Source organism: Streptomyces sp. NPDC055140 (assembly GCF_053607285.1).
The window spans coordinates 30031-142476 of record NZ_JBSGTG010000005.1 but is presented as its reverse complement, the minus strand read 5'-3'; the positions used below and the strand labels follow the sequence as shown (position 1 = coordinate 142476).

General features: G+C 70.0%; 100 protein-coding genes, 11 tRNA genes, 1 other RNA gene and 3 pseudogenes (1 of these 115 only partly in view). 60 read left to right on the top strand and 55 right to left on the bottom strand.

Annotation, left to right across the window (positions count from 1 at the left end; genetic code table 11):
- A protein-coding gene (locus tag ACWFR4_RS12660) for a bifunctional DNA primase/polymerase (RefSeq protein WP_453456587.1) crosses the window boundary here: on the bottom strand, window positions 1-748 show its 5' portion. It extends 137 nt beyond the left edge of the window; 748 of the gene's 885 nt are visible here — the first part of the coding sequence; it begins with the start codon at window positions 746-748; its stop codon lies off the left edge, out of view.
- Window positions 749-1078: 330 nt separating this feature from the next.
- On the opposite strand from ACWFR4_RS12660, the gene ACWFR4_RS12655 reads away from it, so the two are divergent.
- From ACWFR4_RS12655 to ACWFR4_RS12615, 9 genes are all read left to right on the top strand, one after another.
- A complete protein-coding gene (locus ACWFR4_RS12655; RefSeq protein WP_453456590.1) occupies window positions 1079-1390 on the top strand; it encodes a hypothetical protein in 312 nt (103 codons plus the stop codon).
- A 232-nt stretch (window positions 1391-1622) separates the two neighbouring features.
- On the top strand, window positions 1623-2861 hold the full coding sequence (locus tag ACWFR4_RS12650) for an acyl-CoA dehydrogenase family protein (protein ID WP_453652278.1): 1239 nt from the start codon (window positions 1623-1625) through the stop codon (window positions 2859-2861).
- Between the two features lie 8 nt (window positions 2862-2869).
- Window positions 2870-3823, top strand: coding sequence for a bifunctional MaoC family dehydratase N-terminal/OB-fold nucleic acid binding domain-containing protein (locus ACWFR4_RS12645; protein ID WP_453652495.1), 954 nt, complete (start codon window positions 2870-2872; stop codon window positions 3821-3823).
- 1 nt (window position 3824) lies between these two features.
- Window positions 3825-4925, top strand: coding sequence for an acyl-CoA dehydrogenase family protein (locus tag ACWFR4_RS12640; RefSeq protein WP_453652276.1), 1101 nt, complete (start codon window positions 3825-3827; stop codon window positions 4923-4925).
- A gap of 53 nt (window positions 4926-4978) precedes the next feature.
- The gene (locus ACWFR4_RS12635) at window positions 4979-5488 is read left to right on the top strand and encodes a MaoC family dehydratase (RefSeq protein WP_453456617.1); all 510 of its coding nucleotides are present in this window, start codon (window positions 4979-4981) and stop codon (window positions 5486-5488) included.
- Window positions 5485-6651, top strand: coding sequence for a lipid-transfer protein (locus ACWFR4_RS12630; protein ID WP_453456598.1), 1167 nt, complete (start codon window positions 5485-5487; stop codon window positions 6649-6651). The genes ACWFR4_RS12635 and ACWFR4_RS12630 overlap by 4 nt, the downstream gene beginning before the upstream one ends.
- A gap of 112 nt (window positions 6652-6763) precedes the next feature.
- Window positions 6764-7726, top strand: coding sequence for a glycoside hydrolase domain-containing protein (locus ACWFR4_RS12625; RefSeq protein ID WP_453652274.1), 963 nt, complete (start codon window positions 6764-6766; stop codon window positions 7724-7726).
- A 196-nt stretch (window positions 7727-7922) separates the two neighbouring features.
- Window positions 7923-8564, top strand: a complete 642-nt coding sequence (locus ACWFR4_RS12620; RefSeq protein ID WP_453652272.1) for a SigE family RNA polymerase sigma factor — start codon at window positions 7923-7925, stop codon at window positions 8562-8564.
- A gap of 109 nt (window positions 8565-8673) precedes the next feature.
- Window positions 8674-10323 (top strand): long-chain fatty acid--CoA ligase, encoded by a 1650-nt coding sequence (locus ACWFR4_RS12615; RefSeq protein WP_453456607.1) that lies wholly within the window; start codon window positions 8674-8676, stop codon window positions 10321-10323.
- 108 nt (window positions 10324-10431) lie between these two features.
- Here the strand turns inward: ACWFR4_RS12615 and ACWFR4_RS12610 are convergent, their stop codons facing one another.
- Window positions 10432-14682 (bottom strand): PAS domain-containing protein, encoded by a 4251-nt coding sequence (locus tag ACWFR4_RS12610; RefSeq protein WP_453462659.1) that lies wholly within the window; start codon window positions 14680-14682, stop codon window positions 10432-10434.
- A gap of 287 nt (window positions 14683-14969) precedes the next feature.
- Window positions 14970-15416: an SSI family serine proteinase inhibitor gene (locus ACWFR4_RS12605; RefSeq protein WP_453462726.1), complete on the bottom strand. Its 447-nt coding sequence runs from the start codon at window positions 15414-15416 to the stop codon at window positions 14970-14972.
- Between the two features lie 242 nt (window positions 15417-15658).
- On the opposite strand from ACWFR4_RS12605, the gene ACWFR4_RS12600 reads away from it, so the two are divergent.
- Window positions 15659-15749 (top strand) — tRNA-Ser (locus tag ACWFR4_RS12600).
- 186 nt (window positions 15750-15935) lie between these two features.
- Window positions 15936-16008: transfer RNA gene (locus ACWFR4_RS12595), tRNA-Arg, on the top strand.
- Between the two features lie 102 nt (window positions 16009-16110).
- Here the strand turns inward: ACWFR4_RS12595 and ACWFR4_RS12590 are convergent.
- The 7 genes from ACWFR4_RS12590 to ACWFR4_RS12560 all read right to left on the bottom strand — a co-directional run bounded on the left by ACWFR4_RS12590 (window position 16111) and on the right by ACWFR4_RS12560 (window position 21917).
- The gene (locus ACWFR4_RS12590) at window positions 16111-17394 is read right to left on the bottom strand and encodes a site-specific integrase (RefSeq protein WP_453652270.1); all 1284 of its coding nucleotides are present in this window, start codon (window positions 17392-17394) and stop codon (window positions 16111-16113) included.
- The gene (locus tag ACWFR4_RS12585; RefSeq protein ID WP_453652269.1) at window positions 17394-17576 is read right to left on the bottom strand and encodes a helix-turn-helix domain-containing protein; all 183 of its coding nucleotides are present in this window, start codon (window positions 17574-17576) and stop codon (window positions 17394-17396) included. Before ACWFR4_RS12585 ends, ACWFR4_RS12590 begins: the two co-directional genes overlap by 1 nt.
- The gene (locus ACWFR4_RS12580) at window positions 17573-19036 is read right to left on the bottom strand and encodes a replication initiator (RefSeq protein WP_453652267.1); all 1464 of its coding nucleotides are present in this window, start codon (window positions 19034-19036) and stop codon (window positions 17573-17575) included. The genes ACWFR4_RS12585 and ACWFR4_RS12580 overlap by 4 nt, the downstream gene beginning before the upstream one ends.
- A 149-nt stretch (window positions 19037-19185) precedes the next feature.
- Entirely contained in the window at window positions 19186-19908 is a 723-nt protein-coding gene (locus ACWFR4_RS12575; RefSeq protein WP_453652265.1) for a DUF2637 domain-containing protein, read from the bottom strand.
- Window positions 19909-19954: 46 nt separating this feature from the next.
- Complete coding sequence (locus tag ACWFR4_RS12570; protein WP_453652263.1) at window positions 19955-21361, bottom strand: FtsK/SpoIIIE domain-containing protein; 1407 nt, start codon at window positions 21359-21361, stop codon at window positions 19955-19957.
- Window positions 21358-21483: a hypothetical protein gene (locus ACWFR4_RS12565; RefSeq protein WP_453652261.1), complete on the bottom strand. Its 126-nt coding sequence runs from the start codon at window positions 21481-21483 to the stop codon at window positions 21358-21360. The genes ACWFR4_RS12570 and ACWFR4_RS12565 overlap by 4 nt, the downstream gene beginning before the upstream one ends.
- An 83-nt stretch (window positions 21484-21566) precedes the next feature.
- On the bottom strand, window positions 21567-21917 hold the full coding sequence (locus tag ACWFR4_RS12560) for an SCO3933 family regulatory protein (RefSeq protein ID WP_453652259.1): 351 nt from the start codon (window positions 21915-21917) through the stop codon (window positions 21567-21569).
- A 187-nt stretch (window positions 21918-22104) separates the two neighbouring features.
- Here ACWFR4_RS12560 and ACWFR4_RS12555 point away from each other — a divergent pair, with 187 nt between their 5' ends.
- A complete protein-coding gene (locus ACWFR4_RS12555) occupies window positions 22105-22509 on the top strand; it encodes a GntR family transcriptional regulator (RefSeq protein WP_453652257.1) in 405 nt (134 codons plus the stop codon).
- Window positions 22510-24082: 1573 nt separating this feature from the next.
- On the opposite strand, the pseudogene ACWFR4_RS12550 reads toward ACWFR4_RS12555, so the two are convergent.
- The 3 genes and pseudogenes from ACWFR4_RS12550 to ACWFR4_RS12540 form a co-directional block, all read right to left on the bottom strand.
- Window positions 24083-24187 (bottom strand): annotated as a pseudogene (locus tag ACWFR4_RS12550) (protein kinase family protein); the annotation flags it as partial.
- Window positions 24188-24394 (bottom strand): annotated as a pseudogene (locus ACWFR4_RS12545) (hypothetical protein); the annotation flags it as partial.
- A gap of 247 nt (window positions 24395-24641) precedes the next feature.
- Window positions 24642-24884 (bottom strand): hypothetical protein, encoded by a 243-nt coding sequence (locus ACWFR4_RS12540; RefSeq protein ID WP_453652493.1) that lies wholly within the window; start codon window positions 24882-24884, stop codon window positions 24642-24644.
- A gap of 107 nt (window positions 24885-24991) precedes the next feature.
- Here ACWFR4_RS12540 and ACWFR4_RS12535 point away from each other — a divergent pair, with 107 nt between their 5' ends.
- The 9 genes from ACWFR4_RS12535 (at window position 24992) to ACWFR4_RS12495 (ending at window position 36530) form a co-directional block, all read left to right on the top strand.
- Entirely contained in the window at window positions 24992-25735 is a 744-nt protein-coding gene (locus ACWFR4_RS12535) for an XRE family transcriptional regulator (RefSeq protein WP_453652255.1), read from the top strand.
- A gap of 2 nt (window positions 25736-25737) precedes the next feature.
- A complete protein-coding gene (locus tag ACWFR4_RS12530) occupies window positions 25738-26208 on the top strand; it encodes an NUDIX domain-containing protein (RefSeq protein WP_453652254.1) in 471 nt (156 codons plus the stop codon).
- A 390-nt stretch (window positions 26209-26598) separates the two neighbouring features.
- On the top strand, window positions 26599-30162 hold the full coding sequence (locus tag ACWFR4_RS12525; RefSeq protein ID WP_453652252.1) for a DEAD/DEAH box helicase family protein: 3564 nt from the start codon (window positions 26599-26601) through the stop codon (window positions 30160-30162).
- A gap of 14 nt (window positions 30163-30176) precedes the next feature.
- On the top strand, window positions 30177-31586 hold the full coding sequence (locus ACWFR4_RS12520) for a restriction endonuclease subunit S (protein WP_453652491.1): 1410 nt from the start codon (window positions 30177-30179) through the stop codon (window positions 31584-31586).
- A complete protein-coding gene (locus ACWFR4_RS12515) occupies window positions 31583-33142 on the top strand; it encodes a type I restriction-modification system subunit M (protein WP_453652250.1) in 1560 nt (519 codons plus the stop codon). The genes ACWFR4_RS12520 and ACWFR4_RS12515 overlap by 4 nt, the downstream gene beginning before the upstream one ends.
- Before the next feature lie 73 nt (window positions 33143-33215).
- Entirely contained in the window at window positions 33216-33866 is a 651-nt protein-coding gene (locus tag ACWFR4_RS12510) for a hypothetical protein (protein WP_453652248.1), read from the top strand.
- 385 nt (window positions 33867-34251) lie between these two features.
- The gene (locus tag ACWFR4_RS12505; protein ID WP_453652247.1) at window positions 34252-34467 is read left to right on the top strand and encodes a hypothetical protein; all 216 of its coding nucleotides are present in this window, start codon (window positions 34252-34254) and stop codon (window positions 34465-34467) included.
- 942 nt (window positions 34468-35409) lie between these two features.
- Window positions 35410-36018, top strand: coding sequence for a hypothetical protein (locus ACWFR4_RS12500; protein ID WP_453652245.1), 609 nt, complete (start codon window positions 35410-35412; stop codon window positions 36016-36018).
- A 305-nt stretch (window positions 36019-36323) separates the two neighbouring features.
- Window positions 36324-36530: a hypothetical protein gene (locus ACWFR4_RS12495; protein ID WP_453462662.1), complete on the top strand. Its 207-nt coding sequence runs from the start codon at window positions 36324-36326 to the stop codon at window positions 36528-36530.
- Between the two features lie 65 nt (window positions 36531-36595).
- Here ACWFR4_RS12495 and ACWFR4_RS12490 read toward each other — a convergent pair.
- Both ACWFR4_RS12490 and ACWFR4_RS12485 read right to left on the bottom strand, forming a co-directional pair.
- Window positions 36596-37473: pseudogene (locus ACWFR4_RS12490) on the bottom strand (GNAT family N-acetyltransferase).
- Window positions 37474-37505: 32 nt separating this feature from the next.
- The gene (locus ACWFR4_RS12485; protein WP_453652243.1) at window positions 37506-37778 is read right to left on the bottom strand and encodes a hypothetical protein; all 273 of its coding nucleotides are present in this window, start codon (window positions 37776-37778) and stop codon (window positions 37506-37508) included.
- Here ACWFR4_RS12485 and ACWFR4_RS12480 point away from each other — a divergent pair.
- The 7 genes from ACWFR4_RS12480 to ACWFR4_RS12450 all read left to right on the top strand — a co-directional run bounded on the left by ACWFR4_RS12480 (window position 37777) and on the right by ACWFR4_RS12450 (window position 46136).
- Window positions 37777-38754, top strand: a complete 978-nt coding sequence (locus ACWFR4_RS12480; protein ID WP_453462670.1) for a DUF2797 domain-containing protein — start codon at window positions 37777-37779, stop codon at window positions 38752-38754. The genes ACWFR4_RS12485 and ACWFR4_RS12480 overlap by 2 nt on opposite strands.
- Before the next feature lie 134 nt (window positions 38755-38888).
- Window positions 38889-39281: an antibiotic biosynthesis monooxygenase family protein gene (locus tag ACWFR4_RS12475; RefSeq protein ID WP_453462673.1), complete on the top strand. Its 393-nt coding sequence runs from the start codon at window positions 38889-38891 to the stop codon at window positions 39279-39281.
- Between the two features lie 103 nt (window positions 39282-39384).
- Entirely contained in the window at window positions 39385-40224 is an 840-nt protein-coding gene (locus ACWFR4_RS12470; protein WP_453652489.1) for an amidohydrolase family protein, read from the top strand.
- Window positions 40225-40313: 89 nt separating this feature from the next.
- Window positions 40314-41063: a response regulator transcription factor gene (locus tag ACWFR4_RS12465; RefSeq protein ID WP_453462676.1), complete on the top strand. Its 750-nt coding sequence runs from the start codon at window positions 40314-40316 to the stop codon at window positions 41061-41063.
- Window positions 41060-42541: a sensor histidine kinase gene (locus tag ACWFR4_RS12460; RefSeq protein ID WP_453652241.1), complete on the top strand. Its 1482-nt coding sequence runs from the start codon at window positions 41060-41062 to the stop codon at window positions 42539-42541. Before ACWFR4_RS12465 ends, ACWFR4_RS12460 begins: the two co-directional genes overlap by 4 nt.
- Before the next feature lie 26 nt (window positions 42542-42567).
- Window positions 42568-43905 (top strand): glycosyltransferase, encoded by a 1338-nt coding sequence (locus ACWFR4_RS12455; RefSeq protein ID WP_453462680.1) that lies wholly within the window; start codon window positions 42568-42570, stop codon window positions 43903-43905.
- The gene (locus ACWFR4_RS12450; protein ID WP_453652239.1) at window positions 43902-46136 is read left to right on the top strand and encodes an ArnT family glycosyltransferase; all 2235 of its coding nucleotides are present in this window, start codon (window positions 43902-43904) and stop codon (window positions 46134-46136) included. The genes ACWFR4_RS12455 and ACWFR4_RS12450 overlap by 4 nt, the downstream gene beginning before the upstream one ends.
- 7 nt (window positions 46137-46143) lie before the next feature.
- On the opposite strand, the gene ACWFR4_RS12445 is transcribed toward ACWFR4_RS12450, so the two are convergent.
- Window positions 46144-46998 (bottom strand): endonuclease/exonuclease/phosphatase family protein, encoded by an 855-nt coding sequence (locus ACWFR4_RS12445; protein ID WP_453462686.1) that lies wholly within the window; start codon window positions 46996-46998, stop codon window positions 46144-46146.
- Window positions 46999-47136: 138 nt separating this feature from the next.
- Between ACWFR4_RS12445 and ACWFR4_RS12440 the strand changes: the two genes are divergently transcribed.
- Together ACWFR4_RS12440 and ACWFR4_RS12435 are read left to right on the top strand one after the other, a co-directional pair.
- Complete coding sequence (locus ACWFR4_RS12440) at window positions 47137-48645, top strand: MFS transporter (RefSeq protein WP_326712197.1); 1509 nt, start codon at window positions 47137-47139, stop codon at window positions 48643-48645.
- A gap of 87 nt (window positions 48646-48732) precedes the next feature.
- A complete protein-coding gene (locus tag ACWFR4_RS12435) occupies window positions 48733-49518 on the top strand; it encodes a TetR/AcrR family transcriptional regulator (protein ID WP_453652237.1) in 786 nt (261 codons plus the stop codon).
- Window positions 49519-49539: 21 nt separating this feature from the next.
- On the opposite strand, the gene ACWFR4_RS12430 is transcribed toward ACWFR4_RS12435, so the two are convergent.
- The 4 genes from ACWFR4_RS12430 to ACWFR4_RS12415 form a co-directional block, all read right to left on the bottom strand.
- Complete coding sequence (locus ACWFR4_RS12430) at window positions 49540-50001, bottom strand: PPOX class F420-dependent oxidoreductase (RefSeq protein WP_453462691.1); 462 nt, start codon at window positions 49999-50001, stop codon at window positions 49540-49542.
- Window positions 50002-50047: 46 nt separating this feature from the next.
- Window positions 50048-50866, bottom strand: a complete 819-nt coding sequence (locus ACWFR4_RS12425) for a YceI family protein (RefSeq protein ID WP_453462694.1) — start codon at window positions 50864-50866, stop codon at window positions 50048-50050.
- A gap of 232 nt (window positions 50867-51098) precedes the next feature.
- Window positions 51099-53633: an MFS transporter gene (locus ACWFR4_RS12420; protein WP_453462695.1), complete on the bottom strand. Its 2535-nt coding sequence runs from the start codon at window positions 53631-53633 to the stop codon at window positions 51099-51101.
- 13 nt (window positions 53634-53646) lie between these two features.
- Complete coding sequence (locus ACWFR4_RS12415; RefSeq protein WP_405479989.1) at window positions 53647-54141, bottom strand: MarR family winged helix-turn-helix transcriptional regulator; 495 nt, start codon at window positions 54139-54141, stop codon at window positions 53647-53649.
- A 174-nt stretch (window positions 54142-54315) separates the two neighbouring features.
- Between ACWFR4_RS12415 and ACWFR4_RS12410 the strand changes: the two genes are divergently transcribed.
- On the top strand, window positions 54316-54525 hold the full coding sequence (locus ACWFR4_RS12410) for a hypothetical protein (protein WP_453462698.1): 210 nt from the start codon (window positions 54316-54318) through the stop codon (window positions 54523-54525).
- A 53-nt stretch (window positions 54526-54578) separates the two neighbouring features.
- On the opposite strand, the gene ACWFR4_RS12405 is transcribed toward ACWFR4_RS12410, so the two are convergent.
- The 9 genes from ACWFR4_RS12405 to ACWFR4_RS12365 all read right to left on the bottom strand — a co-directional run bounded on the left by ACWFR4_RS12405 (window position 54579) and on the right by ACWFR4_RS12365 (window position 59899).
- Complete coding sequence (locus tag ACWFR4_RS12405; protein WP_453652235.1) at window positions 54579-55379, bottom strand: hypothetical protein; 801 nt, start codon at window positions 55377-55379, stop codon at window positions 54579-54581.
- Between the two features lie 69 nt (window positions 55380-55448).
- Window positions 55449-56309 carry an RNA polymerase sigma factor SigF gene (locus tag ACWFR4_RS12400; RefSeq protein ID WP_453462704.1) on the bottom strand — a complete coding sequence of 287 codons (861 nt, stop codon included), beginning with the start codon at window positions 56307-56309 and terminating at the stop codon, window positions 55449-55451.
- Between the two features lie 246 nt (window positions 56310-56555).
- Window positions 56556-57371 (bottom strand): RNA polymerase sigma factor SigF, encoded by an 816-nt coding sequence (locus ACWFR4_RS12395; RefSeq protein WP_453462707.1) that lies wholly within the window; start codon window positions 57369-57371, stop codon window positions 56556-56558.
- A 176-nt stretch (window positions 57372-57547) separates the two neighbouring features.
- Window positions 57548-57841 (bottom strand): Dabb family protein, encoded by a 294-nt coding sequence (locus ACWFR4_RS12390; RefSeq protein WP_116512179.1) that lies wholly within the window; start codon window positions 57839-57841, stop codon window positions 57548-57550.
- 31 nt (window positions 57842-57872) lie between these two features.
- Entirely contained in the window at window positions 57873-58049 is a 177-nt protein-coding gene (locus ACWFR4_RS12385) for a hypothetical protein (protein WP_453462710.1), read from the bottom strand.
- Window positions 58050-58260: 211 nt separating this feature from the next.
- Window positions 58261-58345, bottom strand: a tRNA-Ser gene (locus ACWFR4_RS12380).
- Window positions 58346-58438: 93 nt separating this feature from the next.
- Window positions 58439-58960, bottom strand: a complete 522-nt coding sequence (gene tadA, locus ACWFR4_RS12375) for a tRNA adenosine(34) deaminase TadA (protein WP_453652233.1) — start codon at window positions 58958-58960, stop codon at window positions 58439-58441.
- A 38-nt stretch (window positions 58961-58998) separates the two neighbouring features.
- Window positions 58999-59550 carry a tRNA adenosine deaminase-associated protein gene (locus ACWFR4_RS12370; protein ID WP_453462715.1) on the bottom strand — a complete coding sequence of 184 codons (552 nt, stop codon included), beginning with the start codon at window positions 59548-59550 and terminating at the stop codon, window positions 58999-59001.
- A 154-nt stretch (window positions 59551-59704) separates the two neighbouring features.
- Window positions 59705-59899: a hypothetical protein gene (locus ACWFR4_RS12365; protein ID WP_453462718.1), complete on the bottom strand. Its 195-nt coding sequence runs from the start codon at window positions 59897-59899 to the stop codon at window positions 59705-59707.
- 95 nt (window positions 59900-59994) lie between these two features.
- Between ACWFR4_RS12365 and upp the strand changes: the two genes are divergently transcribed.
- Window positions 59995-60630: a uracil phosphoribosyltransferase gene (gene upp, locus ACWFR4_RS12360; protein WP_116512183.1), complete on the top strand. Its 636-nt coding sequence runs from the start codon at window positions 59995-59997 to the stop codon at window positions 60628-60630.
- Window positions 60631-60680: 50 nt separating this feature from the next.
- Here upp and ACWFR4_RS12355 read toward each other — a convergent pair whose 3' ends face one another.
- Entirely contained in the window at window positions 60681-61325 is a 645-nt protein-coding gene (locus tag ACWFR4_RS12355; protein WP_453462721.1) for a LytR C-terminal domain-containing protein, read from the bottom strand.
- 101 nt (window positions 61326-61426) lie between these two features.
- Window positions 61427-61723: a type II toxin-antitoxin system VapB family antitoxin gene (locus ACWFR4_RS12350; RefSeq protein WP_003955420.1), complete on the bottom strand. Its 297-nt coding sequence runs from the start codon at window positions 61721-61723 to the stop codon at window positions 61427-61429.
- A gap of 121 nt (window positions 61724-61844) precedes the next feature.
- On the opposite strand from ACWFR4_RS12350, the gene ACWFR4_RS12345 reads away from it, so the two are divergent.
- Entirely contained in the window at window positions 61845-63530 is a 1686-nt protein-coding gene (locus ACWFR4_RS12345; protein WP_453652231.1) for a helicase HerA-like domain-containing protein, read from the top strand.
- A 65-nt stretch (window positions 63531-63595) separates the two neighbouring features.
- Here ACWFR4_RS12345 and ACWFR4_RS12340 read toward each other — a convergent pair whose 3' ends face one another.
- The 3 genes from ACWFR4_RS12340 to ACWFR4_RS12330 form a co-directional block, all read right to left on the bottom strand.
- Complete coding sequence (locus tag ACWFR4_RS12340; RefSeq protein WP_453652229.1) at window positions 63596-63748, bottom strand: hypothetical protein; 153 nt, start codon at window positions 63746-63748, stop codon at window positions 63596-63598.
- A gap of 71 nt (window positions 63749-63819) precedes the next feature.
- Window positions 63820-64176: a hypothetical protein gene (locus tag ACWFR4_RS12335; protein WP_453464903.1), complete on the bottom strand. Its 357-nt coding sequence runs from the start codon at window positions 64174-64176 to the stop codon at window positions 63820-63822.
- A gap of 101 nt (window positions 64177-64277) precedes the next feature.
- Entirely contained in the window at window positions 64278-64871 is a 594-nt protein-coding gene (locus ACWFR4_RS12330; RefSeq protein WP_453464901.1) for an HhH-GPD-type base excision DNA repair protein, read from the bottom strand.
- A gap of 99 nt (window positions 64872-64970) precedes the next feature.
- Here ACWFR4_RS12330 and ACWFR4_RS12325 point away from each other — a divergent pair, with 99 nt between their 5' ends.
- On the top strand, window positions 64971-67589 hold the full coding sequence (locus ACWFR4_RS12325; protein ID WP_453652227.1) for a GNAT family N-acetyltransferase: 2619 nt from the start codon (window positions 64971-64973) through the stop codon (window positions 67587-67589).
- A 12-nt stretch (window positions 67590-67601) separates the two neighbouring features.
- On the opposite strand, the gene ACWFR4_RS12320 is transcribed toward ACWFR4_RS12325, so the two are convergent.
- A complete protein-coding gene (locus ACWFR4_RS12320; protein ID WP_453464895.1) occupies window positions 67602-68363 on the bottom strand; it encodes a sulfite exporter TauE/SafE family protein in 762 nt (253 codons plus the stop codon).
- A gap of 102 nt (window positions 68364-68465) precedes the next feature.
- Here ACWFR4_RS12320 and ACWFR4_RS12315 point away from each other — a divergent pair, with 102 nt between their 5' ends.
- The 5 genes from ACWFR4_RS12315 (at window position 68466) to ACWFR4_RS12295 (ending at window position 72495) form a co-directional block, all read left to right on the top strand.
- Window positions 68466-69362 carry a LysR family transcriptional regulator gene (locus ACWFR4_RS12315; RefSeq protein WP_453652225.1) on the top strand — a complete coding sequence of 299 codons (897 nt, stop codon included), beginning with the start codon at window positions 68466-68468 and terminating at the stop codon, window positions 69360-69362.
- A 51-nt stretch (window positions 69363-69413) separates the two neighbouring features.
- Window positions 69414-69740 (top strand): cupin domain-containing protein, encoded by a 327-nt coding sequence (locus ACWFR4_RS12310; RefSeq protein ID WP_375985449.1) that lies wholly within the window; start codon window positions 69414-69416, stop codon window positions 69738-69740.
- A 65-nt stretch (window positions 69741-69805) separates the two neighbouring features.
- Entirely contained in the window at window positions 69806-70612 is an 807-nt protein-coding gene (locus ACWFR4_RS12305; protein WP_453652223.1) for an isocitrate lyase/PEP mutase family protein, read from the top strand.
- Between the two features lie 33 nt (window positions 70613-70645).
- Window positions 70646-71482, top strand: a complete 837-nt coding sequence (locus ACWFR4_RS12300) for a PP2C family protein-serine/threonine phosphatase (protein WP_453464886.1) — start codon at window positions 70646-70648, stop codon at window positions 71480-71482.
- Between the two features lie 62 nt (window positions 71483-71544).
- Window positions 71545-72495, top strand: a complete 951-nt coding sequence (locus ACWFR4_RS12295) for an MASE1 domain-containing protein (RefSeq protein WP_453464883.1) — start codon at window positions 71545-71547, stop codon at window positions 72493-72495.
- Between the two features lie 11 nt (window positions 72496-72506).
- Here the strand turns inward: ACWFR4_RS12295 and ACWFR4_RS12290 are convergent, their stop codons facing one another.
- Window positions 72507-72707: a hypothetical protein gene (locus tag ACWFR4_RS12290; protein WP_453464880.1), complete on the bottom strand. Its 201-nt coding sequence runs from the start codon at window positions 72705-72707 to the stop codon at window positions 72507-72509.
- Between the two features lie 196 nt (window positions 72708-72903).
- On the opposite strand from ACWFR4_RS12290, the gene ACWFR4_RS12285 reads away from it, so the two are divergent.
- Window positions 72904-73377: a DUF5994 family protein gene (locus ACWFR4_RS12285; protein ID WP_453464877.1), complete on the top strand. Its 474-nt coding sequence runs from the start codon at window positions 72904-72906 to the stop codon at window positions 73375-73377.
- A gap of 26 nt (window positions 73378-73403) precedes the next feature.
- Here ACWFR4_RS12285 and ACWFR4_RS12280 read toward each other — a convergent pair whose 3' ends face one another.
- Both ACWFR4_RS12280 and ACWFR4_RS12275 read right to left on the bottom strand, forming a co-directional pair.
- On the bottom strand, window positions 73404-73790 hold the full coding sequence (locus ACWFR4_RS12280; protein WP_453464874.1) for a VOC family protein: 387 nt from the start codon (window positions 73788-73790) through the stop codon (window positions 73404-73406).
- Window positions 73791-73892: 102 nt separating this feature from the next.
- A tRNA-Ser gene (locus tag ACWFR4_RS12275) sits at window positions 73893-73980 on the bottom strand.
- 110 nt (window positions 73981-74090) lie between these two features.
- Between ACWFR4_RS12275 and ffs the strand changes: the two genes are divergently transcribed.
- The 6 genes from ffs (at window position 74091) to ACWFR4_RS12245 (ending at window position 82839) form a co-directional block, all read left to right on the top strand.
- An RNA gene (gene ffs / locus ACWFR4_RS12270) (signal recognition particle sRNA small type) lies at window positions 74091-74185 on the top strand.
- Window positions 74186-74248: 63 nt separating this feature from the next.
- Window positions 74249-76498: a DNA polymerase III subunit gamma and tau gene (locus ACWFR4_RS12265; RefSeq protein ID WP_453652221.1), complete on the top strand. Its 2250-nt coding sequence runs from the start codon at window positions 74249-74251 to the stop codon at window positions 76496-76498.
- Between the two features lie 194 nt (window positions 76499-76692).
- Entirely contained in the window at window positions 76693-77946 is a 1254-nt protein-coding gene (purD, locus tag ACWFR4_RS12260) for a phosphoribosylamine--glycine ligase (RefSeq protein WP_453464868.1), read from the top strand.
- Between the two features lie 274 nt (window positions 77947-78220).
- Complete coding sequence (locus ACWFR4_RS12255; RefSeq protein WP_453652487.1) at window positions 78221-80092, top strand: hypothetical protein; 1872 nt, start codon at window positions 78221-78223, stop codon at window positions 80090-80092.
- Window positions 80093-80295: 203 nt separating this feature from the next.
- Window positions 80296-81837 carry a N,N-dimethylformamidase beta subunit family domain-containing protein gene (locus ACWFR4_RS12250; protein ID WP_453464865.1) on the top strand — a complete coding sequence of 514 codons (1542 nt, stop codon included), beginning with the start codon at window positions 80296-80298 and terminating at the stop codon, window positions 81835-81837.
- 105 nt (window positions 81838-81942) lie between these two features.
- Entirely contained in the window at window positions 81943-82839 is an 897-nt protein-coding gene (locus tag ACWFR4_RS12245) for a phosphoribosylaminoimidazolesuccinocarboxamide synthase (RefSeq protein WP_116512197.1), read from the top strand.
- A gap of 57 nt (window positions 82840-82896) precedes the next feature.
- Here the strand turns inward: ACWFR4_RS12245 and ACWFR4_RS12240 are convergent.
- From ACWFR4_RS12240 to ACWFR4_RS12205, 8 genes are all read right to left on the bottom strand, one after another.
- Window positions 82897-82972: transfer RNA gene (locus tag ACWFR4_RS12240), tRNA-Gly, on the bottom strand.
- A 23-nt stretch (window positions 82973-82995) separates the two neighbouring features.
- Window positions 82996-83604, bottom strand: coding sequence for a response regulator (locus tag ACWFR4_RS12235; protein WP_453652219.1), 609 nt, complete (start codon window positions 83602-83604; stop codon window positions 82996-82998).
- Window positions 83601-84860 (bottom strand): sensor histidine kinase, encoded by a 1260-nt coding sequence (locus tag ACWFR4_RS12230; RefSeq protein ID WP_453652217.1) that lies wholly within the window; start codon window positions 84858-84860, stop codon window positions 83601-83603. Before ACWFR4_RS12230 ends, ACWFR4_RS12235 begins: the two co-directional genes overlap by 4 nt.
- A 17-nt stretch (window positions 84861-84877) precedes the next feature.
- Entirely contained in the window at window positions 84878-85687 is an 810-nt protein-coding gene (locus ACWFR4_RS12225) for an ABC transporter permease (protein ID WP_453464857.1), read from the bottom strand.
- A complete protein-coding gene (locus ACWFR4_RS12220) occupies window positions 85684-86655 on the bottom strand; it encodes an ABC transporter ATP-binding protein (RefSeq protein WP_453464854.1) in 972 nt (323 codons plus the stop codon). Before ACWFR4_RS12220 ends, ACWFR4_RS12225 begins: the two co-directional genes overlap by 4 nt.
- A 166-nt stretch (window positions 86656-86821) precedes the next feature.
- Window positions 86822-86897, bottom strand: a tRNA-Gly gene (locus tag ACWFR4_RS12215).
- 79 nt (window positions 86898-86976) lie between these two features.
- A tRNA-Gly gene (locus ACWFR4_RS12210) sits at window positions 86977-87048 on the bottom strand.
- Window positions 87049-87159: 111 nt separating this feature from the next.
- The gene (locus ACWFR4_RS12205) at window positions 87160-87501 is read right to left on the bottom strand and encodes a histone-like nucleoid-structuring protein Lsr2 (RefSeq protein ID WP_116512201.1); all 342 of its coding nucleotides are present in this window, start codon (window positions 87499-87501) and stop codon (window positions 87160-87162) included.
- A gap of 327 nt (window positions 87502-87828) precedes the next feature.
- Between ACWFR4_RS12205 and purS the strand changes: the two genes are divergently transcribed.
- From purS to purM, 8 genes are all read left to right on the top strand, one after another.
- The gene (gene purS / locus ACWFR4_RS12200; RefSeq protein WP_453469111.1) at window positions 87829-88095 is read left to right on the top strand and encodes a phosphoribosylformylglycinamidine synthase subunit PurS; all 267 of its coding nucleotides are present in this window, start codon (window positions 87829-87831) and stop codon (window positions 88093-88095) included.
- Window positions 88092-88775 (top strand): phosphoribosylformylglycinamidine synthase subunit PurQ, encoded by a 684-nt coding sequence (gene purQ, locus ACWFR4_RS12195; protein ID WP_453469112.1) that lies wholly within the window; start codon window positions 88092-88094, stop codon window positions 88773-88775. The genes purS and purQ overlap by 4 nt, the downstream gene beginning before the upstream one ends.
- Window positions 88772-91021 carry a phosphoribosylformylglycinamidine synthase subunit PurL gene (gene purL, locus ACWFR4_RS12190; RefSeq protein WP_453469113.1) on the top strand — a complete coding sequence of 750 codons (2250 nt, stop codon included), beginning with the start codon at window positions 88772-88774 and terminating at the stop codon, window positions 91019-91021. The genes purQ and purL overlap by 4 nt, the downstream gene beginning before the upstream one ends.
- Window positions 91022-91138: 117 nt before the next feature.
- A complete protein-coding gene (locus ACWFR4_RS12185; protein WP_453652215.1) occupies window positions 91139-92383 on the top strand; it encodes a hypothetical protein in 1245 nt (414 codons plus the stop codon).
- A gap of 52 nt (window positions 92384-92435) precedes the next feature.
- Entirely contained in the window at window positions 92436-93230 is a 795-nt protein-coding gene (locus ACWFR4_RS12180) for a sterol carrier family protein (RefSeq protein ID WP_453652213.1), read from the top strand.
- Window positions 93231-93280: 50 nt separating this feature from the next.
- Entirely contained in the window at window positions 93281-94090 is an 810-nt protein-coding gene (locus ACWFR4_RS12175) for an META domain-containing protein (RefSeq protein ID WP_453652211.1), read from the top strand.
- 376 nt (window positions 94091-94466) lie between these two features.
- Window positions 94467-95993, top strand: a complete 1527-nt coding sequence (gene purF, locus ACWFR4_RS12170; protein ID WP_453468182.1) for an amidophosphoribosyltransferase — start codon at window positions 94467-94469, stop codon at window positions 95991-95993.
- Window positions 95994-96027: 34 nt separating this feature from the next.
- Window positions 96028-97101 (top strand): phosphoribosylformylglycinamidine cyclo-ligase, encoded by a 1074-nt coding sequence (gene purM / locus ACWFR4_RS12165; protein WP_453468183.1) that lies wholly within the window; start codon window positions 96028-96030, stop codon window positions 97099-97101.
- A 126-nt stretch (window positions 97102-97227) separates the two neighbouring features.
- Here the strand turns inward: purM and ACWFR4_RS12160 are convergent, their stop codons facing one another.
- Entirely contained in the window at window positions 97228-97485 is a 258-nt protein-coding gene (locus ACWFR4_RS12160) for a DUF3073 domain-containing protein (RefSeq protein ID WP_266672104.1), read from the bottom strand.
- 287 nt (window positions 97486-97772) lie between these two features.
- Complete coding sequence (locus tag ACWFR4_RS12155; protein WP_453468184.1) at window positions 97773-98864, bottom strand: Leu/Phe/Val dehydrogenase; 1092 nt, start codon at window positions 98862-98864, stop codon at window positions 97773-97775.
- Between the two features lie 220 nt (window positions 98865-99084).
- Between ACWFR4_RS12155 and ACWFR4_RS12150 the strand changes: the two genes are divergently transcribed.
- Window positions 99085-99939, top strand: coding sequence for a hypothetical protein (locus tag ACWFR4_RS12150; protein WP_453468185.1), 855 nt, complete (start codon window positions 99085-99087; stop codon window positions 99937-99939).
- 468 nt (window positions 99940-100407) lie between these two features.
- Window positions 100408-100614 (top strand): developmental transcriptional regulator BldC, encoded by a 207-nt coding sequence (gene bldC / locus ACWFR4_RS12145; protein ID WP_003949541.1) that lies wholly within the window; start codon window positions 100408-100410, stop codon window positions 100612-100614.
- Between the two features lie 556 nt (window positions 100615-101170).
- Here bldC and ACWFR4_RS12140 read toward each other — a convergent pair.
- The 3 genes from ACWFR4_RS12140 to hrpA form a co-directional block, all read right to left on the bottom strand.
- A complete protein-coding gene (locus tag ACWFR4_RS12140) occupies window positions 101171-101371 on the bottom strand; it encodes a DUF6274 family protein (RefSeq protein WP_453468186.1) in 201 nt (66 codons plus the stop codon).
- Between the two features lie 294 nt (window positions 101372-101665).
- Window positions 101666-101740, bottom strand: a tRNA-Asp gene (locus ACWFR4_RS12135).
- Between the two features lie 94 nt (window positions 101741-101834).
- Complete coding sequence (gene hrpA / locus ACWFR4_RS12130) at window positions 101835-105818, bottom strand: ATP-dependent RNA helicase HrpA (protein WP_453466913.1); 3984 nt, start codon at window positions 105816-105818, stop codon at window positions 101835-101837.
- 121 nt (window positions 105819-105939) lie between these two features.
- On the opposite strand from hrpA, the gene ACWFR4_RS12125 reads away from it, so the two are divergent.
- A complete protein-coding gene (locus ACWFR4_RS12125; RefSeq protein ID WP_453652209.1) occupies window positions 105940-107022 on the top strand; it encodes an ABC transporter permease in 1083 nt (360 codons plus the stop codon).
- Between the two features lie 161 nt (window positions 107023-107183).
- On the opposite strand, the gene ACWFR4_RS12120 is transcribed toward ACWFR4_RS12125, so the two are convergent.
- From ACWFR4_RS12120 to ACWFR4_RS12105, 4 genes are all read right to left on the bottom strand, one after another.
- Window positions 107184-107257 (bottom strand) — tRNA-Phe (locus ACWFR4_RS12120).
- A gap of 24 nt (window positions 107258-107281) precedes the next feature.
- Window positions 107282-107356, bottom strand: a tRNA-Asp gene (locus ACWFR4_RS12115).
- 37 nt (window positions 107357-107393) lie between these two features.
- A tRNA-Glu gene (locus ACWFR4_RS12110) sits at window positions 107394-107466 on the bottom strand.
- A gap of 81 nt (window positions 107467-107547) precedes the next feature.
- Window positions 107548-109110: a metallophosphoesterase family protein gene (locus ACWFR4_RS12105; protein WP_453652207.1), complete on the bottom strand. Its 1563-nt coding sequence runs from the start codon at window positions 109108-109110 to the stop codon at window positions 107548-107550.
- A gap of 81 nt (window positions 109111-109191) precedes the next feature.
- Here ACWFR4_RS12105 and ACWFR4_RS12100 point away from each other — a divergent pair, with 81 nt between their 5' ends.
- The 3 genes from ACWFR4_RS12100 to ACWFR4_RS12090 all read left to right on the top strand — a co-directional run.
- Window positions 109192-109542 (top strand): metallopeptidase family protein, encoded by a 351-nt coding sequence (locus ACWFR4_RS12100; protein WP_453466919.1) that lies wholly within the window; start codon window positions 109192-109194, stop codon window positions 109540-109542.
- 231 nt (window positions 109543-109773) lie between these two features.
- On the top strand, window positions 109774-110220 hold the full coding sequence (locus ACWFR4_RS12095; protein WP_453652205.1) for a hypothetical protein: 447 nt from the start codon (window positions 109774-109776) through the stop codon (window positions 110218-110220).
- Window positions 110221-110452: 232 nt separating this feature from the next.
- Window positions 110453-112446 (top strand): DEAD/DEAH box helicase (locus ACWFR4_RS12090; protein WP_453652203.1); only part of this gene is annotated, 1994 nt, incomplete at its 3' end.

Here is a 112446-nt window from a genome sequence, read left to right as displayed (position 1 = left end):
AGGCGCGGCAAGCGGCCCAGAACAGACGGGTGTTGCGCTGTCCCTCATGTGCCGCGAGCACGAACTGGACCAGGCCCTCGCCGTGTTGGCCCGCATGTGCCGGAGACGGGTGGTGCACGCGTGGCGGGGGTGTGAGCAGGCGCAGGAGTGCCGGCGGGCAGGGCGCGACGGGTAGGTGGGCGGTGCCTGGGACCGCGCTGTAGACGCCCTGGGCCGTGCGCGATCCGGGGCCCACGAGGTAGCCGCCCGCTCCGCGGATGTCGATGCCCGGCGCGAGGCGTCCCGCCGAGTTGGGGACCACGACGTCCGGCGGTCCGGAGAGCCACACGTGACGGCCGCCGCTGGGGGTGGCCACGACGACGGTGTCCGGGATCGTGAAGAGGTGGCGCAGCGCCAGTTCGCGCAGCGCGGACGAGGAGTCCGTACCGGACTTGGTGTCGAGGTCGACGCCGATGAGGTGGTGCGGGGGCAGTCCGCACGCGATGCCGTAGCCGGTGGCGCGGGGCGCCGCCGCGAAGAGGTCACGGATGCGGCCCGGGTCGGTCGTGGCGTCGTACACGCCGTGGCCGGGGCGGCCGCATTCGCCGTGGCACGGGGCCGGGTCGGGTTCGTCGCGGTGCGGGGAGCGCAGGGCGGGGAGCTTCGTGCGGGAGAGCGGGATCACGGCCAGTCCGCGCTCGGCGGCGGAGAGGGCGTGGGCGAGGGCCAGGGTCGCAAGGGGTACGGCATGCCGGTCGGTGGTGGCCATGCATCCATGTTCGTACGAATGTTCGAGTAAAGGAAGGGGGGCTCGCCCGGGTGGAGTGTATTTACCAAAAATGTGCCGAAACGCTTCAGCCCCAGCGGTGGCTGACCCGGCCGCGCCGATCGGACGTAATCCGGGCTGAGCTGGGGCTTTAAGAGTGTGAAGCAGGTTTATCGACATGTCCTCACGCTTGCGAGGGAATATGACCTTCCGCCCTGGTTCGACGGGGATTCGGTGGGCAATTCTGATCTCGCGACGTCGTGAGCAACGACCGAGGCGGTCGGCCAACTGCCTTGGAGCAACCAGTAGTTACCGGTTCCTGGAGGAATTGACATGGCACACATCCGTACCGCCCGCGCCCTCGCCGCCGTCGCCGCCCTGCCCCTCGCGGCAGCCCTCTTCTCGGGGGTGGCGATGGCCGACAACGGGTCCTTCGCGGACAACGGATCGAACGCGGGTGTGGCGACCGTGAGCGGCAGTGGTGTCGGTGGCAACAACCACGGCAACTCGTCCACCACGCAGCAGCAGGCGGTGGGCTCCGGCGCCTCGAACCAGAACAACACGGCCCAGGTGAACGGCTCCGCGTTCACGGCCATCGACCAGTCGAACGAGAACATCGTGGTGCACTTCACCAAGCTCTGGTGACCCGCAGGCTCCTGTCGGCGGGGGCCATTGCCAGGGGTGCGTGACATCTGTGCGGCGGTGCTTCGGCATCGCCGCACAGGCGTTTTCGCTCACCAGCCAACCCTTCACGCGCGCGTGCTGATCCCTTGACACCCGTACCGAACCTGGCGGACAGTCGTACCAAATCTGACGGTCAGTCAGAAACAGACGGTCAGAGACCCTTGTTCGTACGAGGTCCGGGAGGGCCGCCGCCGTGCACCTCGCCCCCACCGCGCGCCAGCATGAACTCCGCGCCGAACTGCGCGCCTACTTCCGGGAACTGATGCCGGACGGGCCGCCCGCCCACGACGATCGCACGGCCCAGCGGCGCCTGCTGCGCCGCATCGGTGCCGACGGCCTCCTCGGGCTCGGCTGGCCCGTCGAGTACGGAGGCCAAGACCGGGGGCCCGACGAGCAGTTCGTCTTCTTCGACGAGGCGTATCGCGCGGGCGCGCCTGTCTCCATGGTGACCCTGAACACCGTCGGGCCGACCCTGATCAAGTACGGGACCGAGGCACAGAAGGCGTACTTCCTGCCGCGGATCCTCAAGGGCGAGCTGGTCTTCGCGATCGGGTACAGCGAGCCGTCGGCGGGGACCGACCTGGCCTCGCTGCGGACGCGGGCCCTCCGCGACGGCGACGACTGGATCATCGACGGGCAGAAGGTCTTCACGTCGAACGCGCAGAACGCCGACTGGATCTGGCTGGCCTGTCGCACGGACCTCGAAGCCGCCAAGCACCAGGGCATCTCGATCATTCTCGTGCCGACGGACGCCGCCGGCTTCAGCTGGACGCCCATCGAGACCGTCGGCGGGCTGACCACCACCGCCACGTACTACGACGGGATCCGCGTCCCCGCCTCGAATCTTGTCGGGGACGAGAACGGCGGCTGGGGTCTCATCACCAACCAGCTCAACCATGAACGGGTCGCGCTCGCCGCGATCGGGATGCAGGCCGAGGACTTCTACGCGGCGGTGCTCGAAGCGGTTCGTTCACCCGATCCGGTGACGGGGGAACGCCGGATCGACCTGCCGTGGGTGCGGTCGCGGCTGGCCGAGGTGCATGCCCGTCTGGCGGCGACGCGCCTGCTCAACTGGCGTTTGGTGGGAGACGTCGGGGCGGGGCGCCTTGCGCCGGGCGACGCGAGCGGCGTGAAAGTCATGGGAACCGAATCGGCGGTCGAGGTGTACCGAATGTGTCAGGAGATCGCGGGAGACGCGGCGCTGGTTCGAGCCGGGTCGCCGGGGGCGTTCGGGGGTGGGGCTGGTGGTGACGCGCGTGGTGGGTCCGGTGGTGGCGGGTCGGGCGGTGGTGCTTGGGGTGGGACGGCGGAGGGCGAGCTGGAGCGGATGAACAGGGCGGCGCAGATCAACACGTTCGGGGGCGGCGTGAGTGAGGTGCAGCGGGAGATCGTCGCGACGATGCGGCTCGGGATGAGGAGGGGGCGGCGGTGACCGGCGACATGACGTACGAAGCGCTGAAGGCCTTCGAAGGGCTGCCCGCGGCCACCGCGGGGGTAGGCAAGGACCTGGTCAACGAGCCGATGATCAGGCACTGGTGCGAGGCGATGGGAGACACCAATCCCGCGTACGAGGGGCCCGGCGCCATAGCGCCGCCGACCATGCTCCAGGCCTGGACGATGGGTGGGCTCTCCGGGCACCAGGGGCGCAGCGGCGCCTACGACGAGCTGTTCGCCCTGCTGGACGGCGCGGGGTACATCTCGGTCGTCGCCACCGACTGCGAGCAGGAGTATCTGCGTCCGCTGCGGCCCGGTGACGCGATCACCTTCGACGCGGTGATCGAGTCGGTGTCCGAGCGCAAGACGACGAAGCTGGGCACGGGGCACTTCGTCACGACGCGCATGGATGTCAGGGCTGATGGCGAGCTCGCCGGGACGCATCGCTTCCGGATCCTCAAGTACGCCCCGGCGGCGCGGGCAGGGCGGGCGGTGAGGCCGGTGCGGGAGCAGCAGGCCCGGCGGCCCCGCCCGGTGGTGAACCGGGACAACGCCGGGTTCTGGGAAGGGGTCTGCGAGCACCGCCTCCTCATCCAGCGCTGCGAGGCGTGCGGGACGCTGCGCTTCCCCTGGCTGCCGGGGTGCGGCGCGTGTGCCTCGCAGGACTGGAGCACGGTCGAGGCGAGCGGCGAGGGGACCGTCTTCTCGTACGTGGTGATGCACCACCCGTCCTTCCCTGCCTTCGACCCGCCGTACGCGGTGGGCCTGATCGAGCTTGCCGAAGGCGTCCGGATCATCAGCAACGTGGTGGGGGTGCCGTACGACAAGGTCCGAATAGGGATGCCGGTTCGGCTCGAATTCCTACGGGTGGACGAGGAGTTGGAACTGCCGGTCTTCCGGGCCGGTGACGGTGTCGCTTCGGGGGTTGCTACGGGTGTCGCTACGGGACGGGAGGGCTGACGTGGATTTCACACCTACGCAGGACCAGGCGGCCGCCGCCGACCTGGCCGCGCGGATCTTCGGTGACCTGTCGACCCCCGAGCGCCTCGCGGCAGCCGGCACGGGAACGGACCCCGAGCTGTGGAAGGCGCTCGGCTCGGCGGGGCTGCCTGGGGCGGTGGAGGAGACCGGGCTGCTCGGGCTCGTCCTGATGCTGGAGGAGCAGGGCCGGACGACGGCACAGGTGCCGTTCGCCGCCAGTTGCGCGTACGGGCTGCTCGCGGTGGCGAGGCACGGCACCTCCGAGCAGCAGGACCGGCTGCTGCGGGGGCTGCGGGACGGGACGGAGGTGGCCACGGGGGCCTTCCCCGCGCAGGACGGGATGCGGGTCGACAGAGCGGAGGCCGGGGAAACGGGGGCGGGCGGGGGCACGGGGCGGCTCACGGGGGTGGTGCCCTGGGTTCCGTGGCTCCGGGACGCGTCCTGGGTTCTGGTGGCGACGGCCGACCGGGGCCTGTGGAGAGTGCGTACGGCCGATGCCGACTGCGACGCGGTCGAGCTCACCGCGCCCTGGTCGGCGGGCCGGCTGGTTCTCGACGGGGCGCCGGCGGAGAGGGTCGGCGGGCCCGGTGCGTACGACGACGTCCTGGCGATGGCGCGGACCGCGTTCGCGGGGCTTCAGGCCGGGGTCTGCGCGGGGTCGCTGGCGCGTGCCGTGGAGTACACGAACGAACGGGAGCAGTTCGGCAGACCGCTCGCCGCAAAGCAGGGGGTTCAACTCCGGGCGGCAGACGCCTATTTGGATACGGAGGCCATCCGCGTCACGGCGTACGAGGCGGCATGGCGACGGGACGAGGGGCTGCCGTACGCGGGCCATGCGCTGACTGCGGCTTGGTGGGCGTCGGAAGCGGGGAGACGGGTCGTGCACGCCGGACAGCATCTGCACGGCGGCATGGGCGCCGACCTGGAGCATCCCGTGCACCGGCATTTCCTGTGGGGCAGACAGCTCGACGCGTATCTGGGATGCGGGGGTGAACTGCTCGCGGAGCTGGGTGACTTGATCGCTTGTGGCGAGGGGAGCGGTACGGAGAGGGCGGGGGCGCCGTGGGCAGCGCGGAAGTGAAGGCAGAGGGAATGGATCGGACGGCAAGGGATCGGGAGGAGGGGGAAGAGGCGATGGTGGATGCCTCGACAGGGATCCGGGCCGGAGTCGGCGCGAAGCTGGCGCCGTTGGAGATCCCGGTCACCCGGACGCTGATCGTCTCCGGGGCGATCGCGTCCCGTGACTACCAGGACGTGCACCACGACGCGGAGCTCGCCAAGGAGAAGGGCTCCCCCGACATCTTCATGAACATCCTGACGACGAACGGACTCGTCGGCCGTTACATCACCGATCACTTCGGCCCCACTGCGGTTCTGCGCAAGGTCGCCATACGGCTGGGGGCGCCCAACTACCCAGGGGACACAATGGTGTTGACGGGGACGGTTACCGAGGTCGAAGACGGGGACGGGAGCCGGGGCGAGTCCGACGGCGGGGGTGCCACGGTGGTGGTGCGAATCGTCGGGGTCAACGGGCTGGGCACGCACGTCACAGGGACGGCGACGGTCACGCTCCCGAGTCTCGCGAGCCCTTCGGACCCCACGAGTACGCCGTCCCGTCCCTCGGCGTCGGGGAGGCCGGCATGAGTGTGCGGGCGAAGGACAGTCTTGGCGGGCGTGCGGCGATCGTCGGGATCGGGGCGACCGAGTTCTCCAAGGACTCCGGGCGCAGTGAGCTGAAGCTCGCGGTGGAGGCGGTGGGCGCGGCGCTCGACGACGCCGGGCTCTCCCCCGCCGACGTCGACGGCATGGTCACGTTCACCATGGACACCAGTCCGGAGATCACCGTCGCGCAGGCGGCCGGGATAGGGGACCTCTCGTTCTTCTCCCGGGTCCACTACGGCGGCGGTGCGGCCTGCGCCACGGTTCAGCAGGCCGCGCTCGCGGTGGCGACGGGGGTGGCCGAAGTGGTCGTCTGCTATCGGGCGTTCAATGAGCGCTCAGGCAGGAGGTTCGGCTCCGGGGTGCAGCATCGGGAGCCGTCGGCGGAGGGGGCGGCGCTCGGCTGGGCACTGCCGTTCGGACTGCTCACGCCCGCGTCATGGGTGGCGATGGCGGCGCAGCGCTACCTCCACGCGTACGGCCTGGGCCCGGAGGCGTTCGGTCATGTCGCCGTCATGGACCGCGCGTACGCGGCCACCAATCCGGCGGCGTACTTCCATGGGAAGCCGATCACGCTGGAGGACCATGCGGCGTCGCGGTGGATCGTGGAGCCGTTGCGGCTGCTCGACTGCTGTCAGGAGACTGACGGCGGGCAGGCGATCGTCGTCACCAGCGTCGAGCGGGCCCGCGATCTCCCGCACCGTCCCGCCGTGATCACGGCGGCGGCCCAGGGGGCGGGGCGCGGCCAGGAGCAGATGACGAGCTTCTACCGGGACGACATGACGGGCCTGCCCGAAATGGGTGTCGTGGCACGGCAGTTGTGGAGGTCGGCCGGGCTGGCGCCGGGCGAGATCGACGTGGGGATCCTGTATGACCACTTCACGCCGTTCGTGCTGATGCAGCTGGAGGAATTCGGGTTCTGCGGACCGGGTGAGGCGGCTGACTTCGTGGCGGAGCGTCGGCTCCCGCTCAACACACACGGCGGGCAGCTCGGCGAGGCGTACCTGCACGGGATGAACGGCATAGCGGAGGCGGTCAGACAGGTGCGGGGCACGGCGGTGAACCAGATGGCCGACGCCGCCACGGCGCTGGTGACCGCGGGGACCGGCGTCCCCACATCGGGTTTGATTCTGGGAGCGGACGGCTGAACGCGGGGTGTGTCCCGGGTCCGGTGCGCACCCCGGCCCCTTCACTCGCCCTATGCACCGCACTCGCCGTAGGCACCACCGGAAGCTGGTCGTGGGTCTAGTGCTGCTCCTGATGGCGCTGACAACCCTCCCCGCGTCGGCGCGGGCCGAACCCGGCCTCCCCCAGCCGTCTCCGACGCCCGACGCCAACCCCGACCCCTTGGCCGGCCTCGCCATGCTCGACTTCGCCACCATCCCCGGCTTCGTACTCGGAGACTCCGCACTCGACGGCCGAGCCACAGGACCGGCCCGGGATCCTGGGGCACCGGGCGCCGCCGGCGGTCCCTCCTCCCAACCCACGCTCCCCGCCCTCTCCAATCCGCGAATGTTCCGCGGGCCGGCGTTCGACACGTGCATGGCGCCGTCGCTCGACACCATGCGGCGCTGGCGGTCGTCGAAGTACGGGGCGGTGGGCGTGTACTACGGGGGCCGTGGGCGGGCCTGTCCTCATCAGCCCCGGCTCGGGCACCGTTGGATGAAGGGGGTGCAGCGGCTGGGGTGGCGGGTGTTGCCGGTGTACGTCGGTTCGCAGTCGCCGTGTGTCGTCGCGGGTCCCAAGAAGGCCTATCGCATCGGCCGTCACGCCTGGCGCCAGGGCGTGCGGGAGGGGCGGGACGCCGTACGCAGGGCGCGGGCCGTAGGCATCCGGCCGGGCAGCCCCCTCTATCTCGACATGGAGGCGTACAAGTACCGGCAGAAGAAGTGTGCCCGTACGACGCTCACCTTTGTGCGGGGCTGGGACCGGCAGGTGCGCCGGAAGGGGTACGTGCCCGGGTTCTACAGCAGTGTCGACTCCGGGGTGCGGCACATGCGGGCGGCGGCGCGGGCGGGGGCGCGGGATCTGCCGTCGGTGATCTGGTTCGCGCGCTGGCACACGCCGCCCCGGCTGGCCCGGGAGCCCGTGCTGCGGGGGTCCGCCTGGAGTTCGCGGCGCAGGATCCACCAGTACGCGGGGAACGTGAAGGAGCGGCACGGCGGGCGGACCCTCGTCATCGACCGGAATCTGGTGCACGCGCCGGTGGCCCGCATCCGATGAGCCACCCCGGTCCGCGGGAGCGGCAGAGTGGAAGGAAGCCCATGGAATGGCTCTCAGGGATGAACCCTCAGGGGTGCGTACCGCGTCCTCCACCTTCAGGAGGTGGGGATACCACCACTCCTACAACCTGAGGCGGACACCGCTTCGGGACCTGCGGCCGATCCGCGAGGGTAGGGGGCGCTCCTAGCGTGGAGCCATGACCGCAACCATGGCGCCTGTCTGCTCCAGTGCATCGGATGCCGCGACGCGCAGCGCGCCGCGAGCCGCGATGACGCCTCACTCTTCCCACCCGGTGCCGTACGTGCCGGCCGCCCATCCGACGCCGTACGCGCCGCGCAAGTCGTACCCGTCGTTCGCGTCGTACGTGCGGGCGCGGCAGCCCGTACTGCTGCGGACCGCCCGGTCGCTGACCGCGAACCCGTGTGACGCCGAGGACCTGCTCCAGACCGCGCTCACCAAGACGTATGTGGCGTGGGACCGCATCGAGGACCACCGGGCGCTCGACGGTTATGTGCGCCGGGCCCTGCTGAACACGCGTACGTCGCAGTGGCGTAAGCGGAAGGTCGACGAGTTCGCCTGCGACGAGCTGCCCGAGCCGGAGACCGTGGCGGCGGCCGATCCGGCCGAGCACCAGGCCCTGCACGACGCGATGTGGCGCGCGATCATGAAGCTGCCCGCCCGGCAGCGCGCGATGGTCGTCCTGCGGTACTACGAGGACCTGAGCGAGGTGCAGACGGCCGAGGTGCTCGGGGTGTCTGTCGGCACGGTCAAGAGCGCGGTCTCGCGGGCCCTCGGCAAGCTCCGTGAGGACCCGGAACTGCGCCCGGCCAAGGGCTGACCGGGACTACTCGCTGATCGATCATTCCCTGGGCTAGTGACATACCGAATGGTATGCGGTGAGAATCGGCGGAACATTACTGCGCCGTAGCGCCCACCGGGAGGACGCCGTGCTGAGCACGATGCAGGACGTACCACTGCTGATCTCGAGGATCCTGACCCATGGGTCGACGATCCACGGCACCTCCCAGGTGACGACCTGGACCGGTGAGAGCGGGCCGCAGCGCCGGAGCTTCGCCGAGATCGGCGACCGCAGCGCCCAGCTCGCGCACGCTCTGCGCGCCGACCTCGGCATCGTGGACGACGACCGCGTGGCGACCCTGATGTGGAACAACGCGGACCACGTCGAGGCCTACTTCGCGATCCCCTCCATGGGCGCCGTACTGCACACCCTGAACCTGCGGCTTCCCGCCGAGCAGTTGGTGTGGATCGTCAACCACGCCGCCGACCGCGTGATCATCGTCAACGGCTCCCTGTTGCCGCTGCTCGCGCCGCTCCTGCCGTCCCTCACGGGCGTGGAGCACATCGTCGTCTCCGGTCCCGGCGACCGTTCGCTCCTCGACGGAGCGCGCCCCCAGGTCCACGAGTACGAGGAGCTCATCGCCGGAAAGCCGGTCACGTACGACTGGCCGCAGCTCGACGAGCGCCAGGCCGCCGCGCTCTGCTACACCTCCGGCACCACCGGCGACCCCAAGGGCGTCGTCTACTCGCACCGTTCGATCTACCTGCACTCCATGCAGGTCAACATGACGCAGTCCATGGGCCTGACCGACGAGGACACCTCGCTCGTCGTGGTGCCGCAGTTCCATGTGAACGCGTGGGGCCTGCCGCACGCGACGTTCATGACCGGCGTGCACATGCTGATGCCGGACCGCTTCCTCCAGCCCGCGCCGCTCGCAGAGATGATCGAGAGCGAGCGCCCCACGCACGCGGCAGCCGTCCCCACCATCTGGCAGGGCCTGCTCGCGGAGCTCACCGCGAAGCCCCGCGACGTGAGTTCGCTCGGGCAGGTCACCATCGGCGGCTCGGCCTGTCCGCCCTCGCTCATGAAGGCCTTCGACGAGCTCGGCATGCGGGTCTGCCACGCCTGGGGCATGACGGAGACGTCTCCCCTCGGCACGGTCGCCCGGCCGCCGGCCGCGGCTGTCGGCACCGACGAAGAGTTCGCGTACCGCCTGACCCAGGGCCGGTTCCCGGCCGGCGTCGAGGCGCGCCTCTCGGGTCCGGGCGGCGAGCTGCTGGCCTGGGACGGCGAGTCGGCCGGTGAGTTGGAGGTCCGCGGGCCGTGGATAGCGGGTGCGTACTACTCGGGCCCCGACAGCGAACCGCTGCGTCCCGCCGACAAGTTCAGCGACGACGGCTGGCTCAAGACGGGCGACGTCGGCACGATCAGCCCCGACGGCTTCCTCACCCTCACCGACCGCGCCAAGGACGTCATCAAGTCCGGCGGTGAGTGGATCAGTAGCGTCGACCTCGAGAACGCCCTGATGTCCCACCCGGACGTCGCCGAGGCGGCCGTCGTCGCCGTCCCCGACGAGAAGTGGGGCGAGCGCCCGCTCGCCACCGTGGTCCTGAAGGAGGGCGCGAGCGCCGACTTCGGGATCCTGCGCGCGTTCCTCGGCGAGAAGGTTGCCAAGTGGCAGCTCCCGGAGCGCTGGACGGTGATCACGGCGGTGCCGAAGACGAGCGTCGGCAAGTTCGACAAGAAGGTGCTGCGCAAGCAGTACGCGGACGGGGAGCTGGACATCACGCGGCTCTGAGCCCATAGCTCAGCGCGGTTTCACGTGAAACAGGGGCGGCCCGAACGGGCCGCCCCTGTTTGTCAGTTGTGGGTCTGTCGGCTGCGCTTTCGTCGAATTGCGCGTTTCTCAGTTGGTACCGATCTTCGCGAGCAGGTCCACGATCCGGCCCTGCACCTCGTCGCTCGTCGACCGTTCCGCCAGGAACAGGACGGTCTCGCCCGCGGCCAGGCGCGGCAGGTCGGCCTCCTCGACAGCGGCGGTGTAGACGACGAGGGGCGTGCGGTTCAACTGGCCGTTCGCGCGCAGCCAGTCGACGATTCCGGCGCGCCTGCGACGTACCTGGAGCAGGTCCATCACCACCAGGTTCGGCCGCATCTGCGCGGCCAGCGTCACCGCGTCCGCGTCGGAACCGGCCCGCGCGACCTGCATCCCGCGCCGTTCCAGCGTCGCGGTGAGCGCGAGCGCGATCTCCTCGCGCTCCTCGATGAGCAGGACGCGCGACGGGTGCTGCTCGCTGTCCCGCGGCGCGAGGGCCTTCAGCAGGACGGCGGGATCGGCCCCGTACGCGGCCTCGCGCGTCGCGTGTCCGAGCCCGGCCGTCACCAGGACGGGAACCTCGGCGGCCACGGCGGCCTGGCGCAGCGACTGGAGGGCGGTGCGCGTGATCGGTCCGGTCAGCGGGTCGACGAAAAGCGCGGCAGGGAAGGCCGCGATCTGCGCGTCGACCTCCTCGCGGGAGTGCACGGTCACCGGGCGGTAGCCGCGGTCACTCAGGGCCTGCTGCGTGGTCGCGTCGGGCGCGGGCCAGACCAGGAGACGGCGCGGGTTGTCGAGCGGCTCCGGGGGCAGCTCGTCGTCCATCGGCTGAGGCTGGGGCCGGATCGCCACCTCGACGGCGCCACCGGGCCCGTCCAGCGGCTCGGGTCCCTCGTCGGCGTCCTGGTCGGGGGCGCCGATCGCGTACGAACGTCCGCGGCCCTCCGATGACGACGACAGCAGCGACTGCGGCTGACCGGGCTGGGACTGGCCGGACGGCGTCTGGGGCTGAGCCTTCGGCTGCGCCTGTGACGACTGCGACGGGGACTGCGGGTGTGGGCGGGCCGCGGTCTCCGGCTGGGTGCCGGCGGGGTCCGGCCGGGTGGACAGCCTGCGGCGACGGCCGGAGCCGCCGAGCGTGTGCTGCGTCTGCTCCTGCGGGGCCGCCGCGGGCTGCGGAACCTGAGGGGGCAGCGGGACCTGGAGCGACGAGTTGCCACCGGGCGACTGAACGGGCTGCTGCCCGGTCTTCGGGCCGGACGGACCGCCCTGCGCACCGGACGGCTGCTTCGCCTGCGGACTGGGCTGCTTGCCCGTCGCCGGGCCGGCCTGGTTCGGCTGCGCGGGCGCCTTCGCATTCGGCTGCGGGTTCGACTGCTGGTTCGGGAGCGCCGGGTTCGGCAGCGGTTGGGCCGTGCCGGGGGCCGGCAGCTGCGGCCGCGGCGGGCGCTGCTGCTCGGCGATCTGACGTCCGAAGGGAACGCCTTGCCCCAGCGTTCGTACGCTTATGGCGCGACCCTGAGTCGAGTTGGGGTCAGCAGACGGGGCCTCGGCGGGGAGGGGCTGCGCGGCGCGGGACCTGGCACCGTTCTCCTGCGGCAGCGCGGCGCGCGCGCCCGGAACCGTCTGGACAGGGTGGGGCTGCGGCGGAGTGTGGTCGTCGGAGGGGTGACGCTGCGCGGCGTCGTGCCGCTCGCCGCCAGCACCCGTACCCGTGCCCGTAGTCGTCTCTGCGTCGGCATCCGTGGCGGTGCCCGGCTCGGGCGTCGTCCGGTCGGCCTCCGCGGGCGGCAGCGCGAATACGGTGCGCGCGGCGCCGGCCTGCTCGGTCTCCCGCTCCGGGGCACTGCCGAGAGCGCGGCGCGCGCGACGTCCGGCGGGGACGTTCTGTCCGGCCTGGGACGCATCGGAAGCCTCCGATGCACCCGAACCACCGGCAGGCAGCGCGGCCTGCTCGGAGTTGCGCCGGGCCCGGCGGCCCGAGGACGCTCCGACCGGCACACCCTGCGGCGGCACGGTCTCGCCCAGGGCGGGGGATCCAGCCGCGTGTTCGGCAGCGGTGACCACGGAACCCTCGGTGGCACCGGGACCGGCATCGGCTCCCGCCGGAACGGCGACCTCAGCCGGGTTGGGCCTCCCGCGCCGACGTCCCGTACCGGTCCCGGCCCCCGCGTCACCCGCAGGCGTCCCGCCGGCCGGAGTCTGCGTGGCCTGCGCCGGCAGTTGTCCCTGAGCGCTCCCGGGCGCACCCGCCGCCGCGGACTCCTCGGCCCGCCGCCTGCGTCGCCCGGTCGGAGCGGCAGCCTCCGAGCCGCCGTCGTCCTGCCCGGCCTCGTCGGCACCCGGAACCGCACCCGCGGCCCCCGCGACACCGCTCTCCAGGAACGAGTCCACCGACGCGCCCGAAGCACGCCGTGCCCGCCGCCGCCCGCCGCGCGTACCCGACGCCTGCTCGGGCAGCCCCGCACCGGCCTCAGCACGGGCCTCCGCACGGGCGCGACCAGCCGACGAAGCGATCTCGACAGCCGTACCGGGAACAGACGTACCGGGACCGGCCACCCCGACAACACCCGACGGATCGGCAACCGGAACCGCCCCGGCCCCGCCCCCGATCGGCACCTCGAGCACGTACGCGCTGCCGCTCATCCCGGGAACCTCGTGCGTCTGGAGCACACCGCCGTGCGCCCGCACGATGCCGCGCACGATGGGCTCGTGGACCGGGTCGCCGCCCGTGTAGGGCCCGCGTACCTCGATACGGACGCTCTCGCCGCGCAGCGCCGCCGCCACGACGATCGTCGAGTCCACGTATCCGCCGACGCCGCTCGTGGGAACGATGCCCACGCGCGCGTTGCCGGTGGCGTCGATGCCCGCGACGTCCGCGACGAGGTGGGCGAGCGCGGTGGCCAGGCGTGCCGCGTCGACCTCGGCCTCGATGGGCGGGGCGTGCACGGCGAACTGCGCGCGCCCGGGCCCGATCAGCTCGACCGCCCCGTCGACGCCCGCGGCGACGACCGCGTCGAGCATCACGTTCGTACGGGTCAGCTGGGCGTCGCCGGAGTCGAGGAGCTGATAGCCGAGCACGTTGTCGACGAGCGTGGTCATGCGGCTGTAGCCGGCCGCGAGGTGGTGCAGGATCTGGTTGGCCTCGGGCCACAACTGGCCCGCGTCGTCCGCGGCCAGGGTGGTGAGCTGGCCGCGCAGTTCGTCGAGGGGGCCGCGCAGCGACTGGCCGAGGACGGCGAGGAGCTGCTCGTGCCGGGCCGCGAGCGCCTCGTAACGGTCCTTTTCGCGCTCGGCGAGAGCAGCGATCCGGTCCTTCTCGGCGGAGAGTTCCTCGGTGTGCTGCTCGGTGATCGTGGCGAGCTCGGTCGCGTGCTCCTCTTCGGTACGCGCGGTCTGCGCCTCGTGCTCCTCGACGGTGCGGGCGAGTGTCTCCGCGTGCTCCGCGGCGGCGCGCTCCGTCTCCTTGTCGCGCCGGTCGATCTCCTCCGCGTGCGCCACGACGAGCTCGTCGTAGGGCCGCCGGTCGGTGAACGTCATCACGGCGCCGACCAGTTGGTCACCGTCACGCACGGGCGCCGTCGTCATGTCGACGGGCACCTGCGCGCCGCTCTTCGACCACAGGACCTGCCCGCGCACCCGGTGCTTGCGCCCGGAGCGCAGGGTGTCGGCGAGCGGGGACTCCTCGTACGGGAACGGCTCGCCGTCGGCGCGTGAGTGGAGGACGAGCGCGTGCAGTTCCTGCCCGCCCAGGTCGCTGGCGCGGAAGCCGAGGATCTGCGCGGCGGCCGGGTTGACGAGCACGATCCGGCCGTCGGTGTCGGTGCCGACGACGCCCTCGGCGGCGGCGCGCAGGATCATCTCGGTCTGGCGCTGCGAACGCGCGAGTTCGGCCTCGGTGTCGACGGTCCCCGACAGGTCGCGCACGACGAGCATCAGGAGTTCGGAGGCGCCGCTGCCGTAGCTCCCGCTCCCGTACGAGCTGTTGCCGTAGCCGTCGACGGCGTCGCGGCCGTCGGCGAGATTGGCGCTGGTGACCTCGACGGGGAACTCGCTGCCGTCGGTGCGGCGGGCCATCATCCGGGTCGGCTTGGTGCGCCCGCGCTCGTCCGTGGTGTCGGGCCTGCGCATCGATCCGGGGATGAGCCGCGAGTCGAACTCGGGCAGCAGATCGAGCAGTCCGCGTCCCACGAGAGCGGTGCCCGGGGCCTCGAAGGCCTCCAGGGCGATGGTGTTCGCGTTGACGACGGTCCCGTTGGCGTTTACCAGCACCAGCGCGTCCGGGAGCGCGTCGAGTATGGCTGCGAGGCGAGCAGCGCCTCGGGATGGCCTGCTGCTCACGACGACGCTTCCTCCCTGATTACCGCACCTTGCCGACCGCGCGAGCCATCTTCCTACGTGGCTCGCGGCATGTCACGGGAGGGAGTCTACGGGCAGAGGTTGCGGTCGCGGCGCCGGATGAGAGGGAGGTCGCACGCGGAAGATGTGCCCGTGGAATGAAGATGCGTGGCTGTGTGGCCTCACCCGGCCGCGTGACGGCGGGGCATGCGCGGGCATATGCCTGGTCACAGGGTGTCCGGAGCCGCGCCGCGCCTTGGCACGTTCCCCACACAATGGCCCGCCCTCGTTCACCGACCGGTCGCGGGCAGCACGGGAACGAGCCCCTGCCACCGCGAGATCTCACAGCCGTTGGTCCTCTTGTAGGTCGCGTCGACGGGCCGGCCGTGCCACGTTCCGGTGACGCGGGCCGTCGCGGGGCCTCCGTACTGCATCGTGCAACGGGCGTCCGGCGAGGGCGGCGCGAACGGGTCGCGGCCGTTCGCCGACAGCTCGTCGAGCCGCGCGCACGCGTTCGCGGGTTCCGGATGGGTACCGCCCGAGGGCCCGCACTCCAGCTCGTACGTCCCGTCCCTTCCGTCACCCGTGTCGGTGACGGCGACCCGTAGCTGGTCCTGGGTGGCGGGCGTGGCGAACAACTGGGGGAGGCCGAGCGGTCCCGTGTCGGCGTGGGCGGCGGCGGGGACCGCGCAGAGCGCGGCGGCGGATGCGGCGGTCAGGGCGATGCGGCGCAGCAACATGAGGGGCTCCACGAATGAGTGAGAAGAGAAGACTGAGGAACCGCGCCGTCCCGAGCGGCTCCACCGCGTCTAACGCCGGGCGGCCCGCGATGTTGCGGTGGGCCCGGAAACACGAGGACGAACAGAAGCGCTTTGTCTCCGGCCCGGACGCCTAGTACCGTGGGGGCCGATTGGTGACACGGCGTGCTGCTGTGTCATCATCTGGACGCACCACTCGCGCTCGCGCGGGGGGTCGTGCTGGAGGCGTCGCCTAGTCCGGTCTATGGCGCCGCACTGCTAATGCGGTTTGGGCCTTAAAGCCCATCGAGGGTTCAAATCCCTCCGCCTCCGCTCCAAGATCCGAAGCCCCGGTCCTGATGGACCGGGGCTTCGGCGTTTCGGACCCGCAAGACGGTGTTTGCCCAGCTCACAAGGGGTGCGGCAAACGGATTTCACATGACGGCGGCAGTCATGTAATGTTCTTCCTGTCGCCGGGAACGGGCCGAAGGGGCCGGGACCGAGACAAAAACAGAACAAGCACTCGTAGCTTAACGGATAGAGCATCTGACTACGGATCAGAAGGTTGCAGGTTCGAATCCTGCCGAGTGCACAGCAGACCAGAGGCCCTGTGGAGCAATCCACAGGGCCTCTGGCTTTTGTCTTGACGGCACTGTTTGACGGCAACCGCCTCAGAGGGCGAGTTCGCGGTGGATCAGACGGCTACCGGAACACCGGCCGCACCGTCGTCATCGTCCGGGCCGTTGCTGTCACCCTTCAGGGCGTCCCCGACGCGATCGAACGCCGAGCGCTGCGCGTCGAGCCGTACGAACGTGTAGATGTCCATGGTCACGCGGATCGAGCTGTGGCCGAGGACTTCCATGATCATGCGGGCGTCGGCGCCCTGTTCGTGGAGCAGGGACGCGCAGGTGTGGCGCAGGTCGTGAAAGCGGACCTTGCGGATGCCGGCGCGGACGGACAGCGCCTCGAAGGAGCGGTTCAGGTTGCGCGGCTCGATGGGGGTCCCGTTCTTGGTGGTGAAGACAAGGCCGTGGCCCGTCCCCTTCCAGTTGTTGCCCGCTGCTTTCCGGTCGGCGATCTGCTGGGCGCGCTGAGCACGCAGCGCCGTCACACACTCCGGCGGGAGGGCCACGCGACGGGCCGAGCGCTGGGTCTTCGGCGCGACGATCAGCAGTTCACCGCCGACCCGCTGTAGAGCCTGCCGGACAGTGAGGACGCCTTCGTGAAGATCTACGTCCGACCACCGCAGCCCCAGCAGCTCACCCCGTCGCAGGCCGATACGGACCGCCAGTTCGTACGCGGCCCACAGCCGGTTGACTCGGGCCGCCGCCAGGAGCTGACGCCCCTCCTTCACTGCGAGCGGTTCGATCTCGCGCTTCGTTCCCATTCTCAGATCCACGTTCCGGGCCACGTTGCGGGGCAACTCGTCCTCACGCACCGCGTGCTGTAGGGCGGCACGCATGATCACCAGCAGGAAGCGCACGGTTCGATCTGACGGCAGCTTCTTGCAACACTTACCGAGGGCGCAGCAGCGCCGTTTGTGCTCCGGCCGCTTCTTGTCCTTGCTCTGCGCGCAGCACTGGCAGGTGGCGGCCGTCTTCATGAGGAAGGCGCGTATGTCGCGGGCGGTGAGCCGGACCAGCATCTTCTTGCCGAACTCCGGGGTGATGTAGTTGCGGACGAGAGACTCGTAGTTGACGTAGGTCGTCCTGCGCACCTTGCCCTGAGCGACGTTCGCCAGCCAGTACGCCAGGTACTCGCCGAGCGTCATCTTGTTGGTGGCGATAGGGAGACCGCTAAGGGAGTCGGCCTTGAGCTTGGTGAGCTTCTCGTGCGCTTCGTTCCAGGTCTTGCCGTAGACACTGCGCCGCTTGTATGTGCCGTCCGTCGTCAGGACGTACGCACTGCCCTCCCAACGGCCGTCCTTGCGCTGGTAGATGGTGCCCTCGTTGTTGGCGTTCTTCTTCGGCGTGGCCATCAGGCAGCTTCCTGTTCGGTGCGGAGTGATACGTAGGCGTCCACGGCGGCTTCACTGATGCGTCGGCAGCGGCCGATCTTGAAGGAGGCGAGTTCGCGGGAGCGGATCAGGTCGTGGACCTTCCAGCGGCTGATGCCGAGACGCTCGGCGACCTTGTCCACGGTGAGCACAGCCGTCGTCATGCAGGCACCAGCTCTTCCCGCTTGAGGCGTTCGGCGTGGTCCCTGTCGTGGCGGACTTGGGCGGCGAGGAGTTCTTCGCCGGGGCGGTAGCCGCTGCCGAGGTAGGTCCACGAGGAGTTGGTGACGAGGATGGTGTTCTCGTCGTCGACGGGGAGGCCGGCGGGGGTGCGGGAGGCTTCGGCCTGGGCAAGACGCCAGGCGCGGCGGACGTCGCGGAGTGCGCCGAGGGTGGTGGAGTAGGCGCGGGATTTGCTGGAAAAGTGGCCGCGGAAGCCGAGCATGTGCGCCCACTTCCAGAGCTTGAGGTCGGCGAACTCCGGCAAGTCCCCGAGGGCCCAGGCGGTGCGGATCATCTGGCGGACGTGCTGTTGTACCGGCAGGGCCTTGATGGGTTCGGCTTGTCCGGTGCCGTCGCAGTCGGCGCACAGGTCATGGAAGCCGTCGGGGCCGCGTACGTAGCCGCGTCCGGAGCAAAGACGGCACATGAGGGTCCGGTCTACGGTGCCCGCGCCTTCGGCGTTCTTGGTGGCGTACTTCGCGACGTATCCCGCGACCTTGGCGTCGGTGAGTTCGCCGCTGCCCAGGGCGGAGATCTGGTCGACCTTGAACCGGTCGCCCCACTTGATCACGCGTTCGCCGATGGCGTCGGACTCGATGGGGAGTCGGGCACGCTCGGCCGCCAGGCCCACGGCGACCTGGAGGGCATCGAGGGTGGCCCAGGGCGGGGGCGATGTGGTGTGCCCATCGGGTCCGTCGAAGCGGACCACGGCGTGGAAGTGGACCAGGCCGCGCTTCTGGTACTCGGCGACCTTGGCGAAGGACACGCGGAGGGCGGTGTTCAACGCCTTCTGCGTCATGCCGAGGTGTTCGGCGAGGGCACGGCGAAGGTAGGTGGTGAAGCGTGCCCACAGTGCTCCGGCGTGCGCGTTCCACAGCACGGCGCCGGTGTAGTCGTACGTGCTCGGGTCCAGCGGGGTGCCCAACACCGGGTCGTCCTCGGCGTGGTGGGTGCCGCAGCGGCAGGGATGGGTCATGCCCGCGCTGTCGGTCTTGCGGTGGTGGACGGGGCCGAAGGAGGGGGCAGTAAGAGTGACGAAGGCTCGGGGGTGGTCGCGGACGGTTTCGGCGACGTTCTTGCCGCCTGACAGTCCAGCCTTGATCAAGTGGTAGGTGTCGGCGGCGTAGAGGCGTGAGCAGGCGGGGCAGCGGGAGGCGCGGCGGTTGCCGCAGGTGGTCAGGAGGCGTCCGGAGGGTTCGTCTTCGGAGCGATAGGAGCGGACCACTTGCTTGGTGGTCTGGTCGGTGGTGACCGTCCAGCCGTGGAGGTTGACGGGCTGGCTGCAGCCGCGCAGGTTGCGGACTTGTTCGTTGACGCGATCGAAGTCGTGGGTGTTGGCCAGTTCGATCAGGTCCCGCAGGCCGGGGCTGATCACGTGGCGCAGGTCGAGGGGGCGGTGCATGGGTGGCGGGGTCTCCTTGCTGGCGTGAGGGTGGGGCCTGCGGGCAGCAGCGATTCAGTGCGCTCGGGCTGCTGCCCGCGGGCATGACAGGTCGGCCCAGGGGTGGGCGGGGATGCGAGGCGCCGGAAAGGTCGGCGGAGAGTGCGGCCCTACAGGGCGGCGTGGAGGGCGGTGGCCATGGGGAGGCCGATGCCGAGCCGCGTCTTGAGCTGAGCCGGGGTAATCGTTTCGCCGTGCTCGGCGTGATGGGACGTGGCGATGGAGCGCGCTTCGATCAGCAGAGGCTCAGGCACCTTGACCGCAGGCGAGGCGGGGGCCGGAGCGGTACGCGGAGCGACCGGAGCCGAGGGCGCTTCAGTCGTGACGAGCAGGGCCGGGACGGTGAGCGGCGCCGCAGAGGGGGCAGGGCTGGAAGCCGTCTCGGGCTGGTGCTCGATCTCGTCTGGCACGGGGGCCGGCTCGGTGGGGCGGCTGACGGTATGGAAGGCGCGCAGGAGTTGCGGGCCGACCGTGCCCCAGCCGAGCAGGAGCAGGGGAGCCACGGCGTCCACGGCCGCGCGGCCGTAGTGTCCCGCGGTGATCGGTTCGGCGACGTTGAGGGCCAGGGTCAGCAGCCCGGAAAAGTGCATCAGCCGTGTGGCGGCCGTCATCTGTTCAGCGGGCAGTCCGCGCAGGGAGAGATAGCGCAGGGCGACCAGCAGGCCGACCACGGACAGGTCCACCATGGGCGCGATGAGCGGTGCGATCGGGCCGGGGACGCCCAGGCGCAGGGCGAGGGACCATACGTTGCCGAAGGAGAAGACGAACGCCAGCGCGGCGATGACGATCATCACGGCGGTGATGATGCGCTGAGTGATCCGGTCCTCTGCCAAAGGGTTCACCTCCTTTCGGTGCTGCGTGGCGGACGGGTGCCAGGGGTCAGGCTGCGTCGGCGTCGGGCTTGTCCAAGTCCACGTCTTCGTCGATGCGAGGGCCGAGGAAGGCTTCCAGGAGCGTGTAGGGGTCGGCGGTCAGGTGGGCGGTGGTGTCAGCGACGTGGGCGGCGTCTGCGTCCGGCACGTACGGGGTGCGGATACGGGTGAAGCCACGCTGCGACTGGTGGTTCATGGAGGCGACGCCGACATAGGTCGGGTCTTGGAGGTTGATCGGGTTGGCATCGGGCCACTCCCGGATCTCCTCGCCCAGAGCGGCGACAGCGGCTTCAGCGGTCTTCTGCGCGAAGCTCAGGCCGACGGGGCACACGTCGCGGATGAAGGTCGGTATCGCATCGCCGGTGGACTTCTGGGTGGCGAGGATGACGAGCAGCCCCACCGAGCGGCCCTTCTTCACCAGGTCTTCCACCAGCCGGGCGTTCTCGGCAGCGAGCGCGGCGAGCTTCTTGGTCTTCGGGTCGCTGCCCTTGTGGTCGCGGAAGTAGGTGTGGGCTTCGTCGATGATCAGCACGACCAGCGGCCAGTTCTCGGACGGACCGATGTCCCACATGGACTTCGACCCGAGCACCTTGCGTAGCCACGCCGAGCGCACGCGCCGCAGCTCTACCAACTGTCGGAAGAGGCTGTTGGCCTCTTCCAGGTCGTCGCCCACGAAGGCGAACATGCGCTGTACCCAGTCGGCGTAGTCGCCTTCGTACGCGGCGGACACCTTGCCGTCGGCGCAGGCGAACTGCACTGCGGGCGAGGGCGCCCAGTCCGAAAGAAGCCGGTTGATCAGGCTGGTCTTGCCGAAGCCGGGTAGGCCGGCCACGGTCACGCCGGGTACCTGCGTGAGGTCCACGGACACCGGCTGTGCGTACTCGTCCAAACCGAGGTCCCACCGGGCCGTCTCGTCCGGTACGTCGCCCGTGGGGTGGTGCTGGATGGGGAACTTCAGCGGATCGAGCCGCACGCCACGGATGACGACCGATCCGGGCTGGTCCTGCGTGACCGCGACCCGCGTGCAGCGCCAGGCGTCCGCCAGGTGCGGGGCCGCCTTTTGGAACTGTTCCAGGCCCACCCCGGGCAGGCAGGTTGCCCGCGCGATCACCCCGTACGCGTCATGCGCGACCTTCAACGCGGGGACGAGGACGCGGGGCTTGACGGGCATACCGTCCGCATTCGTCAGCGACGTCAGTGCGGTCGGGGTCTTGTCCGTGGCCGACAGCTTGAGCATCGGCGCGAGCCGCTTCCAGCCTCGCCGCACGCGCACGGCCTGCCGAATCGACTGCCGGGTCATGGCGTCGGCGCGCAGGTAGCGGACCACCCACCACACCGCCCACATGGCCAGCACGATCAGAACCAGGCCGACGTAGCCGAGGGCTCCTTCCGTCGTGTCGTTGAGATCCTTCATATGTCGCTCTCCTGAGGGTTGTAGAGGAAGGCCGCGAGGGCCGATTCGAGAGCCGCCCAGTCCTCCCAGGCGGCAAGGCGGGGGTAGCCGTAGCCAACGAGCACGGTCGCTACCGAGTTCACGAGAGATTCGCTGAACTGGGGGGTCCGGTTTGGCGTGAGGCAGCGGGTAACTGCGCTCAGCACCGAACCGGAAAGCAGACCGCTCACGCCGCGTCGGTAGCGGCGGCAGCCAGGTCCAGGCGGACCGCGCGGTAGGCGATGCCGTCCGAGAGCGAGCCGTTGAAGATCCGCGCCCACGGGGTGGCGAACAGCTCCACCGGCATCACCGGCACACCCGGCTTGAGGCCGTTGGGGAGACCGGTCTCCGGGACGGTGATCTTCAGCGCCTCGGCGCGGTCCTCCTCCATGAAGAAGAGGGTGATCGTGTAGAGCTTCGCGCCGGTCTCGCGGTCGGTCGCGAACTGTGTCTTCTCCTGGTCCGCGTACTTCGGCACCGGCAGGGTGCCGACCATGAACGACGCGGTGGGGAGCATGCCAACACGGATACGGGCCATGGGTGTTACGTCCCTTCGGTTGTGCTCCGCCGGGGTGGCGAAGCGAGATCAACAGTGCACTACGTCCGACAAGTGCGTCAAGCGCCTAGCGCACATCGCGCAGAGGTGAGCTAGCTTGGTGTGGGCAGGGCGGTGCTGCATCAGGGTCTTACTGCACGAGGTGGGCTAGGCCCGCTACCCTCGGGATATGAAGCTGCCCAAGGATTCCGACACTCCGCCGTACCGCTTGGTCGCCGAGGAGCTGCGGCGGCAGATCCGTTCTGGGCGCCTCAAGCCGGGCGAGCGGGTCCCGTCGTCGCGCGACCTCGAAGCGACTTACGAAATCGCGAACATGACCGCGCGGTCTGCGCTGCGCATGCTGCGCGATGAGGGGCTGATCTACTCCATGCCGGGTCGGGGCAACTTCGTTGCCGATCCCCTGCCCTCAGAGGCCGACCCGAAGGCCGGCACTCCCGAGGCAGCAAGCGGCGGGCGAATGCCCACACCGGAATACGTCGAGTTGTCCGAACGGCTGGATGTCATAAACGCCAGACTCGACAGCCTGTTGCAGGTCTTTCAGCAACTCGGCGGCGCTACCGGGTCGAAGAAGTAGCGGGAATTTTTTCGGCGACCCGACGCACTAGCTCTTCCAGTCGCGTCACCTTCTCCTCCACCTCCTTGAGCCGCGCCGCGATACGTGCTGCCTCATGCTCGTTCATGTCCACCCGTTCGTTGCTGTGCCGTTGTTGCGCATTGCGTTCAGCCAACCGCCGGGGGCTTGCCCGAAAGCTTGCCCAGCGGTAATCCGCCGCCAATCGGGGCTTGCCCGTACCGCCCGGCAAGCCGTCATCGCGGCTGTTGAGCTAGGTCTACCGGCAGGACCGGACACGTGCGAGGCGTGTGGTGCCGCGCTCCCTTCAGGCGGGTAACAACTTTCGTCGCGTCCCGCCAGGCGGGCCCATACCTCTATGTGCTCACGCCACTCGTCCTTCCGGTCGTCGGCCAGGGCATCAAGGGTCCGGAGAATCGACGGTTTGGGTAACCGGTACTTCGCGGCTATGTTGCGCGGCTCGATCCATTGCGGATCACCTATAGGGGTGCTGAAATCCGCGTCGGCGTGACGGCCATTTCCGTGATCCACATCACTCATCCAATTCCGGCGTTGGGCACAGTCAGGGCCCCGTCCTCGATTGCTACAGGTGCCGGAAAATCAGTCGGTGTGACAGCCGTCGGATAGAAATCAGCTCAGCACTCACCACCGACCACCAGGCCGACCACGAGCGGCCGACCGAGGTCACCAGAAAGCCGCGAAATGGCCCGGTAAGCCCCGACCAGCCCCGCAACGGCATCTTGCAATTCCCCGCCTGTGGATAGAGTTCGGCGACCGCCAGAACGAATGGGCCTGAAAGCGGATCTAACGAGCCAGATCGGCATGGAGCCGTGGAACGGGTGGGAAGACGGGGGCAACGCGTGGCCGAGCGACCGGCCGGGGGCCCAGCGCAGTGGAGCTGTTCAGAGTTTCTTTACTGGATCAAGGCGGCCCGCCTACGGCAGGCCGCGCGCGCGGGCGGCCATGGGCCGCCGGCGCTCCATGTCTTCGCCACCGCTCCGGCGGCCCCCACCCGCTCAGCGCGCAACACTGCCGAGGCGGACAGCCAGACCAGAAAGCAACCCGACCACTCCGAGCACCGGGACCAGGCCGACACCGACCACGCGTGACCACGCCGCCAACCGCCCTCCGCTTCAAGGCCGCATGGACTTCGAAGCCGCAGTCCGAGCCCAGTTGGCGTGACGCGTCGACAACGCCAAGGCTGGATCGAGATGCCGGCCGTGACGCATAGAGGAAGCGTGGCTGAGACCGGTGCGGGGTTGCTGGAAACACACGTGACGGGTGCTCGTTCGGCGGTCCCGCCGTCGTGGCTGACTTTCGGTGGCTCACGTTAGAACTGGGCTTCCGCCGACCGAACGGCAACATTGATTCTCTCCAACTCGACAACAGAAAGCCGGGGTTGCAGCCAAACCCACGTTCGGGCACGCCGACCGCCCCGGTACCATCGGCACCGGGGTCCTGATCAGGGCTTCCACGACCGGACCACCCGGAATGCTGTCCAGGCTGAGGGGTGGTCCGGTCTTTAGTTGTTGGCCGTAGCCGTGCGTCTACCGCCCCATGAGTCGGGGCCTCGGGATCAGCTCAGGGCCTTGCCCGCCTCGTAGATCGTCGGCCGATCCTCGGGAGCGTGGCTGAGCATCGCGTCGATCAACTCACCCAGCTCGCCGGGCGCCTTCACGGGAAGTCCGACGTCCACGTCATCGGACGGGACCATGGGGACGGTGGCTGTGGCCGCCGTGACCAGAAAGGCGACGGCCTGGTCCGCGATCCGCTGAGCACGCTCGGGCGACTGCCCGTTGTGGCTGACTACGAAGTGAGCGAGGCTCTCGAGCAGCTCCTCACCAGCTACCGCGCGACCGGACTTCTGATCGTTCGCCGTTGCCATCATGCGCGCTCCTAATGTGATGTGTGGCGTGGCACTTGTCTCTCGCCCTGGTCGCCGAGCTCGGCTCACAGACGACCAGGAAGCGGACTTGGAAGGCCGATCCCGAACGGCTGGGGAACCGTGGAGTTGGCACCCGTTCGGGGGCGGCCGGTCTACTGGCTCATACCGAGGGCCATACCGATCACCAGCCCGCACGACCCGCTGATGCAGATGATGAACAGAACCCCGGCATAGCGGCCGATGGCGCCCATCACAGACCATCCCGACTGTTGCCGTTCTTCACGGTCAGACGCGCGCTCAGTTCCTCGCGCGCACTGAGCGGCACCACTCGGTCCGGCGTGGCATCCCACTCCACGCCGCCGCGGAGCGGCCGCATCTGCACGCGACCGCCGAGTTCGCCCATGACGACGCCGATACGGTCCCGGACGCTGTCCTTGGCCAGTTCACCGATGCCTGGTCTGGTCTGCTGATTGCTCGCCATGTGGACGAGCATCCTGCCGCCCATCAGGACGTCGGAACCTCCCACAAACCCCACTCCGGGACGTCCCGCGTCGGGTAGAACGTCCCTAGTGCCGTCCTCGAGTATTAGGAGAGATTGGGATGCCGAACGAGAGGTTACGAGCCGCCATGGCGGCCAGCGGCTGGACGTACAACGCCCTGGCGGACAAAGTCGAAGTCGATCCCAAGTCCGTTGAACGGTGGGTCAATCTGGGGCGTACGCCGCGTCGTGCCACGGCCATGCTGGCAGCGGAAATACTAGGAGAAGACGTGCACGCTCTATGGCCCGCGCTCCGGCAGGCACGCCCTGCACGCGCCGTCAGTCCGGAACTTGTGGCTCTCTACGATCAGCGGGCGGACATTCCCGTGTCCGCCTTCGTGGACATGCTGACTCAGGCCCGTGAGCACATCGATGTGTTGGTATACGCCGCCGTCTTCCTGCACGAGGCGTACCCACGGCTCAATGATCTGCTGCGAGAGCGAGCTGCCGACGGGTGTGCGATCCGTATCGCGGTCGGCGACCCGGATAGTGCGAATGTTCAACAGCGCGGCAACGAAGAGAGGTTCGGTCACGGGATTGAGTCCCGTTGTCGACTCGCCCTCATGCACTATCGCCCCCTTGCCGGGGTATCCGGCATCGAGGTGCGGACCCATGCCACCACGCTCTACAACTCGATCTATCGTGCGGATGACCAAGCGCTGGTCAACGCCCATGTCTGGGGCGTGAACGCCTACGGTGCTCCTGTGTGGCATCTCCGGCGCAACGGAGAGGGCGGCATGTTCGACACCTACGCCAGCAGCTTCGATGCGGTCTGGGAGACCGCAACGCCGATAAGCGAAGGGTGACTGTGGCACGGACCGAGTACTACGACGACCCGGCGGCACCTGAGCCGAACAACTTGGTGGTCGCCGCATCCGCCGTCGTTACCGACGACGAAGGGCGCGTACTCCTTCAGCGCCGACGGGATAACGATCTCTGGGCGCTCCCTGGTGGCGGCATGGAGATGACTGACTCACTCCCGGGAACGGCTGTCCGCGAGGTAAAGGAGGAAACGGGCATGGAGGTGGAGATCACCGGGCTCGTGGGCACGTACACCGACCCTCGCCACATCATTGCCTACTCGGACGGTGAGGTGCGCAGACAGTTCAACGTCTGCTTCACCGCCCGCGTGGTCGGCGGCCGACTCGCGATCTCGGACGAGTCAACGGAGCTGCGGTTCGTCCAGCCAAAGGAGATTGACCAGTTGCCGATGCATCACACGCAGCGGCTACGGATCCGTCACTTCTTGGAGCACCGGGAGCGGCCCTATCTCGGCTGACCACGTAGGTGTAGATCTGACGCTCGCCGTGTCTGCCACCCCTTGGTTGCTGTCCCTCTGCTGTCCGGGTCACTTCACGTCAGCCTGACGAGCTGGCCCTTCGCGGTGCGGGTCAGTAGACCGTCATCGGCCCATTGGCGCCTGCCCGTGAGTCTGTCTACAGCGATGACGACGAGTTGGAGGACCTTGCAGGAACCAGGGGCCGGGCCTTCGGCCGGGCCCGCAGTGCCGTACGTCAGCCAACGTGAGTGAGTCGACCAGGAAAGTTCGCCCCCTCGTGCCCGGTACGAGACAGCGGCTGAACCGACGATCTCCAGATCTCTTCGCGCGTAACTGCCTAAGCTGAGCTCCCATCAATTAGCAGGGCGCGATAGCGGGGGATAGGGCAGCATGGACGACCGGCTTCGTGACTTCGCGAAGGGCTCACCCAACTTCGGGGTGCTGTATCAGCACCAGCCGCTGCTCTCCCTGTACGGGGCTTCCGCCGAAGCGACCGTGTTCACGAACCCCAATTCCTCCCTGGTCCAGGCGGGCCAGTTCGGCGAGGTCCTTGCAGAGGAACTGATCGCTCGTATCGGGATGCGGATCGAGGGCGACCAGCAGATCGACCGGTTGACCGCTCTGACCAGGGCCGGAGTCCTCGTTCCGGAGATCCGCGAAGACTTCGACCGGGTGCGCCGCGACCGAAACAAGGCCGCCCACAGCCATCTCTTCGACACGGCACGGGCCCTGGCTGCCGTACGGATCTGCTACCGGCTCGGCCTCTGGTTCCACGATGCCATCGACGGCCGGCGCACCGTAGCCGAGTTCGTGCCGCCCACGGACCCCGGTGACAGCGCTCAGATCACGGACCCGGCCGAGCTGGCCGAGCTGCGCGAGGCCCTCGACGGCCACCGCCAGGCGCTCACGCAGGCCCGCACGAGGCTCGCCGAAGCCGACGACGCGCTGGAGGCCGAGCGCAGGGCGCGGGCCGAGGCCGAGAGCCTGATCGCCAGCGCCGACGCGAACAAGACCGAACTGCTCGCCCGAGTAGAGCAGTTGAGTAGCAGGATCGAAGAGCTGCGCGACGCCCAGCAGGCGAAGTACGAGGCCGCCCGGAGGCAGCCGCGTCAGGTCGACGCCAAGCGCCGCGAGGCGATCATCCACCGCGCACAGCGGCCCGCCGCGCTCAACGAGGTGCAGGCCCGCGAGGCCATCGACGAGATGCTGCAAGCGGCGGGATGGGATGTCCAGTACCGCGACCAGGTCAGTCCGAAAAGGAACGAGGGCGTGGCGGTGCGTGAGTTCACGCTGGCCACCGGCCGTGCGGACTACGTCCTGTATGTCGACGGCAGGATCGTCGGTGTGATCGAGGCCAAGCGGGAGGGGGACCACCTCTCCAGCGCCGTGGAGCAGAACGACCGGTACGCGGCCGGTGTCCTCAAGGAGCACCGGCTCGCTGTCTGGCGGGAGGCGGAGCCGTTCGCGTTCCGCTACGCGACGACCGGCACCGAGACCTATTTCATCAACCGCCTCGACCCTGACGCCCGCTCCCGAGAGGTGTTCTCCTTCCACCGCCCCGAGACGGTGACCGCCTGGATGCGTCGCGCCGACGAGACACCGACCGCCCCGACGTTCCGGGCCGGCATGCGCCGACTGCCCGTGCTGGAGCCGAACGGGCTGCGTCTCGCCCAGATCGATGCCATCAGCGGCCTGGAGAAGTCCCTGGGAGAGGATCGGTCTCGGGCACTGATCCAGATGGCGACGGGCGCGGGTAAGACCTTTACCGCCGTGGCACAGACCTACCGGCTGCTCAAGCACGCCAAGGCGCGTCGGGTCCTGTTCCTCGTCGACCGCAACAACCTGGGCAGGCAGGCGTACGACGAGTTCCGCAAGTTCACGACACCGGACGACGGCCGCAAGCTGTCCGAGATCTACAACGTCGACCGGCTCGGGGCGGCGGGCCTTCAGGACACGTCGTCGGTGGTCATCTGCACGATCCAGAAGATGTACTCGCTGCTGCGCGGGGAGACCCTCATCGATGACGAGCAGGCGGACGAGGCATCGGACAGCACGGCGTACGAGGACACGTATGCGACGGACCTGCCCATCGAGGTCTCCTACAACCCGAAGGTCCCGATCGAGTCCTTCGACCTGATCATCGTGGACGAGTGTCACCGCTCGATCTACGGTCTGTGGCGGGGCGTGCTGGAGTACTTCGACGCACACCTGGTCGGTCTGACCGCCACCCCCACACTTCAGACCCTCGGTTTCTTCGGCCGCAACCTGGTCTCCGAGTACACCTATCCGCAGGCCGTCGCGGACGGAGTGAACGTCGACTTCGACGTCGTACGGATGCGCACCGACCTGCGTGAGAAGGGCGCCGCGACCATCGAGTCGGGCACGACGGTGCGGGTCAAGGACCGCAAGACGCGGCGGCAGCGTTACCAGGAACTGGACGACGACTTCACCTACACGACCGGGCAAATAGGCCGCTCGGTGGTTACGGTGGACGAGATCCGGGCGGTACTCACCGCGTACCGGGACAACTGGCGGCGTTGGTTCCCCGGCCGGACCGAGCTTCCGAAGACTCTGATCTTCGCGGTCGGCGAGGACCATGCGGAAGATGTCCTCGCCCAGGTCAAGGAGGTCTTCGGGCGCGGCGACGACTTCGCGAAGAAGATCACGTACAAGAGCCGCCAGGCCGGCGAGGACCCGGACGAGCTGATCCGAGCGCTGCGGACCTCGCCCCGGATGCGGGTCGCCGTCACCGTCGACATGATCGCGACCGGTACGGACGTGAAGGCCCTGGAGTGCGTGATCTTCCTGCGTGAGGTGCGCAGTGCCGTCCTCTTCGAGCAAATGAAGGGCCGCGGCGCTCGCACCATCGACGCGACGGAGCTCCAGGAGGTCACACCGGATGCAGACGCGACGGTCCGCAAGGACCGGTTCGTACTCGTCGACGCGGTCGGGGTGACGGACTCCCCGCTGGTGGACGCCAAGCCGCTGGTGCCCGCGGGCGAGCGGCAGGTCTCACTGGCCAAGCTGCTGGACAAGGCCGGTACGAAATCGATCAGCGCGAGTGAGGCCGAGATCCTGGCGGGACGGCTGGCGCGGCTCAACCAGCAGTTGACGGAGGAGGAGCGCGAGCAGTTGACGCGCGCCTCGGGCGGGCAGACCCTGTCCGAGATCGCGGGCGACATTGTGAAGGCGGTGGACCCGGACCGGCAGGAGCGGGCGCTGGAGCAGGGCGGCCAGGCGGCGGCCAGGCGGCTCGTGGAGGACGCGATCGCTCCGCTGACGGAGTATCCCGATCTTCGGCGGCACATCATCGAGATCCGGCGAGACAAGGACTACCTCTTCGACGAGTTCACGGCCGTCGAGGTAACGGACGTCGACGAGATCCCGCGCGAGGAGCGAGCCCGGGAGCAGGTCAGCCGATGGAGCCAGCTCCTGAAGGACGAGCGCGACCGCATCGCGGCGGTCAGTATTGCCCTGACGAGCCCCCGATCGGTTTCACCTGCGGAGACGTACGCCGCGCTTAAAGAACTGGCCCTGGAGATCCGGCGCCCGCAGTTCGCCTGGACGCCGCAGGCCCTGTGGACGTACTACGAGGACTTGGGCGCCGCGGTCCACTCCGACGGTGGCCGGGAGGCGGGAGTCCCTGACTTGATCTCGCTCATCCGGTACGAGCTCGGGGTGGACGACGAGCTGCGTCCATACCGTGAGACGGTGGAAGAGCGCTTCGAGGGGTGGCTGCTCAAGCAGCAGCAGGCGGGGGCGGACTTCTCCGACGAGCAGCTGTGGTGGCTGCGGTCCATACGGGACGTGGTGGCGAGCGACGTCGGGATCAGTACGGCGGAGTTCAACGCCGAGCCTTTCAAGGGAAAGGGTGGCGGGCGGGGGTTCGCGCACGCGTTTCCGGGGCGGGATGTACGGTCGTTGTTGAGTGAGCTGAATCGAGAGTTGGCTTGAGCGGGTTGAGCAATGTGGAGCTTCCAGCGGGCTGGGCAGTAGCCGAACTCGGCGAGTTGCTTCGCGAACCACTGCGAAACGGCCACTCGGCACGCGCCACGAAAGAAGCCAATGGGATTCGAACCCTGAGCCTAACTGCTGTCACCTTGAACGACTTCAGTGACAAGAACACAAAGATCACTTCGGCGGAACCAGGACGTGTTGAAGGACTCTGGTTGGAACCCGGAGACATCCTCGTTCAGCGGTCTAACACGCCTGAACTCGTGGGGACGTCGGCCCTGTACAAGGGGCCGCGAAATTGGGCGATCTACCCGGACCTCCTAATTCGCGTGAGGGTCAATTCCTGTATCATCCCCGAGTTTGCAGCCCTCATGCTACGCAGTAAAGGTATTCGCGACTACTTTAGGTCGAATGCGAAAGGGCTGGCAGGCTCGATGCCCAAGATCGACCAGTCGACGATCGCGGGTGTCAGAATGCCGGTGCCGCCACTTGCGGAGCAGCGCCGCATTGTCGAGGCCCTCGAAGATCACCTTTCCCGCCTTGACGCGGCAGGACGGGAGCTGGAGACCGCACAGAAGAAGATCGCATCGTTTCGTAAGTCCATCTTCCTGTCTCTGGTACCCGAATCCGTTCCCGCTTCGTGGGAGATGAGTACGGTCGGGGACGCGGGCACTGTCGGGCTCGGGCGGCAGCGCCACCCCGATTGGCATTACGGCCCAGAGATGCACCCGTACCTGCGGGTAGCCAATGTCTTCGAGGATCGCATCGATACTTCGGATGTCATGGAGATGGATTTCTCAGGGGTCTTCGACAGGTACCGGCTTGAGATTGGTGACGTTCTCCTCAACGAGGGGCAGAGCCCACACCTAGTGGGGAGGCCGGCGCTCTACCGGGGAACCCCGCCAAATGTGGCCTTCACCAACAGCCTTCTGCGGTTCCAGGCGCGCCCGGATGTGCTGCCAGAATGGGCCCTGTTGGTTTTCCGTCGTCATCTTCATGCTCGACGCTTCATGCGTGAAGTGCGCATTACCACCAACATCGCCCACCTTTCAGCAAAGCGCCTGAAGCCTATCGAGTTTCCCATTCCTCCCCTTGAGGAACAGAAGCGGCGAGTGCAGGCCTGTGACGAATCGATGAGCTACGCCGATGCGATGGAGCGTGCTTTGAAGCGCAGCCTTGTACGTGCAAAACACCTCCGAAGTGCGGTATTGGAGCGCGCATTCACGGGTCGCCTCATTCGTCAGGATCCCGCCGACGAGCCTGCTTCCGTCCTCCTTGACCGCATCCGCTCCGAGCGCGAGGCCCAGGGCGACAAGACAAAGCCAACCGGCCGCCGTCCCCGGAAAACAGTCACCGCAGGTTCGCCGCCTCCGCCCCCCTCACCCTCCCCTAACAACGCTGTTCAGCAGGAGCTCCCGCTGTGAACCCCGCACCCCCCGCTCTGGCGCACGCGCAGACCAATACCTTGGTCGCCAAGCTCTGGAACTACTGCAATGTCCTCCGGGATAACGGCCTGTCCACTATTGAGTACGTCGAGCAGCTTTCTTACCTGCTATTCCTAAAGATGGCCGACGAGATCGCCTCCGACCCCTTCACCGAGGAGGAGGCCAAGACCGTCGTACCCGCCGAGTACGACTGGCAGTCCCTCGCCCGGCTCAAGGGCATCGACCTCGAAGTCCACTACCGCAAGACCCTCGAAGAGCTCGCCAAGAACCCGGGCACCACCCTCGGCACGATCTTCGCCAAGTCCCAGAACCGGATTACCGAGCCCGCTCTGCTCGAAAAGCTGGTCGTCGAGCTGATCGGCAAGGAGGACTGGACGATCCAGGGGACGGACCTGAAGGGCGATGCCTACGAGGGTCTGCTTGCCAAGGGCGCGGAGGACACAAAGACGGGTGCCGGCCAGTACTTCACGCCCCGCGCGCTCATCGACGCCATGGTCGACGTGATGCAACCGGGTCCCGAAGACACGATCACCGACCCGGCCTGCGGTACCGGCGGCTTCCTGATCGCTGCGCATAGCTACATCCGTAAGCACCACATGCAGCACCTGTCACGGGAACAGCGTCTTGCGCTGGGGTCCGGCAAGATCTGGGGCAACGAACTGGTCACTGGCACGGCCCGTCTGGCCGCGATGAACATGCTGCTGCACGGAATCGGTGACGCCGACGGCGAGTCGCTCATCACTGTGGGTGACGCGCTTGCCGACAAGCCCGATCGCCACGCGTCGCTCGTCCTCGCCAATCCGCCCTTTGGTAAGAAGTCCGCGATCACGATCATCGGCACGGACGGCAAGGCCGAGAAGGAAGACATCTCTTACGAGCGGGACGACTTCCGCGCCACCACCACTAACAAGCAGCTCAACTTCCTCCAGCACATCATGTCGCAGCTGGAGATGAACGGCCGTGCTGCTGTCGTCCTGCCGGACAACGTACTTTTCGAAGGCGGCGCGGGCGAGAAGGTGCGCCGCCGCCTGCTGGAAGAGTTCGATCTGCACACGATCCTCCGCCTGCCGACCGGCATCTTCTACGCGGGCGGCGTCAAGGCCAACGTCCTGTTCTTCGAGAAGAAGCCGCCTCGCAGCGGGGGCGCCCACAACACCTCAACGCTCTGGGTCTACGACTTCCGCACCGCCAAGCACTTCACCCTCAAGCAACACCCGCTCACCCGCGCGGCTCTGGACGAGTTCGTCGAGGCGTACCTGCCCGGCAAGCCGCGCAGCGAGCGGGTGGAGTCCGAGCGCTTCAAGTCCTTCGACTACGACGAGCTCATCGCCCGCGACAAGGTGAATCTTGACATCACGTGGATGAAGGACCCGGCGCTCGACGACGCCGACAGTCTTCTGCCGCCCGAGGTGATCGCCCAGGAGATCGTCGAGGACTTGCAGGCTGCGCTGAGCGAGTTCGCGGCCATCGCGGAGGCCCTCGGTGGTGAGGTCTCGGCCGACACCGACGCGATTGAGCCAACTGAGACTGGTTGATCCACAACTGGGTTGCCCCTCCCCCGTCCCGCCGGAATCCTGAGTTCCCAGACCAGCGAGACGGGGGAGTTTCATGCCGGCCGCACAGCCGCAGACACGCGAGTTCCGGGCGTTCCTGACCAACCTTGAGTACGCCCGGAAGATGATCGTGGCGGGTCAGAGCCTGGCTGCCTTCCAGTCCCCGGTCATCGACATCGGCGACTTCTATCGCGCCGCCTGGGTACAGGCCGTCAGCGCCATCGACCACTGGTTCCACGAGGAGCTGTACCGGCGGGTCGCCGAGCTGGCCGCCGCGGACAGCCCCGAAATGCCGTATCAGCTGACGAAGTTCGAGCTGCCCCTGGTCAAGGTGGAGGAAGTCCGGCGCGGTACGACGACGCTCGCCGACGCTGTCTCCGAGCATGTCAAGGCGAAGTGGGGCAACGCGGCACTGCAGAACCCTCGCAAGATCAGCGAGGCGCTGAAGCTGGTGACGGAAGAGGACATCTGGGCCAAGGCCGCCGTCCAGCTCAACGAGTGGAACCACGGCCGTACGTCCATGAATGCCCAGACACTGAAGCAGAAGTACAACTCGATCACCGATCGCCGCAACAGGATCGCTCACGACGCGGACTTGCTGGACGGCGACCTCAAGCGTCGTCGCCCTATCTCCGACGCCGACGTGACCGATGCCATCGACTGGATCGAGCGAATCGCCCTCGCCATCGCCACCGTGCTGGGATGAGCCGACCTCTCAGGCGGCGTCATTGCGGCAATGCCACCGTTCGGAGTTGACTGCAGCCCTGACGCCAACGGCGACACACAGACGCACATGATCGCGATCACGAGCGATCGCAACGGGAGGCCGAGCTCTGTGTCGTGACGCCGTGCAACTTCGCTGGCGGCGGCATGGGTTCGGCTTGAAGTGGTTGTCGAATCCGTTGATGACGCAGCGGTCTCGACCCTACACTCCTGACTTGGCGGACTTGCTCCGCCCGCATCCTGCATTGTCGTCCTACATCTGTCGTCCTGCATTTTCGACCTACATTCAGCATCTCGCTAGTTACGCATCTCGTCATCGTTATCCTCACGTCGAGTCATCGATAATCCGACAACGAGCCTCCAGCATCATGCGTCTTGCTCATCTCTCCATCTCACTCCCAACAGGTTTTCAAAACGAGAGTGAGTTAAAAGTGTTCAAGCAGACGATTGCCTTCGTTCTGGCAGTGTCTATGGGGGTTTTCGCCTTCTCTTACTCGATTGAGGCGGGAATCGGTTACGTCGGTGCTCTGGTCCTGGAGCTGTGCAAGGAGATTGCGCGCTCCAAGGAGGACAGCGAGCATTGAGCCTAGAGTAGGGGTCCGCGGTATTTCGATGGACCCCTACTCTCATTCGATCGCCGGGAGTTTGAATTGTCGGGCTACATTGTTGACATTACTCGCGCCTATCAAGGGAGCGAGGTGGGCATTGTTGCCGAGGTGGCGAGGAGGCACGACGCCGAGAAGGCCCGACTATTGATCGTCGGGAGGGAAGACCAGCGCACTGCCTTGGGGGAAAACTTCCCCGAAGCTCGGACAGTCTTCTTGCCAGGCCTTCCTTCCGATGTTCAAGTGGTAGATGTGATTTCCGAGAATGTCACACAAGCGGCGGGAGGTGTGGACTGGGCTCCACTCAATGTTCTGTCTTTTCACCGTGCCGTGCTGGTGAAGTCCGGAACTCTAGGGCGAATCTCTCACTTGTTTAATACGCGGCCGCTGCGAGACTATCTTCCCGAGAGGGAGGTTGTGCATGAGAGCGGCTGGCCTGAACAGTTGATGCCTTTGGATGCGGCTCTCGCAGTACTGCAGGAGGCCCTAAGTAGAGCGGGAGCGACTGGGCCGGAACGGGCGATCCCAAAGACCGACATTCGCTCCCGTCTTGTGAGGGTAGATGAGCGTTTCGACAAGGACGCCAACTATCTCGCCCGGACCCCGCGGCTCGTTTCAATTCTTCTCCGCGAGGCCCGGGATCGGGGGATGGTTCGCCAGTACGGGACGGAACCTCAAGTAAGCGTCTTCCTGTCGGCCCGCCCTGCCACGCATTCAGGCGCGGGGGCGATTAGTCAAGTTGCTCCGGCCTCGGTCTCCCCGGGACCCGTGTTGGCCGGCGGGGCGCCACCAAATTCTCCGTCGCCGTCCCAGGTATTTGCTAGGCAAAGTGCGGTCTCTCTCTCGTCTCAGGTAACGTCTTCCGAGCGTTCGCCGATCGATGGCGGCGAACTGGTGAGCCGGTCTTATAGTTTCGTGGACATGCTGAGGTCCAAGGAACTTGGTCCCTATCCGGAAGTGCGGCATCTCCTGTATGCGGAGATCGCTCGCGTCTTGGAGGGCGAGCAGGAAGTGCCTAGTATCCGGGATCTGGCCCGTAGGGCTATTAGGGCCACTCGCGAGGAGGCACCGACCGAGTTTCCGCGACCTCGCAGAGAGACTGGACTGGCCAAGGAGAAGTACGACTGGCGGGGGCTGGAAAAGTTCGCGATCCGGATCATGGTCAGAGGGGGATTGGCTCTCGGACCTGATGGCACACCACTTGCAGTGACCACTTCGGTGTGGGAGGCGAGGCGGGTCCCAGTTCTGCGTGAACTTCCGCAGGATCTCTCCGTGCGGTTGGACGCGGAGATCATCATGGAGATTGTGGAGCACTTCCGAGACGTGACGCCTGAAGATATCGACCATCTGGCCGGCGCTCTACTTGCCAACCGGGACGAGTCGTCCAGAGACCATATCGACGAAGCGATCTTCTACCTGCAAGACACGGGCCGGGTCGTTGGTAACAGCGCTGACGGTGTGCCAGATGTCCTGCTTCCCGTGCCGCAGCCTGAACCATTCGTTCATGCTGCGGAAACCCCCATCGAGTAAGTGCAGGTCGTATCTGATGGCTGTGCCCGTGGCCTCGTTGCCCACGTGCTGCCGCGGGACCGACGGCAACCTCGACGGCAACGACGGCATACAACGGCACAGGATCGCTAACGTGGGCGATCAGTTCGGGAGGCCACCGAAGGCTCCCGCAAGGCGGTGCCCGATCCTACGGATCAGAAGGTTGCAGGTTCGAATCCTGCCGAGTGCACATAGATAAGAGGCCCCCGGAGAGATCCGGGGGCTTCTTGCGTTATGTCATGATGGGGTCCGGCAACCCGGCATCATGAGCCCTTGGCCTGCGGCGCATGAGGATCCGGCGCCCTGATCGCCAGGCTGTCGAGGACTGGGCGGCATCCTGGGTGCTGCTCACGTTCGTCCTCCGGTTCGGGACCATGGTCATGCACGACAGGCCGATGGGCTGGATCGGCTCCGCGGTGACCGCCGCCGTTGCCAACACGGCCATAAGGGTTGCGGGGCGCTGGGGCGAGAAGCGGCGGGCACGAAAGCGGTAGCGACAAGGACAGCGACTGATCAGTTCACGTCGTGACGGTGTGCCGGGACGTCGGCCGTGCCGCTGTCAGCGTGCGAAGTCGTACACGGCAAATTCGGTGAGTGGGACGTAGCCGATTCGTCGGTAGAGGGCGTTGCTGGTGGAGTTGGCCGGGTCTGCGTAGAGCGCGACTTCCTTGGCGCCTGCGGCCAGGGCGGCTCGGCTCACCTCGACCGTCACCGCGCCCGCGTAGCCGCGCCCGCGTAGCCGCGACCGCGGAGGTGGGCCGGGGTGTAGACGGGGTCCACCCGGACCATGCCGCCGACCAGCGAGGTCATGCCCGCCATGGAGACAGGGGTGCCGTCCGGGGTCTCCCAGAACGTGTAGTGCTTGTCGCCGAAGCGGGTGTCGGCCCAGGTGTCGGCGTCGATGGTGACGTCTTCCCCGACGTCGGCGGTGAACTCGCGGTGCCAGCGGAAGAGTTGCTCGCGGTCCTGTTCGCCCACGCGTCGGCCCCGGCCCGCCGGGACCGGCTCCGGTGGGGTGAGCGTGCCTAGGCGGTACAGACGGATCCGTGTGCTGAGTGTGGGCGTCGCGCCCGTGTGCCGCTGCCAGGCCTTGGCGAACGCGGTGGCGGTGTCGTGGGCCGCGCTCACGACGGGCAGGACGAGGCCGAGGCCGGCCAGACGGGCGGCGAGGGTGTCGGCGTCCTCGGGCGTGACGGGGGTGAGGCTCAGAGGGCCGTGCTGGGTGCGGCGGTAGAAGATGGCGCGGACCTCGCCCGCTCGCTCCAGGGAGCCGAAGACGGGGGCATCGGCCCGGTATGCCTCTGTGCCGAGCGTTCGCAGTTTCTCGGTCGTTGTCAGCGGTGTGGTGTGCAGGGCGGGGCGTGAGCGCAGGAAGTCTCCGGCTCGGGCGAGAAAGTCGTCGATGTCTTCGGTGAGGTGCCAGTCATCCGGTCGCATGCTTCATGGTTTCCGATGCGCTCCCGCTCCGGCTAGAGCGTCAGGAACCAGACGATGATCCCGATCGGTATGAGTGCGCAGGTCAGGCCGACGGGCAGGAGTACGGCGGCCAGGGCCTTGAACGCCCCCCGGCACTGGGCCCGGCAGGCGGTGAAGCCCGTGAAGGCGGCGATCGCGAGGCACGACAACGCGATGAGGTAGAAGCCCAGCGCTGCCACGGCCCCACCCTTGATCACGTCCCCGAACAGCAGGAACGCACCGCAGCCCCTGGCGATGTCAGTGCCCCGGAGTAGCGTCCTGAGCATGACGTGGTGGTGCACCGGGGTGCGGTGGCGGGTCGGGGGCGGGCCCGCACTGGGGTGGTACGGGGAGGGGAAGGGGGAGCGCGAGAGTCCCCTCGCCTTCGGGGACGTGCTGGCTTTCCGGGCCGTGGGCGGGCGCAGATGTCTCGGGGTGTGGCGGGGCGGGCGGCGTACGCCGTGTCCGGCGGGGACGGTGCTGTCCGGGCGGGGGACGCGCGCACAGTGTGCCGAGTGCGCCGGGATCGACCGGGCGCACTCCGTCGCCGCGGACACGATGGCGGACGACCCGAGGCCGTATCACGTGTATCTCGCCTGGTTCGGGAGCGGGATGGTGAAGGTGGGGATCACCGGGGTCGGGCGCGGTTCCGCCCGGCTACTCGAACAAGGGGCTGTCGCATTCACGTGGTTGGGGCGCGGGCCGCTCATGGCGGCGCGGCGGGCGGAGGAGCTGCTGCGCAGCGCGCTCGGCGTTCCGGACCGGATTCCGTACGCGCAGAAGCGGGCCGTACGGGCGGCGCTGCCCCCGGCCGGTGAGCGGGCCGCGGAGCTGGCGACGGCGCATGCCACTGCCGTCGCGCTCGCCGGGTGGCCCGAGTCGCTGGAGCGGCTTCCGTGCGAGGTGGTCGATCACGCGGAGGTCTTCGGGATCGAGGGCGGCACAGGGAGCGGGACAGAGGTTGGGCGGCTCGGGGGCGTGGGGAGCGTCGTGAGCGAGCTGGTCGAGGGCGGGGTGGTCGTGGGGACACTGGTCGCCGCCGCGGGGCCGGATCTGCATCTCGTGGAGCGAATGGGGCCTCCCCTGCTCGAGCGAGGCCGAGGGCTTGGGGAAGGGCGGCGGCTCGTGGTCGACACCCGGCTGCTCGGCGGGTGGCAGCTCGAGGCGTTGGGGAAGGCGGAGGGAGCGGCGGCGGACGTGGTGTCCTCGGTGCCGGTGAAACCGGTGAAAGAGGCGTCCGCGCTGCAGGGTGGGCTGTTCTGAGCGGCATCGGCCGTCCCGTTCTCCAGCCGGGCGGGGAGGGGGCGCCAGGCTGCGTCGACCGAATGGTCAAGTCTCGCTTCCCGTAGGGCAATGGGGGTGGACACCGTTCGTCGCCGGGCCGCATCGTGAGGGACATGAGTGATCACGCAGTAGCGCCTGTCGGACAGGAGGGCGGTGCCGGTTCTGCCGGTACCGTCCGGCCCGTGCCCGTCTTCGAACCGCCTTACTACGCCGCGGTGTTCACCTCGGTGCGCACGCCCGGGGACAACGGATACGGGGCGACCGCCGAGCGGATGTCGGAGCTGGTCAGGGAGATACCCGGGTTCCTGGGGGAGGATTCCGCGGCCTCGGAGAGTGGGCTGAGGATCACTGTCGCCTACTTCCGGCACGAGGAAGGGCTCAAGCAGTGGGCCGGGAACGGGGAGCACCGGGAGGCACAGCGGCGCGGCCGCGCCGAGTGGTACGAGAGCTACTCGCTCCATGTCGCCAAGGTGGAACGGAGCCACGGATTTGAGCGCGGAGAGTAACGCGGAGAGCGGCGCGGCGAACAGCGCGGAGGGTAACGCGGAAGGCGGCGCGGCGGGCGGCGGCGAGACGGAGAGGGTCGCCCGGTTCCGGGAGCGGCACGGCCTGGCCGGGATCGTCGACGTGCACACGCATTTCATGCCCGAGCGGGTCCTGAAGAAGGTGTGGGAGTACTTCGACGCGGCGGGGCCGCTGACCGGGATGGCCTGGCCGATCGCGTACCGGGAGGAAGAGGAGCAACGGCTCGCGCGGCTGCGGGAGTTCGAGGTGCGGGCCTTCACGTCCATGCTCTATCCGCACAAGGCGGGCATGGCCGAGTGGCTCAACGGGTGGGCCGTCGACTTCGCGCGCCGGACCCCCGGCTGTCTGCACACGTCGACGTTCTTCCCCGAGCCGGGCGTCGACCGGTACGTGCGCGAGGCCGTCGAGGCGGGCACGCGCGTCTTCAAGGCGCATGTGCAGGTCGGGGCGTACGACCCGAACGACGAACTGCTCGACCCCGTGTGGGGGATGCTCGCCGAGGCCCGTATCCCCGTGGTCATGCACTGCGGCTCGGGGCCGGCCCCCGGCAAGCACACCGGGCCCGAGCCGGTCGCCCGGCTGCTCGCCCGGCACCCGCGGCTCCCGGTGATCGTGGCCCACATGGGGATGCCCGAGTACACGGACTTCCTCGACCTGGCCGAGCGGTACGGGGAGGTGCGCCTCGACACGACGATGGCGTTCACCGATTTCAGTGAACGTTTTGCCGCGTTCCCCCGCGGCGAGCTGGCCCGGCTCGCCGATCTCGGTGACCGGATCCTGCTCGGCACCGATTTCCCGAACATCCCGTACCCCTATGTCCACCAACTGGAGGCACTGGAGCGGCTCGGTCTCGGGGAGGAGTGGCTGCGGGCCGTGTGCCACGGGAACGGGGCACGACTGTTCGGGCTCGACCCCTTGGACTGACGCCTCCCTGAGAGGCTGCTGTGCGTTTCTCAGGGAATTCACAGGTTGCCGAAAGCCGGTTCTCAGGGCGGGCGCGCAACGTGTGGAACATGACCGCGACCTCGCCCCAGGGGCGTACCGAACTGCTGAGGCCGGACGGGAGCCCCGTCCGGGTCCTCGTCGTGGACGACGAACAGTCGATCACCGAGCTGCTCTCGATGGCCCTGCGCTACGAGGGCTGGCAGATCCGCAGCGCCGCGGACGGGATGGGCGCGGTGCAGACCGCGCGCGAGTTCCGGCCCGACGCCATCGTGCTCGACATGATGCTGCCCGACATGGACGGCCTGTCCGTGCTCGGCCGGCTGCGGCGCGAGCACCAGGACGTGCCGGTGCTGTTCCTGACCGCGAAGGACGCCGTCGAGGACCGCATCGCCGGACTCACGGCCGGCGGCGACGACTATGTGACCAAGCCGTTCAGCCTGGAGGAGGTCGTCGCCCGGCTGCGCGGGCTCATCCGCCGCTCGGGAGCGACCGACCGGCGCAGCGAGTCCGTGCTCGTCGTGGGTGACCTGACGCTCGACGAGGACAGCCACGAGGTGTCGCGAGGCGGGGACGGCATCCATCTGACCGCCACCGAGTTCGAGCTGCTTCGCTTCCTGATGCGCAACCCGCGCCGGGTCCTGAGCAAGGCGCAGATACTGGACCGCGTCTGGAGTTACGACTTCGGCGGCCAGGCCAACGTCGTGGAGCTGTACATCTCGTACCTGCGCCGGAAGATCGACGCCGGGCGCGAGCCGATGATCCACACGCGGCGCGGCGCCGGATATCTCATCAAGCCCGCAGTGCCCGTCGCGTCATGAGCGGACGGCGGCAGCCGCGCAGCCTGCGCAAGCGGCTCGTCATCACGGCTGTCGCGCTGATCGCCCTGGTGTGCGCGGTCATCGGAACGGTGACCACCATCGCGCTGCACACCTATCTGTACGACCAGCTCGACAAGCAGGTGCGCGGCGCGGTCGTCCAGTCCACCGGCGGACCCGGTCCGGAGCGGCAGGCGCAGAACCTGAACTTTCTCGGCGGTCCGAGCAGGCCGGGCACCATCGGCGCCCTCGTCGAGTCCGACGGAAGCGTCACCGAGGCCGCGAAGAGCGTCGCAGACCGGGACAACCCGGTCGTCCCGCTGACGGACGCGCAGATCACCGCGCTGGAGAGCGTGCCGCAGGACGGGGGGACGCACAGCGTCAGCGTGCCCGGACTCGGCGACTACCGGATCTCCTCGAAGCCGGGCGGAAACACCATGGTCGGCCTGCCCGAGGCCGAGGTGCAGGACACCCTCAGCACCCTCGTCGTCGTCGAGATCAGCGTCACCGCGGCCGGTCTCGTCGCCGCGTCCCTCGCCGGAGCCGCCATGGTCGGCGTAGCCCTGCGGCCCCTGCGCCGCGTCGCGTCCACCGCGACCCGTGTCTCCGAACTCCCCCTGCACAGCGGCGAAGTGGCCCTCCACGAACGGGTCCCCGAGACCGAGGCCGACCCGCGCACCGAGGTCGGCCAGGTCGGCGCCGCCCTCAACCGCATGCTCGACCATGTGAACGGAGCACTGGAGGCGCGCCAGCAGAGCGAGACGCGCGTGCGGCAATTCGTCGCGGACGCCAGCCATGAGCTGCGTACCCCCCTCGCCTCGATCCGCGGATACGCCGAACTCACCCGGCGCGGCCGCGAGGAGACCGGGCCCGACACCCGGCACGCGCTCGGCCGTATCGAGTCCGAGGCCCACCGCATGACCGGGCTCGTCGAGGACCTGCTGCTGCTCGCGCGGCTCGACTCCGGCCGCCCCCTGTCGTACGAGGCGACCGACCTGTCGCCGCTGGTCGTGGACGCGCTGAGCGATGCCCGCGCGGCCGGCCAGGACCACGCGTGGCGGCTCGAACTGCCGGACGACCCCGCTCTCGTGCTCGCCGACGGGCCGCGCATCCACCAGGTGCTCGTGAACCTCCTGGCCAACGCCCGTACGCACACGCCGCCGGGCACCACCGTGACCGCGCGCGTGCACCGGCACGGGCCGTGGGTCTGCCTCGACGTCCAGGACAACGGCCCCGGCATACCGCCCGAGCTGCTCCCGCACGTCTTCGAGCGGTTCGCGCGCGGTGACACCTCCCGCTCCCGGGCCCACGGCTCGACCGGTCTCGGCCTCGCCATCGTGCAGGCAGTCGCTGCCGCGCACGGCGGCGCGGTGACCGTCGACAGCGTGCCCGGCCGGACCGTGTTCACCGTCCATCTGCCGGCCTGTGCCGAACCCGTCACGCACTCACAGGCGGGCCACAGTCTCACCACACCGGTCTGACAGGGCAGTTGGCGAATGTCGGTGTCATGCGAACCGACTCTTCTCCGGGCACCGACCCCTCCCTGGGGGTGCTGCCGGCACGGGAGCACCTCCCGGCCGGCGTGGGCGATGCACCGGTTCTGGACGTAGTGATCCCGGTCTACAACGAGGAGCGGGACCTCGGTCCCTGTGTGCGCAGGCTGCATCAGCACCTCGTCGGGACCTTCCCCTACCGCTTCCGCATCACGATCGCGGACAACGCGTCCACGGACGCGACCCCGGACGTCGCCGCCGCCCTGGCGGCCGCGCTCCCCGAGGTCCGGCACGCCCGCCTGGAGCAGAAGGGCCGCGGGCGCGCCCTGCGCACCGTCTGGTCCGCGTCCGACGCGCCCGTCCTCGCCTACATGGACGTCGACCTGTCCACCGACCTCAACGCGCTGCTCCCGCTGGTCGCCCCGCTCATCTCGGGTCACTCGGACCTGGCGATCGGCTCGCGCCTCGCGCGCAGTTCACGTGTCGTGCGCGGGCCGAAGCGCGAGTTCATCTCCCGCGCCTACAACCTGATCCTGCGCGGCTCCCTCCAGGCCCGCTTCTCCGACGCCCAGTGCGGCTTCAAGGCGATCCGGCGCGATGTGGCGCGGGTCCTGCTGCCGCTCGTCGAGGACACCGGCTGGTTCTTCGACACCGAGATGCTCGTCCTCGCCGAGCGGGCCGGGCTGCGTATCCACGAGGTGCCGGTGGACTGGGTGGACGACCCGGACTCGACGGTGCACATCGTGAAGACGGCCACCGACGACCTCAAGGGCGTGTGGCGCGTGGGCCGGGCGCTCGCGGTCGGCGCGCTCCCCCTCGATCGGCTCGCCCGCCCCTTCGGCGACGATCCGCGCGACCGCCAGGTGCCGGGCGTGCCCCGGGGACTGGCCCGCCAGCTGGTCGGCTTCTGCGTCGTCGGCGTCCTGTCGACCCTCGTCTATCTGCTGCTCTACTCCGGATTCCGTACGTTCACGGGGTCGCAGGTCGCCAACGCGCTGGCCCTGCTCGTGTCGGCCGTCGCCAACACGGCCGCCAACCGGCGCCTCACCTTCGGCGTCCGCGGCCGCGACCGGGCCGTCCGCCACCAGGCGCAGGGCCTCGTCGTGTTCGCGATCGGGCTCGCCCTGACCAGCGGCTCGCTCGCCGCGCTCGGCGCCGCTTCCGCGGACCCGGCGCACTCCACGGAACTCGCGGTGCTCGTCGCCGCCAACCTCGCGGCGACGGTGCTGCGCTTCCTGCTCTTCCGCGCCTGGGTGTTCCCCGAGCCGCCCGCCGTCGCGTCGCTGCCCGTACCCGGTGCGCCGGACGCCTCCCGACCTACGTACGACCACGAACTGAGGACCGGACGATGACCCTGCCCCACCTCCCCGCCGACGCACCCGCGCTGCCACCGCCCCCGGCCGCACCGGCCGTTCAGGGCCAGGGCCACGGCCGCCCGAAGCAGCCCGCGCTCACCCGGGTGTGGCGCGGCCGGTCCGACGACCCGCGCTGGGCGCGCCCCGCGTTCCTCGGCCTGCTGCTCGTCGTGGCGCTCGCCTACCTGTGGAACCTGAGCGCCTCCGGCTACGCCAACTCCTTCTACTCCGCGGCCGTGCAGGCCGGGAGCCAGAGCTGGAAGGCGATGTTCTTCGGGTCGCTCGACTCGGCCAACGCCATCACCGTCGACAAGCCCCCGGCGTCGCTGTGGCCGATGGCGCTCTCGGTGCGGATCTTCGGCCTCAGCTCCTGGGCGATCCTCGTCCCGCAGGTCCTGATGGGCGTGGCGACGGCGGGCGTCCTGTACGCGGCCGTGCGGCGCCGGTTCAGCGCGGCGGCCGGGCTGCTCACCGTGGTGGCGTTCGCGCTCACGCCCGTCGCCGCCCTGATGTTCCGCTTCAACAACCCGGACGCCCTGCTGGCGCTCCTGATGACCGTCACGGTCTACTGCGTCCTGCGCGGCATGGAGAACGGCCGGACGAAGTGGCTGGTGTGGGCGGGCGTCGCCGTCGGCCTCGCGTTCCTCGCGAAGACCCTCCAGGCGTTCTTGATCCTCCCGCCGCTGGCCGTCCTGTACGCGGTGTTCGCGCCGGGCAGGCCGCTCAAGCGGATCGGACAGCTGTTGCTCTCCGGGCTCGCGATGGTCGTCGCGGGCGGCTGGTGGGTCGCGGTCGTGGAGCTGTGGCCCGCGTCCTCGCGGCCGTACATCGGCGGCTCCCAGAACAACTCGTTCCTTGAGCTGACCTTCGGCTACAACGGGCTCGGCCGGATCAACGGCGAGGAGACCGGCAGCGTCGGCGGCGGCGGTGGCGGCATGGGCGGCGGCAGCCAGTGGGGCGAGACCGGCATCGACCGGATGTTCAACTCCGAGATCGGCAGCCAGATCTCCTGGCTCCTGCCGGCCGCGCTGCTGCTGCTCGTCGCCGGTGTCGTCGTCACCTGGAAGGCGCGGCGCACCGACACGGCACGCGCCGCGTTCCTCGCGTGGGGCGGCTCGCTGGTGATGACCATGGTCGTCTTCAGCTTCATGGCGGGGATCTTCCACCAGTACTACACGGTGGCCCTCGCCCCCTACGCCGCCGCGCTCGTCGGCATGGGCGCGAGCGTGCTGTGGGAAGAGCGGGCCAGGTTCACGGCGTCCGCCGCGCTCGGCGTCACGGTGGCGGTGACGGCCGTGTGGTCGTACGTCCTGCTGAACCGGACGCCCGACTATGTGCCGTGGCTGCGCTGGGTGATCATCGTCGGCGGCGTCGCGGCGGGCCTCGGCATCGCCGTCGCGGGGCGGCTGAACCGTCAACTGGCGCTCGGCGCCGCCGGAGTGGGCCTTGTGGCCGCGCTGGCCGGGCCGACCGCGTACACCATCAGCACGCTCGACACCGGGCACAGCGGGTCGATCGTGACGGCCGGTCCTGCGGGGGCGAGCATGATGGGCGGCCGGGGCGGCGGCCCCGGTGGCGGCGAAGGCGGCATGCGCGGCGGGATGCAGCCGCCCGGTCAGGGCCAGCAGAACGGTCAGGGCCAGCAGAACGGCCAGGGCCAGCAGAACGGCCAGGGCGGGCAGGGCCAGCAGGGTGGCGGCATGGGCCAGCCCCCGACCGGCGGCATGCCCGGCCAGGGCCAGAACCAGGGCACAGGCAACGGCAAGCAGCAGGGCGGCACCGGCACCATGCCCGGTGGCACCGGCACCATGCCCGGCGGCGCGGCCATGGGTGAACGCGGTGGCGCGGGTGGCGGTGGAATGGGCGGGCTCCTCAACGGCGCCCAGGTCAGCGGGAAGGCCAAGGCCCTCGTCGAGAAGAACGCGGACGACTACACCTGGGCCGCCGCGGCCATCGGCTCGCAGAACGCGGCGAGCTACCAGCTCTCCACCGGCAAGCCCGTCATGGCGATCGGCGGCTTCAACGGAAGTGACCCGTCCCCGACACTCGCCCAGTTCAAGAGCTACGTCGAGGACGGGAAGATCCACTACTTCATCGGTGGCGGCATGGGCGGGATGGGTGGCGGCAGCGGCTCCGCCTCCAAGATCCAGTCCTGGGTCGAGAAGAACTACACGAAGGTCACCGTGGGCAGCGCGACCTTCTACGACCTGACACAGCCGAAGTCCTAGGCCTGCCCTAACTCCTGTTCAGCGAGAGATCGGCGACAACCGGGCGGTGGTCCGAGGCGAGAGTCTCGGCCACCGCCGCGTCGCGTACCCGGACGCCCCCGCCCACCGCGACGTAGTCGATCCGCTTGACCGGATCCGCGGCCGGGAAGGTGTACGCCCCCGGGTCGGCCGGTGTCAGCTCCTTCCACAGCGGGGCGAGTTCGGGGGCGCCCGGCTCCGCATTGAAGTCGCCGAGCAGGATCTGGCGGTCCTTGGGCGATGTGCGTTCCCCGGCCATGATCCTTCGGGTGTCGGCGACCTGCGCGGCCCGTACCGACGGGTCGGGCCGGTAGTCGAGGTGCGTCACGAAGACCTGGACCGGCACCCCGCGCACCTTCAGCTCGACCTCCCCGAAGCCGGGGGCGGGCGCCGGGACCGGGTTCGGGTCCTGCGTCGACAGGCGGGTGATCTCGTGGTTGACGGCGGCGCGGACCGGATACCGGGACAGGATCGCGACCCCGTACTCGCGGCGCGGCCCTCCCTCCTCGACCGGGTCGAGGCTGTAGATCGGCGCGAACGACGCATGCATCCCGAGCCGGTCCGCCAGCTCTTCGGCGAGATCCCGGTTCTGGCTGCGCGCGTCCCAGTGGACGTCGACCTCCTGGAGCCCGATGACGTCGGCGTGCAGGGCGCGCAGCGCCGCCTCCTGGCGGTCGAGATCGAAGACGTTGTCCATGCCTGAACCGGCGTGGATGTTGTACGTGGCGATGCGCAGCGGGACGGGCGGTGGCCCCCCGGCGGCCTGCGCTTGCGGCGCGGCGGCGAGTCCCCCCAACAGTCCGGCGGCGAGCAGAACTTGCGGTGTGCGGCGGTGCTTGGACATCCGACCCCTCACTCGTCAGGTTTCAGGCGGGAGAACGCTAGCGGGTGTCCGGCGCCGAAAAGTGACTTGGCCGCCGCACGGTGTCGGCTATACGGTGTACGACGCCACTCGACGTACACCGTATAGGGGAATCTGGACATGACGGCGACGACCGCCGAGAACTCAACGGCCGCCACCGGCGGCGGCCATCCGCAGCGCTGGCTGATCCTCGGCGTCATCTGTCTCGCCCAGCTCACCGTGCTGCTCGACAACACCGTCCTGAACGTGGCGATCCCCTCCCTCACCCGGGAGCTGGACGCCTCGACCTCCGACATCCAGTGGATGATCAACGCGTACTCGCTGGTCCAGTCGGGTCTCCTGCTCACCGCGGGCAGCTCGGCCGACCGCTACGGGCGCAAGAAGATGCTCGCGGCCGGGCTCGTCCTGTTCGGCGCCGGATCGCTGGTCGCCGGACTCGCCCAGTCCACCGGGCAGTTGATCGCCGCGCGCGCCGGCATGGGTGTCGGCGGCGCGCTTCTGATGACCACCACGCTCGCCGTCGTCGTGCAGATCTTCGACGACACGGAGCGCGTCAGGGCGATCGGCCTGTGGGCCACCGTGAACTCCCTCGGCTTCGCCGCGGGCCCGCTCATCGGCGGCGTCATGCTCGACCACTTCTGGTGGGGCGCGATCTTCCTGATCAACATCCCGGTCGCGGTGATCGGCCTGATCGCGGTCCTCGCGCTCGTCCCCGAGTCCAAGAACCCGCTCGGCGACCGGCCCGACCTGGTCGGCGCGCTCCTGTCCACGGTCGGTATGACGGGCGTGGTCTACGCGATCATCTCGGGTCCGCAGCACGGCTGGACGTCCGCGCACGTCGGCTTCTCCGCGCTGGTCGGCCTCGTGGTCCTGGCCGCGTTCGTAGTGTGGGAGCTGCGGATCCCGTACCCGATGCTGGACATGCACTTCTTCCGCAACCAGCAGTTCACCGGGGCCGTCGCCGGCGCGATCCTGGTCGCCTTCGGCATGGGCGGCTCGCTCTTCCTGCTCACCCAGCACCTCCAGTTCGTGCTCGGCTACGGGGCACTGGAGGCCGGTCTGCGCACGGCGCCCATGGCCCTGACGGTCGTCGTCCTCAACCTCACCGGCGTCGGCGCGCGCATCCTGCCGAAGCTCGGCACCCCCGCGACCATCGCCACCGGCATGTCGTGCCTCGCGGCCGGCCTCGCCGCGATCGCCCTGCTCGGCGGGGACTCGTACGGGGGCATGCTGCTCGGCCTCGTCGTGATGGGCGCGGGTATCTCCGTCGCCATGCCCGCCATGGCGAACGCCATCATGAGCGCGATCCCGCCGGAGAAGGCGGGCGTCGGTGCCGGGGTCAACGGCACGCTCGCCGAGTTCGGCAACGGTCTCGGTGTGGCCGTCCTCGGCGCCGTGCTGAACTCCCGGTTCGCCGCGCTCGTATCCGTCTCCGCGGCCTCGCTCCCGGCGGCGCTCGCCGCGGCGAAGTCGGGGGCGGAGCGGGAGCGGATCGCCGACGCCTTCTCCTCGGGCCTGGAGACCAGCCAGCTGGTCGGCGCGGTCGCCGTGCTCGTGGGCGGCCTCCTCGCCGCGGCGTTGCTCAGGAGGGCGGAGCGGGCAGACTCAGCGGTGAAGGCCGCGGCGTAGCTGCACTTAGCATCGGTGGTGGCGGACCGGGCCATTCCGGTCCGCTGCCGGAACCGGGCCGGCACGAGGACTTTGGGAAGGTGCGCCATGGCGAAGGCAGCCGACCGTGCGGAGCGTCCGGCGCGGACGAGCGTCTGGCTGGAGGGCAAGACGCCGCGTACCCGCAGGAGCGAGGCGCCCAGCACGCTCGACCGGGAGCGGATCACCGCGGCCACCGTGAAACTCCTCGATGCCGAGGGCCTCGCCAAGTTCTCGATGCGGCGCCTCGCGGCCGAGCTCGGTGTGACCGCGATGTCCGTCTACTGGTACGTCGACACCAAGGACGACCTCCTGGAGCTGGCCCTCGACCGCGTCTTCGGCGAGATGGAACTGCCCGAACCCGCGGCGCCGGGCGGCGACTGGCACACCCCGCTGAGGCAGCTCGCCGGGGTGTACCGCGCGAGCCTGGTACGCCACCCCTGGACCTCCCCGCTCACGGGCCACTTCCTCAACATCGGCCCGCACTCGCTGGCGTTCTCGCGCCAGGTGCAGCGCATCATCGAGGACACCGGCCTCAACCTGCAGGGCCAGCGGGGCGCGATCGCCGCCGTCTTCCAGTTCGTGTACGGGTACGGGACCATCGAGGGCCACTTCGTACAGCGCTGCGCGGACGCCGGGATGACCCAGGACGAGTACTACCACCACGCGATGGGCGCCTTCGGCGAACTGGCCCCGGAGATGGCCGAGGACTACGAGAACGCGCGGGCGCTGATGGCGGGCACCGAGGGCCACAAGGTGGAGGACATCCGCGAGGCCGACTTCCAGGTGGCGCTCGACCTGCTGGTGGCCGGCATCGACACGATGGTCACGGCCCAGCAGCAGCCGCCGCGCTAGAGCATGTGTCAGGCCGAGCGCTCAGGCCAAGTGCGCCGGGAACCCGCCGGTCGCCACGGGTCCCCACCGCTCGGGCGTGATCCGGATGATGGACTTGCCCTGCTTGAGCATCGCCGCGCGATACTCGTCCCAGTCCGGGTGTTCGCCCGAGATGTTGCGGAAGTACTCGACCAGCGGCTCGACCGACTCGGGAGAGTCGATGACCTCCGCGGTGCCGTCGATCTGCACCCACGGGCCGTTCCAGTCGTCGCTCAGGACGACCACGCTCACCCGCGGATTCCGCTTGGCGTTACGGGTCTTGGCGCGTTCGGGATAGGTGGAGACGACGATCCGCCCGGAGTCGTCGACCCCGCAGGTCAGGGGGGAGGCCTGCGGGGTTCCGTCGGCGCGGGCCGTCAGTAGGAGCGCGCGGTGGCGCGGACGGACGAAGTCGAGCAACTCGTCCAGGGAGACACGGGTGTTGGTCGCGATGCTGGGTGCCATGTCCAGCACCCTACGACGGTCAGCGGCGCCCGTGCTCGAACCCCGCTCACACCTGCGGCAGCGCGTCCCCCTGCACGGCCTGGATGTCGAGCTCCACCTTCAGCGTCGTGCCGATCGCGGAGATGCCCGCCTGGACGACCTGGTTGTAGTTCATCGCGAAGTCCTCGCGCTTCAGCGCGGTCGTCGCCCGGAACGCCGCCCGGGTGCCGCCCCACGGGTCCGCGCCCGTGCCGAGGTAGCTGAGGTCCAGGTCCACGGGCCGTACGACGCCGTGCAGCGTCAGCTCGCCGTGCACCGTCCAGCGGTCGGACCCGGCCGGCTCCAGGCCGGTCGAGCGGAACGTGATCTCCGGAAACGTCTCGACGTCCAGGAAGTCGGGCGTCTTCAGGTGCCCGTCCCGCATGCCGTTGCCCGTGTCGATGGAGGACGCCTTGATGACCGCCTCCACCCGCGACTTCTCCACGTCCTGGGCGATCTCGATCCGGCCGCCGAACTCCGTGAACCGGCCGTGCACGCTCGAGATGCCGAGGTGCTGTGCGACCGCGCCCACCGAGGAGTGCACCGGGTCGATCGTCCACGGTCCGGGCGGCGGCAGTTCCGCGCCGCCCTGCCGGGCGAGGACCACCGTGCCGACGTCGGCACGGCCGCTCGCCGTCACCATCGCCGTGGACGCCGTCGGCGCGTAACCGACGGCCGTCACGATCACCACGTACGGCCCCGGGGTCAGGGTCACCGCGTCGTGCACGGCCCCCTCGTCGTCGGCCTCGGCCCGCAGCACCTGCGCACCCGTCATGTCGGTCACCGTCACGACGGCGTGCGGCAGAGCCCATCCGTCCCTGGTACGGATCCGCGCGCTCAGTCCCATGCTTCTCCCTTGCGCCGAATACCGGCGCCGCTCTCGCGGACGTGGTCGCCCGCCGCTGGGGCCCTCAATTGATGGCTGAGGCCCCTTGGTCGATGGCCCGTAAACGGGCCGGACCCCGGTCCGGTGGCGGCCGGCCGTCCCCTGCCGTAGTGCCGCCACCGGTTCCGGGGTCCTTTTCCCACTACCGGGCGGGGGCGCGTCTCCGCTCGAAGCGCGCCCCTGCCCGGGGTCGTCACTCGCCGGGGTGGGCGAGCGTGATGTCGTGGCCCTCGGCGCCGCCGCCGTTGACCGTCAGACCGGTGGCCACCGGCGGGTAGCCGGTCGCGATGACCGTGTACTCGCCGCTGTCCAGGTCGGTGAAGGCGTACGCGCCGTCGTGACCGGTCGTCGCCGTGGCGACCACGTTGCCCGCCGCGTCGACGAGCGTCACCCGCGCGTCGTTCAGCGGACCGCCCGAGGCCTGGACCACACCGGCGACCTGCGCACCGGAGTGCAGCCCGATCTCGACCCGGGTGACCCCGGTGCCGCCGACCTCGACGGGCAGCGCGAGCGGACGGTGACCTGCCGCGGTGACCGCCACGGTCACCGCACCCGGGACCAGCTCGGCGAAGGTGAACTCGCCCTGCTCGCCGGAGAGTCCGGTGGCGAGGACGTCACCGCGGACGTCGGTCACGATGACCATGGCGCCGGGAACCGGCAGCTTGCTGTCCACGGACTTCACGACGCCGCTCAGGCCGCTGGTGCCGCTGAGCAGGATGTCGTACGCGACCGGCTCCTCACCGACGACGACCGTGGAGGCCTGCGGCTGGTAGCCGTCGGCCGAGGCGATCAGGACGTACGAACCCGCGCCGGGGGCGTCGAGGCCGTAGGCGCCGTCGCCCTGGGAGACCGCGCGGCCCAGCTGGCGTCCGCCGAGCGAGATCAGCGTGACCGCGGCCCGCGGGACCGGGGCGCTCTCGGAGCCGCGGACGAACCCGCGGACCGGGGTTCCGCCACCGGTGGACGCCGTTGCAGGGACGCTGCCCGCCGTCGTGGCGACCGCCTGGAGGCGCTGGGTCGCGCCGTCCGAGGTGGGCTCGGAGACCGCGGCGGCCATGGCCGGAACCAGCTCCTCCGCCTGGGGAGCGCCGGCACCCGCGACCGCAGGCACGTCAGCCTCGGCCTCGGCGGCCGGAACAGTCTGGGAGTTCGACGTACGCAGCGGAATCTCCTTGATGAACAGCGTGGCGATGAGCGCGAGCAGCGCGATCGGAGCGGCGATCAGGAACACGTCCGCGATGCCGTGCCCGTACGAGCTCTCCATGATCGTGCGCAGCGGCGCGGGGAGCTTGTCCAGGTCCGGGATGGCGCCGCCGCCGGTGCCGCCGTGGCCCAGGGCAGCGCCCTTGGGGCCGAGGTCGGCGAGGCCGTCCTTGACGTAGTGCGTGATGCGCGTGGCCATGATCGAACCGAGCGCCGAGACACCCATCGCACCACCGAGGGAGCGGAAGAAGGTGACCGTGGAGCTGGCCGAACCGATGTCCTCCGGAGCGACCTGGTTCTGGGTGCAGAGCACGAGGTTCTGCATCATCATGCCGATGCCGAGACCCATGAGCGCCATGAAGATCGCGACGTGCCAGTACGGGGTGTCGTAGCGGATCGTGCCGAGCAGTCCGAGGCCCGCCGTGATGAGCACGCCGCCGGAGACCAGCCACGCCTTCCACTTGCCGGTCTTGGTGATGATCTGGCCCGCGACGGTCGACGAGATGAACAGGCCGCCGATCATCGGGATCGTCATGACACCGGACATCGTCGGCGACTTGCCGCGCGCCAGCTGGAAGTACTGCGAGAAGAACACGGTGCCCGTGAACATCGCGACACCCACGAAGAGCGAGGCGATCGAGGCGAGCGTGATGGTGCGGTTACGGAAGAGCCGCAGCGGGATGATCGGCTCCGCGGCCTTGGTCTCCACGAAGATGAAGACCAGCGCGAGGACGACGGCGCCGCCCACCATCGCGCCGGTCTGCCAGGAGAGCCAGTCGTACTTGTCGTCGGCGAAGGTCACCCACAGGAGCAGGGTGCAGACCGCGGCGGTGATGAAGAAGGCACCGGCCCAGTCGACCTTCACGTTCTCCCGCTTGACCGTGGGGAGCTTCAGCGTCTTCTGCAGGACGATGAGCGCGATGATCGCGAACGGCACACCGACGTAGAAGCACCAGCGCCAGCCGAGCCACGAGGTGTCGGTGATGACACCGCCGAGCAGCGGGCCGCCGACGGTGGCGACGGCGAAGGTCGCACCGAGGTAGCCGGAGTAACGGCCCCGCTCACGCGGGGAGATCATCGCGGCCATGACGATCTGCGCGAGGGCGGACAGACCGCCGACGCCGATGCCCTGCACCACGCGGCAGGCGATCAGCATGGTCGGGCTCTGCGAGAGACCGGCCACGACCGAGCCGCCCACGTAGATGATCAGGGCTATCTGTACGAGCGCCTTCTTGCTGAAGATGTCGGCGAGCTTGCCCCACAGGGGCGTCGTCGCGGTCATCGCGAGCAGCGAGGCGGTGACGACCCAGGTGTAGGCGGACTGGCCGCCGCCCAGGTCGCCGACGATCTCGGGAAGCGCGTTGGTGACGATCGTCGACGACAGGATCGCGACGAACATGCCGAGCAGCAGCCCGGACAGCGCCTCCATGATCTGCTTGTGTGTCATCGGAGCGCCGCTGCCGGGGGCTGCGCCTCCATGCTTGGCGTGGCTGCCCCGCACACCTGCCGGTGTGGTTGTTGCCATGGGGTTCCTTTACTTAAGCGGGTGTACGGGTGGTCTCTTCGGTGGCATCCGGAAGTGCCTGCGCGAGTCGCGGTGTGTATCGACAGTCGCCGAAGCTGTCGCGGAGCCGGCTCATCATCGCGATCAGCTGCCCGACTTCGTCGTCGGACCAGTCGCTCAACCGGTAGGCGAGCAGTTCGGTCGACCGCTCGGAGAGCAGTTCGATCTGCTTCACACCCTGTTCGGTGAGGCTGAGGATGCGGGAGCGCTTGTCCGCGGGGTCGGGCGACCGGTCGATCCAGCCGCGTTCGGCGACGTGCGCCACGTGGCGGCTGGTCACGGACATGTCTACGGCGAGCAGTTCCGCCAGGCGGCTCATCCGCATCTCGCCGTACCGGCCGAGGAGCATGAGAACCGCGGCCGAACCGGCCGGACAGTCGTGCGGCAGGGACCGCTGGAGGTCTCGTTTGACGGCACCGAAGGCACTGAACTGTCGGGCGAGCTCTTCGTACTGACTCTGCTCGGCCACGGCACCTCCTACGTTCGTTGCTTAGGGCAACCATAGAGACAGTTGGTTGCCGCAGGCAAACGAAAAGGGGTGTACAAGCCTAAAAACCCGGTAAAGGGGAGGGGTTGCACATGTAAAGCCGCAGCTCAGCATGGGTGTGGCGTCGCCCGCACGTATTCGCTAGGGTCCTTCCCCATGGCACACAACCCCCAGGGCCCGGCCCCCGAAGGCAACTACGACCCCGCGGGGAGCACCCAGATGTTCCGCGCCTTCGTCGACGAACCGGCCTCGCAGTCGCGCCAGCAGGCCGCCCCGGCGAAGTCGGGACCCGGCGCCGGACTGATCGTCGGCATCGTGCTCGCCGTCGTCATCGTGGCCGGCGTGGCCTGGCTGGCCCTCAAGTAGATAGCTGCGGCTCTCGCCGGAGAGCCGCCCACTTCCCTTTACCGGAGAGTCGCTCACTTCCATTTGACGGAGACGTCCCGCGTCTCCACGTGCATGCCGAGCGGCACCCGCCAGGCGTCGACACACACCGTCCAGGTCTTCTTCTTCCGCTTCCCCGCGTCGATCGGCACGGGGAGGTCCTGGGTGGACTCGACGGTCGCCCAGTCGATCCCGAGGGCGCCGATGATGTGCGTCCCGAACGTCACCGTGCCCGAACGCACCGCGGCGCCACCGGTGTTGACCATGTTCAGGGTCACGTCCTCGCACCACCGCTTGTCCGCGGCCTTGCGCTCCGGGTCCCCGACCTTCAGGGCGGCGGGCCCGCTCGGAGCGCCGGTGCCGGGGGCGGACGGTGTGGTCGTGGCCCCGCCGCCGGAGCCACCGCCGCCGGACCCGCCCGCGCCGGTGGACGGCTGCCCGGACCCGTCGGGTCCTGATGTGTCGGGTGTCCCGGAGCTGCTGCCCGTACGCGCTTCTGCTCCCGCCCCGGCGCCCGCATCCCCTGAACTGCCGCCGTCACCAGGGGACTTGTCGCCACCACCACTGCCTGCGCCGCTGCCCGACCCTGTCCCGGACTCCGACGGGCCCGGCGGATCCGAGGCGGCCCCGTCCAGCGGCACCAGCTCCACGTCACCGGTCGGCGCCACCGTACGGCCCGGCGTCCTGTCGGGTGTGGCGCCGGCCGCGCCGACCGCCACATAACCGTCCCCGCCGCCGGAACTCCCGCACGCCGCAAGGAGACCGCCCAGGCAGACCACGGCCGCCGTCGCGCCCGTCAGGGCGCCTCGGCGGCCGCGTATCGATCCTCGTCGCATCGCGCCAGTTTGTCTGACGGTCCGTCAATTCGGAACCCTGTCAACGACACCGGCGCCGCGCGTGGTGCCTCAGTCGGCGATCAGCCCTTCCCTGAGCTGCGACAGGGTCCGCGTGAGCAGGCGCGACACGTGCATCTGCGAGATGCCGACCTCCTCGCCGATCTGCGACTGCGTCATGTTCGCGAAGAAGCGCAGCATGATGATGCGGCGCTCGCGCGGCGGAAGCTTGGCGAGCAGCGGCTTGAGCGACTCGCGGTACTCCACGCCCTCCAGAGCCGTGTCCTCGTAGCCGAGGCGGTCCGCGAGCGAGCCCTCGCCGCCGTCGTCCTCGGGCGCCGGGGAGTCGAGGGAGGAGGCGGTGTAGGCGTTGCCCACCGCGAGTCCGTCGACCACGTCGTCCTCGGAGACGCCGAGCACCGCGGCCAGCTCGGGCACGGTCGGCGAGCGGTCCAGCTTCTGGGCCAGCTCGTCGCTCGCCTTGGTCAGCGCGAGCCGCAGCTCCTGAAGCCGGCGCGGCACCCGCACCGACCAGGACGTGTCGCGGAAGAAGCGCTTGATCTCGCCGACGACGGTCGGCATCGCGAACGTCGGGAATTCCACGCCGCGTTCGCAGTCGAAGCGGTCGATCGCCTTGATCAGGCCGATCGTGCCGACCTGGACGATGTCCTCCATCGGCTCGTTACGGCTGCGGAAGCGCGCCGCCGCGTACCGGACCAGCGGGAGGTTCAGCTCGATGAGGGTGTCCCGCACGTAGGCACGCTCGGGGCTGTTCTCGTCGAGTGCGGCGAGCCGCAGGAAGAGGGAGCGGGACAGGGTGCGGGTGTCGATGGCTTCGGAAGCCCTGGATACAGGCGAGTTGTGAAGCACGTCGGGCGCGGATGCGCTCTTGCTGAGCGTGAGCACCTTCGAGCTGCCCTGGTCTGCGGACATGCCACCCCCTTGAGGTCGCGGACGGTCGCGGCGGGCGCTCCCGTCTGGAAGGAACGCAGCCTCCACCTGAATACCGGAGGCGGGGCTGCGGCAAACGCGGTTCCAGCAGAATGTCACATGTCGGCAACACGCTGTAGTGACATGTCGACATGGATGGGGTGAATCTGTGCAGGAAAAGGGGGGTGTGGCGGGGAACTGACGTATTTCGGCGGGGAAGTGCCGGAAAAGGCACTCCACCCGTTCCGGTTACGCTTCGATCCTGTTTGCGGACCTGAGCCGCGCGAAGCTTCTGGCCAGCAGTCTTGATACATGCATCTGGGAAACGCCCAATTCCGCGCTGATCTGTGACTGCGTCAGATTGCTGTAATAGCGCAGCAGCAGGATCCGCTGCTCACGCTCGGGCAGCTGAACGAGCAGGTGCCGTACGAGATCGCGGTGTTCGACGCCGTCGAGCTCCGGGTCCTCGTAGCCGAGCCGGTCGAGCAGGCCGGGCATCCCATCGCCCTCCTGGGCCGCCTCCAGCGAGGTCGCGTGGTACGAGCGCCCGGCCTCGATGCACGCCAGGACCTCGTCCTCGGCGATGCGCAGGCGCTCGGCGATCTCGGCGGTGGTGGGGGTGCGCCCGAACGCCGTGGTGAGGTCCTCGGTCGCGCCGGTCACCTGCACCCACAACTCATGGAGCCGGCGCGGCACGTGGACCGTGCGCACGTTGTCGCGGAAGTAGCGCTTGATCTCACCGACGACGGTCGGCATCGCGAACGTCGGGAACTGCACGCCCCGCTCGGGGTCGAAGCGGTCGATCGCGTTGATGAGCCCGATCGTGCCGACCTGGACGACGTCCTCCATCGGCTCGTTGCGGCTGCGGAAGCGGGCCGCCGCGTACCGCACGAGCGGGAGGTTGGCCTCGATGAGGGCGGCGCGCACCCTGGTGTGCTCGGGAGTCCCCGGCAGCAGGTCTTTGAGCTGGGCGAAGAGGACCTGCGTGAGCGCACGGGTGTCGGCGCCCCGGCTCTTCGCCGGCGGTGCTTGAGGCGTTGTACTGGCCGGCACGGTCAACGCCACCTCTGTCTCCGTCAGCTCGTCCGTCTACTCATCCGTCAAAAGCGGTCATAGCATCACAAGACAGGTGCACTGTGTGCAAGCACCGCATAACCACGTGTTGAAGGGCAAGTTGGGGCATACGACACAGAAAGGCCCTTCACCGTTCCGGTGAAGGGCCGCTTTGCCGTGCGATTCGCTCAGAACTCGTAGTCCGCGATCACCCACGTGGCGAACTCGCGCCACTGCGCGACGCCCGCCTGGTGCGCCGGGTGCTCGATGTACCGTTTGAGCGCATCGGTGTCCTCGACCGCCGAGTTGATGGCGAAGTCGTACGCGATGGGGCGGTCGGTGATGTTCCAGTCGCACTCCCAGAACGTCAGCTCCGGGATCTGTCCGCCGAGTGCGCGGAAGGCCTTGACGCCCTCGACGACGCGAGGCTCGTCGCGCTCGACGCCCTCGTTGAGCTTGAAGAGGACCAGATGGCGGATCACGGGCACTCCTTGCAGACGCTTACGAGGTCGCTCAGTTCCCGCCGCCGTTGACGACCCAGGTCATGAAGTCGCCGATGCTCTGAGCAGCGGTCGAGACGCCCTCGAAGCCTATCTGGACGTAGTCCGCGGCCTTGGCCGGGTCTGTGATGATCACGTAGAGGGCGAACACGACGACGACGAAGAGACCTATTTTTTTCGTCTGCACCACGTTCTGACCTCCCCGTGCCCGTGTCCCGTGTGACCCCTGTTGCCGGGCGTGAGTGTAACCCGGACGTCTGTTCAGCCGGTTATCCGGTTTTTCCCGTCAACGGCCCGGCGGGCGGGGCGTTTTGCCCGATCGGTCTGCGTGCGGCTGGACATGACCGGACATGCAGAACGCCCCTCTTCTCCGGTGACCCGGGAAAGAGGGGCGTTGTCAGCGGTAGCGGAGGGATTTGAACCCTCGGTGAGTTTCCCCACACTCGCTTTCGAGGCGAGCTCCTTCGGCCGCTCGGACACGCTACCGAGAGAGATCCTAGCCCAAGTTGGGTCGTGGTCTGAAATCCGTATCCGGGAGGCCCGTCACAGGCCCGCCCGCGAGGCGTTTTGGCGTCCCGGCTAGCGGTCCCGGAAGAAGGACGTGAGCTGCTGCGCGCACTCGTCCGCGAGGACGCCCTCGATCACTTCGGGGCGGTGGTTGAGGCGCCGGTCGCGGACGACGTCCCACAGGGACCCGGCAGCCCCGGCCTTCTCGTCGCGCGCCCCGTAGACGACCCGGTCGACCCGGGACTGCACGAGGGCGCCCGCGCACATCGTGCACGGCTCCAGGGTCACGACGAGCGTGCACCCCGTGAGCCGCCACTCCCCGAGCGCCGCGGCCGCCCGCCGGATCGCGAGCACCTCCGCGTGCGCGGTCGGGTCCCCGGTCGCCTCGCGCTCGTTGTGCCCCGAGGCGAGCACGGTCGTGCCGTCCGGGGCGAGCACGACGGCCCCCACGGGCACGTCACCGCCCGCGGCGGCGAGCCGCGCCTCCCGGACGGCGAGGCGCATGGCCTGCCGCCAGGGGTCGCGTACGGGGTCCGGTGCCTGTTGTGCGGTGCTCACGGGCGGAATGTAGCCGACCGCGGCCGACACCGGCATCGTCGTGGAGAAATGGACAAATGATGGGCAGGTGGAACCTATCGGACCGTTTCGAGGACCTCCGCCGCTCCCAGGACCTCGGCGATCTCGCTGAGGGCGTCATTGGTGTCGAGGGCGAGGAGCTCCTTCTCGGAGACTCCGAGGTCGGCGAGGATCAGCCGGTCCCCGATCGGACCCGGGGGCACGGCCTCGGCGGTGGCGCCCGCCGCGTCGTCGTCCCCGTCCCCGTCCTCGTCGGCCGGGACGGGCTCGCCGTCCTCGGTCCCGTCGAGATCCAGGGCGTCCAGCTCGTCCTGGTCGGGATCCTTTCCGAGCAGTTCGTCGGTGAGCAGGATCTCGCCGTACGAACTCCGGGCGGCCGCGGCCGCGTCGGAGACGTAGATACGAGGGTCCTCCTCGCCGTCCACACGGACGACGCCGAACCAGGCGTCCTCCTGTTCGATGAAGACGAGCACTGTGTCGTCCTCGGCGCCGGCCGAGGCTTCACGGGCCAGGTCGGTCAGGTCCGACAGGGCCTCCACGTCGTCGAGCTCTGTATCGCTCGCTTCCCACCCGTCTTCGGTGCGCGCGAGCAGTGCGGCGAAGTACACCGTGACTCTCCCACTGGTCTCAGGTGTGCCGGTTGGACTTCCCCCCGGCGGACTCGGGAAGGCGGGGTGTGCAGTTCCGAGCCCCGCCCAATCGGAATCGTGGCAGAAACCATCGCTTCAGGAGAGGTCTTCCGCCCGCTGTGTTCATGTGGCGTCACCAGCGGAACGTGCGCATGCGCATCTGCTGCCGCATTCGTGCCGCCCTGGCACGGCGTGGGCGGACCCGCTCGCGCAGCTCGCGCGCCTCCCGGAGTTCCCGCAGGAACTGGGCGCGGCGCCGCAGGCGCTCGTCCTCGGTCCCCTCCGGCTCCGGGTCCTTTCCCCGGTCGTGCTGTCCCTGATCCGGCATAGGCACACCACCCCAGTCCGCCATTTCCACGTTCCCTCCGATGGCGGGTTTGATGCCAGCACGGGGGCGGCCCGGACCCGGTTACTGTTGAGGACATGCGGATCCACGTCGTCGACCACCCGCTGGTGGCGCACAAACTCACCACGCTGCGCGACAAGCGCACCGACTCCCCGACCTTCCGGCGCCTCGCCGACGAGCTGGTCACCCTGCTCGCGTACGAGGCCACCAGGGACGTGCGTACCGAGCAGGTCGACATCGAGACCCCGGTCTCGGGCACGACCGGCGTGAAGCTCTCCTACCCGCGGCCCCTGGTCGTGCCGATCCTGCGGGCCGGTCTCGGCATGCTCGACGGCATGGTGCGGCTGCTGCCGACCGCCGAGGTGGGCTTCCTCGGCATGGTGCGCGACGAGGAGACGCTCCAGGCGTCCACGTACGCGACGCGCATGCCGGACGACCTGTCCGGGCGCCAGGTCTACGTCCTCGACCCGATGCTGGCCACCGGCGGCACGCTCGTCGCGGCGATCCAGGAGCTGATCAAGCGCGGCGCGGACGACGTGACGGCCGTGGTGCTGCTTGCCGCCCCCGAGGGCGTGGAGATCATGGAGCGCGATCTCGCCGGCACGCCGGTGACGGTCGTGACGGCCTCGGTCGACGAGCGGCTCAACGAGAACGGGTACATCGTCCCGGGCCTCGGCGACGCGGGCGACCGGATGTACGGGGCGGCCGAGTAGCCACCCCGTACGGGACCCCTCTCGGGATCTCGGTCGTTCGGTTCAGCAGTTCAGCAGTGCTTCTTCGACGTGGCGGGCGTCGGTGAGGGCTTGGCCAGCGCGGCCAGGGCCTTGTCGGCGTCCGCCTTCGTCGTGAGCTGCTTGAACGCGGTGCCGATGATCAGGTCGACCTCGGCCGGCTTGGCGCGGGTGTCGGTCTTCAGCTCGGCGCCGGAGAGCTGTGTGCCGAGGACCGGCAGCGCGGCATCGGTGGCGCCCTTGGCGCCGAGCAGCAGCCCGGGGCCCTTGACCTTCTTGTCGTACGCCTTCGTCGCGTTGCCCACGTCGCCGATGGCGAAGCCACGTTTCTTCAGCTCGTCCGCCGTCTGTTTGGCGAGGCCGCTGCGGGGCGTGGCGTTGAAGACGTTGACCGTGACCTGGCCGGGCTTCGGCAGGAGCTTCTGACTCGCGGAGGACGATGCGGAGGTCTTCGTCCGGCAGTCGCCGGTGGCTCCCGCGGCCGAGGCCTTGTCACCGCCGCCGGTGAAGACGTCGATCAGCTGCAGAGTGCCCCAGCCGATCAGGCCGACCGCCACGACGGAGGCGACGACGGCGAGCACGATCCTGCTGCGCCCGCGGCTCCGGCGCATACGCGGATATTTGTCTCCCGTGATGCGGTACTTGCCGCCCATGCCGGGGGGAGTGAGCATGCTCATGGGCGCAGCGTAGTGCGCCCCGGCGGTGATTCCTACTAAATGATCATTGGCCCGCGCCAGGTACTACCCGAAAGGGTCAACGCGGGCCCATGGCCCGCCGCTCAGCCCAGCTCCAGGACGCGGGCGTGCAGCACCTGGCGCTGCTGGAGCGCGGCGCGCACGGCGCGGTGCAGACCGTCCTCGAGGTAGAGATCGCCCTGCCACTTCACGACATGCGCGAAGAGGTCGCCGTAGAACGTCGAGTCCTCGGCGAGGAGCGTCTCGAGGTCGAGCTGGCCCTTGGTCGTCACGAGCTGATCGAGGCGGACCGGGCGCGGCGCGACGTCCGCCCACTGCCGGGTGCTTTCCCGGCCGTGGTCGGGGTACGGCCGGCCGTTTCCGATGCGCTTGAAGATCACACGGAAAGCCTACCGGGCCCGGCTCTCCGGGCGCAGCCATGGAGACGGAGTGCGAGTCTGGGAAATGACGTCCTAAACAGGGGCAAACCGGGAACACTCAATCCGGGGACAGGGGCCAGAAATGAGTGACAGCGAGCCGATCCCGGCTGCGCCGGCGAATGCGGAGCCTTCTTCAGGGGTAGACGCGGGCGCCGAGTTGACGCCCGGAACCACCGCCCCCGAAACCGTCACGACCGCCGCCGCCCTCCCCGCCCCCGCCCTGGAGATCGCCTCCGGGTACGCCTTCACCGGGCCCGCGCTCGATCTCGGCGCGCTCGTGTGGGACGGGCAGTGCCTGCCGGACGCGCAGATCCGGATTCCGCTGGGGATGCTCAACCGGCACGGCCTCGTCGCGGGCGCCACCGGCACCGGCAAGACCAAGACGCTCCAGCTCATCGCCGAGCAGCTGGCCGCGCAGGGCGTCCCCGTCTTCCTCGCCGACATCAAGGGCGACGTCTCCGGCATCTCGGCCCCGGGTGAGCCGGGCGAGAGGGTGACGCAGCGGTCGGCCGAGGTCGGTCAGGAGTGGCGGGCGACCGGCTGTCCGAGTGAGTTCTACGCGCTCGGCGGCATCGGCCCCGGCATCCCCCTGCGGGCCACCATCACCGGCTTCGGCCCGGTCCTGCTCTCCAAGTGCCTCCAGCTCAACCAGACGCAGGAGCAGTCGCTCGGCCTGATCTTCCACTACGCGGACCAGAAGGGCCTCGAACTCGTCGACCTCAAGGACCTGCGCGCGGTCGTCACGTTCCTCACCTCCGACGAGGGCAAGCAGGAGCTGAAGACCATCGGCGGGCTCTCCACCACGACGGCAGGGGTGATCCTGCGCGCGCTGACCGCGTTCGAGCAGCAGGGCATGGGCGACTTCTTCGGCGAGCCCGAGTTCGACAGCAGCGAGCTGCTGCGCACGGCCCCGGACGGCCGCGGCCTGGTCTCCGTACTCGAACTGCCCGCCGTGCAGGACAAGCCGCACCTTTTCTCGACGTTCCTGATGTGGTTGCTCGCGGATCTCTTCCAGGACCTTCCCGAGGTCGGCGATGTGGAGAAGCCGAAGCTGGTCTTCTTCTTCGACGAGGCGCATCTGCTCTTCAGTGGCGCGTCCAAGGCGTTCCTGGAGGCGATCACGCAGACCGTGCGGCTGATCCGGTCCAAGGGCGTGGGCGTGTTCTTCGTGACGCAGACGCCGAAGGACGTGCCGTCCGACGTCCTCGCCCAGCTCGGCAACCGCGTCCAGCACGCGCTGCGCGCCTTCACGCCCGACGACCAGAAGGCGCTGAAGTCGACGGTCAGGACGTTCCCCCACTCCGCGTACGACCTGGAGGAGTTGCTGACCTCGCTCGGTACGGGCGAGGCCGTGGTCACCGTGCTGAGCGAGAAGGGCGCGCCGACGCCGGTCGCCGCGACCCGGCTGCGGGCGCCCGAGTCGCTGATGGGGCCCATCGACGCGGCCGCGCTCGACCGGGCCGTGAAGGAGTCGGCCCTGTACCCGCGCTACGCGAACGCCGTCGACCGTGAGTCCGCGTACGAGAAGCTGACGGCCCAGGAGGCCGAGACGCAGGCGCGCAAGGACGCCGAGGCGCAGGCGGCGAAGGCGGCGAAGGCCGAGAAGGCGGCGGCGCGGGGCTCCGGGGGGCGCGGGAAGTCCAAGGAGGACGCGTCGGTCGTGGAACAGGTGGTGGGCAGCGGGATCTTCAAGTCGCTTGCCCGGTCGGTCGGCACGCAGCTGGGGCGGGAGATCTCGCGGTCGCTCTTCGGGACGCGGCGAAGGTAAGGCCTTACGCCTCGGCGATGGTCCCGGTCCCGCGGGTGCGGGGCCGGGACCATCGCCGTGAGATATCAGGCGCGGTCCTGGGGGTCCGTGTCCTGGTCCGTGTCGTCGGTCGGTTGCTCGGGGTCCGGGGTCTCGCGCGCGGGGAGTACGGCGCGTCCGTCGCGCGCCGCTTCGGCGAGCAGGAGGGCGCGCAGGACCGCGTAAGGGTCGATGGGCATGAGCGTGTCGTCCTTGTCGTGCGTGTGGGGGGTGAGCAGGCTCGGTCCGCCGGGAGGGCGGAGCCGTGCTGTCAGCAGCGCAGGACGACGCAGCGCAGGACGTTCAGGGAGTTGAGGGTGGCGCGGGGCGCACGGGGGCGCGCGAATGGCGCGGAGGGGCGCGCGCGGGGCACATGGGTGGCGCGTTCAGCGGGGAGACGCGTCGCGTGCGCCGTCGGCAGGCGGAGCGCGGTGTCGGGAGCGTCCTGGTGGAGCTCGCCGGGTTGGGTGGAGGAGGACGCGGCGTGCCCGGCCGCGGCCTCGGCGCACGGGACAGCGGACGCGAACGCCATGCCGAGGAGCGCGATGAGGATGAGCAGCGCCCGGGTCAACGCGGGCCGGCGCGCGGTGCGGCGGCCCGCGCCCGCGGGGGAGGCGTGCGTGCTCATGGACGTCAATGTCCCCCGGTGGCGCCCCGGAGACGATCAATGCAGACCAGATCCGCCCTCATGGGCTACGGGACGCGACGTGTGCTGACGCGTCCGGGGTCCTACCTCCCCGTGGCCTTGGCCGCCTTCGCCGCCGCCTTCATCTCCTGCTTGTGCGCCCGCACCTTCGTGAGCGAGTCGGGTCCCGTGATGTCCGCGACCGACCGGAAGGACTTCGCCTCGCCGTACGCGCCCGCGGCCTCGCGCCAGCCCTTGGGGCGTACCCCGAGCTGCTTGCCGAGCAGGGCCAGGAAGATCTGGGCCTTCTGCGTGCCGAAGCCGGGCAGGTCATTGAGGCGCTTGAGCAGTTCCCTGCCGTCCTTGACGCCTTCCCAGACGGCGCTCGCGTCCCCGTCGTAGTGCTCGACGAGGTACTGGCACAGCTGCTGGATCCGCTTGGCCATGGAGCCGGGGTAGCGGTGTACGGCCGGCTTCGTGGACAGCAGCCCGGCGAAGGTCTCGGGGTCGTACGAGGCGATCTCGTGCGCGTCGAGATCGTCCGCGCCCAGGCGCTGGGCGATCGTGTGCGGGCCCGCGAACGCCCACTCCATGGGGACCTGCTGGTCGAGCAGCATGCCGACGAGCGCGGCCAGCGGGCTCCGGCCGAGGAGTGCGTCGGCGTCCGGCTCCTGGGCGAGGTGAAGAGTGACGTCCATGTGTCGATGATCGCGCGGCGTGGGTCCGGGCGCACCCCTTTCCGGCTTAGGTTAGGCTGCCCTAATCTGTAAGGCGGGTGAAGGCGGGGCGGGGAAAGCGTGAGCGTCGAGGTCTACCGGGACGAATGGGGCATACCCCACCTCCGTGCCGACAGCGTGCGGGAACTGGCCCACGCCCAAGGGCGCAACGCCGCCGCCGACCGGGCCTGGCAGATCGAGGTCGAGCGGCACCGCTCACAGGGCACGTCCGCCGCCTTCCTCGGCCAGGAGGCCGCCGGCTGGGACCGGTTCGCCCGGCAGGCCCGTATCGACGACACGGCCCGGCGCTGCTACCGCGCGCTCGACGAGGAGACGCGCGGCTGGCTCGACGCGTACGTGGCCGGGGTCGACGCCGGACTGCGGGAACTCGGCGGCACCGCACCGGAGTTCGCCCGCGCCGGCCTCGAACCGGGCCGCTGGCAGCCCTGGACGCCCCTCGGCATCTGGCTCTCCACGCACATCCTGTTCACCGGCTTCCCCGGCAAGCTCTGGCGTGACGAGGTCGTACGCCGCATCGGGCCCGGAGCCGTCGGCCTCTTCGCCACGGACGGCCCCGCCACCTCCGGCAGCAACGGCTGGCTCGTCACCGGCGACCGCACCGCTACCGGCGGCCCTCTGATCGCGGGCGACCCACACCGTTACATCGAGGACCCGGGCGTCTACCAGCAGATACGGCTCGCCTGCCCGGAGTACGACGTCGTGGGCCTCGCCGTCCCCGGCGTGCCCGGCATCGGCCACTTCGGCCACACCGGCACCGTCGCCTGGGCGATCACCAACGCGATGGCGGACTACCAGGACCTGTACCGGGAGCGGCTGCGGCGGCTCCCGGACGGCGGCGTGGAGGCGCTCGGGCCCGACGGCTGGCGGCCCGCGTTCCGCAGCATGGAGACCTTCGAGGTGGCGGGCGCGCGCCCGCAGGAGGTCGAGGTCGTCGAGACCGAGCGCGGGACGGTCGTCATCGGCGGTCCCGACGAGGGCGAGGGCATCGCGCTGCGCCAGCCACCGCGCGTACGCGAGGACCTGGGGTTCGCCGCGCTGCCCGCCCTGCTCCGCGCCCGCACCGTCGCCGACGTGGACCGGGCCTTCGACCGCTGGGCCGAGCCCGTCAACGTCGTCCAGGCCGCCGACACCGAGGGCGGCCTCCTGCACCGCGTCGCGGGCGCCGTGCCCGAGCGCGACCCCGAGAACCTGCTCCGCGTCGTCCCCGCCCACGAGCCCCGGCACGCCTGGCGCGGCCTGCGCGAGCTGCCCCGCGGGCCCGTCGGCACCGTCGCGGTCATGGCGAACCAGCGGGGCCTCGCCGCGCCCCTCGGCATCGAGTTCGCGCCGCCGCACCGGGCGGACCGCATACGGGAACTGCTCGACGCGCAGGAGGTGTGGACGGCGCCCGGCATGGCCGCCGTCCACACCGACACCCGCCTCGCCTCCGCCGGCCCGCTGCTCGACCTCGTCGCCCGCCTCGACGGCCTCGGCCCCGAAGCCGAGGCGCTGAGGAAGCGGCTGCTCGCCTGGGACCGGCACATGGACGCGGACAGCGCGGACGCCGCCGCGTACGCGCGGGTCCGGGCGGCGGTCGTACGGAAGCTGGCCGCGCATCCCGCGTTCGCGCCGCTCACGGGGATGGGGGAGGCGTACCCGGAGGTCTTCCGGCCGTGGCTGGCCCTCGCGCCGCGCATCGCTTACGCGCTGGAGAATCTGCTGACGACCGATCAATTCCCGGATGCCGACCGGGAGGTGGTCGTCCGCGAGGCGGTCGAGGAAGCCGCCGGGGCCACGGCGACCGGGGAGACCTGGGGCGACCGGCACCGGCTCGCCGCCTGGCGGGCACTCCCCGACGGCGATGAGGTCGTTCCGGGCCTGCCCGGCGACCACGACTGCGTCCTGTCCACGTCGAGCGTCCCCGGCGTCACCGACCTCAGCGCCCGCGGCCCGGCCGCCCGCTACGTGTGGGACGTCGCCGACCGTGCGAACAGCCTGTGGGTCGTTCCGCTCGGCGCCTCCGGAATCCCCGGCTCCCCGCACCGCCGCGACCAGCTTCCCCTGTGGCTGCGGGGCGGCCTGGTCCCCGTGATCACCGACTGGAACCGCCTCACCAAGGAGACCCCCATGCGCGAGAGCGCCGTGTACGAGCAGACCGTCGAAGGGTTCGGCACCGTCCGCGTCGGCCCGGTCGACCCCGCCGCCGACCTCGACGTGATCCACGGCTGGGTGCGCGAGGAACGCGCCCGGTTCTGGGGCATGGAGGGCGCGGGCCGCGAGCAGGTGCGCGAGACGTACGAACACCTCGACTCGCTCACCACGCACCACGCCCACCTCGTCCGCCTCAACGGCGAACCCGTCGCGCTCTTCCAGACGTACGAGCCCGAGGCCGACCGGGTCAGCGAGTGCTACGAGGTCGAGGACGGCGACATCGGCGTGCACTTCCTGATCGCCCCGGCCACCGGCGGAACCGTCAGCGGCTTCACCGGAGCGCTCATGACCGTCCTCGTCGCGTACGCGCTCGAAGGGCACGGCAAGCGGCGGATCGTGGTCGAGCCCGACGCGCGCAACACGAAGGCCGTCGCGCTCCTGGAGCGCGCGGGCTTCGAACTCGGCCCCGAGATCGTGCTCCCGGAGATCGACCTGCCGGAGGTGTTCCTCCCGGAGAAGCGGGCCCGGATCGCGTTCCTCAAGCGCTGACGGCCCGCAGGCTCAGCCCCGTACGAGCAAGATGGTCGAGGCGGTGACGCCGACCACGACGATCACCGCGCGAAGGACCGCAGGGGGCAGCCTGCGGCCGAACTTCGCGCCGGTCAGACCGCCCAGCGTGGAGCCGACGGCGATCACCGCGGCCGCCACCCAGTCGACGTCGGCGACGGCGATGAAGACGACCGCCGCGACCCCGTTCACGATCGAGGCCAGGACGTTCTTCGCCCCGTTGAGGCGCTGGAGGTCGTCGTGGAGGAAGCTGCCGAACATGCCCATGAGCAGCACGCCCTGCGCGGCGCCGAAATAGCCGCCGTAGACGCCCGTCCCCAGCACCCCGAGCCACATGGGCACGCCGCCGTCGGTGCGCGTCGCCGTGGCCTGGCGCTCCTTCGACCAGCGGCTGAGCCGGGGCTGGAGCACGACGAGGACACAGGCGGCCAGGATGAGGACGGGCACCACCGAGGTGAACGCGTCGGCCGGCAGCTTCAGCAGCAGGAGCGCGCCCGTGAGCCCGCCGATCAGCGAGGCCGTACCGAAGCGGAGCAGCCGCTTCTTCTGCCCCTTCAGCTCGCGCCGGTAGCCGTACGCGGCGCTGAGCACGCCCGGTACGAGGCCGATGTTGTTCGACACGTTGGCGAGCACCGGCGGATAGCCGAACGCGAGGAGCGTAGGGAAGGTGATGAGCGTTCCGGAGCCGACCACCGCGTTGATCGCGCCGGCGGCGACACCGGCCGCTCCGACGGCCACTGCTTCAAGTGCATCCACGTCCGAGATCGTTTCGGAGCCCGAGACCCAAGTCAATCCTAGGAATTACTTGGGAAGCACCAAGCTCTGGCTTGGAAGGGCCCGCATGGCTACGTTGGCGCCGTGACCCTCGACGATCTCCGTGTCTACGTCGCCGTGTGCGCGGCGGGCAGCCTCAGCGCCGTCGCCCGCGACCTCTCCTGTACGCAGTCGGCGGTGAGCCAGCACATCCGCCGCCTCGAACGGGAGGTGGGCGTCAGCCTCCTCGAACGGCACGCCCGCGGTGTCCTGCCGACCCCCGCGGGGCGCGTCCTGCAGACCGCGGCCGCCGAGGGCATCGGCGGCATCGACGTCGCGCTGCGCCGCCTGCGCGACCTGGCCCGCGGCGAGAGCGGCGCGGTGCGCGTCACCACGGGCGCGACGACCGTGCGCCACTTCATGTCCGAGGCCATCGTCGGCTTCCGGCGCCGCCACCCCCGGGCGAGCCTGGAATTCCAGACGGTCAGTTCCAGCCACAGCGCCTACGAGGCGCTCGCCGCGCACGACCTCGACCTCGCGTGGGTCACCATCGGCGCGCCGGAGCGCGGCGTCGAGCAGCGCCCCGTCGTCGAACTCCCCTGGGTCCTCGCGGTGCGCCCCGACGATCCGCTGGCCGGCCGGACCCGGATCGGACCCGACGACCTGGCCGCCGCCCACCTCATCAGGCCGCCCGAACAGTCCACGTCGCGCTCCCATCTCGACCGGTACTTGACCGGGCTCGGAATCGCCAGGACGGCCGGGTCCGACGCGGGCGTCGCCGACTGGGCCACCGCCGTGCACCTCGCCGAACTGGGCCTCGGCCACGCCCTCGTCCCCGAACTGCCCGGCTGGCGCGACCCGGACCGCCCCGGCGGCCCGGTCCTCGTCCCCGTACCGGACCTGCCGCCCCTGGCCGTCGGCTGGGCGGTCCGGCGCTGGGCCGGGCTCACCCCGCTGGCGAGGGCCTTCGCCGACCTGGTGGCGGAGCACTGCGGGAGGTAGGGGCTTCATGCGCCTGTGGCGGGGGGCCGGTCCCGGGGGGACGCTGGAAGCATGACCACGACGTACGACCTGAACGCTCTCGCCGACAAGCACGTCGCCGCAGCCCGGACCTCCCCCCACGGCCGCAGCGCGCATCTCCTGCTCCGCGAGGAGACCCTCCGCCAGAGCGTGATCGCCCTGACGGCGGGCGAGGTCCTGGAGGAGCACAACGCACCGCCCGCCGCAACGCTCCAGATCCTGCGGGGCGAGGTCGTGCTGACGGCGGTCTCGGGCGACGTGACGCTCACGGAGGGCCGGCTCCACGCGCTCCCGCAGGAACGGCACGGCCTGCGCGCGGTCACGGACACGGCGGTGCTGCTGACGGCGGTCAACGACTGAGGGGCGCCCGCCGCTCCCGGACACTTCGGCGGGCGCCGAACCGTTCCGCGCCTAGCGTGCGCTGCATGGTCTTCAAAGCCCTGCACCACGACCCCGACGGCCCTCTCCTCCTCCCCAACGCCTGGGACCACGCCTCCGCCGCCGCGCTCGCCGGGCAGGGGTTCGCCGCGATCGGCACGACGAGCCTCGGCGTGGCCGCCGCGGCCGGGCTCCCCGACGGCCACGCCGCCACCCGCGAGGAGACCCTGCGCCTGGCCCGCCGCCTGGGCGGGGGAGCGTTCCTGCTGTCCGTGGACGCGGAGGGCGGGTTCAGCGACGACCCGGCCGAGGTCGCCGGCCTCGCCCGTGAGCTGGCACAGGCGGGCGCGGTGGGGATCAATCTGGAGGACGGCAGGGCCGACGGCACGCTCACCCCGGCCCCCGTCCACGCGGCGAAGATCGCCGCGGTCAAGGCGGCCGTACCGGACCTGTTCGTCAACGCCCGCACGGACACGTACTGGCTCCCGGACCCGCGGACCGCGCCGGAGCCTGAGACCCGGCACCGGCTCGACGCCTACCGGCAGGCGGGCGCCGACGGCGTCTTCGTACCGGGCCTGGCCGACCCGGCCGCGATCCAGGAACTCGTGGCGTACCTGCGCCCGTCCGGCATCCCCCTCAACATCCTCTACTCCCCCACAGGCCCCACCGTCCCCGAGCTCGCCGCCCTGGGCGTCCGCCGGGTCAGCCTCGGCTCGCTCCTGTTCCGCGCGGCACTCGGCGCCGCGGTCACGGCGGCGCTCGACGTACGGGCGGGCCGGGAGATCGCCCCCGAGGCGCCGACGTACGGCGAGGTCCAGGAGCTGAGCGGCGGTGGGGGCGCCGCGGAAATATGATGAATCCGGGGTTTTCCGTATCCGGAGCGGTCCATGACGCAGCGTCGTCCCAGCCAGCCCGAGAGCGCCGACGACCTGCTGACCAGGCTCGGCCGCCTTGCCGCACAGGCACGCGCCGGGGCGGAACTCCAGCACGCCCGGGTCGAACTGGCGGAAGCCCTCCAGCGCGAGATGCTCCCCGCCTCCCTGCCGGCCCTGCCGGGACTGCGGACCGCCGCCAGATACTCGCCGGCCCGCCACGGACTGGACATCGGCGGGGACTGGTACGACGCCTTCGCCGCCCCCGACGGCGCCCTCGGGTTCTCCATCGGGGACGTACAGGGCCACGACGTCGAGGCCGCCGCCTTCATGGGGCAGATCCGCATCGCCCTGCGTGCGGTGGCCGCCTTCGCCCCGGACCCCGGCGAGGCGCTCGCCCAGGCCAACGACCTGCTGCTGTCGATGCACCGCGATCTCTTCGCGACCTGCAGCTTCCTCCGCTTCGACCCGACGACCTGGGTCCTGGAGTCCGCCCGCGCGGGCCACGTCCCCGCCATCTGGGCCACGGTCGACGGCCGGTACGGCATCTCGGTTGACGAAGGCGGGCTGCCGCTGGGCATGCTGCCCGGGTCCAGCTACCCGGTCACCCGGCACCGCCTCTCGACGGCGGGCGCGTACGTCCTGGTCACCGACGGCGTCGTCGAAGGCCCCCGGTTCCCGATCGAGGCGGGCCTGGAGCGGGTGGCCCGGGTCGTCGCGGCCGGGGCGGGCGCCGAACCCGCGGAACTGGCCGCCGCGGTGATGAAGGTCGCCGACTGCACCGGCCACCAGGACGACTCCGCGGTACTCGTCCTGCGCCACGACCCGCCACCGGCGGTCCTGCCCGGGTGACAGCGGGCCCCCGGCGTCGCGTGTCACGCTCCGCCACGGGACGGGAGTGATTATGTGATCCAGTGGTGCGCACCGAGGAACTCCGACGCCTCTCCGAGGCCCTGCTGAGGGTCCTCGCCGTCGCCGCCGCCTACTACGCGACCGGACGGCTCGGCCTGTGGCAGCGGATCGTCCTCGAAGGCGCGGTCGTCACCCCGCTCTGGCTCCCGACGGGCGTCGCCGTCACCTGCCTGCTCTGGATGGGCCTGCGGATCTGGCCGGGCATCGCGCTCGGCGCCTTCCTGCTCATCGAGTCGATCGGCCCCTTCAGCCCGTCCGACCTAGGGATCGTCGCCGCGAACACCCTCGCTCCGGTGTGTGCCTGCCTGCTGCTGCGCAAGGTCGGCTTCCGTGTCGAGCTGGACCGGCTGCGGGACGGGGTCGCCCTGGTCTTCCTGGGCGGACTGCTGCCGATACTGCTCAGCGCCACCGTCGGTACGGGAGTGCTGGCGCTCAGCGGCAAGCTGGCGTGGAGCGCGTTCTGGCCGGTGTGGGCGGCGTGGTGGACCGGCGACGCGATGGGCGTACTCGTCGGCACACCGCTGCTGATCGCGCTGAGCAGGGCCCGACTCCCCTGGAACACCCGCCGGTGGCCGGAGGTCGCGGCCCTGGTGGTCACCGCCGCCGTCATCACGCCCCTGGCCACGAGAAGCGCGCTCGCCCTGCTCTTCCTCGTCTTCCCACTGCTCACGTGGGCGGCGCTGCGCTTCCAGCTCGCGGGGGCGGCGCCGTGCGTGCTGTTCGTGTCCGTACTGGGGATCTCGGCGGCCACCGACCACGTCGGTCCGTTCGCCGACCACACCCTCTTCGAGGTCATGGTCAACCTCCAGGCACTCAACGGCTCGGCTGCGCTCACCGCGCTGCTGCTCGCGGCGATCGTCACCGAACAGAAGAGCGTCCGCCAGAAGATCGAGCAGGCGGTCAGCGACCTGACGGAAGTGGTGGAACACCTGGCGCCACGGCAGGAGGATTGACGCGGCCCCGGTCAGCGGGGGTCGGCCGGGCCGGAGGGGTCTTCGGGGACCCGCCGGTGGTGCTTGCGGCTCCGTCTGCCGACTCCCGGCATGGCATCGCTGAAGGTGTGCGAGGCGATGCGAGCGTCGTGCCGGGCGTTGATCCGGTGGATCAGGCGCATGCCCATGAGGGTCACGAGAACGATGGCGCCGATGAGGATGATCGCCTCCATGGCCGTCACCTCCCGCTTTCCACTGCTTTAACCGTAACTCCGGCCGCCGCCGATCGCGGCCCGCTGCGCCGCGCGTGGACGCAGCCCCCGGGGTTACCGTGAAGCTACGACGGCATCGCGCCGGTCGACGCCCGCCCCGTCATCGGTACGGCCACACGGTGGGCGTCGGCCGTACGACCGAGGCGGGCGAACGACCATGGCTGAATCCGACACCCCCCACCAGCCCCCACTGCTTCTGCCGGACGAGGCCCATCAAGGGGCGAAACCCGGAACGGCCCTGCCGAGGCTGGAGACCACCCAGTCCCGCGAAGGGCTCCTCGACGGCGCATGGTGGCCCCGGTCCCACAACATCGTGGCCGAACTGCCCGCCCTGATCACGGAGTTGACCTCACGTCTCGGCCCCATCACCCGGGTCGGACTCGACTCCGCCGCCTGGGAGGAACTCCCGACCCGCCTGATCATCGACGACCGAGTCGTGCATCTCGACGCGCACGAGGTCGGCGACGGCACCGCCCTCGTCACCCGCGGCGACGGGGACTACTTCGTCCTGCTGGTCGTGCCTCCCGAGTCGGAGCCCGCGGCGGCCCGCGCCGCGATGGCCCGCGCGGTCCGCGACGACAACATCACCGAGGCCGCACAACTCCTCGTCGCCAACCCCGACGAACCCTGAGCCGGGAAACGCCGTGCGCGCCCCGGTCAGGGGTGACGGGTCGCAAGGACGCAGAACTCGTTCCCCTCCGGGTCGGCGAGTGGGACCCAGCTCACATCGCCCTGCCCGACGTCGACGCGCCGGGCACCCAGGCCCAGCAGGCGGCGGACCTCTTCGTCCTGTTCCCTGTCGGCCGGGTTGACGTCGATGTGGAGCCTGTTCTTGACGACCTTGCCCTCGGGCACGCGCGCGAAGGTCAACGCCGGTGGCACCGGGCCGGGGCGGTCCTTGCCCTCAGGCACCGCGGGTGAGCCGATGATGACAAGTCCGTCCTCCTCGTCCTGCACCTCGTATCCGAGGACCGAGCACCAGAACCGGGCGAGCGCGTCGGGATCGGCACAGTCGATCGCAAGTTCGGTGAACTTACTGGTCATGTCAGGACCTCCCAGTCGGGTGTCCGGCTACGCAACCACAGAACGTCGAAGGGCCCCACCGCAAGCGGTGGGGCCCTTCGACGTATTGCCCGGTGAGAGCAATGGCGGAGGATACGAGATTCGAACTCGTGAGGGGTTGCCCCCAACACGCTTTCCAAGCGTGCGCCCTAGGCCACTAGGCGAATCCTCCGCCGCAAACAATACAAGACGTTGGGGGGTGCTCGCGAACATGATCCGGGGGCGGTGATCGGGCCGGGGGCCGGGCTCGTGATTCCGGCCGGGCATCCGCTACTGTGGAGCTCAGCCCCTCACGTGGCGCTATCTGACTGAACTCCCCCAGGGCCGGAAGGCAGCAAGGGTAGGTCGGCTCTGGCGGGTGCGTGAGGGGCGTCTTGCGTTCCGGGGCGGTTCGCCCTCGGCGGCCGTGGTTGTCAGTGGGCGCCTATAACCTCGTATACGTGTCGTCTCTCGCGCTCTACCGCCGCTATCGCCCGGAGTCGTTCGCCGAGGTCATCGGGCAGGAACATGTGACCGACCCGCTGCAGCAGGCGCTGCGGAACAACCGGGTCAATCACGCGTACCTGTTCAGTGGCCCGCGCGGCTGCGGCAAGACGACGAGCGCGCGCATCCTCGCGCGGTGTCTGAACTGCGAGCAGGGGCCCACGCCGACGCCGTGCGGCGAGTGCCAGTCCTGCCGCGACCTGGCGAGGAACGGTCCGGGTTCGATCGACGTCATCGAGATCGACGCCGCTTCGCACGGTGGTGTCGACGACGCCCGTGACCTGCGCGAAAAGGCCTTCTTCGGGCCCGCGAGCAGCCGCTACAAGATCTACATCATCGACGAGGCCCACATGGTCACGTCGGCGGGGTTCAACGCCCTTCTGAAGGTCGTCGAGGAGCCCCCGGAGCACCTCAAGTTCATCTTCGCCACCACCGAGCCCGAGAAGGTCATCGGGACGATCCGGTCGCGTACGCACCACTACCCCTTCCGCCTCGTGCCGCCCGGGACGCTCCGGGACTACCTCGGCGAGGTCTGCGGCAAGGAGGACATCCCCGTCGCGGAGGGTGTGCTGCCGCTGGTCGTGCGGGCCGGCGCCGGTTCCGTGCGTGACTCCATGTCCGTCATGGACCAGCTGCTCGCCGCCGCGGCCGAGGACGGTGTGACGTATGCCATGGCGACGTCTCTCCTCGGGTACACGGACGGTTCGCTCCTCGACTCCGTCGTGGAGGCCTTCGCCTCGGGTGACGGCGCGGCCGCGTTCGAGGTCGTCGACCGTGTCATCGAGGGGGGCAACGACCCGCGCCGGTTCGTCGCCGACCTCCTGGAGCGGCTGCGGGACCTGGTGATCCTGGCCGCCGTCCCGGACGCGGCCGAGAAGGGCCTCATCGACGCCCCCGTGGACGTCGTCGAGCGGATGCAGGCCCAGGCCGGAGTCTTCGGCGGCGCCGAGCTCAGCCGCGCCGCCGACCTGGTCAACGAGGGGCTCACGGAGATGCGGGGCGCCACCTCGCCCCGCCTCCAGCTCGAACTGATCTGCGCGCGCGTGCTGCTGCCCGCTGCGTACGACGACGCCCGCTCCGTGATGGCCAGGCTCGACCGCCTGGAGCGCGGCGGCCACTTCGTGCCCGCGGGACAGGGCTCCGGTCCTGCCATGGGGTACGTGCCCGCGCCCGACGCCCACCCCGGTGCGGCCGCGCAGGTCCCTGCGGGCAGCGGTCCTGCCGCTGCCCGGGCGGCGGTGCGGGGGCCCGGACCGGGCGGCGAGAGCGCGCCCGCGCCTGCTGCTCCGGCGCCCACTCCTGCCCCGGCTCCTGCTCCTGCCCAAGCTCCCGCTGCTCAGGCCGCGCCCGCTCCGCAGGTGTCCGCGCCTCCGGCCGCGCCCGCCGAACCCCCGCCCGCGGCGCCGCCCGCCGGGGCCGCACCCGGCGCATGGCCCACCGCCACCCCGGCCGGTGGCGGCAGGCGCCCCGGCGGGTGGCCCACCGCCGCGCCCACCGGCGGAGGCACCGGTGGGGCCGCCGGTGGAGGCCAGCCCTCCGCCGCGGCGCCCACGCCGCCCCCCGCCCAGCCCCAGCCGCAGGCACCCGCTCAGCCCCCCGCCGCGGCACCGCCCGCCGCCGGTGGGCTCGACCCGCGCAGCCTGTGGCCGAACATCCTCGAAGTGGTCAAGAACAAGCGCCGCTTCACCTGGATCCTGCTCAGCCAGAACGCGCAGGTGACCGGCTTCGACGGCACGACCCTCCAGCTCGGCTTCCTGAACGCCGGAGCGCGGGACAACTTCGCGAGCAGCGGCAGCGAAGACGTCCTGCGGACGGCGCTGGCCGAGCAGTTCGGCGTCCACTGGAAGGTCGAGGCGGTCGTCGACCCCTCGGGAGGCGGTGGTGGCCAAGCACCGCCCCCCGCCCCGGGCGGCGGCTATCCGGGCCACGGCGGCGGTAGTGCCCCCGCGGCCCCGGCCTCTCCGCGCCCGCCGGCCCCGCAGGCCCAGGCCCCGGCCGCGCCGAGACCCCCGGACCGGTCCGCGCCGCAGGCGTCCGCCCCCGCCCCCGCGCCGAGACCGGCCGCCTCGGAGCCGCCCCCGGTCTCCATCGAGGACGACATCCCGGCGGACGACGACCCCGACCTCGACGAGTCGGTCCTCTCCGGCCACGACCTGATCGTCCGCGAGCTCGGCGCGACCGTCGTCGAGGAGTTCACGAACGAGTAGGCGGCAGCAGGGGTCAGGCGGCCATGCCTACGCAGAGCAGCCACGCCCACCGGGCCACACCCTCCCGCCCCCGGAAAGCCGCCGGACCGGGGCCCCCGGCACCCCGCCTCATGGAGAAACGCACGAACCCCCGCCGCCCCCGCGGTCGGCGGCCCGTACAAGAGCACACCGGCCCGCCGCCTATGCTGGCTGGCGTGAAGGTCCTTGTCATCGGCAGCGGCGCCCGCGAACACGCCCTGTGCCGCTCACTGTCCCTCGACCCCGACGTCACCGCGCTGCACTGCGCGCCCGGCAACGCAGGAATCGCCGAGGTCGCCGAGCTGTACCCGGTCGACGCCCTCGACGGCGTCGCCGTGGCCCGGCTGGCCGGTGAGCTGGCCGCGGACCTCGTCGTGGTCGGCCCGGAGGCACCCCTTGTCGCAGGGGTCGCCGACGCCGTACGCGCCGCGGGCATCCCCTGCTTCGGCCCCTCCGGGGAAGCCGCACAGCTGGAGGGTTCCAAGGCGTTCGCCAAGGACGTGATGGCGGGTGCCGGCGTGCCGACCGCCCGCTCGTACGTCTGCACCACCCCGGACGAGGTCGACGAGGCGCTCGACGCCTTCGGCGCTCCGTACGTCGTCAAGGACGACGGGCTCGCGGCCGGCAAGGGCGTCGTCGTGACCGACGACCTCGAGGCCGCCCGCGCGCACGCCAACGCCTGTGACCGCGTCGTCATCGAGGAGTTCCTCGACGGCCCCGAGGTCTCGCTCTTCGCGATCACCGACGGAGTGACCGTCGTCCCGCTCCAGCCCGCGCAGGACTTCAAGCGCGCGCTCGACGGCGACGCGGGCCCCAACACCGGTGGCATGGGCGCCTATTCACCGCTGCCGTGGGCCGACCCGAAGCTCGTCGACGAGGTCATGGAGACGGTCCTCCAGCCGACCGTCGACGAACTGCGCCGCCGCGGCACGGCCTTCTCGGGTCTGCTGTACGCGGGGCTCGCGATCACCTCGCGCGGTGTCCGGGTCATCGAGTTCAACGCCCGGTTCGGCGACCCGGAGACCCAGGTCGTCCTGGCCCGCCTCAAGACCCCGCTCGCGGGCGTCCTCCTCGCCTCGGCCAACGGCACGCTCGCGGACCTGCCGCCTCTGCGCTGGAGCGACGAGGCGGCCGTGACCGTGGTCGTGGCCTCCCACAACTACCCGGAGACGCCGCGCACCGGCGACCCCATCACCGGGCTCGCCGACGTGGCCGCGCAGGATGCGCCCCACGCGTACGTCCTGCACGCCGGGACGAAGCGGGACGGGGACGCCGTCGTCAGCGCCGGCGGCCGCGTGCTCTCGGTGACCGCGACCGGCTCGGACCTCACGCAGGCCCGCGAACGCGCGTACGCGGCGCTGTCGCGCATCGGTCTCGACGGCTCGCAGCACCGCACCGACATCGCGGCGAAGGCGGCCGCGGAGGCCTGACCGGAAGCCTCACCTGCGTGAACCTCAGGCCCTTGATCCGAAGCGGATCAGGGGCCTGAATGTCATCCACCTCTACCCAAAGCCATTCCATCGAGTGACCGCTCGTCCATCCGGCTGACGATGCCATGTGCCCCAACTAGGGTGCGGCGCAGGCATTCCGGCACTTGGCCCACCGGCATTGCGATGTCAGTGACGGGTGCCACAGTGGGGGAGTGGACAACGCCATGGGTGCAGGCAACATAGGCAGCAGGGGGTGACGTCGGTCGTGTCCGGTATGGGTGCGGAGGTGGGCGCGCAGGCCGCGCGCTCCCGGGCTCTCGCGGTGCTGCGCATCCGCGGCAGGGCGCTGGCCGTCGCCCTGCTGCCCGCGGCCCTCGCGGTCGTGCTGGCCGCGGGCGCCGCCACCGGGCACATGGTCGGCGACGGCTGGCGGACGGCGCGGTGGATCGTCACGGTCGTCGCCCTGGTCGTCCTGGCCGCGGCGGCGGGCATCGCCCTTGTGGTGGCCCGCGCCCGCCCGGCGGTCAGCCCGACGGTGCCGATCGCCGAGGAGCGGGCCCCCGATCTCTACCGCCTGGTGCGCGATCTGGCCGACCGGCTCGACGTACCGGTCCCCTCGGCCATAGCGCTCACCCCGGACTGCGACAGCTGGCTGGAGGACCGTACGCATCCCGCGCACGGACCGCCCAAGCCCAAGGACGACGGGGGCCGGATCCCGCGTGACGCCGACGGCCCGGGGATCCGGGGCGGCGCAGGCAGAGGCCGGGTGCCCGCCGCGCCCGTCCTGGTCATCGGCTCCCCCTTCCTGTGGTGGATGCGCGTGGGCGAGCTGCGCGCCGTGCTCGCCCCGGTCGTCGCCGGTACGGGGCCGTCGGCGCACCCGGACATAGCGGCCGCGCGCCGCTTCGTGCGGGGCCTGGACGCGGCGGTCGCCGTCGCTGCGGCGCCCGGTCGCGGACCGCTGGGGCGGGCGGTCCTCGGTTGCGTCGGCTGGGTCGTGCGCCTGCTCCTTCGCAGCTGCCGGGGCCACGCGGGCGAGATGGAGCGGGGGGTCGCCGCGGCCGCCGCCGAGCGCGCACAGACTGTGGACTACGGCGTGCGGATCGTCGCCCAGGAGCAGGTGGGCCTGGCCTACGCGGGCTGGGACCGGCTCCTCACCCGGGTCGCGCTGCCCGCCTGGCGCATGGGGCGCTGGCCCTCCCGTCTGGACGTGGGCGTCGTCGCCGCCCTCACCGAGCTGTCCCGGCGCGACCGCCTCGCCGAAGGCTTCGCCTCCCGGCTCGGGGAGCGGCCCGCCTGCGATCTGCTGGAGGAGCCGGGCACGGTGGACGAGGCGGCGTCGCTGCTCGCGGCCCGGCTGTTCCACGGAGGCCCTGCCGAGCCGGGCCCCGACTGGGCGCCGGTCGACTGGCAGGAGTATCCGGACGAGGTCGTGGACCGTAAGTGGCGCATGGACGCGGCGCGCCTCCACCGCGTCCTCGACGCACTGGGCGTACGCGGCTCCGCGGACCCCACGTCCCCCGACCCCGACGGCCCGACACTCGCCCGGGTGATGGACCACCTCGCAACGGCGACGCGCGCCGGGGACTCCGCAGGGCCCGTAGCCTCCGTGGCCCCCGTAGACCCGGAAGATCCCACCGTCCCCGCCGAGGACCTCACCGTCGCCGCCGACACCGGCCCCACCGTCTCCCCCGACGACGACTCCACCGCCCCCGAGGACCCCGAAGACGCCGAGGGCCGCGAGGACACCCCCACCGCTCTGCTCGCCGCCGGCCTGAGTGCCGAGGCGGCCCGTGAGGAGAGTGAGCGCCCGGCCCCGCCCGTGCCCGCCGCCGGTCAGGGGCCCGACGGCGCGCTGTGGGACGAGGGCATGCTCCCGCTCTTCCCGCTCCAACCACCCCGTACGGGACGCGAGTTGGTGGCCGACCACGTCACGGCGATGGTGTGCTGCGCCGCCGTGGACACGGCCGGAGCCGCCCCCGGCCTCGACTGGCTGGACGGCCCCTCGCTCCTGGTCGACGGCGAGCGCGCCAAGGACCTGACCCCGCGGGTCCTGAGCCTCGTGGAAGAGGGGGACCCGGAGCCTCTGCGCGCCTGGCTCACCCTCCTCGGCATCCGCCCCGAGAAGCCGGTCCGACTGGTGTAGGCCGCGACAGCAATCGCGGTACACCCGCACCCGGCGCCTCTCGCATCCGCACCGCCCGACCCCCAACCTCCGGAGGCCCACGTTCCGTTCACGTCAATTCGCGACGAACGGTGACGGAGTGCGTGCGTAATGTGATGTGCTGGGGCCGGTCGCTGACAGACGGAGCACACGAGGGCTCGGGGGAGCGAGGGAGGGAAGCGGGCATGGGGCCGGAACGGGAGGGGCAGAAGGCCGGGCGGCCGGAACACGCGCGGTCACCCCGCACCATCCGCCGCTGGGAGTCCGGCGCGCTCGCCCACGCCGTGAGCGACCCCTTCGGCCAGGGCCCGCTGCCGTGGCTGCGCGGCAGCGAGCACTACTTCGACGACACGGGCCAGGTGGTCCCCTGGTACGTCGACCACGTCCCCCAGCCCGGCGCGAGCAACATCACGACCAGCATCCCGAGCCCCCGCACCGGCGGCCCCCGCATGGCCGACGACGTGCACCGCCAGATCAAGGGCTTCACGTCGACCGGAGCGGCCGCGCCCGGCGAGGCGATCGACTTCCACATCACGGTGGACCCGCCCCAGCAGTTCAGCGTCGACATCTACCGCATCGGCCACTACGGCGGCGACGGCGCCAGCAAGATCATCACCAGCCCGCGGCTCTCCGGCATCGTCCAGCCGCCCCCGCTCACCGCGGACCGCACGGTCTCCTGCCACCACTGGTGGCTGTCCTGGCGCCTGCAGATCCCGTCGTTCTGGAACGTGGGGGCGTACGTGGCCGTCCTCACCACCGTCGACGGCTACCGCTCGCACGTCCCCTTCACGGTCCGCGACAGCCGCCCCGCCGACCTCCTCCTGCTCCTGCCAGACGTGACCTGGCAGGCGTACAACCTCTACCCGGAGGACGGGCACACGGGGGCGAGTCTCTACCACGCGTGGGACGAGGAAGGCCGGCTGCTCGGCGAGGGCAACGCCGCGACGACGGTCTCCTTCGACCGCCCGTACGCCGGTGCGGGCCTCCCCCTGCACGTCGGCCACGCCTACGACTTCATCCGCTGGGCCGAGCGATACGGCTACGACCTCGCGTACGCCGACGCCCGTGACCTGCACGCGGGCCGCATCGACCCGACCCGCTACCGGGGCCTCGTCTTCCCCGGTCACGACGAGTACTGGTCGACGCCGATGCGCCGCACCACAGAAGTGGCCCGCGAGCACGGCACCTCGCTCGTGTTCCTCTCCGCCAACACCATGTACTGGCAGGTGGAGTTGGGCCGGTCCCCGTCCGGCGTGCCGGACCGGCTGCTCACCTGCCACAAGCGCAGGGCACCCGGGAAGTCCGCCCTGTGGCGCGAGATCGACCGCCCCGAGCAGCAGCTCATGGGCATCCAGTACGCGGGCCGCGTCCCCGAGCCGCACCCCCTCGTCGTGCGGAACGCGGACCACTGGCTGTGGGAGGCCACCGGGGCGCACGAGGGCGACGAGATCGACGGCCTGGTCGCCGGCGAGGCCGACCGCTACTTCCCGCGCACCGCGCTGCCCGAGCACGAGGACCGCATCCTGCTCGCCCACTCGCCCTACCGCGACAGCGAGCGGGCGCCGCGCCACCAGGAGACGTCCCTGTACCGGGCGCCGTCCGGATCGCTGGTCTTCGCGTCCGGCACGTTCGCCTGGTCCCCGGCGCTCGACCGCCCCGGCCACGTCGACCCGCGGATCCAGCGCGCGACGGCCAACCTCCTCGACCGGATCTGCAAACGCGACTGACCCGTCCCGCGCCCATCGCTGCCGCACCCGCCGGACCCGTGGCCAAAACTCATCCCCGTATGAGCGAGAATCAGGTGCACTCGTACATATCCACGGGGAGGAACCGTGTCCGGATTCGTCGAAAAGCCCGAACCCCAGCAGGTGCCGGGCCTGGTACACCTCCACACCGGCAAGGTGCGGGACCTGTACCGGAACGAGGCGGGCGACCTCGTGATGGTCGCCTCCGACCGCATGTCCGCCTATGACTGGGTGCTGCCCACCCCCATCCCCGACAAGGGCCGCGTGCTCACGCAGCTGTCGCTGTGGTGGTTCGACCAGCTCTCCGACCTGGTCCCCAACCACGTCCTGTCGACCGAGCTGCCGCCCGGCGCCCCCGCCGACTGGCAGGGCCGCACCCTCATCTGCAAGTCGCTGCGCATGGTCCCCGTCGAGTGCGTGGCCCGCGGCTATCTCACGGGCTCCGGCCTCGTCGAGTACAACGACTCGCGCACGGTCTGCGGCCTCGCCCTGCCCGAGGGCCTGACCGACGGCTCGGAGCTGCCCGCCCCGATCTTCACGCCCGCGACGAAGGCCGAGGTCGGCGAGCACGACGAGAACGTGTCGTACGAGGAGGTGGCCCGCCAGGTCGGCGCGGAGACCGCCGCCGAGCTGCGCCAGATGACGCTCGCCGTGTACGGCCGGGCCCGGGACATCGCGCGTGAGCGCGGCGTGATCCTCGCGGACACCAAGTTCGAGTTCGGCTTCGACGGCGAGACGCTGATCCTCGGCGACGAGGTCCTCACCCCGGACTCGTCCCGCTTCTGGCCCGCGGCCGAGTGGGAGCCGGGTCACGCGCAGCCGTCGTTCGACAAGCAGTACGTGCGGAACTGGCTGACGGGTCCCGAGTCGGGCTGGGACCGCAAGAGCGAGCAGCCGCCGCCTGCGCTGCCGCAGCAGGTCGTGGACGCGACGCGCGCCAAGTACATCGAGGCGTACGAGCGCCTGACCGGCGTCAGCTGGTAGCGACGGCGCGCCAGACACGCGAAAGCCCCCGGCACCTGAGGTGCCGGGGGCTTTCTGTGGAGCGAACGACGAGGTTCGAACTCGCGACCTCAACCTTGGCAAGGTTGCGCTCTACCAACTGAGCTACGTTCGCACTGCGCCGTGGCGCGAGAGCAACTATACCCAACCTCGCTCCCGTGCGAGCCGCACCGCAGAGTGCCGGTTCTCGGCCCCGAGCTTCGAGACGGCGGACGACAGATAGTTCCGTACGGTCCCCGGCGAGAGCGCGGCGCGCTCGGCGATCTCCGCGACGGGCGCCCCGTCGGCGGCGAATTCGAGCACCTCGGCCTCGCGCGCGGTCAGCGGGGAGTCGCCCGCGGCGATCGCGTCGGCCGCCAACTCCGGGTCCACATAACGGTTTCCCGCGTGCACGGTCCGAATGATCTCGGCGAGCCGCTGGGCGCTCACGGTCTTCGGCACGAACCCGCGCACGCCGGCGGACAGGGCCCGCTTCAGATGTCCGGGACGTCCATGGCTGGTCACGATCATGACCCGGCACGCGGGCAGTTCACCGCGCAGCGCTGTGGCGACCTTCACACCGTCGGCGCCCGGCATCTCCAGATCGAGCACGGCCACGTCGGGCCGGTGCGCCCGTGCCATGGCGAGAGCCTCGGGTCCGGTGGCGGCCTCGGCGACGACGGCGAGATCGTCCTCGAGGCCGAGCAGCGCGGCGAGCGCCCCGCGGATGAGGTGCTCGTCATCGGCGAGCAGCACGCGCACGGTCACCCGGCGCTCCTTTCGTACGCGGCGTCGCGCCGCGGTCCCACGGTGCGCCCGGCCAGCGGCACCTCGGCCACCACCCGGAACACCCCGTCCATATCCGGCACCACACCGGCCTCCAGAGTCCCGTCGACCTCGGCAAGCCGCTCCCTCAGCCCCGCGAGTCCGGACCCGCCGCTCAGGGCCCCCGCGGTCCCGGCCCCGTCGTTCTCCACGCTCAGGACCACCGCGTCCGGCCCCACCCGTACGCCGATGTCGCAGCGTCGGGCGTCCCCGTGCCGCAGGACGTTCGTCGTGGCCTCACGCACGACCCAGCCGAGGGCGGACTGTACGGGGCCGGGCAGCTCGGCGGCCGGGCCCACCACGTCGCAGGAGATCCCCGCCGCGGTCAACACGCCCTGTGCGCCCGCCAGTTCGGCCGACAGATCGGCCTCGCGGTAGCCGCGTACGACCTCCCGTACTTCCTTCTGCGCCTCCTGGGCGATGCGCTGGACCTCGGTCATCTGGTCCACGGCCTCGGGCCGCCCGCGCCGCGTGAGCTGCACGGCGAGCTCGCTCTTGAGCGCGATCACGGCGAGATTCCTGCCCATCACGTCATGGAGATCGCGCCCGAACCGCAGCCGTTCCTCGGCGACGGCGAGCCGCGCCCTGGTCTCGCGGGCCTCGTCGAGTTCGTGGACGGCGTTCAGCAGCCAGACGGAGAATCCCGCGGTCAGGGCGAAGATCGCGGTGGTGAACAGCACGGTGGCCGCCGTGACGAGGGCGGCGGGCGCAGGCAGCCCGGACGGCACGGACGCCGCCCCGGCCCCGAGGGACGCGCCGAGCGCCGCGCCGATCACCCGCCTGCGGGTGCGCAGCCCGGGCGTGGCACAGCCCGCGCCGACCATGAGGATGCCGACGAAGAGGACGAGCGCCGTGCGGGTGCCCGCCTCCTCGTCCGCGGGCACCCGCAGCATCACGCCGAGCGTCCCGACGGAGATCACGGCGGTGGCGACCCCGTACGCGATGACCAGCCGGACCGGCTGCTCGCGCCGGCCGCGCGTCCAGTCGAGCGCCTTGGACGTGGTCACCGCGCCGAGCACGGCGTGCGCGCAGAGCGCAAGGAGCAGGGTCCAGGCGAGCGCGGCCGGCACCTCACCGAAGGCGAGCGGGCCGAGCCAGAAGACCTCGACGAGCCCGAAGGACTGCAGGGACCACCGTGTGTACGTCTCCACCTTCGCCGGGGTGCTCTTCCCCCGCCACCACGCTCCAGGCCGCTTCATGTCCCCGCTCCGTCGGATCAACGCCGTGGTTCCCAGCGGAACCACCGTCGTACAGCAAACACGGCGAGGACGGTCCAGGCCACAGCGGTGGCGACGGCGCCCAGGGCGTCGTACGCGGAGAGGTCCCCTGTCCAGCCGCCCCGTACGAGGGTGATCACCGGTGTGAGGGGCAGCAGTTCGCACACCGACGCGAGGCGGTCCGGCATGACTTCGAGGGGCACGACGGTGCCGGAGCCGAGCATCGAGAGGAGCAGCAGCGGCATGGCCGCGACCTGCGCGCTCTCGACACTCTTGCTGAAACTCGCGGTGACGGCGGCGAGCGCGGGCCACATCACCAGGCCCAGCAGCAGCCCGAGTACGGCGTAATAGGGCGCGTGCGGAGCCCTCACGTCGAGCAGTGCCGTGCAGGCGGCGACGAGCACGAGGCTCTGCGCGAGGCCGATGGCGACGGAGGGCACGGCGGCGCCGGCGAGGATTTCCGCGTCCCGCAGTTCGCCGGTGCGCAGGCGCTTGAGGACGAGTTCCTCGCGCCGGGCCGCGTAGACGCCGACCAGCGCGCTGTAGACGGCGAAGAGGAGGGAGAAGCCGATCGCGGACGGCAGCAGCACCGAGCCGACGGTGAGCCCCGCGCCCTTCAGGTCCATGTTGTCGATCGACGAGCGCACGCTGAACGGCAGCACCAGTGGCACGGACACCGCGGTGAAGAGCGTGCCCCTACTGCGGCCGATCAGCGTCAGCTCCGCGCGGGCGAGCGCCCGCATCCGCCCGGCGGCCGTCGTGCCGGCCGTGGCCGCCGGCTTCGTCCTGTCCGTCACGACCGCGCTCATCGCACCGCCACCTCATCCCTGTTCTCCGTGCCGGCCATGGTGTCCGTACGCGCGTCCTGCGCGATCCGCAGGAACGCCTCTTCGAGGGACGCGCTGCGCACGTCGAGCCCCCGCAGCTCGACCCGGGCGTCCCTGGCCCACAGCAGGAGGCCGGTGGCGGCCCGTTGGAGTTCGTCCGTCCGCAGCCGGATGGTGCGGCCGTCCGTCTCGTGGGCGTTCACGCCGAGCTCGGCGAGCGGCGGGAGGTCGCCGGGGAAGTAGCCGTCGGGCAGTTCGAAGGAGATGTGCGAGGGCTGGGCGGCGACGACCTCGTCGACCCGGCCCTCGGCGGCGATGCGCCCCTCGTGGAGGATGGCGAGCCGGTCGGCGAGCTCCTCGGCCTCTTCGAGGTAGTGGGTGGTCAGGAGCACGGTAGTGCCCTCGGCGCGCAGCTCGCGCACCAGGTTCCAGGTCGCGCGCCGCCCCTCGGCGTCGAGGCCGGTGGTCGGTTCGTCGAGGAAGAGGACCTCGGGCCGGCCGAGCAGTGCGAGCGCCAGGTCGAGGCGCCGCTTCTCGCCGCCGGACAGCTGCTTCACACGGACCCGGGACCGCCGTTCGAGCCCGACGAGCTCGAGGGCCTCACCGGCGGGCCGGGCGCCGCTCGTGCATCCGCCCCACATCCGGACGGCCTCGGCGACGGTCAGCTCGGACGGAAAGCCGCCTTCCTGGAGCATGACCCCGACGCGCGGCCTGACCAGGTCGCGTTCCGTGTACGGGTCGTGCCCGAGCACCCGTACACGGCCGCCGGCCGGGACGGCGAGCCCTTCGAGGAGTTCGACGGTGGAGGTCTTGCCCGCGCCGTTGGTGCCGAGGAGGGCGAAGAGTTCTCCGCGGGCGACGGAGAAGGTCACTCCGCGCACCGCCTCGTACGAGCCCCCGTACACGCGTCGCAGATCGGTGACGTCGATCACGCGCTCGTTCGTTTCCATGCCCCGAGCCTCTCCCGGCGCCGGGGCGAGGAGCAGTGCGCGCTGTCACCGGACCGCATGACAAATGTCAGAGCGGGTCGAGGACATGAGCCTCAGGGGCACGGACATGCCTCAGAGGGACACGGACATGCAGAAGGCCCCGGTCCGATGGACCGGGGCCTTCAACTGGAGCGAACGACGAGGTTCGAACTCGCGACCTCAACCTTGGCAAGGTTGCGCTCTACCAACTGAGCTACGTTCGCACTGCCTCCGATCGACTCTCATCGATCGGCGCGAGCACCAGCCTACCGCACTCCGAAGAGTGGTCGGTACGCCATGCAGAGCGGGTGACAGGAATTGCACACTGCGCCTTCCCCCTGGAAGGGGGATGTTCTACTACTGAACTACACCCGCAAGACTCCGTGAGGTCCGGCCTTTCGGCCTCGCCCCTCGGCGTGCTCCAGACTTTAGCTGATCAACAGGGGTGGAGCGCAAGTCGGCTGCTCTGCGGGCTGTCGGAGGGGGTCAGTTGGCCGCCTCGAACGCCTCGTAGACCCGCTTGGGGATGCGGCCGCGCGGCGGGACGTCCATCTTGTGCGAGCGCGCCCAGGCGCGGACGGCCGCCGGGTCGGCGGACACCGCGGTGTGCTTGAAGCTCCTGACGGTCTTCCCCGAGGCGCCCTTGCCCGAGCCGGTCTGCTTGCGGCCGGCCTGGAGGAAGGGGGCCAGGGCCGTGCGCAGTTTCTTGGCATTGGCTGGATTCAGGTCGATCTCGTACGACTTGCCGTCGAGACCGAACACGACCGTTTCTGCGGCATCTCCGCCGTCGATGTCGTCGGAGAGAGTGACCACGACACGCTGCGCCACGAATATCGGTCCCTTCGTGCGACATCTGCACCTTGACGTGCGCCGATGTCGACTGTCCGGCTGTTATGGGGCAAAGCAGAGGCGAACTGCCCGCTTTCGCCATTTCCTTTTTACCTTGCCTGGCATTGCATTGTGAAGACCGACTAAATCCCCCCGCGTGTCCGGAGGCAATGGGTCTCCGAAATCTTTCCCCCGATTTTCCACGGGGTCACCGTGCTGTTGCAGTAACGTGATCCGGCTCTCGTAGCTTCCTACGGTCTACGCGAGTAGAAATTTTGTCCGGGTAGTCTGAAGGGACCTGCTCAGCACCACACACCGGGAGTGCCAGTGGCACGCGTCGTAGTCGACGTCATGCTCAAGCCGGAGATCCTCGACCCCCAGGGCCAGGCGGTGCAGCGTGCACTGCCGCGCCTCGGTTTCGAGGGCATCTCCGACGTACGTCAGGGAAAGCGATTCGAACTCGAGGTTGACGGGCCCGTCGACGATGCCGTCCTCGCCCGTATCCATGAGTTGGCCGACACGTTCCTCGCCAACACCGTGATCGAGAACTTCATCGTGAAGGTGGAAGAACCCGCGGTGGGGGCAGAAAAGTGACCGCTCGTATTGGAGTCGTCACCTTTCCTGGTTCCCTCGACGACCGGGACACGCAGCGCGCGATCCGACTCGCCGGCGCGGAACCCGTCGCCCTCTGGCACAAGGACAAGGATCTGAAGCAGGTCGACGCTGTCGTCCTGCCCGGTGGATTCTCCTACGGCGACTATCTGCGGGCGGGTGCCATCTCCCGGTTCTCGCCGGTGATGGAGAGCGTCGTCGAGCAGGCCAAGGCGGGTCTTCCCGTTCTCGGTATCTGCAATGGCTTCCAGGTCCTCACCGAGGCGCACCTGCTCCCCGGCGCGATGCTCGGCAACGACCATCTGCACTTCATCTGCCGTGACCAGAAGCTGCGTGTGGAGAACACGGACACCGCCTGGACCGCCGACTACACGGCCGGCCAGGAGATCCACATCCCGCTGAAGAACATGGACGGCCGCTACGTCGCCGACGAGCGCACGCTGGACATGCTGGAGGCGGAGGGCCGCGTCGCCTTCCGTTACGTGGGCTTCAACCCGAACGGTTCGCTCCGCGACATCGCCGGCATCACGAACGAGGCGGGCAACGTCGTCGGTCTGATGCCGCACCCGGAGCACGCCGTCGAGCCGCTCGTCGGCTCCGGTCGCACCGACGGTCTCCCCTTCTTCACCTCGATCCTCAAGAAGCTGGTCGCCGCCTCATGAGCCTCGACACCGTTGAGAACGCCGCAAAGACCCCCGACGTGGAGCTCCCCTGGGCCGAACTCGGCCTGAAGGAGGACGAGTACGAGCGCGTCGTGGAGATCCTCGGCCGCCGCCCGACCGGCGCCGAGCTCGCCATGTACTCCGTGATGTGGTCCGAGCACTGCTCGTACAAGTCGTCCAAGATCCACCTGCGCCAGTTCGGCGAGAAGGCGCCGCAGTCCGACGCGCTGCTCGTCGGCATCGGTGAGAACGCCGGTGTCGTCGACGTCGGCCAGGGCTACGCCGTCACCTTCAAGGTCGAGTCGCACAACCACCCGTCGTACGTCGAGCCCTACCAGGGCGCGGCCACCGGCGTCGGCGGCATCGTGCGCGACATCATCGCGATGGGCGCGCGCCCGGTCGCGGTCGTCGACCCGCTGCGCTTCGGCGCGGCCGACCACCCCGACACCAAGCGTGTGCTGCCGGGTGTCGTCGCCGGCATCGGCGGCTACGGCAACTGCCTGGGCCTGCCGAACATCGGCGGCGAGGTCGTCTTCGATGCCTGCTACCAGGGCAACCCGCTGGTCAACGCGGGCGCCATCGGTGTCATGCGGCACGAGGACATCCACCTCGCGAAGGCGTCGGGCCCGGGCAACAAGGTCATCATGTACGGGGCCCGGACGGGCGGTGACGGCATCGGTGGCGCCTCGATCCTGGCCTCCGAGACCTTCGACGACGCGAAGCCCTCGAAGCGTCCCGCCGTCCAGGTCGGTGACCCCTTCCAGGAGAAGCTCCTCATCGAGTGCACCCTGGAGGCGTTCGCCGAGAAGCTCGTCGTCGGCATCCAGGACCTCGGAGCCGCCGGAATCTCCTGTGCCACCAGCGAGCTGGCGTCCAACGGCTCGGGCGGCATGCGCGTCGAGCTGGACGACGTACCGCTGCGCGACTCCACGCTCTCGCCCGAGGAAATCCTCATGAGTGAGTCGCAGGAGCGCATGTGCGCGGTCGTCGAGCCGGGGAAGGTCGCCCGCTTCCTCGAGATCTGTGAGAAGTGGGACGTCATCGCGACCGTCATCGGTGAGGTCACCGACGGCGACCGCCTCGAGATCTTCTGGCACGGCGAGAAGATCGTCGACGTCGACCCGCGCACCGTCGCCCACGAGGGCCCGACCTACGAGCGCCCGTACGCCCGCCCCGCGTGGCAGGACGCGCTCCAGGCCGACGACGCGAACAAGCTGCCGCGGCCGTCCTCGTCGGACGAGCTGAAGCAGCAGGTCCTCGCGCTGGTCTCGTCGCCGAACCAGGCGTCGAAGAAGTGGATCACCTCGCAGTACGACCACTTCGTGCAGGGCAACACCGTCCTCGCGCAGCCCGAGGACTCGGGCATGATCCGCATCGACGAGGAGTCGGGGCTCGGCGTCGCCATCGCGACCGACGGCAACGGCCGGTACGCGAAGCTCGACCCGTACCACGGCGCGCAGCTCGCCCTCGCCGAGGCGTACCGGAACGTCGCGACGACCGGCGCCAAGCCGCTCGCGATCTCCGACTGCCTGAACTTCGGCTCGCCCGAGGACCCGGACGTCATGTGGCAGTTCGTCGAGGCCATCCGCGGTCTCGCCGACGCCTGCCAGATCCTCGGCACCCCGGTGACCGGCGGCAACGTCTCGCTGTACAACCAGACGGGTGAGGCGGCGATCCACCCGACGCCCGTCGTGGCCGTGCTCGGCGTCATCGACGATGTCGCCCGCCGCACGCCGGTCGCCTTCAGGGAAGAGGGCCAGCTCCTCTACCTGCTCGGCGACACCCGTGAGGAGTTCGGCGGCTCGGCCTGGTCGCAGGTCGTCCACGACCACCTCGGCGGTCTGCCCCCGCAGGTCGACCTGGAGCGGGAGCGGCTGCTCGCCGACATCCTGATCTCGGCGTCTCGCGACGGCATGATCGACGCCGCGCACGACCTGTCCGACGGCGGTCTGATCCAGGCCGTGGTCGAGTCGGCGATGCTCGGCGACAAGGGCGCGCGGCTCATCGTGCCCGACGGCCTGGACGCGTTCACGTTCCTGTTCTCCGAGTCGGCGGGCCGCGCGGTCGTCGCCGTCCCGCGGAGCGAGGAGCTGCGCTTCACCGACATGTGCGGCGCGCGTGGCCTCCCGGCCACCCGCATCGGCGTGGTCGACGGCGACGCGGTGGAACTCCAGGGCGAGTTCACCCTCCCCCTCACGGAACTCCGCGAGGCCCACGAGGCAACGATCCCGGCGCTGCTGGCGTAAGTTCCGTCGGCCGTACGGTCGTGAAGTCCCCGTCTGCTGCGGCAGACGGGGACTTCGCGTTGTCAGTGGCGGTTGGTAGCTTCGGTGGTGCTGGGAGCCACGGGGGACGGGGGAGCGGTGCGGGTACCGGAGGGTGTGCGGAAGACCGCCAATGTGCTGCTGTGCCTGGCCGCCGTCCTCGGTATCGGCTGGGGCGGCAAGGAGATCTGGCAGGTCCTGAGCGCTCGGCATCAGATCGACGCGGCGTGCGCGGGGCTCGTACCGGCGGGCCGGGTGCTCGCGCTGTCCCCGGCGGGCGGCACTGTCACGCACAAGGTCTCCGACGACCCCATCGACCTCGACGACCTGGTCTCGGGTCAGGAGTGCGCGCTGTTCAGCACCGAGGCCGGGGAGAAGCGCGGCTCCGACGGCGGGCGCATGTTCTTCGTCGGCTCCGTGGGCGTCCTGCCGGCCTCGCGGGAAGTGATCGCCGACGACCCGTTGGAGGAGCTCGTCGACTACTTCGACGGGCGCGCCTACCCGTCCCAGCCGCTGGGCGGCGGTATCGCGGGCATGGTCACCGACTCCGGCGCCGTCGTGCGGCTGCAGTGCCCCGAGGGCAAGGTGGGCACACGGCCGATCAAGGCGCTGTGGGCCCGTGCCGAACTGCTGGACCCGGAGCGGTCGTTCATGGAGAGCGGCCAGTTGAGCGCGTCGGACCGCGCCGTCCTCGCGGACACCGCCGTGCTCACCGCCAACAACCTCGCCGAGCGGCTGGGCTGCGCCGACCGTCTCCCCGACACCCCGGACGACGTCCCGGCCCTGCCTGAGGGACCGATACCGGCGGCCCGCGCCGAGGGCACCTGCGCCTGGTACGGCAAGTCGGGCTACGCCTCGCGCGGGTCGCGCTATCCGGACCAGGTCGTCGAGAGCCGTACGGACGCGAGACTCTGGGACGAGCAGTGCGGGCTCATCCTCAGCGAAGGCCGGGCGAACGCTCTCTACTCCGCGACCGCGGACGAACATGAATACCTCAACGAACCGGACCGCCCCGGCAAGTGGTTCGTCTCCCTGCACACCTACTCCGGTCCGGACGCCACGGAGGTCCTGCTGACCAGCACCTCCGTCGCCGACGAGCGTCCGGAGCCCGCCGAGCCGGGGAAGGCCGGCCGTAGTACCGAGGACCCCATCTGGTGGGCCTCCTCCGTCTGCGACGGCAGGCCACAGATCCACACGATGACCCTCGCCCTGGGGTACGACCGCGTGGCGACTTCCCGGATGGCGAAGGTGTTCCGCTCCTACGTCACCGATATCACCGAGCGCCGCGGCTGCTCGAAGGTCAGATTCCCGGCCTCCTCGACGTTCCGGGCGGACGCGGACTAGGCGGCCCCAATCTGTGAGGTGCCGGGCGCCGGTCGCGGCATAGGCTCCCCCCATGCCTCCCGCCAAGAAGCGTGCACGCTCCTATGACTCCGCCAGGATCCGGACGGCGGTGCTCGCCCAGTTCGCCCTCGTACGGGAAGCGGTGGCGGGCCTCACGGAAGAGCAGCTGAGCGCGCCGACACGGCTTGGCGACTGGACCGTGCGGGAGCTGGCGGCGCACTTCACGATGGCGGTCGGTGCGGTGGCCAGGGGGCTGGAGATGCCCGAGCCGGCCAAGCATGAACTCCCGCTCCTGGACTGGCCGTCGGGGACCGCTACCGAGTCCACCGCCATCGCCGACGGCACCCGGGAACTCGCCGCGAGCGCCACACCCGAGGAACTCTTCGCGCGCACTACTGCCCGTGTTGAGACGGCCCTCGCCGAGGCCCCCGACACCCGCCTCGTCCCCACGCGGTTCGGCGCCATGACCCTCGCCGACTTCCTCGTCACCCGTACCGTCGAACTCGTCGTCCACACCGACGACCTGAACGACGCGCTGCCGGGCCTCGACGTCCCGTACGACCGCCAGGCGCTGGCCGCCTGCACACGGTTGCTCGCCGACGCCCTCGCCGTGAAGGCGCCCGGCGCGTCGACCGAGGTGCGGATCCCGCCGTTCGCCGTCGTCCAGTGCGTCGAGGGCCCCCGCCACACCCGAGGCACCCCGCCGAACGTCGTCGAGACGGACCCGCTCACCTGGATCCGCCTCGCCACCGGACGCGTCGGGTGGCGCGCAGCCCTGGACGACGCGAAGGTCAGCGCGAGCGGCGAGCGGGCCGATCTCAGCAAGCTGCTGCCCCTCATGGGCTAGCCCTCGTGACCGGGGGGAACCGATCCGCCCACCCGAACCGTCCAATCGCCATGCACACGCAATCCCGGAACCTCACCGTCCTTGCCGCGCTCCTGCCCCTCGCGGCCGTCGCAGCGTGCGGATCACAGACCGTGTCCGTCGGGGGTACGCCCGTCACCGGGGTCCGCTGGAACGTCGAGAGCGTCACCGTAGACGGCGCCACTGCACAGGCCCCCGAGAGTGCGTACGTGGAGTTCCCCTCGGTGGACCGGGCGCGCGGCAACAACGGCTGCAACAGCTTCGACGCGGAGGCCGAGATCGACGGCGACACGATCCGTATCGGCAGGAGCACCGTGACGATGTCGATGTGCATGGACAAGAAGCAGCGGGACTTCGAGAAGACCTTCAGCCGCGCCATCGGCGGCAGCAACAAGGCCAGGACCGACGGTGACCACCTCACCCTCACCACCGACGACGGCGACACGATCGCCCTGGTCAAGGAACGTCCGGCCCCGCTGACCGGCACCGAGTGGACCGTCACGAGCCTGCTCTCCGACGACGTCGCGACCTCACTGCCGAAGGAGGTGGCGGGCCGGGCCAGGATGACCTTCGAAAAGGCGGGCAAGGCGGGCAAGGACGGCACCGCCACCGGCAGCCTCGGCTGCAACCGGTTCCGAGCGAAGGCCGAGTTCGGCGACGGCCACCTCACGCTCGGCAGGCCCGTCACGACCCGCATGCTCTGCCAGGGCCCGCGCATGGACACCGAACGCACCCTCCTGAAGCTCTTCGCCCAGAAACTGTCGTACGAGGTCCAGGGCCGCACCCTCACGCTGACGGCCCCCGACGGAACCGGCGCCGTGGCGGGAGCCGGCCGCGGCTGACCGGACGGCACCCCCGGCCCTCGGCCCCTGGCTCCCCCATCCAGGCCCCCATCCCCGGCCCTCGCCCCCGCACCTCCGCAGCGAATTCCGTCACACTCGCCCCCGCCGTCGCGCCCGGCGCCGCCCCCTCCGGCGCCCACCGCCCCGCCCCCGCCGCCGACGCCGCCCCCGAGCCCGCCCAGCAATGCCCTTAGCACACGAAGAACCAGGTCAGAGTCATGATCGCGCCGAAGGGGCGGGACGGGCGAAAGTGGGCCGGTGAGGGGCGAAGCACCCCCGGGCCACGGCCTCGGGGGCGGGCGCCACCGGCTCGACCAGGCGCGGGATCACGTTCGCCAATTCGGACCAGTGGTCGATCTCGCCTACACTCGGAGACGTGCCACGTGGTGACGGTCGACTCAATCATGATCTGCTCCCCGGCGAGAAAGGCCCCCAGGACGCTTGTGGCGTCTTCGGTGTCTGGGCTCCCGGTGAAGAGGTCGCCAAGCTCACTTACTTCGGGCTCTACGCCCTCCAGCATCGAGGTCAGGAATCCGCGGGAATCGCGGTGAGCAACGGCTCCCAGATTCTCGTCTTCAAGGACATGGGCCTCGTGTCCCAGGTCTTCGACGAGACCTCTCTCAGTTCGCTCCAAGGTCATATCGCGGTCGGTCACGCCCGCTACTCGACCACCGGCGCCTCCGTGTGGGAGAACGCCCAGCCGACGTTCCGTGCCACCGCGCACGGCTCGATCGCGCTCGGCCACAACGGCAACCTGGTCAACACGGCGCAGCTCGCCGAGATGGTCGCGGCCCTCCCCAAGGAGAACGGCCGCAACACCCAACTCGCGGCGACCAACGACACCGACCTCGTCACCGCGCTCCTCGCGGGCCAGGTCGACGACGACGGCAAGCCGCTGACCATTGAAGACGCCGCCGCCAAGATCCTTCCGGAGGTTCAGGGCGCCTTCTCCCTCGTCTTCATGGACGAGCACACCCTCTACGCGGCCCGCGACCCGCAGGGCATCCGCCCGCTGGTCCTCGGCCGGCTCGAGCGCGGCTGGGTCGTCGCCTCCGAGTCCGCCGCTCTCGACATCTGCGGCGCCAGTTACGTGCGTGAGATCGAGCCGGGCGAGTTCGTCGCCATCGACGAGAACGGCCTGCGCACCTCCCGATTCGCAGAAGCGAAGCCCAAGGGCTGTGTCTTCGAGTACGTCTACCTGGCCCGCCCCGACACCGACATCGCCGGGCGGAACGTGTACCTCTCCCGCGTGGAGATGGGCCGCAAACTCGCCAAGGAAGCACCGGTCGAGGCCGACCTGGTCATAGCGACGCCGGAATCGGGCACCCCCGCCGCGATCGGTTACGCGGAGGCCTCCGGCATTCCGTTCGGCGCGGGACTGGTCAAGAACGCGTACGTCGGCCGGACCTTCATCCAGCCCTCGCAGACCATCCGGCAGCTCGGTATCCGGCTGAAGCTCAACCCGCTCAAGGAAGTCATCAAGGGCAAGCGGCTGGTCGTCGTCGACGACTCGATCGTGCGCGGCAACACCCAGCGCGCCCTGGTCCGCATGCTCCGCGAAGCGGGCGCGGCCGAGATCCACATCCGGATCTCCTCTCCCCCCGTGAAGTGGCCGTGCTTCTTCGGCATCGACTTCGCGACGCGTGCCGAGCTGATCGCCAACGGCATGTCGATCGACGAGATCGGCAAGTCCCTGGGCGCCGACTCCCTCTCCTACATCTCCATCGACGGCATGATCGAGGCCACGACCATCGACAAGCCGAACCTGTGCCGCGCCTGCTTCGACGGCGAGTACCCGATGGACCTCCCCGACCCCGAGCTGCTCGGCAAGCAGCTCCTGGAGACCGAGCTCGCGGCAGGACCGGCGAACACCGCCGCCGACGACGCCCTCCGTCGCCCGTAAGACCCCCGTCGTACGACACGAAAGTTCTCAAGCCATGTCTGAGACACCTGGTGCCAGCTATGCGTCCGCGGGCGTCGACATCGAAGCGGGCGACCGCGCCGTCGAACTGATGAAGGAGTGGGTGAAGAAGACGCAGCGCCCCGAGGTCGCCGGCCTCGGCGGTCTCGGCGGATTCGCCGGCCTCTTCGACGCCTCCGCCTTCAAGCGTTACGAGCGTCCGCTGCTCGCCTCCGCCACGGACGGAGTCGGCACGAAGGTCGACATCGCCCGCCGCCTCGGCGTGTACGACACCATCGGTCACGACCTCGTTGCGATGGTCATGGACGACATCGTGGTGTGCGGCGCCGAGCCGCTGTTCATGACCGACTACATCTGCGTCGGCAAGGTGCACCCCGAGCGTGTCGCCGCCATCGTGAAGGGCATCGCCGAGGGCTGTGTCCTCGCCGGCTGCTCCCTCGTCGGCGGCGAGACCGCGGAGCACCCGGGCCTGCTCGGCCCGGACGACTTCGACGTCGCGGGCGCAGGCACCGGCGTCGTGGAGGCCGACCGGCTGCTCGGCCCGGATCGTATCCGTACGGGTGACGCGGTGATCGCCATGGCGTCCTCCGGCCTTCACTCGAACGGGTACTCGCTGGTCCGCCACGTCCTCTTCGACCGCGCGAACCTGAAGCTCGACCAGCACATCGAGGAGCTCGGCCGCACGCTCGGCGAGGAGCTTCTGGAGCCCACCAAGATCTACTCGCTGGACTGCCTGGCGCTGACCCGCACCACGGACGTCCACGCGTACAGCCACATCACGGGCGGCGGCCTCGCGGCCAACCTGGCCCGGGTCATCCCGGACGGCCTGCACGCCACCGTGGACCGCTCCACGTGGGCGCCCGGCGCGATCTTCGACCTCGTCGGCAAGGCCGGCTCCGTGGAGCGCCTGGAGCTCGAGAAGACGCTGAACATGGGCGTCGGCATGATGGCGATCGTCCCCCAGGACGCGGTGGACTCCGCGCTCGCGACGCTCGCCGACCGCGGCGTGGACTCGTGGGTCGCCGGTGAGATCACCGAGCGCGGTGAGCACGCCACGGGCGCGGCCCTCACGGGTGACTACAGCAAGTAAGGCCCGCAGGGCAGCACAAAACCCGGTCCGGCGGTGTGACCACCCCGGACCGGGTGAAGTGCAGTTGCTACGAAAACGAGAACTGCGAAGAACTACTGCTGGACTGCAGACTGCAGGACTGCGAGGTCAAGCGCCGCGGCGCTGCGCCGAGGGACCGGACTCGTCCGAGTCCTCGTCATCCTCGTCGTCGTTATACAGATCCGCGTACTGGGCGTACGGGTCGTCTTCCTCGTCGTCGTCCTCGAACGGCTCGCCATTCGGCGGCTGATTCGAGGTCGAAGCGCCCAGCTCATTGGCCAGACGCGAGAGGTCAGTCCCGCCGCTGCTGTACTTCAGCTGGCGGGCGACCTTCGTCTGCTTGGCCTTTGCCCGGCCGCGCCCCATGGCTCGACCCCCTCGGTGACGGGGCTCGACGGCCCCAGAGTCTTGACACGCGTTCATGATCTCGAACGGGCTCTCCGCAGAGAGACCCGTCCTTAGGGCTTCCACGGTACCTGCTCCCGCGGCCATACGGTACGTCGCCCGCAGGACGCGCCTGGGCGCAGGACCAGCAAGGTGCCCTGTCCTCGCTGGTCAGCTGCGATTTTAACCTCTTCTTGGCGAGCGACCCGCCGACGGGCGTGAGTCTTGTCTCCCGCATCCGCCCACGGGCCGCTCCCGGGCCCCGAACGTCAGCGGCGGCGGGCCTCCGCCATGCGCTGCTCGGCGATCCGGTCGGCCGCGGCGGCCGGCGGAATCCCGTCCGCCTTCGCACGCGCGAATATGGCCAGCGTCGTGTCGAAGATCTTCGACGCCTTGTCCTTGCACCGGTCGAAGTCGAAGCCGTGCAGCTCGTCGGCGACCTGGATCACTCCGCCGGCGTTCACGACGTAGTCGGGCGCGTAGAGGATCCCGCGGTCGGCGAGGTCCTTCTCCACACCCGGGTGGGCGAGCTGGTTGTTGGCCGCGCCGCAGACGATCTTCGCCGTGAGGACCGGGACGGAGCCGTCGTTGAGCGCGCCGCCCAGAGCGCACGGGGCGTAGATGTCGAGACCCTCGGTACTGATGAGCGCCTCGGTGTCCGCCACTGCCTGCACGGACGGGTGCTTGTCCTGAATCCGCCGCACGGACTCCTCGCGCACATCCGTGATCACGACCTCGGCGCCGTCCGTGAGGAGGTGCTCCACGAGGTGGTGGCCGACCTTGCCCACGCCCGCGATGCCGACCTTGCGGCCGCGCAGCGTCGGGTCGCCCCACAGGTGCTGGGCGGAGGCCCGCATGCCCTGGAAGACACCGAAGGCGGTGAGCACGGACGAGTCGCCGGCGCCGCCGTTCTCGGGGGAGCGCCCGGTCGTCCAGCGGCACTCGCGCGCGACGACGTCCATGTCGGCGACGTAGGTGCCGACGTCGCACGCCGTCACGTAGCGCCCGCCGAGCGAGGCGACGAAGCGGCCGTAGGCGAGCAGCAGTTCCTCGCTCTTGATCGTCTCGGGGTCACCGATGATCACGGCCTTGCCGCCGCCGTGGTCGAGGCCGGCCATGGCGTTCTTGTACGACATCCCGCGCGAGAGGTTCAGGGCGTCGGCGACGGCCTCCGCCTCGTTCGCGTACGGGTAGAAGCGGGTGCCGCCGAGGGCGGGGCCCAGGGCGGTGCTGTGGATGGCGATGACGGCCTTGAGGCCACTGGCGCGGTCCTGGCAGAGCACGACTTGCTCATGGCCGCCCTGTTCCGAGTGGAACAGGGTGTGCAGAACATCGGCAGGGGCGCCGGTTACGTCGGTCACTGTGGTGACTCCCGGGTAAGTAGCGGCGGTTGGAGACGGTGCCCGTACGGGTGGCGGGTCCCGTTGGGCAAGAGACTAGGGCCTGCGCCGAGCCGCCAGATGCGCAGTGCCGAGGATCACCCTCTCCTGGAGTACGCGCGTGTCCGGCCAGGTGCGTTCGCCTTCGGCCATGGGACGATTTGGAGTGTTTTCCAGGCGCAGTCCGGGGGAGGGAGCAGCCGTGCCCAAGGTGTCTTCGGTGACCGTGCCCTACGCGTCGTACCTACGCGTGTACGAACCCCTCGCGGCGTTCCCCGAGCCGGAGCGGAGCCACTGGGAGCGTTACGCGCAGCGCCGCGAACGCCCCTCGTGCCAGGACGAACTGCGGCGCTCGCTGGCCGACTTGCTGCCGACGCCGCCGGTGCCCGTGCCGGTGCACGAGAGCGACGACGCGTTCGTCATCGAGACGGACGGCGTGGTGTGCGTGTGTCCGTGGCGCACGCGGCTGCGCGGCTGGCAGGCGCTGGACGAGCTGCCGGGCCGCCTGCCGACACCGGTGCTGGACGCGGTGCTCCCGCCGGTGGTGCGCCGGCAGTCCGCCGCGGACTACGAGCGCTGGCTCGCCCGCAACCCCGACGCCCGCCCCTGGATCCGCACCTCCACCTGGCAGATCCCGCTGAACTGGTTCGTGCTCGTCTCGGACGAGGAGCGCGAGTACGGCAAGGGGGCCGCGGACCGCGCGGACGGCGATGCGCCGGTGCTGCGCTACCGGACGCCGATGGTGCAGGCGCGGCGCCGGGTCGCGCGGGGCCTGCGCACGCTGCGGGACACGATGGACGAGGGGCCGCTGATCGACGGCCTGGTGGATGTGGGGCGCTGGCTCGAAGAGTTCCATCCGCGTTCATTCGTCGAACTCGACTACGGCGGCCTGGTGCACGCTTTGTCCGCGGAGGATCTGGACGATGATCATTCCGCTGCGGACGTGGCGGAGGGGATCGAGGCGCTGCGGCGCGGTGACGGTGACGGGGCCGAGGCGGCGTACGCGCGGCTGATGGAACGTTGGCGTGCCGTGCGGGACCGGCAGTTCGCGAACTGACCGTACGGGTGTGCGGGGACGTAGGTCCCGATCCGGGCTTTTGCCTCAAGCGTGACGGACCGCACTTACTGCGCCCTTGCGCCCATCACCCCTCCCCGTGCCAAAATAGGACAAGGAGTCCGGGGAGGTCTCCGTCCGGCTGCTTTCGTCCGCGTTCAGCCGGAATCTCGGCATTGCACGCTATGGGGGGTCTCGTGACTCCTGGCGCCACTGTGACTGATCGTCACAGTGGCGTGACTGTCCGCTATGGCATGGTCCATCGGCTTCCGTCGCTGATGAACACCTGGGAGGGCAATTCCATCGGTTTGGCCGACGCGGCTGGACGGATGGTGTAGTTGTAGTGCCGAGGACAAGCCGTTCGTCCTATAACCGACTCGACCCGCGTCCGCCATTTCGGGCAACGCGGGTCAAGGTGCAGAATTTAGAGGAATGAACCGAGAAGGTTCGGTTCTCCCGAGGAGGCCGCTCATGACCGCTCGCACCCCTGATGCCGAGCCGCTGCTGACCCCGGCTGAGGTTGCCACGATGTTCCGCGTCGACCCGAAGACGGTGACGCGCTGGGCAAAGGCTGGCAAGCTCACGTCGATTCGCACGCTCGGCGGGCACCGCCGCTACCGCGAGGCAGAGGTCCGCGCACTGCTCGCGGGCATTCCGCAGCAGCGCAGCGAGGCCTGAACAACTGAATAAACCGGGCGTTCCGGGCCCCCAGCCCTTTTCGCGCCCAACCTATAGCTCCATACGACGCGGGTCCTGCCCCAACAGGCCCACGCCTGCTCATGCTTCAAGGGTGCGTCGTCGATCGCGCTGGACTCCGCCGGGTCCAGCGCGATTTTTTTATGCGCGGATCCGTGCGGGTGGGGCGCTCCGCGGGGTGCCCGCGCGTGGCTTTGTGGGCGGCCCTGTGGGTCCCTGATCGACCGCCGGCGGGTGCCTGCCGGGGGTGCGTGCGGGTGCTCGGCGAGTCGTCGGGGAGGTCCGTTCGAGGGGTCCCGGGGTGGGTCTTCGGGAGTGCGCGGGAGGGTCCTGGGGGTGGTGCAATTGCACATATTAAATTGAGGTGTTGTAGGACGGGTGTAAGAAACGCTGTTTCCAAAACTGGTCCCGTGACACCCGTCACACACTCGAACACTTGTTACTGGCGAGTCCCCTGGGTTAGAGGGGATTCGCGTGGCGGTGTCCTCGTTCTCCCCCCGGGCTCCCGCCAGTTGGGGTCGCCGTCCGGCGCCTTCGGTCAGGGGGTGGGGGGACTTTCGCCCTCCGGGGCCCCGTAGTCCTTCTCGGGGCCTCCTGCGGGCTCTCTGCCGGGCTCCAGGGCGAGGCGCAGGAGTTGGTGGCAGACGGGGCAGTGCCGGGTCAGATGGCGGTAGCCGGAGGCGGCGGAGAGGTGCGCGCGCAGCAGGGCGCGCGTCTCGTGCCGGGCGGATGCCGCCATGCGCCACCTCCGGGTCGGGAATCCCTGCTGTCTGAGTACCGGGGGAGCGGGGCGCCGTCAAGACGGCGGGGGGTGGAGCACGGAGGCGCGGACGCGCGGGGCGGGGGCCGTACGCGCGTGCGCGCACACGGCTGAGGCCCGCGCTCTCTGCGGGGTACGGGCCCTGGTTCTACGTGCGGTCCTGGCGGGATTTGCCGTGTTCGGTGGCGGCAGCGCCGCGGGCGGGGCCCCCGGGTCGGGGGCACACGACTGAGGCCCGCACCCCTCGCGGGGTACGGGCCTCAGTCTTACGTGCGGTCCTGACGGGATTTGAACCCGCGGCCTCCACCTTGACAGGGTGGCGAGCACTCCAAACTGCTCCACAGGACCTTGCTCGCGGCACTTGGTGTTGCTCTGTGCTGCGAGATGAGACTGTACAGCAGCGCAGGCCCGGCGGTCGAACTCACTTAACGTGCCGGGTCCGTTACGGCGCTGCAGCGTCGATCGCCTTCACGATCCGCTTGTCCGAGACCGGGTACGCGGTGCCGAGCGCGTGGGCGAAGTAGCTGACCCGCAGCTCCTCCAGCATCCAGCGGATGTCCAGGACTTCCTGCGGCACGGGCCGCCCCTGCGGCATCTGTTCGAGCAGCCACGCGTACTCGTCCTGCATCTCGTGGACCTTCTCCATGCGCGACGTGTCCCGCTGGACGTTCGTCGGCATCTGGGTCAGGCGCCGGTCGGCGGCGACCAGGTAGCGCACCAGGTCGGGCAGGCGCCGCAGGCCCGTGTCCGTGACGAAGCCGGGGCGGATCAGGGCGGTCAACTGCGCCCGTACGTCCGTGAGGTTGGCGAGCAGCGTCGGGCTCTTCGTCGACTTCAGACGGCGCTCGCAGGCCTGCCAGGCGGCGAGCACCTGCTGTACCTGGCCCACCGTCCGTACGGTCGTGTCGACGATCTCGGCGCGCACCTTGTCGTAGAGCTTGCGGTACGACTCCTCGTCCCAGGCGGGGCCGCCGAAGTCCGCGATGAGCTTGTCGCAGGAGGCCATGGCGCAGTCGTCGAAGAGCGCCTGGACCGAGCCGTGCGGGTTCGCGGACAGGGCGAGCTTCTGGGGGTTGGTCAGCTTGTCCGAGGCAAACTTGCCCGGGTTGACCGGGATGTTGCGCAGGATCAGCCGGCGCGTGCCCTTCCACATCGCCTGCTGCTGCTCGGCCTCCGTGTCGAAGAGCCGGACCGAGACCGTGTCGCCGTCGTCGACCAGCGCCGGATACGCCTTGACTGGCTGGCCGGCGCGCCGGGTCTCGAAGACGCGGCTCAGCGTGCCGATCGTCCAGTCCGTGAGGCCCGAGCGCTCCACGGACTCGCCGCCCGAGCGCTCGGCCGTGGCCGCTGCCGCCTGCGAGATCGCCTTGCGGGCCTTCGGCTTGAGGCGCAGCTTGAGCGCCTCCAGGTCCTTGTCCTCGGCGAGGGTCCTGCGCCGCTCGTCGACGATCCTGAACGTGATCTTCAGGTGGTCGGGTACGCGGGACAGGTCGAAGTCGTCAGGGGTGACGGGGACGCCGACCATGCGCTGGAGTTCGCGGGCGAGCGTGGAGGGCAGCGGTTCCTGCAGGGGCACGGCCCGCTCCAGGAACGCCTTCGCGTAGTTCGGTGCGGGGACGTAGTGCCGGCGGACCGGCTTGGGCAGGGAGCGGATCAGCTCCGTGACCACGTCCTCGCGCAGGCCGGGGATCTGCCAGTCGAAGCCCTCGGACGTGACCTGGTTGAGCACCTGGAGCGGTACGTGGACGGTCACGCCGTCCGCGTCAGCGCCCGGCTCGAACTGGTACGTCACCCGGAACTTCAGCGGGCCCTGCCGCCACGAGTCCGGATAGTCGTCCTTGGTGATGGCCTCCGCGGACTCGCGGATGAGCATCGAACGCTCGAAGTCCAGGAGTTCGGGCTCGTCCAGCTTCTTGTGCTTCCACCAGCTGTCGAAGTGGGCGCCCGAGACGACATGCTCCGGGACCCGCTGGTCGTAGAAGTCGAAGAGCGTCTCGTCATCGACGACGATGTCGCGGCGCCGGGCGCGGTGCTCCAGCTCCTCGACCTCGGTGAGCAGCCTGCGGTTGTCCGAGAAGAACTTGTGGTGGGTGCGCCAGTCGCCCTCGACGAGCGCGTTCCTGATGAACAGCTCGCGGCTCACCTCGGGTTCGATGCGCCCGTAGTTCACCTTGCGCTGGGCGACGAGCGGGACGCCGTACAGCGTCACCTTCTCGTACGCCATCACGGCCGCCTGGTCCTTCTCCCAGTGCGGCTCGCTGTACGTGCGCTTCAGGAGGTGCTCGGCGAGGGGCTCGACCCACTCCGGCTCGATCCTCGCGTTGACGCGGGCCCACAGCCGCGACGTCTCGACGAGCTCGGCGGACATGATGAAGCGCGGGGGCTTCTTGAAGAGGGCGGAGCCGGGGAAGACGGCGAACTTGGCGTTGCGCGCACCCAGGTACTCGTTCCGTCCGCCGCGCTGCTTGGGGTCCTTGTCCGTGGACTCCTTCACGTCCTTCATCCCGATGTGGGACAGCAGGCCGGCGAGCAGCGAGATGTGGACCTGCTGGTCCGGGGCGTCATCTTCGTTCAGATGGATCCCCATCTGCTTGGCGACCGTACGCAGCTGCGTATAGATGTCCTGCCACTCGCGGATGCGCAGGAAGTTCAGGTACTCCGACTTGCACATGCGGCGGAACGCGGACGAGCCGAGCGTCTTCTGCTGCTCGCGCACATAGCGCCAGAGGTTGAGGAACGCCAGGAAGTCGGACGTCTCGTCCTTGAAGCGGGCGTGCTGCTGGTCCGCCTGCGCCTGCTTCTCGCTGGGGCGCTCGCGCGGGTCCTGGATGGACAGCGCGGCCGCGATCACCATGACCTCGCGCACACAGCCGTTCTTGTCGGCCTCCAGGACCATCCGGGCCAGGCGCGGGTCCACCGGCAGCTGGGCGAGCTTGCGGCCCTGCTCGGTGAGGCGCTTACGGACGTCCTTCTCCGCCGGGTTCAGCGCGCCCAGCTCCTGGAGGAGCTGCACGCCGTCGCGGATGTTGCGGTGGTCCGGCGGGTCGATGAAGGGGAACTTCTCGATGTCGCCGAGCCCGGCCGCGGTCATCTGGAGGATGACGGAGGCGAGATTCGTCCGCAGGATCTCCGCGTCCGTGAACTCGGGGCGGGCGACGAAGTCGTCCTCCGAGTACAGACGGATGCAGATGCCGTCCGACGTACGGCCGCAGCGGCCCTTGCGCTGGTTGGCGCTGGCCTGGCTGATCGCCTCGATGGGCAGGCGCTGCACCTTCGTGCGGTGCGAGTACCGCGAGATGCGGGCGGTGCCCGGGTCGATCACGTACTTGATGCCGGGGACGGTCAGGGACGTCTCCGCGACGTTCGTCGCGAGGACGATGCGGCGGACCGAGCCGGAGGGGCGCTGGAAGACGCGGTGCTGCTCCGCGTGCGACAGGCGCGCGTAGAGCGGCAGGACCTCGGTGAACCGGAGCTTCTTCTTCTCCAGCGCGTCCGCCGTGTCGCGGATCTCGCGCTCCCCGGACAGGAAGACGAGGACGTCGCCCTTGCCCTCGCGCTGGAGCTCCTCGACGGCGTCCGTGATCGCGGTGATCTGGTCCCGGTCGGCCTCGTCGGAGTCCTCTTCGAGCAGGGGTCTGTAGCGCACCTCGACGGGATACGTACGGCCGCTGACCTCGACGATCGGGGCGTCCCCGAAGTGGCGCGAGAAGCGCTCGGGGTCGATCGTCGCGGAGGTGATGACGACCTTCAGGTCCGGGCGCTTGGGCAGCAGCTGCGCCAGATAACCGAGCAGGAAGTCGATGTTCAGGGACCGCTCGTGGGCCTCGTCGATGATGATCGTGTCGTACGCGCGCAGTTCGCGGTCCGTCTGGATCTCGGCGAGCAGGATGCCGTCCGTCATCAGCTTCACGAACGTCGCGTCCGGGTTGACCTGGTCCGTGAAGCGGACCTTCCAGCCGACGGCCTCGCCGAGCGGGGTGTCCATCTCGTCCGCGATCCGCTCGGCGACCGTGCGGGCCGCGAGCCGGCGGGGCTGGGTGTGGCCGATCATGCCGCGCACGCCGCGGCCGAGCTCGAGACAGATCTTGGGGATCTGGGTCGTCTTGCCGGAGCCGGTCTCGCCCGCGACGATCACGACCTGGTGGTCGCGGATCGCGTCGGCGATCTCGTCCTTCTTCTGGCTGACGGGAAGCTGCTCGGGATACGTGATCTCGAGCGCCTCGTACCGGCCGCGGCGCTGCGCCGTCCGGGCCTCGGCCTTCTCGGCCTCCACCTCGATCTCGGCGAGTACGGCGGCCCGGGCTTCGGGCTTGCGGATGCGGCGCGCGCCTTCGAGCCTGCGGCCGAGCCGATGCGCATCGCGCAGGGACAGTTCGGACAGGCGCTGGGCGAGGGTGCCGAGGACGGGGGCAGGCTGCGTAGACATACGTCCTCCAGGATCTCACCTCGGAGAAACGGGTGGCGAATGGTTTTGAGGTGGGCCGGTTTCGGTGGAGACCTGGGTAGTTGGCGCTGAAGGTCCGTTATGTGTGTTTTAACGTGTCCGTATGCCGGAGCCGAGCGACGACGATCATGAGCACGGCGCCCACGGGCGGGCGCTCACGCGCGGGGAGCGCTGGGAGGACTTCAAGAAGTCGCCGTTCCTGCCCGCGACCGTCCTCGTGTTCATCCTGGCCGCCGCCGCGGGCCTCTTCGCGGGCTCGTACACGTACACGATGGCGAACCCGACGCCGCACCGGATTCCCGCGGCGGTGGTGGGCGCGGCGAACGCGACGCAGGGCGGGGCGTTCCTGGCCGGGATGGAGAAGGCGCTGAACACGTCCCTCGAAGTGCACCCCTACGACAGCATCGCGGCGGCCGTCGAGGGCGTGGACCAGCAGAGGGTCTTTGCGATCCTCGACGTGCGGCAGGGTGACCGCGTCGCGCTCGAGGTCTCGAGCGCCTCCGGTGCCTCGGTCGCGCAGGTCCTCGCCGAGACCGCCCCAAAGGTCGGGGCCGGGCTCGGGGTCCCGGTCACCGTGACCGACATCAAGCCGCTCCAGAAGGGCGACCCGCGCGGCCTCGCGATCTTCTACATCTCGCTGGCCGCGGTCATCATCGGCTTCGTCGGCGCGATTCAGCTGAGCGTGCACGCGCGCGCCCTCAATCCGCTGGAGCGCATCGCCTACACGGTGGCGTACGCACTGCTCGGGGCCTTCGTGATCGCGGCGGTCGTGGACTGGTGGCTGGGCGCGCTCGATCTGCCGTTCGCCGAGTCCTGGGCGATCCTCGCGCTGACGATGTTCACGTCGGGGATGGTCTTCACGATGTTCAACACGCTGTTCGGGCGCTGGGCGATGATCCCGACGTGGGGGCTGATGGTGCTCCTCGGCAACCCGTCGTCGGGCGGCGCGGTGTCGTGGCCGCTGCTGCCGTCGGTGCTCGGCCGCATCGGCCGGTGGCTCCCGCCGGGCGCGTCCGTGAACGCGCAGCACACGGCCGTGTACTTCGGCGGGTACCAGCACGTGTTCCCGTTCGTGGTTCTCACGGCGTGGGCCCTCCTGTCGAGCACGATCTTCTGGGTCTGGCGCCACCGCCATCCGGGTGGCCGCACCACGGAACCGGCCCATGCGGTGGCGCCGGGGGCGTGACCCTGTCCGGTGACTGCGCCCGGATACGCCGAAAGCCCGGTCGGAGACAGGGCTTTCGGAAAGTGGCCGGGGCGCGGCATTCGGGCGGCGGGAGATGGCTCGGGCCGTGGTCCGCCGGGGAAACGCAACAGGCCCCGTCCGGGGACGGGGCCTGAATCTTGTGGCTGGGGCCGGGATCGAACCGGCGACCTATCGCTTTTCAGGCGATCGCTCGTACCAACTGAGCTACCCAGCCACGCGGTTCGCGAACGAATCGCAGCGGTCCTGACGGGATTTGAACCCGCGGCCTCCACCTTGACAGGGTGGCGAGCACTCCAAACTGCTCCACAGGACCAAGCTGTTGTGCGACAAGTGTCGCACAGGGTGTTGCGTGCCCCCAACGGGATTCGAACCCGTGCTACCGCCTTGAAAGGGCGGCGTCCTGGGCCACTAGACGATGAGGGCTAATTGGCCCGCCTGGGCGCTTCGCAGCGCGTCGGGGACGTGAGAAGCATATGGGATGCGGGGAGGGATCGCCAAAACGGTTTAGGGCGAGGGTGTGGACGAGCCCGTGGGCGGCGTCGGCGAGGGGGTCGCGCCCGGCTGGTTCTCCTTGGGCAGATGGCGGCTGACCTGTGCCGTCGTCAGGCCGAGACCGCCCAGTTCGATCTCGTCCCAGGCCTGCAGGCGGCGGGTGTCGCGGTCCAGGTAGAGGACCGACGCCTGCACCGGGTCGGGGGAGGCGTCGTCGACGGCGCGCAGACCGCTGCCGCCGGTCGAGCCCTCGATGCGCAGCCGCGTGCCCAGTTTCATCACCTCGGTCTGCTCGTGATGGATGTGGCCCGCGAGGACCAGCGGGACCGCGCCGTCCGTCTCGCGGGCGGCCACCGGATTGTGGGCGATCGCGATGTCCACCGGCGTGCCCGCCACCCGCTGGTCGCGCAGCGCGGAGGCGAGCCGGATGCCCGCCATGCGCTCGGCCGGGTCGCCCTGCGCCTTGACCGCCCGGTCCGGCGTGTACTGGGGGTCCCCGGTGCCGGCGAAGCGCAGCCCGGCGACGGTGACCGCCTTGCCGTTGTCGAGTACGCGGACGTTCTTGATGTGTTCGAGGTAGTGCTGGGTGGTCGCCGAGTCGTGGTTGCCGCGGACCCAGATGTACGGCGCACCGAGGTCCTTGATCGGGTCGAGGAACGGGTTCTCGGCCGCGGAGCCGTGATCCATCGTGTCGCCGGAGTCGACGATCACCGAGATGTCGTACTGCTCGACGAGCGAGGAGATGATCTTCCAGCTGGCCGGGTTCAGATGGATGTCCGAGACGTGCAGGACGCGGATCGTGGACGGGTCCGGCCGGTACGCGGGGAGCGTCGACGTCACGTCGTAGAGCTTCGTCACATTGGTCACCAGGCGCGCCAACTCCTTCTGGTAGACGTCGAATTCGGTGACGATCGAGCGTGCGCTGCCGACGACCGAGGGGGCCGAGGAGAGCAGGCCGGAGAACTTCGGCTCCAGGACCGACTTGGGGTTCCAGGTCGCGTACGCCGCCCCTCCCGAGGCCGCCAGGAGGGCGAGCGCGAGGCCGCCGGCGCCCAGGGCGCGGCTGGGGCGGCGGTAGACCGCGAGGCCGAGCGCGGTGGCGCCGGAGACGACGGCGACGCAGGAGCGCAGGGCGAGGTCGAGGGTGCCGTGCTCGATGTCGTGCGTGACCTCGTCCTGGAGGCCCGAGAGGCGCTCGGGGTGGTTGACCAGGGCCTCGGAGCGGACCGGGTCGAGGCGGTCGACGTCCACGTCGAGGCGGATGGGGGCCGTGTGCGACTTCAGCTCCAGGGAGCCGAGCGGCGAGACGTTGATCTTCGTGCCGCCCGTCAGGGACGGGCGCAGCGTCATCCGGGTGTCCATCGGGCCCACCGGGACGCGGACGTTCCCCACGACGAGCAGCCCGAGCCACGCGCCCATGAGGACGACGGCCGCGAGGCCCAGGGCGCGGAGGTACGGGCGGGGCTGGAGGGTGAGATCGACGATGGGGCGGCGGCGGGCGCGATGGCGGCGGCCGACCGCGGAGGGGATGTTCCGCAGGGCGGACAGGGCGGCGACAGCGGGGGCGCGGGCCATTGGTCCCGTATGCCCATGCGGATGGGCCCGTATGCCCGGACGAACAGGTCGATCTGCGGGCGGGTGGCCGACAATGGCCCTGTGCTGGAGATGACGCGCGAGGAGTTCGAGGAACTGGTCGCCGAAGCCCTGGACCGGATTCCGCCGGAGCTGACACGGCTCATGGACAACGTGGCGGTGTTCGTCGAGGACGAGCCCCCCGCCGAGGGCCCTGAGCTGCTCGGTCTCTACGAAGGGACGCCGCTGACCGACCGCGGCGAGTGGTACGCGGGCGTGCTGCCCGACCGCATCACCATCTACCGGGGACCCACGCTGCGGATGTGCGAGGCCCGCGAGGACGTCGTCGCGGAGACGGAGATCACCGTCGTCCACGAGATCGCCCACCACTTCGGGATCGACGACGCGCGGCTGCACGCCCTCGGATACGGGTGACGGCCGGGTCGTGAGCGGGCGTGTCCTCTTGCGGGGGGCGGGAGTTGGGAACGGTGACGTCGATTTTCCGGCGGTTTCCGTTCCCGTTTCAGGCTCAGCCCCAGCTTTTCAGCGCCCCGGAGGTGCTCGCCCGTGCGCCAGCTGCCCGTACCCCCTCGTCCGGCTCGTCCGGCTCGTCTGGTTCGACTGGCCGCGACGGTGGTGGCCGTCGCGGCGGCGACCACCGGCTGCATGAGCGTCTCCCACGACGGGGGCGGGCCGGCTCCGTCGCACTCGGCGGGGCGGCACGGCGGACGGGCGGCCCCGGACGGTGGCGCGGTGGTCCCCGGGGGCGGCGGGGCGCAGGCGGGCGGCCGGGAGGGCGCGGACGGGGCGCCGTCGGCGGGGGCGAGCGGCACCGCGCCCGACGCGGCCTCGGGTGCCGCCTCGCCCTCGGCGAGCGCCACCAAGGGCCGGCCGTCGGGTCGGGTGAAGCCGTCGGCGAGCGGGCGGACCACGCCCCCGTCCCGGCCCACCCCGACGCACACCCCGCCGGACACGCCCACGCCGACCCAGGACACCCCCACGCCGACGCCCGACCCGACCACCGCGGAGCCCTCGTCGTCGGCGCACGAGCAGGCGTCGGCCCGGGTGCGGATCGTCCCGGAGCCGGCGCCGCAGGCGGGGATGCCCGCGTAGGAGTGACCTCGGGGGCGGATGTGAGCGGGGTCTCAGGGGATCGGTTTGCGCTGGAGGGTGGTGGCTGACTATGGTGGTAGATCGTTTGATACCAATTGCCCGGCGCCGTTAAGAGAGCGCCGCGTGGCGCGTTCTCTCCCCAGCCGTGGCTGGACCGCATTGAGGCGGTCGTTTGCGAAATTCACGGAGTTGACGGGCGCGTGCCGAGACTCCGGAAGGTTTCGCATTTCGTATGTCCATTTCCAGTTCTGACCACACCGTCATGCCCGAGAACGACGAGGCCGTGCAGGTTCTCGCCGTCGACGAGGACGTGACTGCCGTTGCCGTCGGAGAGGCCGCTGACAGCGCCTCGGCCGAGGCCGACACCGACACCGACACCCCCGCCGAGCCCACCCTGACCTTCGGCGACCTCGGTCTGCCCGAGGGCATCGTCCGCAAGCTCGCGCAGAACGGCGTGACCGCGCCGTTCCCGATCCAGGCCGCGACCATCCCGGACGCCCTGGCCGGCAAGGACATCCTCGGCCGTGGCCGCACCGGCTCCGGCAAGACCCTCTCCTTCGGTCTGCCGACCCTGGCGCGTCTCGCCGGCGGTCACACCGAGAAGAAGAAGCCCCGCGCGGTCATCCTGACCCCGACCCGCGAGCTGGCGATGCAGGTCGCCGACGCCCTCCAGCCCTACGGCGACGTCCTCGGCCTGAAGATGAAGGTCGTCTGCGGCGGTACGTCCATGGGCAACCAGATCTACGCCCTCGAGCGCGGCGTCGACGTCCTCGTCGCCACCCCGGGCCGTCTGCGCGACATCATCAACCGCGGCGCCTGCTCGCTCGCGAACGTCGAGATCGCCGTTCTGGACGAGGCCGACCAGATGTCCGACCTGGGCTTCCTGCCCGAGGTCACCGAGCTGCTCGACCAGGTCCCGTCCGACGGCCAGCGCATGCTGTTCTCGGCCACGATGGAGAACGAGATCTCCACGCTGGTCAAGCGCTACCTGACCAACCCGGTCACGCACGAGGTCGACGCCGCCCAGGGCGCCGTCACGACCATGACCCACCACATCCTGATCGTGAAGCCCAAGGACAAGGCGCCGGTCACCGCCGCGATCGCCTCCCGCAAGGGCCGCACGATCATCTTCGTCCGCACCCAGCTGGGCGCCGACCGCATCGCCGAGCAGCTCCAGGACGCCGGTGTGAAGGCCGACGCGCTGCACGGCGGCATGACGCAGGGTTCTCGTACCCGCGTCCTCGCCGACTTCAAGGACGGCTACGTCAACACGCTCGTCGCCACGGACGTCGCCGCCCGCGGTATCCACGTCGACGGCATCGACCTGGTCCTGAACGTGGACCCGGCCGGTGACCACAAGGACTACCTGCACCGCTCGGGCCGTACCGCGCGTGCCGGCAAGTCGGGTGTCGTCGTCTCCCTGTCGCTGCCGCACCAGCGCCGCCAGATCTTCCGCCTCATGGAGGACGCGGGCGTCGACGCCTCGCGCCACATCATCCAGGGCGGTGCGGCCTTCGACCCGGAGGTCGCCGAGATCACCGGTGCCCGGTCCATGACCGAGGTCCAGGCCGAGTCCGCGGGTAACGCCGCGCAGCAGGCCGAGCGTGAGGTCACCTCCCTCACCAAGGACCTGGAGCGTGCCACGCGCCGCGCCGGCGAGCTGCGCGAGGAGGCCGACCGCCTCACCGCGCGTGCCGCCCGTGAGCGTGGCGAGGACGCCGAGGGTGTCGCCGCCGCCGTGGCCGCCGCTGCCGAGAAGGCCGCCGAGGCGTCCGTCCCGGAGCAGGCTGCCGCGCCGGCCGAGCGCCAGGAGCGTTCGTCCTCGTACGAGCAGCGCCCGCAGCGCCGTGACGAGCGGGGCAACTACGAGAAGCGCGACCGTCCGTCCGGTGGCGGCTTCAACCGTGACCGTCGTGACAACGACCGTGGTGGCTTCCGTCGCGACGACCGTCCCTCCGGTGGCGGCTTCAACCGTGACCGTCGTGACAACGACCGTCCGTCCGGTGGCTTCCGCCGCGACAACGACCGTCCCTCCGGTGGTGGCTTCAACCGCGACCGTCGTGACGACCGTCCCTCCGGTGGCGGCTTCGACCGCGACCGTCGTGACGACCGCGGTGGCCGTTCCTTCGAGCGTCGTGACAACGACCGTCCGTCCGGTGGCTTCCGCCGCGACAACGACCGTCCCTCCGGTGGTGGCTTCAACCGCGACCGTCGTGACGACCGTCC

Excerpts from the sequence above, each read along its gene's own strand:
- ACWFR4_RS12540 (WP_453652493.1), bottom strand. The coding sequence starts at position 24,884 with ATGCTCGTCCACATGGCGAGCAATCAGCAGACCAGACCAGGCATCGGT.
- ACWFR4_RS12450 (WP_453652239.1), top strand. The coding sequence starts at position 43,902 with ATGACCCTGCCCCACCTCCCCGCCGACGCACCCGCGCTGCCACCGCCC.
- ACWFR4_RS12355 (WP_453462721.1), bottom strand. The coding sequence starts at position 61,325 with ATGAGCATGCTCACTCCCCCCGGCATGGGCGGCAAGTACCGCATCACG.
- ACWFR4_RS12335 (WP_453464903.1), bottom strand. The coding sequence starts at position 64,176 with ATGAGCACGCACGCCTCCCCCGCGGGCGCGGGCCGCCGCACCGCGCGC.
- ACWFR4_RS12330 (WP_453464901.1), bottom strand. The coding sequence starts at position 64,871 with ATGGACGTCACTCTTCACCTCGCCCAGGAGCCGGACGCCGACGCACTC.
- tadA (WP_453652233.1), bottom strand. The coding sequence starts at position 58,960 with ATGCCGGTGTCGGCCGCGGTCGGCTACATTCCGCCCGTGAGCACCGCA.
- ACWFR4_RS12535 (WP_453652255.1), top strand. The coding sequence starts at position 24,992 with ATGCCGAACGAGAGGTTACGAGCCGCCATGGCGGCCAGCGGCTGGACG.
- ACWFR4_RS12500 (WP_453652245.1), top strand. The coding sequence starts at position 35,410 with ATGCTGAGGTCCAAGGAACTTGGTCCCTATCCGGAAGTGCGGCATCTC.
- ACWFR4_RS12250 (WP_453464865.1), top strand. The coding sequence starts at position 80,296 with ATGGGGCCGGAACGGGAGGGGCAGAAGGCCGGGCGGCCGGAACACGCG.
- ACWFR4_RS12525 (WP_453652252.1), top strand. The coding sequence starts at position 26,599 with ATGGACGACCGGCTTCGTGACTTCGCGAAGGGCTCACCCAACTTCGGG.
- ACWFR4_RS12440 (WP_326712197.1), top strand. The coding sequence starts at position 47,137 with ATGACGGCGACGACCGCCGAGAACTCAACGGCCGCCACCGGCGGCGGC.
- ACWFR4_RS12365 (WP_453462718.1), bottom strand. The coding sequence starts at position 59,899 with ATGCCGGATCAGGGACAGCACGACCGGGGAAAGGACCCGGAGCCGGAG.
- ACWFR4_RS12580 (WP_453652267.1), bottom strand. The coding sequence starts at position 19,036 with ATGCACCGCCCCCTCGACCTGCGCCACGTGATCAGCCCCGGCCTGCGG.
- ACWFR4_RS12455 (WP_453462680.1), top strand. The coding sequence starts at position 42,568 with ATGCGAACCGACTCTTCTCCGGGCACCGACCCCTCCCTGGGGGTGCTG.
- bldC (WP_003949541.1), top strand. The coding sequence starts at position 100,408 with ATGACCGCTCGCACCCCTGATGCCGAGCCGCTGCTGACCCCGGCTGAG.
- ACWFR4_RS12345 (WP_453652231.1), top strand. The coding sequence starts at position 61,845 with ATGAGTGACAGCGAGCCGATCCCGGCTGCGCCGGCGAATGCGGAGCCT.
- ACWFR4_RS12280 (WP_453464874.1), bottom strand. The coding sequence starts at position 73,790 with ATGACCAGTAAGTTCACCGAACTTGCGATCGACTGTGCCGATCCCGAC.
- ACWFR4_RS12340 (WP_453652229.1), bottom strand. The coding sequence starts at position 63,748 with ATGCCCATCGACCCTTACGCGGTCCTGCGCGCCCTCCTGCTCGCCGAA.
- ACWFR4_RS12405 (WP_453652235.1), bottom strand. The coding sequence starts at position 55,379 with ATGCGACGAGGATCGATACGCGGCCGCCGAGGCGCCCTGACGGGCGCG.
- ACWFR4_RS12590 (WP_453652270.1), bottom strand. The coding sequence starts at position 17,394 with ATGGCCACGCCGAAGAAGAACGCCAACAACGAGGGCACCATCTACCAG.
- ACWFR4_RS12585 (WP_453652269.1), bottom strand. The coding sequence starts at position 17,576 with ATGACGACGGCTGTGCTCACCGTGGACAAGGTCGCCGAGCGTCTCGGC.
- ACWFR4_RS12510 (WP_453652248.1), top strand. The coding sequence starts at position 33,216 with ATGCCGGCCGCACAGCCGCAGACACGCGAGTTCCGGGCGTTCCTGACC.
- ACWFR4_RS12555 (WP_453652257.1), top strand. The coding sequence starts at position 22,105 with ATGAAGCTGCCCAAGGATTCCGACACTCCGCCGTACCGCTTGGTCGCC.
- ACWFR4_RS12255 (WP_453652487.1), top strand. The coding sequence starts at position 78,221 with ATGGGTGCGGAGGTGGGCGCGCAGGCCGCGCGCTCCCGGGCTCTCGCG.
- ACWFR4_RS12560 (WP_453652259.1), bottom strand. The coding sequence starts at position 21,917 with ATGGCCCGTATCCGTGTTGGCATGCTCCCCACCGCGTCGTTCATGGTC.
- upp (WP_116512183.1), top strand. The coding sequence starts at position 59,995 with ATGCGGATCCACGTCGTCGACCACCCGCTGGTGGCGCACAAACTCACC.
- ACWFR4_RS12140 (WP_453468186.1), bottom strand. The coding sequence starts at position 101,371 with ATGGCGGCATCCGCCCGGCACGAGACGCGCGCCCTGCTGCGCGCGCAC.
- ACWFR4_RS12645 (WP_453652495.1), top strand. The coding sequence starts at position 2,870 with ATGACGTACGAAGCGCTGAAGGCCTTCGAAGGGCTGCCCGCGGCCACC.
- ACWFR4_RS12620 (WP_453652272.1), top strand. The coding sequence starts at position 7,923 with ATGACCGCAACCATGGCGCCTGTCTGCTCCAGTGCATCGGATGCCGCG.
- ACWFR4_RS12445 (WP_453462686.1), bottom strand. The coding sequence starts at position 46,998 with ATGTCCAAGCACCGCCGCACACCGCAAGTTCTGCTCGCCGCCGGACTG.
- ACWFR4_RS12225 (WP_453464857.1), bottom strand. The coding sequence starts at position 85,687 with ATGAGCGCGGTCGTGACGGACAGGACGAAGCCGGCGGCCACGGCCGGC.
- purM (WP_453468183.1), top strand. The coding sequence starts at position 96,028 with ATGTCTGAGACACCTGGTGCCAGCTATGCGTCCGCGGGCGTCGACATC.
- ACWFR4_RS12175 (WP_453652211.1), top strand. The coding sequence starts at position 93,281 with ATGCACACGCAATCCCGGAACCTCACCGTCCTTGCCGCGCTCCTGCCC.
- ACWFR4_RS12290 (WP_453464880.1), bottom strand. The coding sequence starts at position 72,707 with ATGGAGGCGATCATCCTCATCGGCGCCATCGTTCTCGTGACCCTCATG.
- ACWFR4_RS12435 (WP_453652237.1), top strand. The coding sequence starts at position 48,733 with ATGGCGAAGGCAGCCGACCGTGCGGAGCGTCCGGCGCGGACGAGCGTC.
- ACWFR4_RS12160 (WP_266672104.1), bottom strand. The coding sequence starts at position 97,485 with ATGGGGCGCGGCCGGGCAAAGGCCAAGCAGACGAAGGTCGCCCGCCAG.
- ACWFR4_RS12635 (WP_453456617.1), top strand. The coding sequence starts at position 4,979 with ATGGTGGATGCCTCGACAGGGATCCGGGCCGGAGTCGGCGCGAAGCTG.
- ACWFR4_RS12125 (WP_453652209.1), top strand. The coding sequence starts at position 105,940 with ATGCCGGAGCCGAGCGACGACGATCATGAGCACGGCGCCCACGGGCGG.
- ACWFR4_RS12400 (WP_453462704.1), bottom strand. The coding sequence starts at position 56,309 with ATGTCCGCAGACCAGGGCAGCTCGAAGGTGCTCACGCTCAGCAAGAGC.
- ACWFR4_RS12495 (WP_453462662.1), top strand. The coding sequence starts at position 36,324 with ATGAGGATCCGGCGCCCTGATCGCCAGGCTGTCGAGGACTGGGCGGCA.
- ACWFR4_RS12220 (WP_453464854.1), bottom strand. The coding sequence starts at position 86,655 with ATGGAAACGAACGAGCGCGTGATCGACGTCACCGATCTGCGACGCGTG.
- ACWFR4_RS12655 (WP_453456590.1), top strand. The coding sequence starts at position 1,079 with ATGGCACACATCCGTACCGCCCGCGCCCTCGCCGCCGTCGCCGCCCTG.
- ACWFR4_RS12505 (WP_453652247.1), top strand. The coding sequence starts at position 34,252 with ATGCGTCTTGCTCATCTCTCCATCTCACTCCCAACAGGTTTTCAAAAC.
- ACWFR4_RS12310 (WP_375985449.1), top strand. The coding sequence starts at position 69,414 with ATGACCACGACGTACGACCTGAACGCTCTCGCCGACAAGCACGTCGCC.
- ACWFR4_RS12465 (WP_453462676.1), top strand. The coding sequence starts at position 40,314 with ATGACCGCGACCTCGCCCCAGGGGCGTACCGAACTGCTGAGGCCGGAC.
- ACWFR4_RS12410 (WP_453462698.1), top strand. The coding sequence starts at position 54,316 with ATGGCACACAACCCCCAGGGCCCGGCCCCCGAAGGCAACTACGACCCC.
- ACWFR4_RS12420 (WP_453462695.1), bottom strand. The coding sequence starts at position 53,633 with ATGGCAACAACCACACCGGCAGGTGTGCGGGGCAGCCACGCCAAGCAT.
- ACWFR4_RS12485 (WP_453652243.1), bottom strand. The coding sequence starts at position 37,778 with ATGCTCAGGACGCTACTCCGGGGCACTGACATCGCCAGGGGCTGCGGT.
- ACWFR4_RS12425 (WP_453462694.1), bottom strand. The coding sequence starts at position 50,866 with ATGGGACTGAGCGCGCGGATCCGTACCAGGGACGGATGGGCTCTGCCG.
- purL (WP_453469113.1), top strand. The coding sequence starts at position 88,772 with ATGAGCCTCGACACCGTTGAGAACGCCGCAAAGACCCCCGACGTGGAG.
- ACWFR4_RS12630 (WP_453456598.1), top strand. The coding sequence starts at position 5,485 with ATGAGTGTGCGGGCGAAGGACAGTCTTGGCGGGCGTGCGGCGATCGTC.
- ACWFR4_RS12570 (WP_453652263.1), bottom strand. The coding sequence starts at position 21,361 with ATGAAGGATCTCAACGACACGACGGAAGGAGCCCTCGGCTACGTCGGC.
- ACWFR4_RS12180 (WP_453652213.1), top strand. The coding sequence starts at position 92,436 with ATGCCTCCCGCCAAGAAGCGTGCACGCTCCTATGACTCCGCCAGGATC.
- ACWFR4_RS12285 (WP_453464877.1), top strand. The coding sequence starts at position 72,904 with ATGGCTGAATCCGACACCCCCCACCAGCCCCCACTGCTTCTGCCGGAC.
- ACWFR4_RS12305 (WP_453652223.1), top strand. The coding sequence starts at position 69,806 with ATGGTCTTCAAAGCCCTGCACCACGACCCCGACGGCCCTCTCCTCCTC.
- ACWFR4_RS12475 (WP_453462673.1), top strand. The coding sequence starts at position 38,889 with ATGAGTGATCACGCAGTAGCGCCTGTCGGACAGGAGGGCGGTGCCGGT.
- ACWFR4_RS12230 (WP_453652217.1), bottom strand. The coding sequence starts at position 84,860 with ATGAAGCGGCCTGGAGCGTGGTGGCGGGGGAAGAGCACCCCGGCGAAG.
- hrpA (WP_453466913.1), bottom strand. The coding sequence starts at position 105,818 with ATGTCTACGCAGCCTGCCCCCGTCCTCGGCACCCTCGCCCAGCGCCTG.
- ACWFR4_RS12480 (WP_453462670.1), top strand. The coding sequence starts at position 37,777 with ATGACGTGGTGGTGCACCGGGGTGCGGTGGCGGGTCGGGGGCGGGCCC.
- ACWFR4_RS12460 (WP_453652241.1), top strand. The coding sequence starts at position 41,060 with ATGAGCGGACGGCGGCAGCCGCGCAGCCTGCGCAAGCGGCTCGTCATC.
- ACWFR4_RS12105 (WP_453652207.1), bottom strand. The coding sequence starts at position 109,110 with ATGGCCCGCGCCCCCGCTGTCGCCGCCCTGTCCGCCCTGCGGAACATC.
- ACWFR4_RS12095 (WP_453652205.1), top strand. The coding sequence starts at position 109,774 with ATGAGCGTCTCCCACGACGGGGGCGGGCCGGCTCCGTCGCACTCGGCG.
- ACWFR4_RS12430 (WP_453462691.1), bottom strand. The coding sequence starts at position 50,001 with ATGGCACCCAGCATCGCGACCAACACCCGTGTCTCCCTGGACGAGTTG.
- ACWFR4_RS12625 (WP_453652274.1), top strand. The coding sequence starts at position 6,764 with ATGGCGCTGACAACCCTCCCCGCGTCGGCGCGGGCCGAACCCGGCCTC.
- ACWFR4_RS12300 (WP_453464886.1), top strand. The coding sequence starts at position 70,646 with ATGACGCAGCGTCGTCCCAGCCAGCCCGAGAGCGCCGACGACCTGCTG.